Genomic DNA, 114,484 nt, shown 5'->3' on the forward strand with positions numbered 1-114,484 from the left:
CTCGGGGTACACGGCGGGGCGGATGCGCTCGTCGAGGACGCGCTTGAGACGGGCCTCGACCAGACGGCGGTCGTCATGCATGCGGAGTGCTCCGTAGGTCGTACATCAGCGGGTGGTTTTCAGAGTGAGGCGGTCGGGGCAGGCGAGGGTGCCCGACCGCGGGGTGGAGAGCACGTGCTCGGCCGTGACGACCTCGGTGATGCCGCGGGCGCGCAGATGGTGCGCGTCGTCGGCGTGGGCGTCGAGCACGGTGGTGGGTCGGGCGCCATCGGCGGTCAGCCGGAAGAAGGCCTCGTACACGTACCCGCCGGGGGCGAGCGCGGTACGCAGTGTGGGATCGGCGGGCACCGTCAGGGCGGTGGTGCGCGGTGCGGGCCGCCGCACATCGCTTCGGGTGGCGGCGGCGAGCACCTCGGCCGTGTCCTTGGGGCGCCGGTCGTTGGTGAGCAGCCCCAGGGAGTATTCGAGTGCGGGGAAGTCGGCGAGGTCGCGGGACACGTCGTGGGAGCACCACCAGGTGATGCCCCACAGGTCGGGGCAGTCCAGTGCGTGGGCGATGGTGGCCTCGGCGAAGGCGGCGGCGTGCTCGGCCGGGATCAGTGGCGCGGGCGCGCCGACCTCCTGCAACCAGACCGGGCGGCGCGGCTCCTCGGCCCATGCCTTGCTCAGTTCGACGAGGTAGGCCGCGTGGTGCTCGGTCGGCACGGAGGTGCGGCCGTAGCGCTGGGCGGTGCCGTTGAACACCCAGGAGTGCACGGCGGTGACCGCTCCCCGCCGGGCGGCTTGCGCCGGGGTGAAGGGTTGGTCGGGCTGGTACCAGGTGGCGTCGTACTCGGCGTGCAGGTGCAGCCGGCCCGGCGCGCCCTCCTCGCAGGCGGCGAGCATGCGCTCCAGCCAGGCGTCGACCTGCTCCGGCGTGGCCCGATCGGGGTCGGGGTGCGGGCCGGCGGAGAACTGGTTGACCTCGTTGCCCAGAGTCATGCCGATGAAGTTGGGCCGGTCGGCGAGGGCGGCGGCCAGGGTGCGCAGGTAGGCGGCCTGGCCGTCGAGGACGTCCGGGTCGGTGAAGAGGTTGCGCCGGTGCCAGGTCCGGGTCCAGGCGGGCAGGAAGTCGAAGCTCGACAGATGGCCCTGGAGGCCGTCCACGTTGACGTCCAGACCGCGTTCGGCCGCCGCGTCGGCGAGCGCGACGAGCTGCTCGACGGCGCGCGGGCGGATCAGGGCGCGGTTGGGCTGGAAGTAGGGCCACAGCGGGAAGACGCGGACGTGGTCCAGGCCGAGCGCGGCGATGGAGTCCAGGTCGGCTCGGACGGAGTCGAGGTCGAAGTCGAGCCAGTGGTGGAACCACCCTTCGCTGGGGGTGTAGTTGACGCCGAAGCGCACGGCAGGGGGCATGCGGTTGTCCTTGAACTGGGGGGTGGCGTGGCGCGGTGGAGCGGGGTTCGCCTCAGCCCTTGACGGCGCCCTCGCCGACCCCGCGGAAGAAGTACCGCTGGAGACAGGCGAACAGGGCGATGAGGGGCGCGACGGCGATGATCGTGCCCGCGGCGACGAGGCGCTGGTCGTTGGCGAAGGTGCCGTGCAGGTAGTTGAGGCCGATGGTGAGGGTGAACTTGGAAGGGTCGTTGAGCACGATGAGCGGCCACAGGAAGTCGTCCCAGGCGCCCATGAAGGCGAAGATGGCGACAACCGCGAGGGTGCCCCGCACCGACGGCAGCGCGATGTACCAGAAGCGCTGCCAGACGTTGGCGCCGTCGACGTAGGCGGCCTCCTCGACCTCATGGGGCAGGTTGAGGAAGGCGTTGCGCATCAGCAGCACATTCAGCGAGCTGACGCAGCTGGGCAGGATGACACCGATGAGGGTGTTGTTCAGGCCCAGCTCCCGCATGGTCGTGAACTGGGCGATGATGATGCTCTCCACGGGTACGAGCATCGCCAGCACGAACACCAGGGTGAGCGCGCGCCGGCCCGCGAAGCGCAGCCGGGCCATGGCGTAGCCGCCCAGGGCCGAGCCGACGCAGTTGGTGACCACGCTGGCGACGGCGACCTTCAGCGAGTTCAGGACGTAGTCCCAGACGGGGATGGTGTCGGCGACCCGCGCGTAGTTGTGCAGCGTGGGGTGTTCGGGCAGGAACGACGGCGTGGAGCTGTAGATGTCCTCCGTCGGTCCCTTCAGCGACGTCGACAGCTGCCACAGGAACGGTCCGATGGTCAGGGCCAGTACGCCGAGCAGCAGCACATAGCGCACGATCAGCTCCCACGCCCGGACCGGCCGCCCGTCGCGGCCGGTGCGCCGGGACGGGCGGCCCCTCACGGGCGTCGGCCGCTCGGTGCCGTGCTCGGGACGAGTCTTCTCCGTCACGCTCATGACTCGTCCTTCCGGTCGGCGCGCAGGACCAGCAGCATCAGGACCACGGTGATCACGAAGACCACCAGTGAGATGGCGGAGGCGTAGCCGACCCGGCCGCTGAGGCCGGTGCCGGTGCGCTCGACCAGCATGATCAGGGTGGTGTCCTCGCCGGCCGGGCCGCCGTCGGGCCCGGCCATCAGGTAGACCTCGGAGAACACCTTGAACGCGGCGACCGAGGCCAGAGCCGCGACCAGGACCATGGTGGAGCGCAGGGCGGGCACGGTGACGGTGAGGAACCGGCGCACCGGGCCCGCGCCGTCGACGGCGGCGGCCTCGTGCAGCTCGCGCGGCACGTTGGCCAGCGCCGCCAGATAGATGATCATGTAGTAGCCGAGGCCCTTCCACACGGTGACCGTCATGGCGCTGATCAGCAGCAGCCACTGGTCGCTGAGGAAACCGACCGGACCGGCGCCGAGCTTGCCCAGCAGTGAGTTGACCAGGCCCCGTTCGTCCAGCAGCCACACCCAGATCAGGCCCACCACGACGATCGAGGCGACGACCGGCGTGTAGAAGGCGGACCGGAAGAAGGCGATGCCCGGGATGTTCTTCTCCACCAGCAGCGCGAGCAGCAGCGGCAGCACGACGAGCGCGGGGACGACCCCGACGACGTACAGCGCACTGTTGCGCAGGGCGATCCAGAACATGTCGTCGTGGAGCAGCTCGCGGAAGTTCGCGAGACCCACGAAGTGGCCCGGGAGCAGCGTGCGGCGGTCGGTGAAGGAGTTCACCACCGTCGAGACGAACGGCCACAGGATGAACGCGGCGATCACGGCCAGTCCGGGTGCGGCGAACAGCCAGGGGCTGGTGGGCAGTTGACGCCGTACCCGGGAACCGGACGGAACAGTGGAACGGGCCATGGCGAATCAGCCCTGCTGGAGCAGCTGGTCGCAGGCCTTGACAGCGTTGTCAAGAGCTTCCTTGGGGCTCTCCTTGCCCTGGAGCGCCTTGGCGACCTCGTTGCGCAGCGCGGTCTTCATCTGGTCGCTGAAGAGCACCGGCGTGTAATTGACCGCCGTCTGCAGCGACTTGGCGGCGGCCACCCGGACCCGGGTCTCGTCGGTGCCGTCCTCCTCGGTGAAGTACGGGTCGTCCAGCGAGCCCTTGGTGCTGGGGAAGATGGCGACCTGCTTCGCGAACGCCATCTGGTTCTTGGCGTCGGTGACGAAGTGGGCGAAGGCGACCGCGGCCGGCTTCTGCTTGGACTGTGCGTTCACCATGATGTTCTGCACGTACATGTTGACGTGGCCGGTGCTGGTGATCTGGTCCGTGATGCCGATGTTCTTGTACAGGCTCGGCGCCTGGGTCTTGAAGTTCTTCAGGTCCAGCGCGCTGCCGGGGTTCATGGCCACGGCGCCGGTGAGGAACTTCTGGCCGGAGGACTCCGGGGTGGCGGTGAGGGCCTGCGGGTCGAGGGCCTTAGCGTCGTACAACTCCTTGTATGTGCTGAGGAGTTCGATGCCCTTCGCGTCGTTGAAGGCGAAGGCGGTGCCCTGCTTGTTCATCAGCTGGACGCCGTAGCGGCCGAAGTCCTCGATGGTGGGCACGTTGGCGAGGGTGGCGACCTTACCGTCGGTCCTCTTGGCTATCTCCAAGCCGTCCTTGAACAGTTCGGCGTACGTCTTCGGCGGCTGGTCCGGGTTGAGGCCGGCCTCCTTGAACAGGGCCTTGTTGTAGAACAGCGGCCCGGTGTTGAGGTACCAGGGGAAGGCGTAGGTGCCGCTCAGGCCGGGCATCTGGCTGCTGGCCCAGGCGCCGGGCAGGTATTCGGCCTGGTACTTGGCCGCCGCCTTGTCCTTGTCCAGGTCCAGGGCGAGGCCGGCCTTGGCGAGCGGGGCGGCCAGGTCGGGGGAGACGTTGACGACGTCGGGGAGCGTGCCGCCGGCCGCCTGTGCGCTGAGCTTGTCCGCGTAGCCCTCGGCGGGCTGGTCAACCCACTTCACGTGGGTGCCGGGGTACTGCTTCTCGAAGTCGGAGATCACGCCCTCGAAGTACGACTTGAAGTTGGCCCTCAGGTTCCAGGTCTGGAAGGTGATGTCGCCCTGGACCTTGCCGGAGGCGTTGCCCGACGAACTGTCGTCACCGGAACCACAGGCACTCAGGGGGAGCAGCACCGCGGCGGTGGCAGCGGTGGCGAGGATTCTGCGGGAGATGCGCACGGCGGAAGACTCCTTTACACGGCGGGTCACGGCGACGATGCCGGCCACGGGTACAGGGGCAGACCTTGCATCCTTCTCCGGGAAAAAGTCAATGGATTCAGATGGGAAGGCCACCAGAAGGCAGTGAACATGCAGGTCAGATAAGTGTTACGAAAGCATCGCAGCTGATCGCTAATGCGCTTTAGCAGCCTGCTACTCAAGCGTATTAGTGTGTTAGGGTCTTGGTACGTGTCGACAGCTGTCGCGAAATGGGGGAAGCGGTGACAGGCAAGCGTTCGCCCGCACGCCGGCCCACGATGAAGGACATCGCCCAGCGCGCCGGGGTGTCCGAGAGTGCGGTCTCCTTCGCGCTCAACGACCGCCCGGGCGTCTCGGAGGTCACCCGCGCACGAGTGCGCCGGGTGGCCGAGCAACTCGGCTGGCGGCCCAGCACCGCGGCACGCCAGCTCTCCGGCGAGGGCGCCGCCACGGTCGGCTTCGTCGTGGCCCGGCCCGCGCACACCCTCGGGATCGACTCCTTCTTCCTCCAGCTCGTCTCCGGCATCCAGGAGGTGCTGGCCGAACGGCACCTGGGGCTGTTGTTCCAGGTGGTGGACGACATCGAGGACGAGTGCGCCGTCTACCGCCGGTGGTGGGCCGAGCACCGGGTCGACGGGGTTCTCATGGTCGACCCGCGCACCGACGACCCCCGGCCCGGCCTCCTCGACGAACTCGGCCTGCCCGCCGTGGTGATCGGCGGCGCTCCGGAGGCCTCTCATGCCGCGCTGTCGACGGTGTGGGCGGACGACGTCGCCGCGATGCGGGTGGTCGTGGACGAGCTGTACGCACTCGGCCACCGCCGGATCCTGCACATCGCGGGCCTGCCCGCGCTCGCCCACACCCAGCGCCGGTTGGACAGCCTGCGGGCCGAGGCCGAGCGGCGGGGGCTGCGCGAGGCCCGCTCGGTGACCACCGATTACTCCGACGCGCAGGGTGCGGCCGTCACCCGCGAGGTGCTTCGCGGCCCGGCCGCCCCGACCGCGCTGATCTACGACAACGACGTGATGGCGGTGGCCGGTATCGCCGCGGCGGCCGAGCTGGGCTTCGCGGTGCCGGCGGACATCTCGGTGGTCGCCTGGGAGGACTCGGCCCTGTGCCGCATGGTCAAGCCGTGGCTGTCCGCGCTCTCCCGCGACAGCGTGGCCTTCGGCCGCACTGCGGCGCAGGAACTCCTCGCCCTGCTGGACGGCGCGCCCGCCCGGACGGTGGGCGTGCCGCTGCCGCGGCTCATCGTCCGGGAGTCGACAGGCGTAGTGCCACCGGGATACAGGCACGCACATGAGGTCACCTCGTGATGGGGGAGCATCCAGTGCCCGAACCACGTCGATTCAGTACGGGGCCGATCCTGACGCCCGGGATCACATACGACATCGCTTGGATGAGTGATTGATGTCATCTTCCTGAGCCATACCGTGGGCCGATGGTTACAGCAGAGCACTTGATCGACGTCCACGCCCACTTCGTCACCCCGCGCTATGTGGAGCGGGCTCGGGCGGCCGGCTTTCTGCAACCCGACGGCATGCGCGGTTACCCCGAGTGGTCCCCGGCGCAGCACCTGGAGCTCATGGACGCCACTGGCATCCGCACCAGCGTGCTGTCCGTCTCCTCCCCGGGCACCCATTTCGGCGACGACGGCGCCGCCCGCGCCCTGACGCGGGAGGTCAACGAGTTCGCGGCCGACGTGGTGCGCGACCACCCCGGACGCTTCGGGCACTTCGCATCCGTACCGCTGCCCGACGTGGACGGTGCCCTCACCGAAGCCGCGTACGCCCTGGACGTCCTCGGCGCCCACGGGCTCGCCCTGGAGACCAACGCGGCCGGAGCGTACCTGGGCGACGCGCGCTTTGAACCGCTCTGGCAGGAGCTCGACCGCCGGGGTGCCGTCGTGTTCGTCCACCCCACCTCGCCGCCCTGCCACGAGAAGGTGGCGCTGGGCCGCCCCCGGCCAATGCTGGAGTTCCTCTTCGACTCCACGCGCGCCGCCTCCGACCTCGTCCTCTCCGGCGTCCTGCAACGACGCCCGCGCATCCAGTGGGTGTTCACCCACGGGGGCGGCACGCTGCCGCTGCTCGCCGACCGCATGGAGCTGTTCCGCACGGTGTTCGGTATCGGCGCGGCCGACGGCCCCACGGTGCAGGATCAACTGCGTACCTTCTGGTTCGACATGGCCGGAAGCCCCTTCCCGCACCAGATCCCGGCCCTGACCCGGAGCTTCGGTTACGACCGCCTGCTCTACGGCAGCGACTACTGCTGGACCCCGGCCGCCGGCACCCTCGCCCAGGTCGCCTCCGTCGACGCCGCACCGCAGCCGGAAGCCGGCACCTGGCGCGCGCTGACTACCCGAAACGCGGCCCGGCTGCTGCCGTGGACGGCGCAGGGATAGCAGGCCACAGCGCGGAGGCGGGAGGCTGTGAAGAGTCGCCCGGGTGAGGTTTACATGTGTTTGGCAGAGTGACTTAGTGCAGTGACTCCTCATATGAAGAGACTGAGAGTCGGGTATCTGCCATGGCGGGGCATGTGAGCCTTAGCAGTGGAGCACCAGGTGAATGAACGGCCCTGCACCGAGGACACGTCAGCGGCTCTCGACGACTCGGTGCTCGGTGTCTTCGAGGGACAGGACGATCACCTCGCGGAGGTCCTGCGGGCCCGTCCCGACGACGAGGACGACTGGACCGCGCTGCGCCGTGCCTTCGACCCGGTGATCCGCCCGCGCTGCTTCAGGAGCGCGGGCGGATACTGACGCTGCATCGCCTGGTGTGCCGCACTCCGGCGCTGCGTGTCGGCGCACCGAGAGGCAGCAGAGCTGTTCCCCCTGGTCGGGGCCCTCGCCGAGCGCGGCGGAGGTGCCCCGCCCTCCCGGCCGGCCGCGACCATTCTGGTGTCGGCGGCTTTGAGCTGCTTCAACGCCGCGGTCAACCAGTGGGGCGCCAGCGACGGCCGGCAGCAGCTTGTGGGCCTGGTCGACGAGGCGTTCCTGGTCGTCACGGCGGCCTGACGGGCGTGCGGCGGATTGCAGCGAGGTGACAGGCCCTGTGCACATCACTGTCTGTCGCCCCCTTGGGCGAGGGGGTAAGTCATATGACTGATTCCCAGGTCGGTGCGCCCCGGCAGGCTGAGAAGCAGGACAGCGACCGCCCCTGTCCGGAACCGGAACGACGTCCAGCATCGCCCTGCTCCCCAGGTCTGTGCGCGACAGCCCGGAGGGAGACGATGAGCCAGGTGCTTCGGCCTCAGCCCTCCCCATACCGCCCGCGCCGCCTACGCCACGAAGTCGCGGGCCATTTCGATCATCGCGCGGGCCGCGGCCCCGGGCGTGCGGTCGCTCGGCGAGGCGAGCGACAAGGGCCAGTCGAGGTCGGCGTCGCTCACCGTAAGCGTGGCCACGCCCTTGGCGCGGGCCAGGACGAACCGGGGCAGCAGCGCCAGGCCCAGGCCGTTGCGGACGAAGTCCACGCCGGTCGCGATGTCGGTGATCTCGATGGACACCCGGCGTGCCACCGAGGCGGCGGCGAAGGCCCGGTCGGCCACGGCTCGGTTGCCGTATCCCACCGGGGAGTCCACGAAGTCGAGGCCGGCCAGCTCGGTGATCGACACGGTGGCACGGTCGGCCAGCGGATGATCGACCGGTACGACGAGATCGAGCACCGACGTGGACAGCCGGGTCAGGGTGATGCCCGCCGGACGGGGGCCGGCCAGCGACACGAAGGCGAGGTCGAGACGCCGCTCCCGCACGGCGTCCACCAGGCCTTGCGAGCCGGTGGGCGCGGCGCTGGTCTGCAGCACCACACCCGGGTACTGCCGGTGGAACCCGCCGAGCAGCGCCGGGAGATCGAGCAGGCGCACCGAGGTCAGTGTGCCCAGGCGCAGGGTACCTCGCAGCCCGCCCCGGACCTCGGCGACGGCGTCGGCGGCGTCCCGCGCGGCGTCGAGCGTGTCGCGGGCCCGGGGCAGCAGCGCGGCCCCGGCGTCGGTGAGGAGCACCCGCTTGGAGTTGCGGTCGAGGAGCGGGCCGCCCAGTTCCCGCTCCAGGCTCTTGATCGTGGCCGAGACCGCGGACTGGACGATGTGCAGCCGGGCCGCGGCGCGGGTGAAGTTCGCTTCCTCGGCCACGGCGACGAAGCATTCGAGCTGGCGCAGTTCCATGCCTCGAGTATCTCCCCAATCATCTCCGAAAGAGATGGTGACTGTCAGGTACTTTCGTTGGACGTGATGGCTGACGCGAGCGAACCTGTCAAGTGTTCAATCAATTGCCGCGTCAGGAACGGACGGCCCGCCATGGCCCGCTCAACCGCCACACCCCAGCAGCCCACCACTGCCTCGCGTGCCGACGGCGCCAGGCTGCGCCCCAGCGCCCTGCGGCACGGCATCGGCTTCTCGCTCATCGCCTTCGCCTTCCTCACCGCGATGGCGTTCTCCACCGTCCCCACGCCGCTGTACCCGCTGTACATGGCAAGGGACGGGTTCTCCACCTTCACCGTCACGATCGTCTTCGCCGTCTACGCGGTCGGCGTGATGATCAGCCTCGTGCTGGCCGGGCACGTCTCCGACTGGGTCGGCCGCAAGAAGATCCTCCTCCCCGCGATCGGCCTGGAACTGCTCGCCGCTCTGCTCTTCCTCACCAGCACCTCGCTGCCGGTGCTGCTCCTCGCCAGGCTCATCACCGGCCTCGGGGTCGGCATGGTCACCGCCACCGCCACCGCGCACCTGCACGAACTGCACACCGCGCACCGCCCCGGCGCCTCCACCCAGCGCTTCGAGCTGGTGTCGACCGTGGCCAACATCGGCGGCCTCGGCGTCGGACCGCTCGTCGCCGGCTTCCTCGCCCAGTGGGGCAGCTCGCCGCTGCGCACTCCCTATCTCGTCTTCGCCGCGCTGCTACTCGCGAGCCTCGTCGCGATCGCCTTCACCCCGGAGACGGTCGAGGAACAGTTCGTCAGGCCCGCCTACCGCCCCCAGCAGATCAAGGCCGACCACGGTGACCGTGCCGGATACCTCGCCGCCGCGGCCGCCGGCTTCGCCTCCCTGGCAGTCTTCGGTCTCTTCACCTCCGTGGCTCCAGGCTTCGTCGCCGGCGCCCTGCACCACCCCTCCCGGGCCCTCGCCGGACTGATCGTCTTCGCCGTCTTCGGTGCCGCCGCCGCAGCACAGAGCCTGACCGCGCGGCTGTCCACAGCCGGCAAGCGCCGGCTCGGCCTCATCGCCCAGGCGGCCGGCGTTCTCACCCTCGTCATCGGCATGCACACCGCCGACCTGGCCGTCTTCCTCACCGGCGGGATCGTCGCCGGTATCGGCGCGGGCGCACTGTTCAAGGCCGCCGTCGGCACCGTCGCCGCACTGGCCGTTCCGGACAAGCGCAGTGAGGCCCTTGCCGGACTGTTCCTGATCTCCTACCTCGGCCTGACCCTGCCTGCCGTAGGCATCGGCGTCGCCACCTTGTCGCTGTCCGCCGTCACCGTCATGACCTGGTTCGCCGGGCTGCTGCTCATCCTGCTCGCGGGCGTCGAGGTCCTGGCCCTACGCCGCTCCTGAGCCCCATCCGACCGCACGCCCTCGCCACGCGCCCCGAAAGGACCTCACCGTGAACCCGATCAGCTTCGGCGTCTTCCTCAGCCCCCACCGGGACAACGGCCTGGTCATCGACAACGCCTTGGCCGCTGAGAGCAACGGGTTCGACTTCGCCGCGATCCAGGACCACCCCTACGTCCCGGACCACCTCGACCCCTACGTCCTCATCAGTCACTTGGCGGCCCGGACCGGCACCCTGCGCTTCCTCACCGACGTCGCCAACCTGCCGCTGCGCCCGGCCCCCCTGCTCGCCAAGACCGCTGCCAGCCTCGACCTGCTCTCCGACGGCCGCTTCGATCTCGGGGTCGGCGGCGGCCGGGCCTGGCCGCAGATCGCCGGCCTGGGCGGACCTGCCTGGAGCCCCGCGGAGACAGTCAACGCCGTCGACGAGGCGATCACTGTGCTGCGCGCGATGTGGGATCCGCACCGCACGGTCACCTTCCGGGGCAAGACCTACCCCCTGGAAGGAGTGGCCGCCGGCCCCGTGCCTGCCCATGCCATCCGGATCTGGCTCGGCGCGTCCGGCCCCCGGATGCTGAAACTGCTGGGCAGCCGCGCGGACGGCTGGATCGCCCCGCTCGCCACTCTGTTCGAGACCAAACCGGCCGCCCAGGACGCCATCGACGCCGCCGCCCGTGCCGCCGGCCGCAACCCCAGGGACGTCCGCCGGGTGATCCAGCTGGTCGGTTCCGTCACCGACGCCACGGCCCCGGTCGACCTCCCGCTGTCCGGACCGAACGGCCGGCCCCTGCACGCCAACGCCGACCAATGGGCCCGTATCGTCGCCCACTTCGTCACCGACCTGCGGTTCGACACCGTCAACCTGGTGCCCGACGCGGAGACGCCCGAGCAGATCAGCCGCTTCGGCACCGATGTCATCCCAGCCGCGCGGCAGCTAGTGGCCGACCACCGCCGTGCCGCCTGAGCCGCCCGCACCCCCAGGAGCCCCGCCATGGACATCGGCCTCGACGCTCTCCCAGAGGCCCTCGCCGGCCTCGCCGTGCGCCCCGGCGACCCCGACTACCAGTGGGTCCGCTCCAGCCGCATGCGCGGCGGACGGCCGGCGCTCGTGCTGCGCGTGCGCAACGCCCACGAGGTCGCCGAGGCCGTCGTCTTCGCCGGAGCCCGGCCGGTGCCGTTGTCCGTCCGCAGTGGCGGACACGGGTTCAGCGGCCGGTCGACGAACCACGGCGGCATCGTCATCGATCTGTCTGCGATGAACCGCATCGAGGTCCTCGACGAGGGCTCCCGGCTGGTGCGCATCGAGCCCGGTGCTCGCTGGGGGGAGGTCGCCGCCGCCCTGCACCCCCATGGTTGGGCACTCACCTCTGGCGACCACAGCGCCGTCGGCGTCGGCGGCCTGGCCACGGCCGGCGGCATCGGCCTGTTGGGGCGGGAACAGGGGCTGACCATCGACAGGATGCGGGCCGCCGAGATCGTCCTCGCCGACGGACGGCAGCTGCGGGTCAGCGCGCACGAGAACGCGGACCTGTTCTGGGCCGTGCGCGGCGCGGGGTTCGCCTTCGGCGTCGTCACCGCCTTCGAGTTCGCGGCGGAGCCCGTCGGGCTGCTCGGCCACGCGCACCTGATCCAGGACGCCATCGACACCGCCGCCTTCCTCCGGGCCTGGGCCGAGGCGGCGCGGTCCGCGCCCCGCGACACCACGGCCTTCCTCACCGTCGGACGCCCGCATGACGGCCGGGTGATCGCCCAGAGCACGATCCTGGTGGACTGCGAGGACACCGACCTCATCCGCGCCCGCATACGGCCCTTCCTCGCCGCGGGGCCGCCACTGGTCCAGCACGTGGGGCTGGCCGACTACTCCGACGTCGTGCCGGAACCCGAAGGCCTCTGCACCGCCGAGGGTGAGCCGGTCAGTCGCAGCGGCCTGCTCGACCGTCTCGGCCCGGCCGCGGCGCGGGCCGCCGCTGATCTGATCACCGGCGGCGAGAGCCACTTCTTCCAGCTGCGCGCCATGGGCGGCGCCATCGCCGACGTCGACTCGGCCGCCACCGCCTTCGCCCACCGCTCGGCCGCCTTCCAAGTTGTCGCCATGGGCATCGATCCGGCCCGCCTGGATCGGAGCTGGGAGCCGCTGCGCGCGCACCTGTCAGGCCTGTACGTGAGCTTCGAGACCGACATTCGTCCCGAGCGGCTCACGGAGGCGTTCCCACCGGACACACTGGCCCGCTTGGTCGAGCTCAAGAAGACGTACGACCCCCACAACGTCTTCCACGACAACCTCGACCTCACCCGGGCTCCGGCCGGCCGCCGGTCTGAACCGCGGCCGCGGCCGGAGCTTCGGTGAGCGGGACCGGTCCCGCAGCCGCCCGCACGGGCCGGTCGGGTGCAGCCGGATGAGCCGCACCCGCCGGGGCGCGGCATGGGGACTGCCCCATATCGCTGCTGGTGCTGGCTCGATGTCGTGCCGCGGAGCGGACTGAGAGCCTGTCAGCTGAGCCGTCTCACTCCGGACCCGCGGTCCGGGTCCGCCGCCGTCGAGAGGTGTCCGCGATGAGTGCCTCCGCCCGCCGCCCCCGTGCGGTCCCCCTCTCCCAGGTGTGGTGCGAGTTCTGCCTCACCACCGTCCTGCTCCTCGCGGTGGTCACCCTCGTCCGCTGGCTGCGCGCCCCGGCCTCACCGCTGTACATCGGTGATCTGCGTATCGCCCTGGCGGTGGCCGGGCCGGCGGCGGGCATGCTGGTCGTCGCTCTGATCCTGTCCCCCTGGGGGCGCCGCAGCGGGGGCCACATGAACCCCGCGGTGACCGTGGCGGTGTGGCTGATGGACGTCTTCCCTGGTGTCAGCGTGCTCCCTTACGTCGTTGCGCAGCTGGCCGGATCCGTGCTCGGCGCCTTCCTCGGACGGATCGTGTGGGGCCCCGTCGTGTCCGGCCCAGCGGTGGACTATGCGGCGCTGCAGCCGGCCCCCGGCTGGTCACCGCCCGCGGTGTTCCTCGCCGAGACCGGTTGCATCCTCGTCCTGACCCTGGCTGTCGGCTTCCTGCTGGCCTACCCGGCCTTCGGCCGCCTGCTGCCGCAGACGGTCGGCGCGTGCATCGCGCTGACGGTCGTCGTGTTCGGCCCGCTCAGCGGAGGCTCGGCCAACCCCGCCCGCCAATTCGGCCCCGCCGTGCTCGCCGGGCAGACCACGGACCTGGCCATCTACATGCTCGCCCCGGTCCTGGGCGCGGTCCTCGGCGCATCGGTGCACCATCTGCTCTACCGCCGTTTCCAGCTACGCGAGCCGCTCACCTACAAGCTCGCCGGCGCTGGGCCGTCCGGTACGGTCGCGCGCTGACGGGCTGTTAGGGCGTACCGCTCTGGTATGCCTATATGACACGTAAATAGATATAAGGCGGATGTTCACCTTGCTGCTCAGAAACCCCTCGGGCAGACTTCAGCCGTGACAGAGCCCGGCGCACGGCCCGCGACTTTGGTGGGGCGCCTTGCGGAAACGGAATTCCTGCGGCGCTTCTTGGACCAGGCCAGGGTGAACGGCGGCGCGTTGGTCCTGTCCGGCGAGGCGGGTGTCGGCAAGACCGAGCTGCTGGAGGCGACCGCCGAGGCGGCCCGCATGTCAGGGACGACCGTGCTGCGCGTGACCGGCACCGAGTTCGAGGCAGACGTCAGTCACGCCGCGCTGCACCAGGCCCTCCTTCCTCTGTCCGGAGACTTCTCCGTACTCGGCGACGAACAGGCCACGGCGCTGCGGGTCGCCCTTGGCTTCGAGGTCGGCCCCGTGCCGGACCGGTTCCTGCTGTCCAGCGCTGTCACCATGCTGCTGCGCAGGACGGCGGCGGACACGCCCCTGCTCCTGGTCATCGACGACGTGCCCTGGCTGGATCGGGCCAGCGCGGCGGTGCTCGGGTTCGCCGCCCGCCGGCTCGTCGGCAGCAGGGCTGGGCTCCTGGCCGCGCTCCGGACCGGTTCCGCGGGCTACTTCGACATCTCCGGTCTCCCGGAGCTGACGGTGCCGCCCCTGGACGATGAGGCCGCCGCTCACCTGCTGGTCGAACGTTTCCCAGGTCTGGACGCGCAGACCCGGGCCCGCGTGCTGGCCACCGCCCAAGGAAACCCGCTCGCCCTGCTCGAACTGCCCCCGGCGCTGGAGGAAGCACGGCGCGGACCGGCCCGGTCCCTGCCACCGGTGCTGCCGCTCGGCCAGCGCCTCCAGCGGCTCTTCGCCGCCCGAGTGGTGGAGCTCCCCGCGCCGACGAGGCGCCTGCTGCTGACCGCGGCCCTGGAGAGCAGCGGTGAGCTGAGCGTCCTGCAGGCCGCGGCCGACGGCGCCTACCTGCTGGACGATCTCGGGCCCGCCGAGCGCGACCAGCTCGTACGGATCACCACCAACCGGCACCAGGTCGCGTTCCGGCATCCGCTGATCCGGTCCGCGGTGGTCGCCGAGTCGACGTCCGCCGACCGCCGACGGGTGCACCGGGCCTTGGCCTCGGCACTCATGGACGACACCGAGCGTCGGGCCTGGCACCTGGGCGAGGCCGCCGTGGAACCGGACGAGGAGGTGGCGGCGCTGCTCGAAGCCGCCGCGCACCGGGTACTGGCCCGCGGCGACTACCAGGCGGTGGTCACGCTGCTGTGCCGGGCCGCCGACCTCAGCCCCTCGGCCGACGGGCGGGCCCGTCGGCTGGCCGAGGCCGCCTATGTCGGTGCGGAGGGCATGGCGGAGACGAAGGGCGCCGCCGAACTGCTGGACGGGGTACGGCAGGCGGGCCGCCAGGTCCATGTCTCGCTGAACTACGTCTCGGCCGCCACCCTGCTGCTGCTCGACACCGACGGACACATCGACACCGCCCACCAGCTGCTGGTCGGGGCGATCGAGGCGCACCCGAACCCCGCGGACGCGCACGACGCGTCCCTGGTCAACGCGCTGTGGACGCTCGCACTGGTCTGCTTCGTGAGCGGACGGGCCGAGCTGTGGTCGGCGTTCCGCGCCGCGCTGGCCCGGCTCGCGCCTGAGCCGCCCGCCGTGCTCTCCCTGGTTACCGGCATGTTCGGCGATCCCGTCCGGGACGCACCGGCCCTGTTGCCGCGGCTGGACGCCGCACTGGCCACAGTGCACAGCGCGAACGACCCGGCCACCGTGCAGAATTTGGCGGCGGCTGCCTGGTACGTGGACCGTCTCGCCGACGTGCGCGAGCCGTTGTGGCGGCTGATCCGCGCCGGGCGGGCGGGCGGTCCCGGCCGCAGGCGGCTGGTCGCCCTCATGGACGTCTGTGTCGACGACTTCCACCGCGGCGAGTGGGCGGAGGCCGCGGAGTTGGCCGCCGAGGGCCTCGGCCTCTGCGAGGAGCCGGGAGCCAGGTTCTTCGCCTGGTACTTCCGCTATCACCAGGCTCTCCTCGCGGCCGTTCAGGGCAGGTCCGAGACCAGCCGGGCGCTGGCCGAGCAGATGACCGGCTGGGCCGGTTCCCGGGGCGTCGGTACGGCCGTGACCTACGCCCGGCACGCCCTGGTCCTGGCCGCCCTGGGCGAGGGCGACTTCGAAGCCGCGTACCATCACGCCACGGCCATCAGCCCGGCCGGGACCCTGGCCGCGTACGTCCCGCACAGCCTCTGGGTCGCGCTGGACCTCGTCGAGGCAGCCGTGCGCACCGGCCGTAGCGCCGAGGCGGAGGAACACGTACGGGTACTGCGCGAGACGGGCATCGCGGACCTCTCCCCCCGGCTGGCGATCCTGGAAGCGGGCTGCACAGCCGTCGTCGCGCCAGACGACGCGGCGCCCAAACTGTTCGAGCAGGCGCTGAGCCTGCCCATGGCCGACGCATGGCCGTTCGACACCGCCCGCATCCGGCTGCTGCACGGAGAGCGGCTGCGCCGCTCGCGGGCGGCGACCGAGGCCCGCACCCAGCTGCGGGCGGCCCTCACCGCCTTCGAGAAGCTGGGCGCCACCCCGTGGGCGGCCCGTGCCGAGCGGGAGCTGAGAGCCGCGGGACAGGCCACCCGCAGCGCCGGGCACGGCGACGCGGTGACGGCGCTGACCCCGCAGGAACTGGAGATCGCTCGCCTGGCGGCCTCGGGCATGACGAACAAGGAGATCGCCGAGCGGCTGTACGTCTCGCCACGCACGGTGAGCAGCCACCTCTACCAGATCTTCCCGAAGCTGGGCATCACCAAGCGGGCGGCGCTGCGCGACGCCATCGGCACCGATGAGCGCCGCCCCGGGGACTCGTAGACCGACCGAAGACGCCGTTCACCAGGCTCCGTTCACCGCGGCGAGGCGGTCACCATGTTCGGGAGCTGTGTCCCAGTCCGGCACCATATGTCTCTCCCCGGCGAAGTGGCACGCCGAGTCATGGGCGGCCGGACCCGGGAAGAAGCGGAACTCGCTGGGGATCGCGAGTGCCGTTCATCGGCTTCCGGCACGAGAGCAAGGCGGGCCGGGCGGCGGCAGCGGCGGGTTTCCTCACCGACCGGCCCGGCGTCTGCCTGACCGTGTCCGTGCCAGGGTTCCCGAACGGGCTGGTCGCCCTGGCGGAGGCGACGACCGACTGTTTCCCGGTGGTGCAGATCTCCGGCTCCGGCGAGCGGCACATCGTCGGCCTCAAACAGGGCGACTACGAGGACCTGGACCAACTGGCCGCCGCCAAGCCGTTCATGAAGGCCGATTACCGGGTGGTCCGCGCCGAGGGCATCGGCCAGGGCGTGGCCTCGCCGGGCTACAGCGAGCAGGAGATCGCCGCGATGCACGAGAAGAGGGTCGTCGTCTCACACGACTGACGTGACTGACGCACCGCCGTCTTCCAGGCGTGCGCGCCGCGCGAAGCTCGTTGGCGGACGCAGCTCACCGCCGGCCGGGTCCCGGCGGCAGTCGCCGGGCCCGGCAGACCTCGCCCCGCAGAGCGGCCAGCCAGCGGTTCACGGTGCGATCCGCGCCCACCGGGTCGGACTCCCGGTACGAGATCGCCGCGGCACCCCGGGCCGCCAGCCCCAGGTGCACACGGGTTCCGTCGGGCAGTACGGTCAGCAGCCACTCCTGGTAGACGTCGAGGTCGACGCCGTGTTCGAACCAGATCAGACACCTGCCGGGACGGCACGCGACGACCTGGGCCCGCACCGGGACCCGGTCCAGCCGGAAGGCCAGCTCGCTCTCCGTGCGCAGCGCCGCTGCGGACGGGACGATGCCGACGTCCCGGGTGGTGAAGTCCCGTGCCCACGCGCAGATCTCCGTCAGGCACACGAACACGGCAGCGGGTGAGGCGGGGATTCTGACCTCTCCGTAGGCACAGAGATCCGAAAGGTCCGGAGAGAAGCCGAAGGGCCAGTGCAGCTCACCGGGGCCGTCCGCCTCGCCCGCGTCGCGCACTGCGAACACAGCGGTCCTCTCGTCGAGGTGGGGATCACCTGTCCAAGCCTTCCGGTGCCAGGACGCGGCAGCATCAGTCATTCGACGGGAAACGTCGCAGCTGGCAGGAGTCGTCGCCGTCGTGGACATCACATGCTGACCATCTGTGACATCACATGTTTGAGGGTGATGTCAGGCAGGACCGGAGAAAAGATGGTAGTGGGACACGGTCTCAAAGCCGAAGCGCCGGTACAGCGGCTCGCCCATGGCGCTGGCGCCGAGCGCAGCCAGTCGCATGCCCCGCTCCTGCCCGGCCCGCAGCGCGGCCTGGGTCAGGGCTCCGCCGATGCCACGCCGGCGGTGGCTCGCGGCGACATGGACGATGAAGAGGCCGGCCACTTGGTGCGCCATGATGACCACGGTTGTACCGACCACCTGGCCGTCCACGACGGCGGCCAGTCGCACGATGTCGGCGTTGTCCGGGCGGCTCTCCTCGGCCTCGACCACCTGTGCCTCCAGGTCGGGCGACACACCCATCGAGGCGCTGTAGGTGCGCACCAGTTCCGTCAGCCGAGCTCCGTGGCCGATCTCCTCGACCTTCACTTCCGGGGACGGCTCCTCGCCGGAGTCCACCCGGTCGAGCGAGCGCGTCATCAGCGGTACCGGACCGAGCGGTACGGCCCCCAGCCCCGTCAGGGCCTCGGCGGTGCCGGCGGGGCTGTCTGGCCCGACCCACCACCACCAGGGCACACCTGCGAGCCGTTCCCGCGCGGTCGCCATGGCTTCCTCGGCCCCGTCCAGCGACCGCAGCCGGACCACGCCGTTGAACTGAGGCTGGGCCAAACCGCTCCGGAAGACCTCCACGTCTCCCTCGGTCCGGTCCTGAAGGCCCCATCCCACCAAGTACTGACGGAAGTTGGCGGTCACCCGGGTCAATGAGGCCGCCACGGCCGAGGTGGATTCCATACCCGTTGCCTCCGTGAGGTGTGGACGTCCAGCACCCGGGACGGAAGGCAGGGCGGTGACCCATGTCCGCGAGGGGTGCGACGACGTCGAGGAGAAGGGGTCGCCGGACCACTCGCCACAGTGCTGAGGGGACGGCGACCACGGGCCGTCCCTGGCCCGCCAGGACGGAGCGAGGGCGGCATTGCGAAGAGTATCCTACCTTGTGACGATTAGTCGCATCGCGTGAGCGGCTCCGGAGGCGGGCGGAGCGGTGCTGCGGCGCATCCGGCTCAGGCGACCTGGGCGGAGGCCTGCTCGAGCAGGTGCCGCGCGAACTCGCCGACCCGGACGGGATCGCGCTGGAGCGCCCGAACGCTCAGGAAGTCGACGAGGGCGAAGAAAGCCGCCATTGTCAGGACGACGGCGCTCGGTGTATCGGCGCACAGCGCCGGCAGCAGCGGGTGGCGAGCGGCGAACTCCTGGACCGGGGTGGGCTGTTGCCCGTCGCCCGCGATGGCCGCCCATTGGCTGAGTTGAGGCGGCCGTCGGGGGTCGTTCATGGGGCGACGCAGGACGCGAGGAGACTCGTATGCGGACACTGACTGTCATGACGGCGTGACGTTCTGCCTCCACGTGCGCTTCCGCCTCGGAGTCAGCGTGCGGCGTACTCGTCCAGGGCGGTGCGCAGCGAGGTCAGGCCGGGCGGTGGTTCGCTCGCCGCTGTCTCCGGATCCGGCCCGGCGCCAGGGTCGACCCGGGCAGCCAGCTGCCGCAGAGCGCGCGCCGCGCCGGCGGCGTCCGGCCGCAGGGCTTCGGGACGGTCCAGGACCTGCCCGGCCAGATCGAGCGTCGATGCGGCGACTTCGTCGAGTGCGGACGCCGCGGTCCGCACCGCGCGGCGCTCTCCCGCCGTGCGCTCACTGACCAGTTGCAGCCTGTTGCGGGCCTGCAGCAGGGCCACCCGGTGGCGCGGTTCGCCAGGCGCCTGAAGGAGGTCGGCAGACGCGGTCAACACGTCCGCCACGGCCTGCCGCCGGTGCCGAACGGCCCAGCCACGGCTGACCAGTTGTCCGGCGACGGCCGCGGCGACGCAGCCCAGCACCGTCTCCAGCAGGCGGTCCGCTGTGATGGTGAGCACCGCGGACATGCCGGTCGCGGAAGTCACCAGGAGGACCGACAGGGGAGTGACGAAGACCATGGCGACGGCGTAGTTGCGGGCCACGACGAGCTCGATGACGAAGGTCAGCGCGGCGAGCAGCACGGCGGTCGTGACGCCCCGGGGGTGGGTCGCAGCCAGCGCTCCGGCCAGCAGACAGCCCACGGCGGTCCCCGTGCCGCGCAGCACGGCGCGGGTGTTGGCGCTGGCCGCGTGACTGCCGCGGGCCAGGACGGCAGCGGCAGCGGCCATGGCCCAGTAGGGGCGCCCCACCTGGCACAGCAGGGAGGCGACGCCGGCGACGCCGACGGCGGCTCCGGTGCGTATCGCCATCCACGGGAAGGGCGAGCGAGGGAAGGCCGCCAGGACGAGGCGCAGCCGCAGCACCGGCCCGCCGGCGTCCGCGTGTTCCGGCGGGCTGCCCGGGGCGCCGAACCGGGCGGCGGCCCAGCTCAGCACCGCGGCCAGGGCGCCCACGACGGCCACTCCCAGGGCCCGTTGCGCGGTGTGCCCGGGCGGCAGCCCGCTGCCGACGGAGCAGACGAGTACGGGCATGACGATGCCCGGCGGCCGGGCCGGCACGGCGGCGAACAGCGCGGCGACCACCGCCGCCCACAGCGCGGTACCGGCCACGGCGAGCAGCGCGTGTCCGGCCAGGGCGCTGCCCAGCGCCATCCCGACGGCGAGGACGAGGCCCACGCCCGCGACCGCGGCGGCCTCCTGCCGGGAGGTGCCCCGGCCGCCGTACAGCGCGGCGAGCGCCCCCGTGGAGGCGAGCAGGCCGAGAACCGGCTGGTCCACGGCCTGTCCCACCAGGATCGGGACCGCTGTGCAGAGGGCGGCGACGGTGGCGCTGCGGCGGCGCGAGGGCATGGGATGCACAACGAGGAGCTCCCGCACCGCGGGCGGGATCGGCAACCGGTGGCGGCTGCGGGGAGTGGATGAGCCCGTCATGGCGTCCTTACGGGGGGTGGGGCCGGCGGGCGGACGAAGGATGGCCCGGCCCTGCTTCGTCCGCCCGGCGGGCGGGATCAGATCGGGTAGCTGCTGTGGCGGTCGGCGAGGGTGATCCAGCGGGTCTCGGTGAAGAACTCGGCGCCCCAGTCGCTGCCGAAGTGGCCGAAGCCGCTGTCCTTCACACCGCCGACCGGGGCCTGCGGCTCGTCCGCGACGGAGTGGTCGTTGATGTGCACGTTGCCGTGGCGCAGCCGCCGTGCGACCGCCAGGCCCCGGCCGGCGTTCTCGGTGTACACCGCGCTCGACAGGCCGTACTCGGTGTCGTTGGCGAGCGCGACGGCGTCGTCCTCGCTGTCGACGCGGAAGATCGTCGCGACGGGTCCGAAGACCTCCTCGGAGTAGATCCGCATGTCCGGGGTGACGTCGGTGAGGACGGTGGCCGGGTAGAAGGTGCCGTCGGCGGGGCCGCCTCCGTGCAGGACCGTGGCGCCCTTGGCGACGGCGTCGGCGACCAGAGCGGCGACGCGTTCGGCGGCACGGGCGTTGATCATCGGTCCCACGAGCGTGTGCTCGCCCTCGGGGGTGCCCTGCCCGACCTGCCGCACCTTGGCGAGGAAGGCCTCGGTGAAGGCGTCCGCGATGCCGTTCTGCACGATGACGCGGTCGACGGACAGACAGATCTGCCCGGCGTTCATGAACTTGGCGACGGCGATCCCGGACGCCGCGTAGCCGGGGTCGGCGTCGTCGAGGACGACGATGGGGTTCTTCCCGCCCAGTTCCAGGATGACGGGCTTGAGGTGTTCCCCGGCCAGCCGCCCGACGATGCGGCCCACCGGCGTCGACCCGGTGAAGTTGACCCGGCGCACACGCGGATCAGCGATGAGCGCCTCGACGACGGCGGGGGCGTCGGCCCGGTCGTTGGTAAGCACGTTGACGACTCCGGCGGGCACGCCCGCGTCCGCGAGGACGTCGGCGAGGAAGTAGCCGGAGGTGACGGGGGCGTCCTCGCTGGGCCGGATGACCACGGGGTTGCCGGTGGCCAGGGCGACCGCGATGGCGCGGGTGCACAGGATCAGCGGGCCGTTCCACGGCACGAACGCGGCGACCACACCGGCGGGTTCACGGACGGCCAGGGACCATTCGCCCGGCATGTCGCTGGCGAGCAGCGAGCCGACGGGACGCGTGGCCATGCTCGCGGCCTGCCGGATGAGGTCCGCGGACATACGGATGTTGAACGCAGCCCAGGTACGGGTGCCGCCGGTCTCCCGGATCATGATCTCGGTGAACTCGCCGGTACGCTCCTCCATCAGGTCGGCCGCCTTCTCCAGCAGCGACCGGCGGGTGGAGGGAGCGGTGGCGGCCCATCCGGCGAAGGCCGCGTGCGCGGCGTCCACGACCCGGGTGACGTCTTCGGCTCCGGCCGCCGGAACCGTCAGGTAGACCTCGCCCGTCACCGGGTTGAGGTCATCGGTGGTCCGGCCGGACAGGGCCGGCACCTCCCTGCCTCCGATGAGGAGGCCGCGTGAGGACGTCTCGGTGCTCAGGACAGTCATGAGGTGACTCCTTGGGGGAAACAACCGGATGCAGATCTCGAGTCTGACGATCCGCCGTGTGCCGGGGCTGTAGCGCCGTCCCTGCGGTCCCCGTGGGGTTTCTCCGCCCCCCTCCCTGAAGACAACCCCACACCTCATGACGGCATACATGAGAATCCGAGCCTCGGCGTTGGCCGATGACATCACGTCATATGTGAGTGCCGGAGTGAGACATGACAGTCGTGCGACATAGTGTTGCTGGCACGACATCTCTGAAGGGACATCTGTGAGCAGCATCGTGGTGATCGGCGGAACATCCGGACTGGGCAAGGAGGTCGCGCGGTTTTACGCCGCTCGCGGTGACGAGGTGGTTCTCACCGGGCGGGACGCCGAGCGGGCCGCAGCCGTCGCCGGGGAGGTCGGTGCCGCACGCGGACTGGCCCTGGACCTGTCCCGCCCGACGGAGATCAAGGCCGCGTTGGCCGACGTGTCCGCGGTGGACGGTCTGGTGCTGGTCGGGGTCGCCCGCGACCGCAACAGTGTCGCTGCCTACGACATCGAGGGGGCGCTGTACGCGCTGACCATGAAGCTCGTCGGTTACACGGCCACCGTGCACGCCCTGCAGGACCGGATGCACGACGACAGCGCGGTGGTCGTCTTCGGCGGACAGGCCAAGGAACGCCCGTATGAGGGTGCGCTGAGCGTGGCAACGATGAACGCGGGCGTCACCGGGATGATCCGCGCCCTGGCCACCGAGCTGGCCCCGGTCCGCTTCAACGCTCTGCATCCCGGTGTCGTCGGGGACAGCCCCTACTGGTCGGACAAGCCTCTGGAAGCCGTCGTCGACCGGACCCCGACCGGGCGGACGCCCACCATGGCCGACGTCGTCGACGCGGTCGACTTCCTGCTGCGCAACCGCTCCGTCAATGGTGTCGACCTGGCCGTCGACAGCGGGTGGGTGCTGCGGTGAACCGCGCTCACAGCCCGCACAGCGTCTCCGCGAGCATGCGCGGCATCGACAGGAAGGGACTGTGGCCCGACAGCAGGGTCGCGACGGCGGTCCTGTTCTCGGGGAAGGCCCGGTCCGCTTCGGCGATGAAGAGGTCTTGAAGGGCGGGCGGGTTGCTCCTGTCCTGCGTGCAGCGGACGTAGGTGCGCGGGACGGAGCCCCAGCCCCCGGCCGTCAGACGTGTGGTCTGGGCGGCCAGACCGATGGGCCCGTCGCAGCACAGCAGGGCGATGGCGGCGTCCGCGGCCTCGGTGGAGACGTCACCGTAGAACGCCTCCCGCAGGGTCTGCCGGGCGGGCGAGTCTCCGGCTCGGGTGTCGATGCGCAGCGCTCCGATCAGGGAGGGGTCCGCGACGACGAGTTTGCCGACGAGGGAGTCCGCGGCTTCCGGGCACTCCAGGTAGGCCAGCGGAGCGACGCCCGAGGCCGGCATGTACCCGCTGACGTACACCACCCGCTCGACGAGGCCGGGATGCTGCTCGGCCACGCGGGTGATGACCGGGCCGCCCATGCTGTGCGCAACCAGGGTCACCGGGGTGCCACGGCCGACCCGGCGAACCTCGCGGGCCAACGCGTCGGCGGCCGTTGCCACATTGACATGCGCGAGCGGGGAGAACTCGGTGGCGAAGGCCTTGGGGTCGAACGGGTTGTGCAGCAGCGCCGTGGGCCGGCGTGCGCGCAGTCCGTGACCGGGCAGGTCGACGGCGACGGCCGGTCTGCCGAGGACCGCGAGTTCCAGGACGACCTCGCTCCAGCACCAGGCGCCGTGAAACGCGCCGTGCACCAGCACCAAGGGTTCGCGGGACATGACGATCACCTCCGGGTACGACGGTCGCCGCCGCGGGGCCGGCCGCCGCAGGCCATGACCCCGGCCGCCTCCCCTCCTGACCCGGCGACCCTTTCAGTCCGGGGCGCCGAGCGGCATACGTCATGTGACGGTTCCGCCGTCCCAGGGGTGAGGGGACGGCGGAACCGGTGTGTGCGGGTCTACTGGAAGTCGCAGCCGGGGTTGGGCGCGTCCTCCGACAGCGGGGCACCGTGCGGCAGGACGTAGAGCACGTCCAGCACGACCGGCACATCGCCGAGGTTGCGGCCGATGTGGACGTGGTCGGCGCCCGCGGGCTCCTGGATGGTGCTGTGGGGCCGATAGACACCGTCCGACTTGCAGGTGGAGTCGAAGTGGCTGAGCGTGCCCTTCTCGACGAAGCCGAAGAGAGTGCCGTCGTGGTAGTGCCAGCCCGTGCCCTGCCCCGCCGGGATGGTGATCCGACGCAGGATGTAGTCCGTGCCGCCGATCGTGGTCTTGGAGATGATGGTTCCGGTCACGCCCGGTCCCGCCGGGGTGGCGGAGGCCGGCACGGCGGTGGCACCGAGTGAGAGCCCGAGAACCGCTGCAGCGGTGAGTCCGGTACGAACTATGTTTTTGGTCATGAGTCAACTTTCGACAGTAACTGTGAGTGGCTCGACAGTGATGTTAGTCCAGTAGTGAGTCACTGATGTGTCGGCATGAGTCACCCTCCTGTGCGGGAGCGCGCAGGCCGGGACCGCTACCGGGCTCGGCCGAGGGTGCCGGCGAGTTCCTTCAGCATGCGCTCGGCCGCTCCCACGGTGATCGTGAGGTGCCCCTCGCCCTGTTCCAGGTGGGCCACGGCGCCCGGCACATGTGCGGCGAGCCACTGCCCGTGACCGAAGGGCACCATCACATCCTCGCCGCCGTGCCACACGAAGGCGGGCACGGCGACGTCCTCGAGGGAGAAACCCCAGGGCCTGACGAGCGCGAGGTCGTCGTCGAGCCAGCCGTCCACGCCGTTGCGCAGGCCCTCGTTGAAGCCCGCCGAGACGTCCTCGGCGAACTCGGATGTCAGCATGTCCCGGTCGACCGGCGCCAGGACGGTACCCAGGGCGGCGCGCAGGCCAGCCGCATCCGCGTCACGCAGACTGCCGATCCGCTGCTCCATGTAGGCGCGCAGCGGCCCCTCGCCCCGCACGGCCACGCCGAAGCCCTCCACGTTGGACTCGCCCATGCCCGCCATGAAGTCGAGGCCGGGTACGCCATGGGGCGCGAGGCTGGCGATCGCCAGCACGCCGGCCACCCGCCCGGGCAGCAGGGCCGCGGTGGCCAACGCGTGCGGCCCGCCCCCGGACCACCCGGCCACCACGCACCGCTCGGCGCCGAGGCGGTCGAGTACATCCGCGACGTCCGCCGCGACCGAGGCGATGTCACGTCCGGGCCGGCGGGTGGAACCACCGTACCCGGCACGGGAGAAGGACACATGGCGCAGGCCCTGGGCATGGGCGGCGCGCTCGATGGCGCGGACTGGCGGCACGGCGCTGGGAGTGCCGTGGTGGAAGACCAGCGGAACGCCGTCGTCCGGACCGGAGACGAGCACGTCCAGTTCGCGACCGTCCCGCGTTGATATCGTTGTCATGCAAAAACCCCAGGTGTGAAGCGAAAACAGGAACCGACCGGAGTGACCGGTAGGGCAGGGCCCTCTCACGGGGTGAAGAGCGTCCACTCCTCCGCGACGTGGAAGCCCATCGTCCGGTAGAGGGGCACGCCCAGGACGCTGGCGTGCAGGAAAGCTGTGCGCTTACCCACCTCGTACCCGTCCCGGAGCACGGCCGCCGTCGCCGCCGTGCCGTATCCGTGCCGTCGATGCTGCGGCGGCACCGCGATGTTGAACACGCCCACGTGGCTGTCCACGAACACACCGAAGGACGTCGCCACCACGACGCCGTCCTCCTCGGCGACATAGGCCCGCATCGTGGGATGGTCCATCACGGCCGGAGCGGCGAAGACGGCGAAAGCCTCCTCGGGACCCTCGTAACCCGCGGCCAGTGCCGCCCGGTACACGTTCCCCTCCGCACCCGTGATCCTGCGGACCTTCACCTGGCCGGCCCCCGGCTCCGTCAGCTCGCGCTCGTCGAGCTCCTTGAGCATGAAGGGCAGGTGCGAGCGCTCCGTGAGCCCGTGGCCGGCCGCGGTGGCCGCGATCCGGTCGTCCACCTGTGTGCCGCGCAACTGCAGGCTCCAGGGCACGGATGCCGGCCGCTCGGCGGCGGCAAGGGCCGCGATCTCCTCCGGATCAGCGAGACGCACGGTGCTGATGACACCGTTCAGAAGTGGTGTCGGCGCGCCGGTGACGAGCGCGGAAGTGCCGTGCGGACCCGTGCGGCAGTGACCGCCCGGCTGAGTGAGGGCGAACAGGCCAACAGCCTTCATCCAGGCCCGCGCCGCGGTGTCCACCGCACTCAGGTCAGCGTCAGTATCAGTCATGCGAGAAGCATAGTGACTCACTATTTAACCTGCTTGCCAGTGGGGTGGTGAGTACCAGCCATGGCTCGCCTGACCCATGGATGTCAGCGTGCCTCGAACATTAGTGATGTCCGACCTAAGATGGTGACCAACCATGGATGATTGACGATCCCTTACGTGTTTCGTATTTTGCCCTCTATATGCGATCACATTACTCGACTGAGTTCTTTCGATCCTCACCGGCGCTAGGCAGGCCATGACGGTACGACGGCGGTACGCGGATGGGCGACTGGGGCTGACCAGCCTGACGATCGCCGTCGGCGGTCTGCTCGCCCTGCTCATCGGTGTCGCGTTCGCGGTCCTGCTGTGGGCGATCTCCGATGCCAACAGCTCCACATCAGCCAGACGCGCCTCCCGGACCGCGCTCGTCGAAGTCGGCGTCATGGAACAGCTGGTCCTGGACATCGAGACGGGGCAGCGCGGCTTTGTGATCACCCGGCGCGAGGAGTTCCTCCAGCCTTGGCAGCAGGCCCGCGAGGAGTTCCCAGCCAAGTCGGGGGACTTCACCCAATCCACCACGTCCCCCGCCCAGCACCGCGCCGCCGAGCAGATCACGCAGGACGTCCGGTCCCTGCTCGACGACTACTCGATTCCGCTGGTGGAATCGGTCCGGCGGGGCGATCCGGCGGCGTTCAGCCTGGCGGCTACCGCCGAGGGCAAGCGGCGCGTCGACGCCCTGCGGACCCAGTTCGACCGGTACATGGCCAACGAGCGTGACCAGCTGGACGCGCGGGAGGCGGCCGCGGGCGCCAACACGCATCGCGCGGTCCTGGCCGCCGGAGTGGGGCTGGCCGCGTCCATGCTGCTGGTGGCCGGCTTCACGGTGTTGCAGCACCGGGCCGTCGTCCGCCCGGTCCGCGGCGTGGCGGAGGCGGCCCAGCGGCTCGCCGGGGGTGACCTCTCGGTACGGATCTCGCCCAGCAAGGTGGCCGAGACGGGCGCTCTGGGCACGTCCTTCAACACCATGGCCGCCTCCTTGCAGGACAGCCGCAGACGCGTCATGGAGAGTGTCCAGGCGGTGCACCGGCGTACGGCCCGTGACCTGCACGACGGGGCACAGCAGCGGCTCGTCAGCCTGATGATCGGGCTCCGGCTCGCCCGAGAGATGATCCCCGACACGGAGAGGATCACGAACGAGCTGCTGGACCAGTCGATCGACAACGCGCAGCAGGCGATCGCCGAGCTGAGGTCACTCGCCTCGGGAATCTATCCTCTGGTGCTGACGGTGAAGGGCCTGGTGCCGGCGGTGCAGGACCTGGCGTCCCGGTGCCCGGTCCCCGTCGTCGTCGAGAGCCGGATCGGCCGGCGGATGCCCGCGGCCGTGGAGGCGAACGCGTACTTCGTGGTCGCCGAGGCCGTGACCAACGCGGTCAAGCACGCCCAGGCTTCCCGGATCGACGTCCTGCTGGAGCTGACGGACGTCCTGCGGATACGCGTCGTGGACGACGGCATCGGCGGCGTCGAGGAGGCCAGGGCCGGCACCGGTCTGACCGGCCTCGCGGACCGAGTGTCCGCGTTCGACGGCACGCTGGTCATCGGCTCCCCGCCCGGCGGCGGCACCTCCGTCCAGGCGCGGATCCCCATCCCGCCGGACATGCCCGACACCGAGGGCGACGACCACTGACCCCGGCGGGCGTTCGGGCGGCAGGGTGTGCCGCCGTCCCGAGGACCGTCCGGTCGGCTCCGGTTCGCCGAAACTGCAGGTCGTGAGGTCGTGCGCTATGCGAAGGAGCTTCTGCTGCCCCACGACAGAACCTGCTCCAGGAACGCCGAGCACTGTGACGATCGCCGCACACCAGGGTGAATCGGGATCGATTCGGCCACCGCCGCACACGCCCTCTACCCCGAGGGCGGGCACCTGCCCTGCATGAGCTTCGAGCAGGCTCTGGACGTCGTGACGCTCGGCACCGCCGACGTCGCCGTGATCCCGGTGGACAACTCCACGGCCGGACGGGACGCGGACCTGCACCATCTGCTGCCCGAGTCGGGACTGCCCATCGCCGCGAGTACTTCCTCGCCATCCGCTTCGACTTGATGGCCGTACCCGGCACGATGCTGGACCAGGTGGAGTGCGTACGCAGCCATGTGCACGCCCTGGGAAGGTGCCGCACCGACGACGAGCGCGTGGCCCTCGCCCTGCACGAGATGCGCTTCTTCTCCACCGGGGTCCGCATCCTGGGCATCTACCCGCACGCCCGCACCGAGCTGTGGGCCGACCGCGACGCCGAGCAGTTGACCACCTGGCTGCGGACGCACCCCGGTGTCGAGGTGGTGTGCGGGGACGGCTCGCTGGTCTACCGCCAGGGCATCACCGACGGCGCCCCCGACGCGGTGCAGGTCAGCAACTGCTTCCACCTGTGGCAGGGGTTGTCGAAGCGGATCGCGGATATCGCCTCCATCCACTGCGGCTGCCTGCACGCCTCGATACCTCCACCCGAACCGGCGCCGGTGCCAACGACCGCGCCGGGGCCATCTCACCAGGCCGACACCCCAGCCCGTCGCCGCGCAAAGAGGCTGTTCGAGGCGGTGCACGCGGTGACCGACACCGGTTGCACGCTCAGCGCGCAGTCCGCGAGTTGGGCCCGAACCGGCGCACTGTGGCCAAGTGCGCCCGGGTCGCTACCTGGCAGGATTGCGTAAGGTGCACCCGGCCCCGCCGAACCACCAGCCTCGATCCATACCTCGACTACCTTCGGCAACGGTGGGAGGAAGGCGAGCACACCGCGACCATGCTGCACCAGGAGATCGCCGCCAAGGGCTACGGCGGACACCTGTCCCGGCGTTGCTCAGGGGGCCGAGGACCGGCAGCCACCGCCGGAGTGCTGCTTGCGGCAAACGCCTCGCTGTCCGTGACTAGCGGGCACCGACGTCCGGAGGCGATCCCCTCGTCGTCCCCCTTCTGAAGAATCCTCCCTTCTCGCCTATAAAAGTAGTTATGCCCTTTTCGACTCCATCGTGAAATCTGCGGATCCAAGTCCCTTCACGTGTTCATGCGATGTGGGTTCCGTGCAGGGCTGTGAGGCTGAACCACGTAACCGGCTGACACCAACCCCGAAAGGCGTGATCTTGATGACCTTCGTGACAGTGGGCCAGGAGAACAGCAGCACCATCGACCTCTACTACGAGGACCACGGCACCGGACAGCCGGTCGTCCTCATCCACGGCTACCCCCTCAACGGGCACTCGTGGGAGAAGCAGGAGCGCGTTCTGCTGGAGGCCGGCTACCGGGTCATCACCTACGACCGTCGCGGCTTCGGCCAGTCGAGCCAGCCCACCATCGGCTACGACTACGACACCTTCGCCGCCGACCTGAAGGCCCTGCTGGACCACCTCGACCTAGAGGACGTGATCCTGGTCGGCTTCTCCATGGGCACCGGCGAGGTCACCCGCTACCTCGGCCGCTACGGCTCGGCACGGGTCAGCAAAGCGGCGCTGCTCGGCGCGATCCCGCCCTTTCTGCTGAAGACCGACGACAACCCCGAGGGCGTGGACGCCTCCGTCTTCGAGGGCATCAAGGAGGCCGTGCTCAAGGACCGCCCGGCCTACTTCAAGGACTTCCTCGACAACTTCTACAACGTCGACACCTACGCCGGCACCCGGATCAGCGACCAGGCCTGGCAGAACAGCTTCAACGTTGCAGTCGCCGCCTCCGCGTATGCGGCCCACGCGTGCGTCGACACCTGGCTGACCGACTTCCGCGACGACCTGCCGAAGATCGACGTGCCCACCCTGCTGGTGCACGGCAACGCGGACCGGATCCTGCCCTACGAGGCGACCGCCAAGCGGCTGCCCGGCCTGATCAAGGACCTGACGTTCGTCACCGTCGAGGGCGGCCCGCACAACATCGCCTGGACCCACCCCGAGGAAGTCAACCAGGCGCTGCTGGACTTCCTCGCCAAGTGACCCTGCGCGGTTGGTGATCGTGCGGGAGGCGGCGCCGGATGCCAGTTCGGCCGGGCATCCGGCGCCCACCCGTCGTCGGGAAACGGAGAAGACGATGCCGGACGCGGCGCACGCCGGCGCCCCGCTGCCCTGGCCCGCGCGGGGCAGGACAGTGCGGTGGCTGCTGGTCCTGACGGCGGGCGGGACCAACGCCTTCGGCTTCCTCGCCCTGAACGGCGTCTTCACCAGCGTCGTCACCGCCAATTCGGCGCTGCTGGGACTCCACCTGGGCAGCGCCCACCTCGCCGCGGCCCGGGCAGTCGCCGTAGCCCTGCTCGGCTACGTCGTAGGGGCGTCGGCCGGCAGCCTGGTCTCGGCCGGCCGCGGCCGGATCCCGTCGGGAGGGATCCGGGCCGGGCTGCTGCTGGAATCGGCCCTGCTGTGGCTGGTCGCGGCCGGCTGGCTGTGGCGGCACGGCGCCCCGACGCACGGGGGACACGCCCTGCTGCTGTTCCTGACGGCCGCCGCGATGGGCTGCCAGAACGCCAGCGTCCGGGTCACCGCGGGCGGCGATGTCACCACGGCCTACCTGACCGGCCTGCTCACTTCCGCCATCGTCGGATGGACCACTGCCGGACGCCTCCGGGCACGTGACATGGCCACGGTGCTGCTGCTGATCGCCGGTGCGGCCGCCGGGGGAGTGCTGCACCGCTGGCTGAGCTGGAGCACCCCGCTCCTGCCGGCTCTGCTCGTCACCGCCGCCCTCGCCGTCACCTGGGTGCCCTCACACTCCCTGACCCCGCTGTCGTCGAACACCTGACAACGCCCCCGCCCTCCCGCAGGAGAACGAGATGACCGCACCCGACGCGCACCACACCGCGTCCCCCGAGGACCGCGGCGTCGGCCGCTCCGCCACCGGCGGCGACGGCCCCGCCGACGACAGGAGACCCGCGCACCGGGCCTACCACCACCCGGCGGCCGGCTGGGGAGCAGCGAAGAGCGTGTCCCGGGTGCTCATCCGTGAACGCGCGCTGGTGGACGGCCCCCGGGCCATCTTCCGGATGAACCACGAGAACGGCGGCTTCGACTGCCCCGGATGCGCCTGGCCCGACGACACCAAGGGTCTGAAGCTGGACATCTGCGAGAACGGCATCAAACACGTCACCTGGGAGATGACCGGCAAACGCGTGGGGGCCGACTTCTTCGCCCAGCACACCGTGGCCGAACTGGAGACGTGGTCCGACTTCGCCCTGGAGGACCAAGGACGGCTGACCCGTCCCATGGTGTACGAGCCCGCCACCGATCGGTACGTCCCGATCGGCTGGCAGGACGCTTTCGACCTCGTCGGCCGCGAACTGCGCGCACTCGACAGCCCCGACGAGGCGGCCTTCTACACCTCCGGACGCCTCAGCAACGAAGCGACCTTCCTCTACCAGCTGATGGCCCGCGAGTTCGGCACCAACAACCTGCCCGACTGCTCCAACATGTGCCACGAGGCCTCCGGCAGGGCCCTGACGGCGGCCCTCGGCACCGGCAAGGGCACCGCCGACCTCAAGGACTGGGAGACCGCCGACGCCCTGTTCGTGATGGGCGTCAACGCCGCCTCCAACGCGCCGCGCATGCTCACCGCGCTCGCCGAGGCCTACCGGCGCGGCGCCCAGATCGTGCACGTCAATCCGCTGGTCGAGGCCGCAGCGACCAGCACCATCGTGCCGCACGAGCTCACCGACATGGCCCGCTTCAAGGCGACCCGGACCAGCACCCTCAACCTCCAGGTGCGCCCCGGCGGCGACATGGCCCTGATGCGCGGCATGGCGAAGGCGATCCTGGAGGAGAGCCGCACCGACCCCAAGGCCCTGGACCGGGAGTTCATCGACCGGCACACCCACGGGTTCGAGGAGTACCGGGCCCTGTGCGAGGCCACCTCCTGGGAAGAGCTGGAGGAACACTCCGGACTGTCGCGCGCCGACATCCTCAAGGCGGCCGGCGTCTACTCCCGTTCCGACCGCACCCTGATCAGCTGGTGCCTCGGCATCACCCAGCACGAGCACGGCGTGGACACCGTCCGCGAGATCGTCAACGTCCTGCTGCTGCGCGGCAACCTTGGCCGCGAGGGCGCCGGACCGTCCCCGGTGCGCGGCCACAGCAACGTCCAGGGCAACCGCACCTGCGGCATCGACCACCGGCCCAAGGAGCAGTTCCTCGACCGGCTCGCGGACGTGTGCCGCATCGATCCGCCGCGTGAGCACGGCATGGACACCGTCGACATCATCAAGGCCATGAACGAGGGCCGGGTGAAGGTGTTCGTCGGCATGGGCGGCAATTTCGTCCTGGCCGCCCCGGACACCGAATACACCGCCCAGGGGCTGCGGCGCTGCGCGCTCACCGTCCATGTCAGCACCAAGCTCAACCGCAGCCACCTCGTGCACGGCGAGAAGGCCCTGATCCTGCCCTGCCTGGGCCGCACCGAGAAGGACCACCAGCGGCACGGACCGCAGTCCGTCTCGGTCGAGGACTCCATGAGCATGGTGCACCTGTCGTCCGGCATGAAGAAGCCCGCCTCCCCGCACCTGCTGTCGGAGCCCGCCGTCATCGCGGGCATCGCCCGGGCCACCCTGCCCGACAGCGCCACCCCCTGGGAGTCCTACATCGAGGACTACGACCGCATCCGCGACACCATGTCCCAAGTCCTCGACGGATTCGAGGACTTCAACCGGCGGGTACGGCTGCCCCTCGGCTTCCGGATCAAGCAGCCCGCCCGTGAACTGGTCTTCCTCACGCCCTCCGGCCGCGCGGAGTTCTCCTCCGCCGCGCTGCCCGAGGCGCCGCCCCGCGACGACGTACTGATCCTGCAGACCATGCGCAGCCACGACCAGTGGAACACCACCATCTACTCGGACAACGACCGCTACCGCGGCATCAGCGACCTGCGCACCCTGATCCTGATGAACGGCGACGACATGCGCGCCCGCGGCATCGCCCCGGACAGCCTCGTCGACATCACCGCCACCGCCCGCGACGGCAGCGTGCGGCGGCTGACGCGCTATCAGGCCATCGCGTACGACATGCCCCGGGGCTCGGCCGCCGGATACATGCCGGAGATGAACGTCCTGGTCGCGGCGAGCGACTACAGCACCCAGAGCAACCAGCCCTTGATGAAGAACATCAAGGTGCGTGTCACCCCGCACGCAGAGGACCCGTCATGACCGAAGAATCCACCGGGCGACCGGGCTCACCAGCCGCTGCCGGGGCGGAACCGCAGGAGGTGCTGTCGCCGCTCACCAGCGCTGCCGTCTTCCTCGTGGTCACTGTCGACCAGGGGGGCGAGGCCACCATCCGCGACCTGCTGTCCGACGTCGCCGGACTGACCCGGTCGGTGGGCTTCCGGGCCCAGCCCGAGGGCAGGCTCAGCTGCGTCGCCGCCATCGGCTCCGACGCCTGGGGCCGGCTGTTCACCGGTCCGCGACCGGCCGGGCTGCACCCCTTCCGGGAACTCGCCGGAACGGTCCACCGCGCCCCGGCGACCCCCGGCGACCTGCTCTTCCACATCAGGGCGGCCCGGCAGGACCTGTGCTTCGCGCTGGCCGCGGAGATCATGGCCCGGCTGCGCGGCTCGGTCACCGTGCGGGACGAGGTGCACGGCTTCAAGTACTTCGACGAGCGCGACCTCCTCGGTTTCGTCGACGGCACGGAGAACCCCACCGGCGCGGCCGCCCGGGCCGCGGTCCTGGTCGCCGACGAGGACCCGGACTTCACCGGCGGCAGCTATGTCATCGTGCAGAAGTACCTGCACGACATGACGGCGTGGGAGGCCCTGTCCGTCGAGGAGCAGGAGCGGGTGATCGGACGGCGCAAACTCTCGGACATCGAACTGGCTGACGACGTCAAACCCGCCGACTCACATGTCGCGCTGACCACGGTCACCGACCCCGACGGCACCGAGCGCCAGATCCTGCGCGACAACATGCCCTTCGGCGCCGTCGGACGCGCCGAGTTCGGCACGTACTTCATCGGCTACGCCCGCACACCCGACGTGACGGAGACGATGCTGGAGCGGATGTTCCTGGGCACCGAGTCGGCCGCCCACGACCGGATCCTGGGCTTCTCCACCGCGGTGACGGGCTGTCTGTTCTTCGCGCCCACCGCGGACTTCCTGGAGGACCTCCCCGAGGCGCCCCGGACCCCCGGCATCGGGGCGGATGTGCCCCGCGCGGTCGTCCCGCCGTCCGAAACCCCTTCTCGACCCGCCGATACGTCCCTGGGAATCGGCAGCTTGAAACGGAGCCCCCTCGATGAACAACCTGCACCGTGAACTGGCGCCGCTCTCCGACGCAGCCTGGGCCGACCTCGAGGAGGAGGCCCGCCGCACCTTTCGCCGGCATGTGGCGGGCCGCCGGATCGTCGACGTCCCCGAACCGGGCGGCCTGGACCTGGCGGGTGTGGGCACCGGGCACCTGGAGGAGGTGACGGCCCCGGCGGACGGCGTCCAGGCCCGCAGGCGCCGCTTCCAGCCGCTGGTGGAGCTGCGGGTCCCCTTCACGGTCGACCGCGGCCAGGTGGACGCCGTCGCCCGCGGCGCCAAGGACGCCGACTGGCAACCGGTGAAGGACGCCGCGCGGCAGCTCGCCTTCGCGGAGGACCGCGCGGTCTTCGAAGGGTATGCGGCGGGCGGCATCAGCGGACTGCGCTCGGACGCCTCCCACGAGCCCCTCGCGCTCCCCGCCGACGTGCGCGCCTACCCCGACGCCGTCAGTCAGGCGGTGACGGCGTTGCGGCTGGCCGGCGTGGACGGCCCCTACACCCTGGCGCTCAGCGCGGACGCCTACACGGCGGTCAGCGAGACCTCCGACCACGGCTATCCCGTCCTGCGGCACCTCGCCGCACTCCTGGACGGCGACATCGTCTGGGCACCGGCCATCGACGGAGCCGTCCTTCTCTCCACCCGCGGCGGCGACTTCGAACTCCGACTGGGCCAGGACGTCTCGATCGGCTACCTCGCCCATGACGCGACGACCATCACTCTGTACTTCGAGGAGACCTTCACCTTCTTCGTCCACACCAGCGAGGCGGTGGTCCCCCTGACCCCGACGGGATCCTCCACCCCTTGACCCCCGATGGCCGTCGCGGCAACACCAAATCCCGCCGCGGCGGCCGTCGCCCCGGTCCTGCCGTGTCCTCGCAGCGGACGTGTCGTCGTCAGGGACGGTGCCGACGGAGGCGTAGGCGAAACCCTCGCCTGCGCGTGGCACCCGGGTCCGGGACCGGGTGGTGAAAGGTGGGGAGCCTGCCGCAGGTCAGCGCGAACCGCGGGAGCGAAAGCCCGAGTCCGGTGCGCAGGGCCTGCAGCACCCGCAGTTCGCGCTTCGGCTGCCGGTCGATGACTGCCGCCGTCTCGGCGGCCTCGCCGATCGACGCCTGAGCCGTGCGGGTCCGGTACCTGGCCGCACGGCTCTCTCGGGGTGCCGCTCACACGGCCGATGGTACGTACGGGAACGACGGCGAGGGCTTGGACGTGACCGCCTCCTTACCGAGGCCGAGCATCACCGGCGTGTTGGCGGCGGGGCCGCGCCACGACCGACCTGGCGTAGGCCTCCGGGTCCTCGGCCGTGCCGTAAGCCCGCACCACCCCGGCGATCGAGGCGGTCAGCGCCTTGCCGTGCAGCAGCGCGACGTCCTCGCTCGGAACGTTCTTGTTGAGACGGTCGCCCAGATCCTTGTCAAACTGGGTGAACAGCGGGTGGATCATCGGCAGGCCAGCACGGTTGATCGGGCGCCAGCCGCCGGCGTCCGTGGCCAGGAACGCTGGCGGCCCACACGTCGATCCTGCGGTCCTCGCCCGCGACCGGCAGCAACTCCTCGTCCGACACCCTCAGGACGATCGAATGGACGCTGTGCCCCGCGAAAGGTTGGTCGCCTCCACCGGGTCCCACGCGGACAGGTCGACCTTGGCGCCATCCTGGAACGCATGGCCCGCGGCGTGCAGGACATCCGGCTCACCGGCCTTGCCGACCCAGGCCCGGCTGCTTCCGGTTCCAGCGTCTCTGCGGTGCGGCCCTCGCCGATCACCGTCCCTTCTGCCACGTCGTCACGTGCTCCGGTCCGGCCAGCCGACGTACGACATAGGACTGGACGCCGTTCGCATCGGCCTCGCCGAAGGTGAACCGATAGTGATGTCCTTCACCGCGTCCTCATTGGAGTCGATCTTGAACTCGTACTTGCTCTCCGAGTGCAGACCGCGCGGGACATCCTCGCTGGCGAGGGAGTGGCTGTGATCCGTCACGAGGACCGTGCCTCGCTCACCGCGGAAGACGTATAGGGCGGTGGTGTCCAGGCGAGGGTCCTGGCGAGCGATGGGAGTCAAGGTGGTAGGACATGATGCTCTTGCTTTCGTTCCTGAGCCGAATTGCCGCGGCGCCACGAGTCGAGCTGGCGTCCCGGGGCGCGAGAGCCGCCCGGTTCGCGCTCGTACTGCTGCGTTGAGGTTCTCAGTCTGCTGAAACGATGGGAGACGGTCTGTCGAGATGTCACCAAGGTTGCTTGAGCCCCCGGCGCTGTGCCCCGTGGGGTTAACCCCACGGGGCACAGCGCCCCGCGTTGCCCTGCCGTATCTAGGAAGCACGCTTCACAGCCGCGCGTGCACGTACTTTCGCAGCTGGTACGACGGCGCCGCAGACGCAGTCAATTGACGTATGGGAAGGCCGTGGCCCGGCGGCCATGATGAGGAGGCGTGCCGGATGTGCCGAGCACTGTCGGCCTGCCCCTCGGAGGTACCAGATGAAGAAGTGCCACCTCGCCCTCACCATCACGCAATGGGTCGCCCACCGGCTGACCATGCCGATGGCCTGTGAATTCATCTTCAGCGCCAAAGACCCCTATGCCGTCGGTCTCATTTTTGACGCGGAAGGCGAGGGGCCCGTGCGCTGGGTCTTCTCGCGCGAATTGTTGGCCGAGGGACTGACCGGTATGACGGGCGACGGTGATGTGGTGCTGTGGCCGGAGTATGCCGCGGGCGGCCAGGCGAGCCTCTGGATCGAGGTGGGCTCCATCCACACGGCGCTCTTCGAGATCCCCGCGAAACCCGTCGCGCAGTGGCTTGCCACCACGTATGCCATGGTTCCCCGAGGGCAGGAGATGGCGGATGCGGAGTGGGACGAACTGACTCAGCTCATCACTTAGGGACAGCGGGCATACCCGTGCATGTCGGCCGAGGTGAGTTCGAGAGCTGTGAGTAGGGTCAGGTGGTGACTCCACGCAGCGCCAGGTACGAACACACGGCGTAGTATCTGCTACAGCGTCTGAGTCACGCCCCCTCAGTTACCGCTGCCGCACGTAGCCACGTACCTAACACCCGAGAGCCGAGCCAAGGAGGTCAAAGGTATGCCTGATGCCAAGACCACTACCGAGCTGGTGTCGCACTACAGCTCCCAACTGTCCAAAGATCTCGAACGCAATATCCAGGAGCAGGATCAAATCCGCGGCGAGATCGAAGAGCTGCAGAACCGACTGATGGCTTTGGAGCACGAACAAACCGTCCTTGCCACGATGCAGCAGGCTCTGGAGAGCGGTATCCCGCTGCAACAGGGATCTTCCTCGGCCTCCGCGGCACAGGCGGGTAGTGGGGCGCGGCGCAGGCAGCAGCACAGGCCCACTTTGGTGGCGTTGATCCGTGGCTATCTGGCCGATCGGGCAGAGCCGTGTTCGGCCGCCGAGGTCGTCGCCGCCCTGAGCGAGGCGCACCCGGACCGGGTCATCAAGACGACCGTCGTCCGTACCACTCTGGAGGGCCTCGTCGCCCGCGGCAGCGCACAACGGCTCAAGCAGGGGCACTCCGTGTTCTACGCAAGCTTGGAGACCGACGACGGTGCGGCGGATGACGACCAAGAGGAGAGCGCCGACTGAGCGCTTCCGGCCCGCCGGAGGCGGGAGGTCTGTCAGCTCGGCTCAGGCGGAAGACCGAGGGGGCGGGAGACGGAGAGCTGCCTTGTCTCCCGCAACCCGTCGGTCGGCAACCCCTTGAGCCCTTTCGGCCTATGCATAGACGCCCCCACACGACAGTGCCAACCCAAGTGGAACCTGCGGCTCGCTCCGGGATGATCCGCAGCTCCCCTCACACCGCTGAGCCTAGGTGCCGGCGGCGCACTTGTGGAGGGGTGTGTCAGGTACACCCAAGAGGCGCCGAATGCGGGATCAGCTCAGCTCCGCTGCTCGGGTGCTATCCCAGACGGTGACCCAGGAGGCCGGTCGTCCCTGACTCGACCGCCATACTGACCAGCCCCGCTTGGTCATGGACCCGTACCTCGTCGCCGTGGTAGCCGATCACGCTCACCTCATCGAGGAGTTTCTGCATCTGCACCACCACGGCGAGGTCGAACTGCTGTGGCCCAAACTGCTGGAGGGGGCAGGGGACCGGCTTGGGGAAGTGGTCGAACTCCTGGGGCGCCAGCACGTGGAGATAGCCGTTCTGCTGGAGGAATCAGCCCAGCGACTGGCGGTCTGGAGGGGATGTCCCACCCAGGAGACCGGCGATCAGCTCGCCGACACCCTCGAACACCTGGGCACCGCACTGACCGTGCATCTCGGCATCGAAGAGAAGGATGTTCTGCCGATCGTCCCCGAATACGTGACGGCGGGGGAGTGGCGCGAACTGGGCGGCCACGCGATCAACGAGCTGCCCAAGGACAGGATCCCGATCGTCTTCGGCATGGGCATGCTCGCCTCCCTTTCCGACGCCGAGACGGTCAAGCTCATGCTGTCACCGCGCCATTGATCCCCCGGCTGCTCATGCCCGTCCTTGGCCGAAAGGGCCTGTGTCCGGCACCCCCGTAAGGTCTACGGACCGGCCACCTGATTCGACCGCAACCGCACTAACGCTTCGAACGGCGTGCCGCTCGAACGGCCCGCGCCGTACGTGCGGCGTCGCCCGGACTCGTATCGCTTACATGTGTGATGTCACCTTGCGGCTCGTGACGGCAACATCAAGTGTCAGCCGGGGCCGACGGCGGCGAGGACCGCCGATGACAACGCCGTCGGCGCTGGCGGTCAGGCGCGCCACCTGTGTGGCCGACAGGATCGGTTATTTGTCCAGAAACGCAAGGAGTCAGTTGATGAGCACCGAGATCCCGAATACTGTGCTGGTGACGGGTGCGGGTACGGGGATGGGGGCTCTCGCCTCTATTTCGTTGGCCGAGGCGGGGCACCGCGTTTTCGCTTCGATGCGTGATCTGCAGGGCCGTAATGCGGAGAAGGCCCAGCATTTGCTGGACAGGGCCAAGGGGGCCGACGGTGAGCTGTCGGTTGTGGAACTGGATGTGTTGTCCGAGGATTCGGCGGTCGCCGCTGTCGAAGAGGTCGTCGGCCGGGCCGGTGGTCTGGATGTCGTCGTGCACAACGCCGCTCACCTCCTGGTCGGCGTCACCGAGGCCTTCAGCCCCGAGGAGGTCATCCGTGCCTTCGATGTCAACGCGGTGGGCGCTTTGCGTGTCAACCGCGCAGTTTTGCCGGTGATGCGCAGCCAGGAGTCAGGCCTGCTGCTGTGGGTCGGTTCGGGCACCACCCGCGCCATCCCGCCGTTCCTCGCTCCCTACACAGCGGCCAAGGCCGCCTTCGACGCCTTCGCCGACTCCACTGCCTGGGAGGTGGCCGCCTATGGCATCGAGACCACCGTCCTGATGCCCGGCGTCTTCACCCACGGCACCGCGCACTTCGCGAACGCCGCCTTCCCCGCCGACACCGAGCGCACCGCCGCCTACGACAAGATCGCCCCGTTCCTTGCCACCATGGGCGAGGACACCGAACGCCTCATGGTCGACGGAGTCAGCGCCGACCCGCAGATCGTCGCCGACGAGATCGTCCGCATCGTCGGCCTGCCGGCCGGGCAGCGCCCCCGCCGCGCCGTCGCCGACGGCTCCGACTACGGCGCCGAGATCGTCAACGGTGCCGCGGAGGAGCTGCGCCTGCGCCTGGCCCGGCGCATGGGCGTCACCGCCCTGCTCGGCCGGCTGTGACCGCGGCCGCCCCCGCACCCCGCAAGCTGCCCGCCCCTTCCCCGCACCACCCCGCACACGCACCGCAGAGGAGCACTGCCATGTCCGTCAGCCGCCGCAAACTGGGTAGTTCCGGCCCCGAGGTGTCCACCATCGGACTGGGCGCCATGGGAATGTCCGACCTGTACGGTCCCGCCGACGACGCCGAGAGCATCGCCACCCTGCACGCTGCGATCGACGCCGGCCTCGACCTCATCGACACCGGCGACTTCTACGGCTCCGGCGCCAACGAGATGCTCATCGCCCGCGCCCTGCGCGAACGCCGCCGCGAGGACGTGGTCCTGAGCGTCAAGTTCGGCTCGCGCCGCACCCCCGACGGCGCTTTCCAGCCGGTGCCCTACGACGTCTCCCCGGAAGCTGTGAAGGACCGGCTTGCCTACTCACTGCGCCGCCTGGGCACCGACCACATCGACATCTACCGGCCCGCACGCCTCAACCCGCACGTCCCGGTGGAGGAGACCGTCGGCGCGCTGGAGGAGATGCGGCAGGCCGGCTACATCCGCCACATCGGACTGTCCGAACTCGGCGCCGACACCATCCGGCGGGCCGCCGCGGTGGCCCCGATCAGCGACCTGCAGATCGAGTACTCGCTGCTCTCCCGCGGCCCGGAGAAGGCGATCATCCCCGTCCTGCGTGAGCTGGGCATCGGCCTGACGGCGTACGGGGTCCTCTCCCGCGGACTGCTCAGCGGTCACTGGTCGCCCGCCCGCGAACTGGGCGGCAGCGACTTCCGCGCCCACTCACCGCGCTTCCAGGGGGAGAACCTCCAGGCCAACCTGCGCCTGGTCGAGGCGCTCGGCCGCGTCGCGCAGCGGCTGGGCGCGACCACCAGCCAGGTGGCCATCGCCTGGGTGGCCGCCCAGGGCCAGGACATCGTCCCCCTGGTCGGCGCCCGCCGCCGCGAGCGCCTGACAGAGTCCCTGGGCGCCGACGACCTCCGGCTCGACGAGAAGACCCTGGCCGAGATCGAGGCGGCCGTCCCCGCCGGAGCCGCGGCCGGCGAACGCTACGCCGCCCCGATGATGGCCACCCTCGACAGCGAACGCTGACGGCTCACCCACGCGCCACGGTGTCGCCTCCCCTCGCGACGCCATGCCACCGGCTCCCGGCGAGATCGGCCGCCGGGAGCCAAGCCGCCCGCCCGCGATGCGTCATGCGACAGGACCTGATCGCAGCGGCAGCGGGCAAGGTGATGGGGGAGGCGCAGGCGCACCTTCTGCGCGGGTATCCCTGAGCTCGTGCGGTTAGGGCGTGAAGTGCGTCCAGCGTTCGACTGTTCGGAATCCCAACGACTGGTACACCCGCAGTCCGGACTGCGAGGGGTGCGGAGGACCGTCTTCGTTCCGTCGGTCGCCGTCCGCGCCAGAGCCAGCGAGGTCAGCGCCGTGCCGCCGGTGGGCGGGGTGGGTCGACACGTTGCAGTCGTCGGCGAAGGGGCCTGGCCGAAGGACCAGCGCCGTCCCCACGGCGACGCCGCCCACCCGAGTCAGGTAGCCGACGGCCTGGGGGAGGTCCAGCCCGGCGGGCAGCGGGACGGCCGTGCCTGCCGCCGACTCGCGCACCATGAACGCGTGAGACGACCTGGTGCCCCGTCCCAGTTCCTCGGCGAGCGCGACGACTTCGGCATCCGGTTCGGCCCGGACCTGGATGCTCCACGGCACGTCGAACTCCGACGCGGCGCGGCGAGCGGCCCGGGCGGCATCCACGTCCGTGGAGACATCGGCCACCCCTTTGACACCGGCGATCGGGGCCCCGACGGCGAACAGGGCCGCGGACGGCCCCACCGCCTCGTGACGGCCGCCCGGCACATGTGCGGCAACGAGGGTCATGACGTCGAGCTATGCCCGGGCCGCCGACACGCTCACATCTACGGGATACATGGCGGCACCCCCCGAACCGCAGATGCGGCAGTCACCCTGTCTCCCTCATGTCGCGGCCGCTAGGGGCGAGTATCTGGTCCATACCTGCGCACACTCGACTGTCTCGGTCACCCTGTGACTTCGGAGGCGCGGAGCAGCCGGCCCAGCGCGGCGCGCGAGGCGACCCCGAGCCGCGGAAAGATCCGGTGCAGATGACCGCTGACCGTGCGGTGCGAGAGATACAGCCGCTCACCGATCTCCCGGTTCGTCAGCCCCTCCGCCACCATGAGTGCGATCTGCAGCTCCTGCGGATTGAGTAACTCCCGTACGTTCGGGGTATGTTCTGCGCTTGCCTCGCCCGAGGCGCGCAGTTCACCGCGGGCCCGGTCGGCGAGGCTGCGAGCGCCGAGCGCGTCGAAGGCGTCCCGGGCCGCCCGGAGCGGAGTGCGCGCTTGTGCGTCGCGGCGCCGACGGCGCAACCACTCCCCGTGGGCGAGTTGGGTACGGGCCCTGGCGAACGGCAGACGGGTCAGGTCCGCGGCCAGCGCGTCCGCGAAGAGAGGCTCGGCGTCCGCGTCGTCGGCCAGGACGGCCCGCGCGAACCGCACTCCGATGTGCAGCGCCCTCGACGGTGTCACGGCGGCGTCTCGCGCCATCCGGTCCATGACTGAGAGGGCCTCGTCGCCGCGGTGGGCGAGCAGCGCGGCATCGGCCAGGTCGATCAGCCAGTATGGGGACAGCACGGGATGGAAGGCAGCGGACGCCGGGCCGTGCAGCCGCAGCAGGTGCCCGAGGGCCGCTGCGGTGTCGTGCCGGGCCGCGGCAAGGTGTGCGAGCGCCGCGGTGGCCGCGGCCAGCGCGGGGCGGGCGCCCAGCGCGGCGGCGAGGTCGGCGGTTTCCTCGGCCCGCGCCTGTGCCTCCGCGGCCGAGCCGCCGACAGCGGCAGCCGTTGCTTCCTCCTCCGGTTCGCCGATCGCGGTCCGTGTCCTCTCGGCCCGTCCGCCGAGAGCGGCTGCGAGCGCCTGTGCCGCGCGGGCCGAGGCGTACAGCAGGGGCTGTCCTGTCTCCTGGGAAAGCCGGACGGCCTCCGCTGCGGTCATGGCCGCGGTGGGCAGGTCACATCGCAGGGCGGCGCTCATGGCCTGGAGGGTGAGCGCCCTGGCCAGCGGCCCGGGGTTGCCCTTCAGGCGCAGCGTGGGCACCGCGGTCGCCGAGAAGCTGGCGGCCAGTTCGGGGGCACCGCTCATCAGGGCCGCCGAGGCCAGCAGCAGATCGCAGTCCCTGTCGCCGCCCGGATGGTCGGCCCAGTGCCGCAGCCTGTCGGCGACCAGGGCGCCATGGTTGACCGGCGAGGTCGCGGCGAGCACCGCGAGGAGTCGCGGTTCGTGTACGCCGGACAGCGCCGTGCAGAGCGCTGCGATGCGCTGACCGGCGTCCGGTGAGCCTTCGATCCAGAAGACACGTACCGCTGCCGAGGACAGCACCCGCAGAGCGAGGTCGTTCTCACCGGCGTCCGCCATCCGGCGTGCGAGGGCGACCAGCGCGGCGGCGTCGTCATCCCCGGACGCCCCGGCGGGGACCGTCCCCGCCCCTGCCTGGGGGTGGGGGAGACGGGCGCCCGCCGGGTTAGATGATCGGCTCTTTGGTTCGCGCGGGAATCCGGTCGCCGGTTCGGGCCCGGCGGAGTACGGCCAAGTGCTGTGCAGGCCGCGGCGCAGGATGGCGCGCTGTGCCTCGCGGGCCAGCCTGTCCAGCGCGCGCGGGTTGCCTTCGGCCTCGGTGAGGACATGTTCGCGCAGTCCGGACGGCAGACCCGGGGCTCGCAGGTCCACCAGGCGCGTGGCGTCCGGGCCGTCGAGCCGGTCCAGGGTGAGGACGGGCAGACCGAGGGCTTCCCCCCGGTGCCGGCTGCTCTCGGCCATCGCGCCGAGCAGCACCACGGGTTCGGAGGCGAGACGCCTGGCCACGAACCCCAGTGCGGTGAAGCCGGCGTGGTCCAGTCGGTCCAGGTCGTCCACGACCATCACCAGCGGACGTCGCGCGGCCGCCTCCGCCAGCAGGTTCAGCGCCGCGAGCGCCAGGGGGAACGGATCGAGACCGGCGGCTTCGGAGGGGTCCGCGGCGCGGGCGAGGAGCGTCTGCTGCGCCGGGGGCAGCCGGTGCCTGAACGTGCGTACGGGCCGCAACAGCTGGTGCAGCCACGCATAGGCGGTGCCGTCGTCGTCGCCCGGGACGGCCAGCACGCGGACCTCGGTGTCGAGCAGGCCACAGAGGTGTTCCAGCAGGGCGCTCTTGCCGGTCCCGGGCGTGCCGCTCACCACCAGCGCACCGCCCCGGCCGGCGCGGAGCCGGTCGAGAAGCGCGGTGGCGTCAGCGACCTGCCGGTCGCGGCCGACGAGCTCCGGCGCGGCCTTCCGGCCGCCGCCGGTGCCCGAGGGCGCGCGTCGTACGGGCTGGCGGGCGGCTGTGCCGTGGCCGGAACCACGCAGGAGATCGGAGCCGTTGCCGGACATGGGGCCACGCTAGGGCGGCACCGCCGACGGCGGCATGCGTCATGTGACGACGTACGTGACGTACCCGGCCGCTCTCACCCGCGGCCGGAGTGCGGGAAGAACGAGGCCAGTCCGGACCGGGAGGTGATCCCGAGCTTGGGGAAGACGCGGTGCAGATGGGTGCTGACCGTGCGGTGCGAGAGATAGAGCCGCTGTCCGATCTCACGGTTGGTCAGGCCCTCGGCCGCCATCTGCGCGATCTGCAGCTCCTGCGGAGTGAGCCGGTCGCGGGCGTCCGGTGCGCGGCAGCTGCTGTGTTCGCCGGAGGCCAGAAGTTCCTGCCGGGCACGGTCGCTCCATGGCACGGTGCCCAGCGTGTCGAAGGCTTCGCGGGCGGCTCGCAGTTCGGTGCGGCAGTCGGTCACCCGCCGCTGGCGGCGCAGCCATTGGCCGTACGCCAGCTGCACCCGGGCCCGGTCGAACGCGCTGCCCTCGCCGGCGTCCAGGGCCTGCCGGAAGAGCGGTTCGGCGTCCTCGTCGGCGGCGAGCACCGCCCGCGCGTAACGCAGCCCGGTGTGCAGCGCGGGCGAAGGGGTGAGGGTGCCCGCCTGCTCCAGGTCCTCCACCACCGGACGGATCAGCCCGGTGTCCCCGCAGTGCACGGCGGCGTCGGCGAGTTCGATGAGGGCATAGCAGCGCAGCGCCGGCTGGTGGGCGGGGTCCGCGGGGTCGTGCATCCGGAGCAGATGGGCGCAGGCCTCGTCGAAGCGGCCCAGGACCGTCGCGGCCAGCCCGCGGGCGAGCTGGGCGGTGGCGAGGACCGGTCGGGCACCGACGGGCAGTCCGATGCGTTCCGCCTCGGCAGCCAGTTCCAGGGCGGTCTCGGCGTGGCCCCGCAGGGCCGCGGTGCGGGCCTCGGTGGCGACGTTGAGGCCGTGCAGGAAGGTCTGCCCGGTCTCGTGGGCGAGTCGGCTGGCCTCCTGTGCCACCGGGATGGTGGCGCCCAGGTCGGCCAGGTGCGCCCCGCTCCAGGCCTGGGCGCCCAGGGCCCGGGCGAGCAGTCCGAGGCGGCCCTGGGTGCGCAGGCCCGGCACCGACAACTGCGACAACTCCCGGGCCAGTTCCAGGTCGCCGGCCAGAACGGCCGCGCTGCCGACCAGCCGGTCGGCCTGGGCGTCGCCGGCGGTGCGGCGGGCCGCGGTGCGCAGATGGGCGTGCACCCGCCGCCCGGTGAGGACGGGTTGGGCGTAGGCGAGGATCGCTAGGATGCGCGGGTCGTCGTCCGGGAAGGGCAGCGCGTCGGCGAGGGCGACGATGTCTGCCCTGGCCCGGGCGTCGGGGTCCGACCAGAAGCAGCGCAGGGCGGAGCTCCACAGGATGCGGACCGCCGGTTCCGGGTCGCCCTGGCCGTGTACCGAACGGGCCAGCCGGGTCAGGGCGGCGGTGCCTTCGGAGGCGTCGCGCATGCCGTCCTCCAGCCCGCCCCTGATCCACTGGAGCCGGGCGCGCTGTTGCGGGCTCGCCGCGTCGGGTGCGGCGGCTTCCAGCAGCCGGGCGACGAGATGACGGTGGCCGGCGTCGACGGCCTGGTCGGCGGCCTTGAGCAGGCGCTCCACCCGGAGCGCGGGATCGGTGCTCAGCCGGGCGGACTGCTCCAGGGTCAGCACCGAGTCGGCGGCGCCGCCGCGCCGGTGGGCGCGGTCCGCGGCCGTTTCGAGGCGGGCGGCGAGCTGCTCGTCGGGACGGTCGGCGGCGGCCGCCGCGTGCCAGGCCTGGCGGTCGGAGTCGGTGGGCAGGCAGCGGGCCAGGGCGGCATGGGTGGCTCTGCGCAGTTCGGCGGAGGCGCTCTGGCGGATCGCGGAGCGCATCAACGGGTGCCGGAAGCGCACGCTGTCGTCGGTCACCTCCATCAGCCCGGCGGCCGTCGCCGGCGCCAGGTCCGCGGCGACGGCCGGAGGTTGGCGGTTGAGGGAGGCGGCCCGCAGGATCTCGGGCAGCGAGCCGCCGTCGTCGCAGGCCGCTGTGAGCAGGATGTGCCGGGTGACCTCGGGCAGGGTGCTCAGGCGTGCGGTGAAGGCGTTTTGGAGCCGGCGGGACATCGGAGTGTCTGTGGCGGTGGGCGACGGCGGCGTCGACAGGTCCGTGCCGTCCACAGGCAGTTCCGTCAGGGCGAGCGGGTTGCCGGCGGCCTCTCGCAGCAGTCGGCGCTTGGCTCCCTGTTCCATCTCGGGTGCGCGGGCGTCCAGCAGTTGGGCCGAGGCGGTGTCCGAGAGCGGGCCGACGGCGAGGGAGGGCAGGCTTGCTGTGGTCAGGTGCGAGGGCGGATAGCCGTCCCGCATGGCTGCGAGGAGCAGAACAGGCTCGGAGTCCAGGCGGCGGGAGAGAAAGGCGAGGATCTCCGAACTGGCGCCGTCCAGCCAGTGCACGTCGTCGGCGACCAGCACCACAGGGGAGTCGGCCGCGGCCCGCGTCAGCAGGTCGAGGACGGCGAGGCCGACCAGGAACAGATCAGGCACGGGCGTGTCCGTCAGCCCCAGGGCGGCCTGTAGCGCATCGCGCTGTTCCTCGGGCAGTTCGGTGACCAGGGCGCGCAGCGGGAAGACGAGTTGGTGCAGTCCGGCGAAGGGAATCAGCGTCTCGGACTCCACGCCGAGGGTGCGCAGAACCCGGGCGCCGGCCTCCTGCGCGCACCGCGCGGCGTCCTCCAGCAACGCCGTCTTGCCGATTCCTGGTTCACCATGGACAAGGACGGCCCCGCCCCGCCGCGACAGCTCCTCGACCCGGGCCCGCAGCCGAACGGTCTCCGCCTGTCGGCCGTACAGGGAACCGGGTGACCAGAGCGATGAACCGGGTGACGGCAACCACGAACCGGACGACGACCGCATCGATCGCACCTCCTCCGGACGACGGGTGACGGACGAACTCCGCACGGTGAGGAGGATGACCAAGCTCTGCGCGCCGCAAGGGCGCAATTCACGGCGACACTAACACGGCCCCGACCGGCTTCCCCCGGAGTGTGGGGTCCAGCGGAGGAGGTTTCCCGGTGTGGCTGCCGCAGAGCCTGGTGGCCGTTTGTGCGAGACAGTGTGCGTGTACAACATGTCTCTAGTTACTGAGAGCACCTGAGTCACCCACTGATTCACGTGCGATGAGCTCGGCCACATGCCGGGTGTCGGGAGGGCCTCATGTCCGTTCACCGTATCGGTCTTGTCGTGCATCAGGGCCGGGAGGAGGCCCAGGCGGCGGCGCGTGTGGTGCGAGAGTGGAGCGCGTCGCACGGCATCCGCTGCACGGACATCGACGTATGGGGTGCGCAGCACGGACGCCGGCACGGACAGGAGGAGGCGGAGGCGGCCGGCAATCCGGACCTGGTGGTCACCCTCGGTGGGGACGGCACCTTTCTGCGCGGCGCCCGCATCGCGGTGAAGAGCGGCGCCAGCGTCCTCGGTGTCGACCTCGGCAAGGTCGGCTTCCTGACCGAGGTCTCCGTCTCGCAGATGTCGGCTGCCCTGGACGCCGTCCACCAGGGCGATGCGGCCGTCGAAGAGCGTATGACCCTGACGATGCGGGCCTCCCGACCTCTGGAGATGCCGAGCGAGCTGGAGGTCCTGATGCGCTACGGGCACGGCCCGGCGCTGCCGGCGCCGCACGTGCGTCCGGAGAGCACCGAGGGGCAGGGCTGGGGCGTCCGGCTGGACGTCAACGCACTCAACGACATCGTCCTGGAGAAGCTCGCCCGGGACCACCAGGTGAGCGCCGATGTGTACCTCGCCGGGCGGCTGCTGGCCGCCTACTCGGCCGACGCCCTGGCCGTGGCCACCCCCACCGGCTCCACCGCCTACAGCTTCGCCGCGGGCGGCCCTGTGCTCTCTCCGCACATGGACGCCGTCGTCTTCACCCCGATCGCCGCCCACATGACGTTCGACCGCAGCATCGTCGCCGCTCCCGACGAACCGGTCGCCCTGCGGGTGCTGCCTCATTCCGGGCGTGCGGTGGTCAGCGTCGACGGTCAGCTGCGCGGAGTCCTCGACCCCGGCGACTGGATCGGCGTCTTCCGGGCGCCGGAGCGGGTCCGTCTCATTCGGCTGCACCCCACCGACTTCTACGGGCGGCTGCGGGACCGGTTCCGCCTCACCGACGCGCCCGCCACCGCCCTGGACGGGCCGGGCTCAGCGCTCTTCCGGCCCGACAGCCCGGTTCCGCCGGACCTCGTGGGCCTGCGGCTGCCGCCGCCCGCGGCGGCCCGCTGAGCGCGTCGGTACCGGCCCCGCTCAGCTGATCCGCAGGCTCGCGATCAGTCCGTCGCGCAGTTCGAAGACCATGGGGCCGGTGCCGTTGTAGCCGTTGCCGGAGACCTTCAAGGTCAGCCGGTAGGTGCCGTCCTGCGGGCCCGGCGCGGCAGAGACCAGGTCGAAGTGGGCCTGAACGCCGATGTTGTCGCTCCGGTTCCACTGGGCCACCCCGGAGCGCCCGTGGAACTCATGGCCCCAGTCGTTGAGATGGGCGTCCGGGCTGAAGGCCGCCACGAACGCCTCGGAGTCGCCCGCGTTGGTGGCATCTATGAAGATGCGGAGAGCCTCGGGCAGCTGCTGGATGTCGGTCATGTAGTCAGTCCTCGCTTGGCAGAAGGGAATCGTTGAGTCATGTGTCGCGCCACTGCAATTCACACGAAACAGTATGTGAGGGTGAGTCGCGATGTGATGACAGCAGGTGTTCAATGTATGTGCTGACCAGGCTTCCTGCAGCAGGTGCCGGCATCCGTTCGGCGCAGCGTGAGGGACGGGCGCGGGATCGCCGTGCCTTGCCGGGGCGAGAGGCCAAGATCGATGCGAGGCGTCCGGCGGCGTTCTCGCCCGTCATCGGCAAGATGCACCGCTCCCAAGCGGGTTTCAAGGTGGTGCTGTCCACGCGCACGCCCCGGGTCAGCGGGCGGTGAACTTCCTCGCCGCCGGCGGCGACATGACCCTGACGGTCAAGTCCCGTACGGCGAGCGACGGCTCCTTCAGGGCCAAGGCCGACGCCGTCGTCCACCGCGTGCTCACGGCCATTTTCGGCGCCAGCCTGCTGCGCTGCGGCTGACCCCACGAGCGGCCGACGGTGGCTCGAGGGCGCCCTCGTCCGACGCGCACCGGCATTTCAGGATGTCGGCCAGTTTGGCGAGGGCGAGCGCGGCCGCCGCATTAGCCGCCGATGCCGTACCGCCCAGCGGCGATTGACCAGACAGCCTGCCGCGACCGTGGGGAGACAGTCCAGAACGGTTTCCAGGAGACGGTCCGCGGTGATCGTCACCACGGCCGTCGCTCCGGTCGCCGACGTGGCCAGCAGAACCGACAACGGCGTCACGAAGATCATCGCGACGGCGTCGTTGCGTACGACGACGAGCTCAATGACGTAGGTGAGCCCACCGAGCAGCACGGCAACGGCGGCAGGCAGCCGGGCGACCGTCAGCAGATGCTGAAAGCCCGCGCCGACCACAGACCAACCGGCCAGCAGGCCCACGACGGCGTCACCCCCAAGCCCTCGAGACGCAGCCTCCCGTCTGCCGGGTCGGCCCAGGTCGAAGCCGGTCCGGACTCTTCCTGGTCGATGATGCGGCAGAGGGGTGCTGATCGGCTCGCCGTCCGGGCATTGCGCCCCGAACAGCGCGGCTGCGGCCACCGCCTGTTGGCGAAGTCCGCTGCGGTGTCATTATTGAAGGGGCCGGTGTCCCAGGTGCCTATGCTGATCGGCTCGTGTGGGTGGGCCGGGATCAGCGCATCAGCCACCGATATGCGGGCACACGTGTGACTCATCGTCAGATCGAATGCGCCCTGCCCGCCCGCCCTGTTTTTCTTTGCGGCACACCGACTCGTGAGGGCAGCCCATGGTCGTATTGCCTGCCGGGCCCGGCAGGGGGGCCGTATCAGAGCACAGGTCGTTGCGCATCGGGCCACCGTGCGGTGCATGCGGCTTCCGACCCTGGTGCGGGTGTGGCCATCCCACACGCCGAAGGATGCCCTCCGCCGTCGCCGTATGACGCGGTTGGGGTCAGTCGTCGCCGAGGTCGGCGAGATGCAGCTGGCCGCGCGAAGTGATGCCCAGCTTCGGGAAGATGCGGCGCAGGTGCTGGCCGACCGTACGATGGGAGATGAAGAGCTGGGCCCCGATCTCACGGTTCGTCATGCCGGTCGCGGCCATCTTCGCGATCTGCAGTTCCTGCGGCGTGAGTCGGTCGAGGGCGTCGGGTGCCGGCCCGTCCACGGTCTCGCCGGCGGCACGCAGCTCCGCACGCGCCGCCTGGCCGAATGCCGCGATGCCGAGGGCTTCGAAGCTCTCCAGGGCACTGCGCAGGGGGCGGCGGGCCTCGGCGACCCGGCGTCGGCGTCGTAGCCACCGACCATGGGCCAGCAGCAACCGTGCCCGGTGGAACGGCCAACTCGACAGCAGCCGGGACTCCAGTGCTTGCTGGAAGAGGGCCTCCGCCTGGTCGTCGGAGGCGACCAGGGGGCGGGCGTAGGTGGCCATGGCGGTCAGATACGGTGCGTTCGTCCGCTCAGCCAGGGCGTCCAGCCGAGCGAGGTGCCGTGCGGCCTCGTCGTCGCGGCCGAGGTGCGCTGCGGCCTCGATCAGGTCGGCCATTCCCATGTAGCCCACGAACGGGTGGTAGGTGACATCGGACGGGTCCAGTACACGTGACAGCTGCTCGAAGGCTTCGTGATGCTGGTTGTTGACGATCGCGTGCCGTGCCCGGGCGATCTGTGCAAATCCGAGAATGGACTGGGCTCCCACCGACAGCAGTTCGGCTTCCGTCGCCTGAATGAGGCTGCTCGCCTTGTCGGGTTCGCCTCGCTCGCTCTCGAGTGCGGCCAGCGCCAGATCGGCGACATAGGCCCAGCGGGTCCGGCCGGTGTCGCGGGAGAGCCTGCGTGCCTCGTCGGCCGCCGACCGTGCCAACCGGTGCTTGCCCAGCGGGATGGCCGCCCAGGCCTGGGAGGCGAGCGCCTCGCCCAGCAGGCCGATGCGACCCTGACGGCGCAGGCCGTCAACGGCCGCGCACAGGTACGGCCAGGACAGGTCGTATGCCCACACCGCAGTCAGTGAGGCGCCCAGAGCATGCTGCTCGACGGGATCGCTCACCGCATCGGCCGGCAGCCGGGTCGTCTCGGCGATGACCCAAGCGGCTTCCTCCACCGGGTCCGCGCAAGCGGCGACGGACAGGACCATGGGGTCGTTGTCGCTGCGCTGCAGGCGTCGCGCGGTCTTGACGACCATGGCGCGCGTTTCCGCGGACGGATTGCCGTACCAGCAGCCGATGGAGAGCGGCCACAGGGCGCGCAGGGCGAGGGCGGCGCCGTCCTTCTCCGCGTCGGCGAGCTGGTCGGCGACGTCGGCGAAGACCCGTACGCGTTCCGGGGTGAACCAGCTCTCCTCGTTGAGGGCCTCGGCCCACAGGGTGAGGCGGAGCCGTTCGACGGTCTCCAGTCGGGCGGACTGCGCCTCGGCCAGTTGCCGGCGGGCGAGATCGGCGTTGCCGAGATCGAAGTTGATCTCGGCGGACCGTAGCAGCAGGCGCCCTCGGTGGGTGTCCGCACTGCTGAGCAACGCGGCCTGGCGCAGCGCCTCGGCCGCCGCGCCCGGTGCGCCGCGCAGCAGGGCCTTGGCGGCGGCGGCTTCCAGATCGAGGGCAACGCTGTCGTCGGGGCCGGAGGCTGCCGCCGCGCGGTGCCAGGCCCGGCGTTCCTGGTGTGCGGACAGGGTCGCAGCCAGCGCTGCGTGCGCGGCCAGACGCCGTTTCGGGGTGGCGGCGTGGTAGACGGCGGAACGGATCAGGGGATGCCGGAAGCGGATCTCATGTCCGCTGAGCTCGACCAGCCCGGCGGTGACGGCGGGTTCGAGGGAATCGACCGCGATGTCCTGGCCTTCCAGGAGCGTCGAGGCCCGGAGGATTTCCGCGAGATCCCCCTGGTCGTCGGCCGCGGCGATCAGCAGCAGGGCCCGGGTGCGTCCGGGCAGCGTGGCGGCCCGGACGAGAAAGGATCGCTCCAGGCGACGGGTGGTCGGCAGCCAGGGCAGGACCGTTTGCGGGACCTCCCCGTCGTCCAGTGTCGTGGGCAGTTCGACGAGGGCCAGGGGGTTGCCCGCCGCTTCGGTCAGGAGGCGCTGACGAACCAGGGGGGAGAGGCCGGGTGCGTGGGTTGTGAGCAGTTTCGTCGCCGCGTCCTCATCGAGGGCGGGCAGTGCCAGTTCGGGGAGGCCTGCGTTCTGGAAGACGGTGTCGTGGCCATCGCGCACGGCCAGCAACATGACGGCCCGCTCCGCCTCCAGTCGGCGCGCAAGGAACGCCAGGACTTCGCTGCTCGGTCCGTCGATCCACTGAGCGTCGTCGATCAGGAGGACGACGGGGGATTCCTCGGCGAAACCGCTGATCAGTTCCAGTGACGCGAGCCCGACCGAGAACATCTCCGGTGAGGGGCTGTGCGCCATGCCGAACGCGGCGTACAGCGCCTCCCGCTGACGACCGGTAAGAAGTCCGACGTGATCGGGGAACACGGGGTTGAGCAGCTGATGCAGTCCAGCGAAGGGAACGGAGGCCTCGGACTGGACGCCGAGCGCGGACAGCACCCGACAACCCTGGGCGACGGCGGTGTCTCGGACGGCCTGAAGCAGGGCTGTCTTGCCGATGCCCGCCTCTCCCCGCACCAGCAGTGCACCACCTGTCCCGGCGATGCCGCGCTGGACCAGGTCGGACAGCTGGTTCAGCTCGCTGCTGCGCCCGTAGAGCATGTCCCCTCGTGATTCCTGTGTTCCGGCCGTCTGAGCTCCACCGAGAACCCGACGACAGTGGCCCAGTTATGGGGCGGCAATGGGCAGATATCTGACCGTAGTAAGTGAAGAAAAGTTAGCACATTTCGATGGCAACGGCTGGTTGTCAGCGGTGTGGAGCAGGTCAGGCTTGAGGGTGCCTGTGTGCGGCGGAATCGTTGTTTCTGCTGGAGGGCATGGTCGATGTCTCGACCGCGCTGATCGTGCTGGTCGCGCCGTGGAGGCAGCGTGGAGACACAGCTCATCGAGCGGGGCGGTGCCTTCGGGTGATCTCGCGAAGAAGCGCGGCCATCAGAGGGCGGAATGAGAGTGCACAGGCGTTTTGTCATTACCTGAATGTGTGGCGGTGCGGCATCCCGGCCGGTCGGCGGCCATGGGCATATTGGGCTGGTCGCCGTGAGCGAGCGCAAGCCCTACAAGACCGACGTGAGGGACGAGCAGTGGGCGCTGGTCGAGCCGGTGATCACCGCGTGGAAGGCCGCGCATCCCTCGGTCAGCGGCCATCAGCGGCCATCAGGGCCGGTACACGATGCGGGAGATCGTCAACGCACTGCTCCACCATGGCCGGACCGGTTGCCAGTGGGAGCTGCTCCCGCACGACTTTCCGCCGCCCGGCCCGGTGACGTACTACTTCTCCACCTGGCGTGACGACGGCATCGATCAGACCATTCACAACCTGCTGCGCTGGCAGGTGCGGGAAATGGCGCGTCGGAAGGCGGACCCGAGCCTGGTGGTGCTCGATACCCAGAGGGTGCACGCGGTGGCCGGAGCGCCCGCTGAGTCGACGGGGCGCGATGCGGCAAAAAGGGCACCGGACCGCATGCGCGGCCTGGCCGCTGACGTTCTGGGGCTGGTGATCGCGGCAGTCGTGGCGGCCACGTCGGCGCACGAGAACGCCGTCGGTATCGCGCTGCTGGACAACGTCGCCGCCGATACTGGCATCGTGCAGAAGGCCTTGGTCGGCCAGGGCTTCAAGAACGCCGTCGTCGCGCACGGGGAGAAGGTGGGCATCGAGGTGGAGGTCGTGGAGGGCAATCCCGCGCAGACCGGGTTCGTTCCTCAAGCCAAGCGGTGGGTGGTGGAACGCACGTATGGGATCTTGATGCTGCACCGCAGGCTGGTGCGCGACTACGAGCATCTGCCCCGCAGTTCGCAGTCGCGGGTGTACTGGGCGATGACCGCGGTGATACTGCGTCGGCTGACCGCGCCGAAGGTGCCCGCCTGGCGCACCGCATGACCGGCGGGGAGCTGACCCTCGGCGCGGTGCTGGCACGGCTGGAGGAGCGGGAACGCGAGATCACCGCGCAGGCCGAGACGACGCGGGAACAGATCACGCAGCTGACCACACAGCTCGACGAACTCGGCCGGGCGGCCGAAGAAATCCGGATCACCAGCAAGACACTGTTGGCGCTGCCCGACCCGCAACCGCCCGCGCCGCTGGCACCGAAACTGCCGGACCATCCGGCCTACCGGCAGATCATGGCGGTGTTCACCGCCGCCGACCATCCGCTGCGTGCACGGCAGGTGTGCGAGGCGATGGACGTGGGGGTCGCGCCCAACAACATCAACAACGTCCGCCTCAAGCTCAAGCGGCTGGCCGGCCGCGGGATCCTGGCCGAGACCGAGCCAGGCTTGTTCACCCAGCCTCGGCCGTAGTCGACTGATGTCGCCACGACCTGCCCGCTTGTCCCCACGAAACGAAGAATCGGGAATCAGCTCTCATGCTGCCCTCTGAATAGTTTCGGGGACTGGAAACGGAGCGTCAGCCACCGCGCCCGTCCTCGAACCTACTCAGTACACCTGCGAGTAGCAGTGGCCGTTGAACTGGCCGTTGCTATCGAATCCCGGCAGGGTGACGCCGTGGAGGGTATTCGGGCCCCACACGCCGTCGACGGTGACGGAAGGACTGGCGAGCCGCTGTGCGTACTCCAGCCCCTCCTTCGTGTTCGCACCGAAGGCACTGTCGACGGTGAGACCACGGGCATAGCAGTTGTTAAGGATCCGCTGCAGCGCCTTGACGTGGTCGCCGTTAGCCCCTTTTTGCCATGTTGCAGCGGGAGTAGCGGTGGGTCGTGCTGCCCGTCTTGGAGACGTAGGCGGGGATCCGCGTGTAGAAGGAGCCCATGTTGTTGTCGGACGTCATGGTCCCGTTGCAGTTGTTGACGACCAGCGCCCCGGCCTCCTGCGCGCCGGCCGTCGGGACTGAGGCCCCCGGGCCGGCCACCGTGAGGACGGCTGCCGCCAGCGCCGCGGACTTGCGCTTCATGTGTGTTCCGTTCTAGGGAGTAGTGGCGTTCGACGTGCCAATCGTCGCCCTGCGCTGAAAGGCACGGCTGTCGGCTTGAGGGGCAGATAGAAGGTACGGGGCCCAGGTCGCGTTCCGCGGAGCGGCGCCGGTCCGCGTCGGGCGGGTTGCGCTCAGGCGGGCCGGGTGGGGGCCTGTAGTTCGATCTTGTATCCGCCCTGTGGGGTGGGTTCGGCGGTGAGGGTGCCGCCCAGTAGTTCGGCGCGTTCTCTCAGGCCGATCAGGCCGTGCCGGGCGCTGGGCAGGGCGACGGACGGGCGGGTGGGGGCGGTGTTGGTGACGGTGACGCCGAAGTGCTGCGCGTCGTGCCACAGGCGTACCTCGGCGCGGGCGCCGGGGGCGTGCTTGCGTACGTTCGTGAGGGCTTCTTGGACCGTGCGGTAGACGGTGCGTTGGGCGGTTGTGCTGATGCCGGGCGGGAGCTCCCCGGTCAGGGCGGTCTCGATGCCGCTGTTGGCGATCAGCTGCTGGAGGTCGGCGAGCGTGGGCTGGGGGGTGAGTTCGGTGTCCTTGCCGCCTGAGGCGCGCAGCAGGGTGACCATGTGGCGGAGTTCGTCGAGGGTGTTCACGCTCAGGGTGCGGATGGTGCGGGCGGCGTCGCGGGCGTCGGGGTCCTTCGCGGCGACCTGCAGGGCCCCGGCCTGTACGGCGATGAGGCTGACCTGGTGGGAGACGACGTCGTGCATCTCGCGGGCCAGTTGGGCGCGTTCGCGGGCGAGGACGGTCTGGGCGTACAGGGCGCGTTCGTGTTCGCGGGCCACTTCCACCTCGACGAGCTGGCGGGCCACGTCGTGTCTGGCCTGTCCGAGCTGGCCGAACAGGATCGGGGCGAAGGCTGTGGCCAGCGTGTAGACGAACTGGATGAGCGTCCAGGCGCGCTCGCCGGGAAACGTGTCTCCGGAAAACGTGTCGGACAGGGGCCAGGCGAGGGTTGCCGCCGCCGCGTTCAGCAGGGCGCAGCCGGCCAGCAGCGGGCGGTTGCGGGTGCGCGTGGCCAGTGTGTACAGCGCGGCGATCGGCGCGACCGCCACGTCCATGAACAGGGTCATGGGCAGGGTCAGCAGGAAGGCGGCCAAGGGAAAGCGCCTGCGCAGGAACAGTCCGGCGCAGCCCAGGGCGGCGCAGGCCCATATAAAGGGTGTCGCCTCGCCGTAGAGATTGATCCAGGCGTCGAGCGCGGCGAGCACGACGAGGCCGGTGTCGACGGCCCAGGGCGGCACTCGCCGCCACCGTGCCTGAGCCGTGCTCATCATCTGGCGCCCCTTGCCGCGTCGGTGCCGTCGTCGCTGAGCAGTCCGGCCCGCTCCGCGAGGAGCGCCGCCTGGACGCGGCTGGAGACCCTCAGCTTGGTCAGGATCGAGCTGACGTGGTCCTTGACGGTGCCCGCGCTCAGATGGATGCGGGTGCCGATGTCGGCGTTGGAGAGTCCTTCCGCGATCAGGACGAGGACGTCACGTTCGCGGTCGGTGAGCAGGTTCACGCGCGCCACGTCCTCCGCGACCTCGGGCGCGTCCGTCCCAGGATGGCCGCGCAGCAGAGCCCGCGAGGCTTTCGGGGACATCACCACACCGCCCGCGGCCAGGGTGCGTACGAGCTGGGCGAGCTGTTCGGGCTCGGTGTCCTTGAGCAGGAAGCCCGCGGCTCCCGAGCGCAGCGCGGTCAGGATGTACTCGTCGGTGTCGAACGTGGTCAGCATGGCCACCGTCGGCGGCTCGGGCAGCGTCTGGATCTCCCTCAGGACGGTCAGGCCGTCCACGTCCGGCATGCGGATGTCGAGGAGCACGACGTCCGGACGCTCGCGCCGGATGGCGTCGGTGGCCCGCGCTCCTTCCGCGGTCGCCACGACCTGGATGTCTTCGGAGGCGTTCAGGATCAGCTCGAACCCGGACCGCACCAGCGCCTCGTCGTCCACCACCACTACCCGGATCACCGGCGTTCCGCCTCGCACTCGTCTGCTCTGTCCAGATTCTCGGCGACCAATACGGTGATCGCTCGCTGTCGACAGTACGTCCAGCCAGGTGCGCGACGGTGCGGCCGCTGTGGACACCCGCCACCCGGCAGGCCGGTTCCAGCCGGTCGGGGGGAGCGCTCCGGCCCGTCGGCGGCCGGGTGGACGAGGTCCGGCGGATGGTGTCGGCGGTTCTCGTCCGGTGGGATCGGCCCGTGGGCCCGACCGGGTCTGCCGGCCGCAGTCGATGTCCGAACCGTTCGAGGATCACCCAGCCATGCCCGAGTCGTACCTTCGTCAGCCTGTCCGGGCGCTGCGCCGCTGTGCGGCGCAGCCCCATGTGCTGTTCGGGGGCGTGTACGGGGCGGTACTGGCCAGCTCCATGGTGGCCGCCCTGACGGAGCAGGGTGAGACGGCGCCCGCCGACCGGTTCAGCAGCGCCCAGTGGCTCCTGATCACGGCCGCCGCCTCGGCCTTGGCGCACGGTTACGCACACCTGATCGCGCTGCGCGGCGACCGGACCCATCACGGTGTGCGCGCCACGGTGCGGCTGCTGCTGTCCGAGTGGCCGTTGGTGGTGGCGACGGTGCCGACACTGGTCCTGCTGCTCGGCGCGGCCTGGGGGTGGTGGCCCTCGGCGGGCATCGAGTACGTGGCCTTCGCCGTGAACGTGGTGCTGCTGTTCGCCTGGGGCCTGCTCGCGGCCCGCGCTGCCGGTCGCACGTGGGGCTCCGCCTTGATGATCGGCACCGTTGACGCGTTGCTCGGGCTGACGGTCGTGGTGGCCAACGCCGTCATCAAATAGGGCGGTTGGCCGTCCGGGCCCACCGGCCGACCGTGGGCAGCGCTGTTCCGCCGGTCGGCGGGGCGGTACCGGCCGGTCGGCGGGGGTGTTACCGAAGCCTGCCGGATGGGCCGCCCCCCGAGCTCCGCGCGAGATTTGCCGTATGACACAGACACAGCCGCCACAGGAGACGACGGCTCCGCAGGAGAACTCGCCTCCGCCGCCCCGAACCTCTCCCGAGTCCGCCGCGTCGGCCTCGCCCGGTCCCTCGATGGGACGCCTCGTCGGGGTGGACCTGGCCCGCGCACTGGCGGTGTTCGGCATGTACGTCGTGCACATCGGCCCCCCGCTGTCCGCGACGAGCGGCGTCGCCAGCTGGATCCGGTACATATCGGACGGTCACTCGTCGGTCCTGTTCGCCACCCTCGCCGGGTTCTCCCTGATGCTGCTCGCCGGCCGCAAGGAGCCGAAGACCGGGCTGGCCGGCCGGCAGGCGAAGGCCCGTATCGCGATCCGCGCCGTGATCCTGCTGGCGCTGGGCACTGTGATGGCGATGGAGTACGGGGGAGTGATCATCCTCGGCTTCTACGGGGTCTACTTCCTGCTCGCCCTGCCCCTGGTCCGCCTGCGCGCCAGGACCCTCGCGATCATCGCGGCTGCGTTCGCCATCGTCACACCACAGTTGGCGTACGTCCTGACCTCGCTGCTGAACGAGTCGGTCCAGCAGAGCATCAACGCCTACGACCCGCTCCGCCACCTCAGCGAGGTAGGCGTGCTCGACCTGCTGCTCACCGGCTTCTACCCGGCGCTCACCTGGATGTCGTTCGTGATCGCGGGCATGGCGCTGGGCCGCCTCGACCTGTCCTCCGGCACTGTCCCAAAGCGCCTGGCCGCCTTCGGTGCCGCCCTCACGACGGCCGCGTACGGCCTGTCCCTGCTGCTGGCCGGCCCCGGCGCGTTGCGGAGCCTCGCGGAAGGCGGGTCGTCGTCCGGCGGCTCCGGGTCGGCGTCCTTCGGCAGCATGCCGTCGACCGGCGGCTCCGGGTCGATGCCGCTCGACGGCGGGTCGTTCCCCCAGATGCCGGCGTCGTCGCTCCTGGCGGCCGGGCCGCACAGCGGCACCACGTTCGACATCATCGGCAGCCTGGGAGTCGCGATCCTCGTGATCGTGGGCGCGACCGTGCTGATGGACCGCCTGCCGCGACTGCGCCGCCTGGCCAAACCGGTCATCGCCGTGGGCACCATGTCCCTGACCGCCTACGTCGGCCACTTCGTCGCACAGTCCGTGTTCTCCACGCCTGCCGGGACCGGCACCCAGCAGTCATGGGTTCCGCTGATCATGTACGTCCTCGGGGCGATCGTGTTCGCCACGATCTGGTCCCGCTTCTTCCGCCGCGGCCCCCTGGAGTACCTCCTCAACACCGCAACCAAGCCCGCCAAGTACATCCGGTGAGATCCGGCCGGGGTGGGACGCCTGTACGTTCCACCCCGGCCGGACGGCCTGCCCAGCCCGCAAGGGGATCGCCCTTGCGGGCTTCGGCCGTGGTCCCGGCCGACCGCTGTCCGCTCCGCCTGTCGCCGACCGGCCGTCCATGAGCGAGGTCCGGGCGACTGCGGGACATGCGTGGACATGACGCCCGGCGCGGCCCGGGGCAACGGCTGGTGCGCGTCGGGAGACGGTGGCCGCCGGTGCGGCTGAGACCACGACGGCCACCCAGGCAGGTGTGGAGACTCGCGGCGTCGCACCGGGCAACGCCGGGGAAACCCATCCGGTCGTGGACACCGCTCTCCTCGACCGCGTCCACGACGACGCCCCGGACAGCCGCGACATCGATGTGGTCCAACTCGTCCGAGAGCTCCAAGTTCAAAAGACACCCGTCATGGGGCGCGATGTGATGGCCGAGCGGCCGCTGCCCGAGCAGGGGAAGATCCTCCCGCAGCTGCTCTTGGTCCAGCACTCGCCGCACGCGGACTCGTCACGCATGCAGGCCGCCCTCCTGCATGCGCAGGAGGGCGGCTAGTAGGAGGTCCTCGGCGTCGCAGGCCCGCCTCACCCGCCGGGGCGTCCCGCCGAGGTCAGCAGCTGCGTCGCCGCGAGCCGCGCGTACAACTCGTCCTCGGCCACCAGCTCCTCGTGGGTGCCGACCGCCCGGACCGTGCCCGCGTCCATGACGACGATGCGGTCGGCGTCCGTGACCGTCGACAGGCGGTGGGCCACCACCAGCACGGTGGTCTCGCGTGCGGCCTCGGCGATGACGCCCCGCAGTGCCAGCTCGTTGACGGCGTCGAGCTGCGAGGTCGCCTCGTCCAGGAGCAGCAGCCGGGGCCTGCGCAGCAGCGCGCGGGCGATCGCGACGCGCTGACGCTCGCCGCCGGACAGTTTCGTGCCGCGGTGCCCGACCGGGGTGTCCAGGCCGTGCGGGAGACGCTCGACGAGGGCGTCGAGCCTGGTCCGGGCCAGGACCTCGCGTATTTCGTCGTCGCTCGCGCCGGGCGCGGCGAAGACCAGGTTCTCCCGCAGCGTGCCGGCCAGCACCGGCGCGTCCTGCTCGACGTACCCGATGACGGACCGCAGCTCGGACAGCGGCCACTTGGTCACGTCCTTGCCGTCGACCAGGACACGGCCGCCGGTCGCTTCGTAGAACCGCTCGACGAGCGCGAAGACCGTCGACTTGCCCGCGCCCGAGGGGCCGACGAACGCCGTCATCCCGCCGCCCGGAACCTCGAAGTCCACCCGCTGGTGGATGTCCGGCAACCCGGGCCCGTAGCGGAAGGACACCTCCTCGAAGCGAACCGACGCCGGACGTGGCTGCACCGTCTTCGTCGCCGCGGGCCGCGCCGACCGGTGCCGGTCCTGCTGCTCCGTCGCCAGGCCGTCCACCTGCGTGATCCGGGCGATCGCGGCCGCGCCCTCCTGGTAGTGGGACGCCGCCTCGACCAGCTTGTACACCGGCTCCATCAGGAAGAAGAGGTACAGCAGGAACGCGATGAGCGTGGACACGGGCATGTCCCCCGACGCCACCCGCGCCCCGCCGACGGCGAGTACCGCGAGGAACGCCAGCTCGACGGCGAGGTTGTCCGCCGAACCCAGCACGGCCTCCCACTTCGCGCTGCGCACGCCGTGGCGCCACGCCCTGCGTGCCGCCGCCTCGACGCGAGCGGTCTCCCGTCCCTCGGCGCCGGACGCCTTCACCGTACGGAACGCGCCGAAGACCCGCTCCAGGCCCGTGGACATCTCCCCGACAGCCGCCTGCGCACGCTCGGCCGCCTGCCCGATCTTCGGCAGCACCAGCGCGGCAGCCACACCGACGACCGCGACCACGCCGAGCGTGACGGCGAGCAGGACGGCATCGAGGAACGCCATCACCACGATCGCCGCGGCCAGCGTCACCGCTCCCGTCGCCGCGGAGACCACCGCCTGGGTGCTGACCGCCCGCAGCAGCGTGGTGTCGGAGGTCACCCGGGACATCAGATCGCCCGGCTGCATCCGTTCCGCCTCCGCGAGGCGCAGTCGCAGCAACCGTCCGATGAGGCTGCGGCGGGCGGCGAGCACCACCGACTCCGCCGTCCGTTCCAGCACATAGGCGCCGAACGCCTCGGCCACCATGCTCAGCAGGACCAGGACGGTCATGGCCAGCAGGATGGTGCCGATCGTGCCACCGGACGAGAGCCGGTCGACCAGCGTCTTCGTGGCCAGCGGCTGCAGCAGCCCGCCGGCGGCCCCTACCAGCGCCAACAGCAGACCGAGCGCGACGGCCCACCGGTGCGGACGGACGTACCCGTACAGCGCCTTGAGCGTCTCGCGGGCGCGCAGGGACTCGGCACCCGTCGCCTCTGGGGCGGATGCGGTGTTCACAGGATTCCTTTCCTACGTGGTCGGCCGCGCACCGCGTCGACGGTGCCACAGCCCTCGTGGCGAGCGTGTGCGCAACGGCATCACGGAGATCAGGGCGTACGCCGGCCAGACGCCTGCCCCGGGAGATTTGGGATCGCCGGCTCAGTGGACCAGGGAGGCCACCCGCGTGGCGAAGACGTGCACCCCTGCCTCGTAGAACTCAGGACGGACGACGAACAGGACACCGGCGCCCGCCGCCAGCGTCAGGCCGAGAAGTTCCAGCAACCCGCCTCTGCGAGGGGTGACGTGAGGGCCTGGCACGTCGATGTCGGCCGACGCCCCGACGGTGGTCTCCGGCTCCTTGTCACGAACGTGCTGTGTCATGCCTCCAGGCTGGACGCCCGGCCGTGCTGCGCACATCCGGCGACTGTCGGGTCCGCCCCCGCCGAGTGGCTGGAGAAGACCGGCCTGGGGTAGTACGACCCATCAACCCTGCACGGCGGCGACCGGTGAGTCCGGCTCATCGGTCCCCGGGGAGCCAGGGCGGCTGGCAGCCGGCGGGGGCGGCCCGGTCAGGAACCGGGCGATGACCACCGAAGCGCCGCCGTGGAGCAGCACACTGCCGAGCACCGTCAGGGTCATGGCGTACAGAGCGGTGTCGGCGTACCGCCCGTCCGGCAGAGCGTTGAACGCGAGCAGGCCGAACACGATGGAGGGGGTGCCGCGTGGTCCGAGCGCGCCGACCATGAGCCGTTCTCGCCAGGTGAACGTCGAGCCGAGGAAGGCGAGCATGATCGGCAGGGCGCGCACGGCAGCTCGGTGGCGTCGACGAACAGCAGGACGGCCAGGATGACCTCGGCCACATGCTGAGCGACCCCGGAGTTCAGGGTGACGGCGATATGGCTGTGGGTGAACACCCCCCGTGACCACGCCCGCGAGCACCAGCATCAGAGGAGCCCGCACATGCCGTCGCTCCAGCCGGCCGGCGACCAGCGACCACCCGGCCACCACCGCGGTGATCACAATCAGAACAAAGATCATTTGAATCCGCTTCAGAAATCGGACCGATGCCGAGGAGTTGGGCGACCTCGGCGACCTTTCTTCCGGACGCAACGAGATCGAGCACCTTGCGGCGGAACTCGGGCGGATAGCTGCGGGGCATCACGGCCTCCGAAGGCTGCTGGATCGTCAACTGTCCAGCAACCCGACTCCATCAGAACCTGGGCATACCACTTGTCTGTGGCTCCTGGCCAGGGGGCGCTGTCGTTCATGGCTCAGCGGGTATCGACCAGGACCGGCCGGATCAGCTTGACGGGTTCGTTCTCCAGCTCCTCCCGGAATCCGTCAGTGCCACCGATGACGTACGGCCCCATGAGCCGCGTGTAGGCAGCGCTGGCCAGGTGCCACCGGCCGCCGACCAGCGCCAGGCGGTAGTACGGATCCTGGGGGTCGACATCGACGAGGGATGGATCGACGCCGCACAAGACGTCCACGTCGAATCGTTCTGCGATGTGCTCCGCGAGGCGCAGATCAGGGTATGGCCCGAGGTCACACTCGTACACATGCACCACAAGACCGAGTGGCCATGCCGGATCATCGGTGGGCTCCAGACTTGCCCATAGGCTTCCTGTGTTGTCCGGAACATCGGCTCCGGGGGGTTGTACCACCAACTGCAGGCCAGGCGGGATCAATTCCATGAATATGGCAGTCACTTCGGCAACGGTGAACGCCCGTGACACGGTAATGCTGAACATGATCGTCATCCAATCATGCCTGATGGGGCACCAGGGCGTGCATCGAAAGTGGATCAGTAGGGTGGGGTCGTGATGGGTATCGCGCCGTTGTTGGGGAGGTCGCCATGTTGTTCGGGTCGCGGACCGGATTCGGTTTGGAGTTCCACGTCGAACAGGACCCGTCTCTGCTGTGCGTTGATATCTTCGTCGGCGGGCTCCATGTGAACGCAAGGGACAACGCTTTTTATCCGCCGTTGCTGGTTAAGAAGTTCAAGGACGAGATCGGTCGCTTCCACGTACCGACTGCGCCGCCGGAGGGGTTCACCTCGCCGTCGGAGTCCTTTCGCATCGCCGAGAGCTGGATGTACGACGATGTCGGTACCGGGACTTCACTTGGGACTGAGGAGGCACTCGCGCGGTGTGAATTCCTGGAGTGGGGAGAGTGCACCGACGAGGTGACGGCTATCGCGTTCCCCGAGGGGGACCGGGTGCATCTTGCCTGTCGGGTACGAGAGGGAGGCGGTCCCGCCTGGGGCACCGAGCCGACGGTGGTGTCGGTGAACCGGACGGTGCTCGTCGAGACGCTGGAGCGTGGCCTCGTCATCGCCGAACGCGAGTGGTCTGCCCGGCTCGCCGCCGGCCGCGAGGCGCGCACTGACACATGCGTCGGCAGGGACGTACCTAGCGTGCGTTCTTCGTAGATGTGCATCGAATGGGTGGTCAGTCACTTGTAAATGGACGCTACCAATGGCTGTGACAACCCGCAGTGAGAGACCCTCAGGCGTGATAAGTGAACCCGCCTAGGTAGTGCAGAGCGGTGCCGTGCGGGTTGGTGACCACGTTGGGAGCGACGACGCAGATCGCGGCGTCAGCCAGTTCGGTCGACTCCACTTGTGGCAGCCACTGGTCGGCGTACGACGCCCCTCGAAGGAGTATCTCGGGGACAACCGGCGTGAGGTGACCGTCGTCCTGGGCATGGATGGCTTCGACGCACATCGGTTCGAGCTCGACGATTCCGGTGACTCCCATAAAGACGGATGGTTGTGCGTCCCCGTTCTCCGACCACCCCGCATCGACGTAGTTCCGGATGTCTTCGAACGAGGAGAACCGGCGGCGCGACAGGAAAACATGCGCCACGTTGGCTTCAGTCACCCGACGATTGTCGCCCAACACTGAAACCGCCCGCGACCGCCACGAGACACCGTTCTCACATCGGACTCCCATCAACGGGTCACTGTGCTCACTTCTGATACGCGCCCTACGGGCGCGAGTCAAACACACTGCGGACCTCAGTACCGCCGACCTTTGTGGACTACCGTCAGCGCTGTCCTCAACGATCCGGCGGCGAGCAGCCTGGAAGACCGGGAGGCGATCTTGCCGGGCCTCCTTGGCGCCACCTCCGACGGCGCGACCGGCGCGGCGGGCCGGGGGCCTCACCTGGGAAGCTTGGCGGTGCATTCGGGGTGGGCGGCGCCGACGCCGGCTCCTTCGCGCGGTCCGCGAGCACGTCGACACGCGCGCCCATGGCGGCGTCGATGGTGATCGTGGCGCAACAATGGCCCCGGCGCAGGGCGAATTCGTCGATGCCCAGCACGCGCGGGACTGCCGCCGCTGGCACGGAACGTGCATCAGGCACTTCAGGGCGGTTGCAGATCACCACTGGCCTCGACACGATCGACCCGTTCTGCGGCCAGCTGCGGTAGCAGGACATCCAGCCGTATCGCACACACAGAGCCCTTTTCATCCTCAGCCTGAGCTGGGTCAGGTTCATGGCAAGAGCTAAAGGAAAAGCTCATTCGGAGGCTGCGGATTGCCAGCGTGTGACGTCCACTCGGGCGTCGCGTGTGAGGGGGTGGTCCTCCCCGTAGACGGACGCCAGGATGTCGGCTATCTCAAGGTTGAGGGCGAAGGCCAACGCCCGGTTGCCAAGGCGTCCTTCTTGGTGGGCGATAATCTGGCGGGCCCAGAGCACGCCGTCGTGGTCCGGGCTCAGAATGTCCGCCACCTGGTCGACGATTGCCTGGGCGATGGACTTGGCCTGCTGGTGGTCTCCTCCGCCGTCCAAGCGGCCGCCGACCCACCAGACGAGGTTGCAAAAAAGGGCGAAAAAGGAATCATTTGTCAGATTTCCCTCGTCGAACGCCCTGCTGGCCAAGTCCTGAAGCCAGCGCGTGACCGCTGTGTCGAACTGCGGGTCTGCGTCTTCCTGAACTGCTGAGGAGATATTGAGTAGATAGTCGCGCACGCCGTGGTCGGGGAGCGCCTCCTCGGTCAGTTGCTGCCAGATGGCGACCGCAGCGCGGATCTCCCCCATCCGGCACCCCCGCCGCAGGAGACCACGCACAACGGCCGCCGCAGCCACAAGGCTGGCCCACCTTCCGGCCCTGCTGCGGCCAGCGGCCGGAACCTACGGCGGACGCCGCCGGCTACGCCGCTTCCTGGAAGCCGTCAAGTACCCCAATCTCACCGCCTTCGCCCGCGCCGAAAGGCTTGCCCCGTCCACGGTCACGCAGCAGATCAGCCGACTGGAACGAGACCTCGACGGGCGGCTTCTGGACCGCGGCGGGCACGGACACGCCATGCGTCTGACCGCCCTCGGCAAGAAGGTCGTGGCCGCCGCACAGCCGTACGCCGACCAGTTGGGCGACCTTCACGGTCCGCGGCACAGGCCCAGGGCCGCGTGACCCATGACGTACGCATCTCGGATCTCCCCGTTTGAACGGGTCAGGTCGCGGTCGGCTCGGGCGGGCGCACCGCGCGTCGCGGCCGCCGGTTGACGGCTCTTCAAGGGTGTGCGGGCGGCGGGGAGTGCGCAATCGCCCTGAATGGAGCCAAATGGCGCCGTCCTAGCCACAGTACGGCGTTCTGGGTGTCTCAGCCGTCATACCCTCCCGTGGGGCGGGTGGCTGCTCCGTTGAGTCCAGGCTCGATCGGCAGCCGGGCGACGCGCCACTCCAGGATGCCGTCGGTCAGCCGCAGCGCGCGGTGGCCGCGCGCGGTCAGCAGGCGCACCGCGTCGTGGGCCAGGACGCAGTTGGCGCTGCGGCCGTAGGCGACGACCTCCGCGTCGTCGGGCAACTCATCCAGGCGGCATGCCAGTTCGTCCAGCGGCACGGAGCAGGCCCCGGGGATGTGGCCGGCGGTGTACTCCTGTGTGGGGCGTACGTCGATCACACGGACGTTTGTACTGGTCATCCGGTCGAGCAGCTGCCGGCGGGTGAGCGGAACGGTGTCCGTGGGGCCCAGGTAGGCGGCTCGGGCGTGCTCGGCGTCCGCGAGGTGCGCGCGTGCTACCTGTTGCAGCAGCCCGAACAGGGTGGCGATGTCGTCGCCCGCGAGTCCGTAGTGGATGCGTGCGCCCTCGCGCCGGGTGGTGACGACGCCGGCCTGTTTGAGGATCTGCAGGTGGGCGGAGACGCTGGTGAGGCGGATGTCGGCCGCGTGGGCGAGGGCCTCGACGCTGCGCTCGCCCTGGGCGAGCAGTTCCAGCAGTTCCAGGCGCTTGCCGTTCGACAGGGCCTTGCCCACGTGGGCGAAGGCGTCGTAGAGGGCTTCTCGTTCGGCTGGGCCCGTCATGGCCTTCCTTCAAGGGGCGCCTCCGAGACCGCCTTGGTGATCGCACCGGCCGCGCGGTCCAGGTCGGTGGCGGTGGACCAGCGGCCGAGGCTGAGGCGGAACGCGCCCAGTGCGCGGGGTGCGCTGATGCCCATGGCGAGCAGGACGTCGGAGGGGCGGTGGCTGCCTGAGTGGCAGGCGGAGGCGGTGGAGGCCGCGAGGTCGGTGGCCGCCGCCAGGGCCTCTGCGGCGATCACGCCGTCCACGCTGATGTTCAGGGTGTTGGGCAGCCGGTGGTCGGGGTGTCCGTTGAGCGTGATGCGGCCGGGGAGGGCCTGGCTCAACTGGTCGTGGAGAGTGTCGCGCAGCGCGGCCAGGCGCGGGGGCTCCCTCGGCAGCAGTTCGGCAGCCTTGACGGCCGCCGCGCCCAGGCCGACGAGTGCGGGGACGTTCTCGGTGCCGGCACGCTGGCGCCGTTCCTGTCCGCCGCCGCAGACGACCGGCTCGAAGTGGAACCGCTCCGGCATGTAGAGCGCGGCCACGCCCTTGGGGGCGTAGAACTTGTGGCCGGTCACGGTGAGCAGATCCACGCCCAGGGCCCGGACGTCGACGGGGATCTTGCCGATCGTCTGCGAGGCGTCGGTGTGGAACAGAGCGCCTGCCTCGTGGGCGATGGCGGCGAGTTCGGCGATCGGCTGGAGGGTGCCGGTCTCGCCGTTGGCGTGGTGGACGGAGACCAGAGCGGTGCGGTCGGTGACGGCCGCGCGGAGGGCTTCGGGGTCGACCAGGCCGTGCTCGTCCACGGGCAGGTAGGTGACCCAGATGCCGTGCAGCCGCTTGAGCGCCTCGCAGGTCTCCAGGACCGAGGGGTGCTCGGTGATCTGGGTGACCAGGTGGTCGCGGCCCTCGCGCAGCGCGGGCAGCAGGGCGCCGCGCAGCGCGAGGGTGTTCGCCTCGGAACCGCTGCCGGCGAAGACGATCTCCTCGGGCACCGCTCCGATCAAGTGGGCGACCTGGGCGCGGGCGCCCGCCACGCCGGCCGCGGCGGGGCGCCCGTAGGCGTGGCCGCTGGAGGGGTTGCCGAAGTGGGTCGTCAGGTAGGGCAGCATCGCCTCCAGCACGTCGGGGTCGACGGGGGTGGTGGCGTTGTAGTCGAGATAGGCGGGCCCGCCCCGCAGGTGCTCGACGATGGACATGTGGCGGCTCCGGTGTGGTGGGTGCCGGTCAGGCGGTCTTGGCGAGGTGCTCCTTGACTTGAAGGACGCCGGGATTGGTCATGGCGGTGCCGTCCGTGAAAACGACCGTGGGGACGACCTGGTTGCCGTTGTTGACCTTCTCGACGAGCGCGGCAGCCTCCGGATCCTGCTCGATGTTGATCTCGGTGTAGGGGATGTTCTCCCGGTCGAGCTGTTTTTTCAGGCGGTCGCAGTAGCCGCACCAGGTGGTGGAGTAGACGGTGACCATGATGTTCTCCTTCGCGGGGAGGGTGAGGAGGTCGGCCGGCCAGTCGGCTGCTTCCTGCAGCACGCGCCGGACCAGGTGGGCGATGGTGGTGTACGGGGCCCACTCGGCGCTGCCTTCGAGCTGCTTGAGGTAGCTGTCGGCCCAGGGCCAGATGTGGACGTGCAGCAGTTGGTGCGCGGCGCGCCACGCCTGCTCGGTGGTCAGGTCGCTGTCGGCGGTTCCGACGGCGACGCTGTAGAGGTGGGCCAGCAACGCGAGTTCGACCGCGAGGTGGTCGTCGTCGAGCACCGCGTCCTGCGGGCGGAGCACCGGCCGGAGCTGGTGGTGCTCCATGAAGGCGTCGATGTCGCGGGCGGAGCGTCCGCCGAGTTTGACCTCGCCCTGGTGGGCGGAGGCGTAGGGCGGGCAGATGGGCTGCGGGCCGATGAACAGGCGGCAGAACTCGGCGGCGAGTTCTTCCAGCGCCTCGCCCTCCGGCCGTTCGGCGAGTCCGGGGTCGGCGAGCGGCCGGTGGTCGTCGCGGGTGTGGGCGTCCGCGTTGAGCATCTGCCGGTACAGCAGCAGGTCGATCTCACTGCTGAGCAGGCGCACGGCGAGCCGCAGCAGGCCGGTGTACGCCTTGACGTGCTCGGCGGCAACAGGGAGCGGGTTCACGGGCCTCACACCTTCCGGATCTGCACGACGGTGTCGTGGTACGCCTGGCCGCCCGCGACGGGGTCGGGGTAGATGGGCAGCAGGTCGTTCTGGGGGACGCTGATCGCACCCTGCCACCACAGGCGGTCCAGATCGGCGTCCGTGATCTTCCCGTAGCCGGGATTGTGGGCGGTGTCGGTGCCGTTGGTGGCGTACGCGCCGCCGACGCTGCGGCCGGCGTTGTGGGCGATGGCCAGCACCATGGGGTGGACGCCCTCGGTCAGGCGGACCCGGGTGCGCAGGGTGCCGAGCTGGGAGCCATCGCCGCCGGGTACCGCCTTGTCGTCGGGGCGGAAGCTGGTGACCTCGATCCAGTCGCCGTCGCCGATGCCGAGCTTGGTGGCGGTGGCACGGTTGAGGAGTGCGGGGTTGGTGTGGGAGATCTCCTGGAGCCACTTCGACTGCATGGTGCGGTGCGCGTTGTGCACGTTGATCTTGTAGCTGGTCATGATCAGGTGGTCGTCGGGGAAGTCCCGCTGATGGCTGGGTATCGGCTCGTACACCGGCAGCGGTTCGACGTCCTTGCCGACGTTCTTGCCCTTGCCGACGACGAAGGCGCTGTGGATCTCGACCTTGCGGGACGGGGTGAGGAAGCCGCGCCGCGCGATGCCAGCGATGCGGATGCCGATCGCGACGGGCTCGCCGGTCTTCTCGTCGGTGCCCTTGTAGAGGATCCCGGACTTGGGGTCCTCGCGGGAGCCGTCGAGTTCGTCGGGTGTGAGCCGGGTGAGGTGGGGCTCGTAGAGGGGCTTCTTGGCCGGGTCGATCCAGATGCCGTTGGCCTTCATGTGGGCGAAGCCGCCGGGGAGAGGCTTGAAGTACTCCTCCAGGTATTCCTCAGTGGTCCTCCAGGGGAAGTAGGTCTCCATGCCGCCGCCGATCCGGCGGGCGAGTTCGGGGAAGATCTCGCGGATGTCCTTGGACTCGCCCCGGGGCGGCACGACGGGCTGGCGCAGCCCCACGTAGTCGATCAGCCCCTGCGGCGGGCGCGAGTCGATGTCCCACCGTTCCAGGTAGGTGGCCCAGGGCAGGATGATGTCGGCCAGGTGGGCGGTCTCGGAGTACATCACGTCGATGCACACGTGGAAGGGGATCAGGTCCTCGTCCTTGAGGACGCCGCGCACCAGCTGGGCCTCGGGCCAGGACCAGGCGGTGTCGGCGTTGTAGGTCATCAGCGCCGAGATCTTCTGCCGGCCTTCCTTGATCCACAGGTAGATGATCTCGGCGACCTTCATCTTCTTGTCCGGGAAGGCGTTAGCCAGCGGCCAGTTCTTGGCCTCGGCGATGATGCTCTTGGCCGTCGGCTTCTCCGGTACCGGCTCGGGCTCGGGCAGGAGGTCCTTGTCCCAGGCGGACTGGGGGTGCCAGCACCAGCCGCCCGTCTTGCCCATGTTGCCGACCAGGGCGTTGAGCATGGTGATGGCCCGGTCGTTGTAGTAGCCGTTGCGGTGGCCCTGTGAGCCGCGGTTGCAGATGGTGGTGCACTTGGGGGCCGCGGCGGCGAACTCGCGGGCGATGCGGATGATGTCCTCGGCGGGCACGCCGCTCTCCCGCTCGGCCCATTCGGGTGTGTACTGCGCGACGTGCTCGGCGATCTTCTCGGCGGGATAGTTCGACCAGGTGTCGAGCCACTTCTTGTCCCATAGCTCTTCGCGGCAGATCACGTTCGCCATGGCCAGGGCGATCAGGCCGTCGGTGCCGGGCTTGACGCAGAACCACTCGTCGGAGAGGGCCGCGGTGTTGGACAGGCGGGTCTCGAAGGTGACGAGTTTGGCGCCCTTTTGGCGGGCGCGCATCATGCGGGTGGCGACGGGGATGTGGCCCTGGTGGGCTTCGGCCCAGTTGCAGCCGAAGTTCAGCACGTACTGGGTGTTCTCGTAGTCGCCCAGGTCCCAGTCGGACTCACCGATGGTGGTGAGGATGGCGGCACGGCGGTTCAGCGAGCACAGCGCCCGGTGGTTGAACTGCGAGGGCGTGCCATAGGCGTTGAGGAACCGGGAGATGATGTCGGTGGAGCGGTTGCGGCCCTGCTGGAAGGCGAACTCCCCGGGCGTGCCCCGCTCACGGATCTCCTTCAGGCGGCCCGCCATCTCCTCGTACGCCGTCTCCCAGCTGATGCGCTTCCACCGCCCGGAGCCGCGCTCGCCCACCCGCTTGAGCGGATACAGCAGGCGGAACGGGTCGTAGAGCACCGAGGGGCCGGCGACCCCCTTGCCGCACACCGCGCCCTGGCCGTTGGGGTCCTCGGGGTTGCCGGTGATCTTCAGCAGCCGGTTGTCGGCGACGTGGCCGATGATGCCGCACGCGGTGGTGCACATCTGGCACATCGACGGGATCGCCTTGGCCTGGGTGCTGCCCTTGGGCACCGGCGCCGTGGGCGTGCGGTCGCGGACGATCTCGATCGTGCCGAGCCCGGCGAGGGCCGCGCCGGCGGCGGCGCCGATCCTCAAAAGGTCCCGGCGGCCCAGCTCCCATGCCTCGGGCACGGCCGGGGCGGGCTTGGGTATTTCCTCGTCTGGTGCCCTGGTATTGGTGGTCATGCGTGAATTCCCCCGGGTGTCAGGCGGTGAAGATGAGGTAGCGGACGATGGCGGTGCCGGCGAGCACCGTGCCGGCTGCGGACAGGCGGGCCCAGCGCCGACTCGCTCCGAGGGCCAGGAGGAGGGCTGGCGCCACCAGGCCGACGCCGACCCCGACGACGTAGAAGAGGGGTGCCCACTCGCCGGTCAGTACCGCGTCGAGCGCCTGCTTGGCGGGCCCGTTGGGTACCGACACGGCCGTGAAGGCCAGGGTGGCGGCGTATGTCATCAGCAGCACCAGCGTGACCTGGCGGTGCGCCACCACGTGGCGTCCCGGCGCCTCCTTGTCGCCGAGTTGCACGAACTGGACGGCGGCGAGGCCCATCAGCAGCGAGGTGACCAGGTAGATGAGGGCGGAGCCGCTGGTGGAGGCGAGCGGGGAGACCCAGGTGCGGGCGAGGACGGCGACCGGGTAGACGGCCAGGGCGACGCTGGAGACGCCCAGCAGCCACACCACGGTGCTATCCAGGTACTTGGCGGTGCCGCGGGCCGGGAGCGGGGCCGCGGCGTCCTTCGACGCTGTGCGCCTGCGCCACAGCAGGTACAGCGCAACCGCGAGAAGGAAGCTCTTGACGGCGATGATTTTCGCGCCGAGGGAGATGGGCGAGTCCCAGTTGCCGAACCGGGTGAGCATCAGGAAGAACCGCTCGGGCCGTCCGAGGTCGATGGTCAGCAGCAGTCCCGCGCCACTCAGCAGGGCCAGGCAGAGCCAGGTGGCGCGCCAGTCCAGGGCCAGGGAGGCGGTGGGGAAGCGGCTGCGGTGCCACCAGGTGGCCAGGGTGAGGCCGCTGGGGATGCCGATCAGGGTGAAGTAGGCGGTCAGCAGGGCGCCCCAGGGGGCGGCGTGCGGTATCGGCGCGACCTGGGCGAGGGTCGTGAGCATTGAATCACTGCCCCTTCAGGTCGGTGCTCTTGTCGACCTGGACGCCGTTGACCGCGATGAGCGAGAGTGCCCGCTTGGGGTCGATGTAGAAGACCTTGGGGCTGGTGCTCGCCTCCGGTTTCCACACGCCGGTGTCGTTCTCGCGGAGCTTCGTGGCGATGGTGCTGTCGGGGTCGTCGAGGTCGCCGAAGATGCGGCAGCCGGTGGGGCACGCTTCCACGCAGGCGGGCTGGCCGCCTTGGGAGGTGCGGTGCTCGCAGAAGGTGCACTTGCTCGCGGTCTGGGTCTGCGGGTCCTCGTAGATCGCGTCGTAGGGGCAGGCGGCCATGCAGAACCGGTTGAGGTTGCAGTCGCCCTCCTCGATGACGACCTCGCCGTTGGGAAGGCGGGTGATGGCGTCGGTGGGGCAGGCGTTCAGACAGGGTGCGTCCTCGCACTGGTTGCACAGGACGGGGATGAAGTGGCGGGTGGCTGTGGGGTATTCGCCGTCCTCGACGTACTTGACCGTGTCGCGGAAGACCCCGAGCGGCACGTCGAACTCGTTCTTGCAGGCCACCGAGCAGGCGTGGCATCCGATGCAGGTGTTGAGGTCGATCAGCATTCCGAAGCGGGGCACGATGCTCCTCACGAGGGGCGTACTGCGCACGGTCACGTCAAGGGGCGTGGGTGGTGCGGGAGTTGCCGCCCGCACCACCCGGGAGCTGCTTTTGGTGCGGTCGGTTCAGTGCCGGAAGGTGAAGGCGGGCAGTGCCTTGTCCAGCCAGCGCGGCATCCACCAGTTGGTCTTGCCGAAGAGGGCGAGCGACGCCGGCACGATCAGCATGCGCACGATCGTCGCGTCGAGGATCACCGCGATGGCCAGGGTGATGCCGAGTTCGGTGGGCGGGATCGGGCCGGTGACGCCGAAGGCGACGAACACGATGACCATGATGACAGCGGCGTTGGTGATGGGCCGTCCGGTGGCCGCGATGCCGTCGCGGACGGCGGTGCGGGTGTCGCCGGTCAGCTCGTACTTCTCGCGGATCGAGGCGAGCAGGAACAGCTGGTAGTCCATCGACAGCCCGAAGAGGATCGCGAAGAAGAACACCGGCGCCCAGGCGTTGATGAAGCCCTGGGAGTCGATGCCGATCAGCGAGGCGCCCACCCCGTGCTGGAAGATGATCGACGCGATGCCGAACGCCGCGCCGACGGTGAGCAGGTTCATCACCACGCTCACCAGCGCGATGACCACACTGCGGAAGACGATCAGCATCATCAGCAGCGACATCAGCAGCACCAGCGCGATGATGCCGGGCGCGGAGGCGGCGAGCGCCTCGGTCATGTCGTGGTTCTGGGCGGCGGGGCCGCCCACCAGGGCCTGCGGGGCGTCCTTGTCGAGGTCGTCGCGCAGGTCGGCGACGAGGTCGGAGGTGCGGTCGTCGTCGATGGCCGTGGTCGGCGTGATCCGCACGACGGTACGGCCCGAGTCTGCTGCCTCGGCTGCGACTTGGGCGTCCTTGACGCCCTTGTGGTTCTTGGCGGTGGTCACGACCTGCTCGGCGTCTGCTTGCGGGGTGGTGACGTAGGTGGCGGCGCCCGCGCCGGGCCCGAAGGCGTCGGTGAGGGTCTCGTAGCCGTCGCGGCTGGAGTATCCGGCGTCCACCACGCGCGCCCCCGGCATGCCCAGATCGACGCCGACGACCGGGGCGGTGAGCCCGCCGAGCAGCAGCAGACCGGCGATCAGTCCGACCGTGGGACGGCGCACGACGCCGTCGGACCAGCGGGACCAGCGGGCCTCGCTGCGGCCGGTGCCCTTCGCGCGGCCGCGCAGCACCCGCTCGCCGAGGGCGGCCAGGACCGCGGGCAGCAGGGTCAGGGCGGCGGCCACGACTACGACGACGGCGAGGATCATGCCGAGCGCCATGGAGCGGAAGACCATTACCGGCAGCAGGAACAGCGCACCGAGCGCCATGGCCAGGGCCAGGCCGGACAGGACGATCGCCTTGCCGGAGGTCGCCAGCGTCGTCGCGAGCGCGCTCTCGGCGTCGTGGCCCTTGGCGCGCTCGGCGCGGTATCGGGTGACGATGAACAGGCTGTAGTCGATGCCGAGCGCCATCCCGATCATCATCGAGAAGTTCATCGACCACACCGACAGTGGGGTGGCCATGGTGAGCAGGTGCAGCGCGCCGTAGGCGCCCGCGATGCCGACCATCGCCAGCATCATCGGCATCCCGGCGGCGACGATGCTGCCGAACACCACCACCAGCAGCACCATCATGGGCAGGCCGGAGAGCAGTTCGGCCTTGAGCATGGCCTTTTCGTTGGATTCGTTGAAGTCCGCCCACACCGGCCACTCGCCGGTCACGTCCGCGCTCGCGCCGTCGGGCAGCTTCGCCTCGTCGACGGCGTCGCTCACCTTCCCGGCGGCCTCGGGCAGTTCGGCCTCGTCGCCCGCCTGAAGGTGGACGGGGACCAGCGCCGTCCGGCCGTCCTCGCTGACCAGGCCCGCCTGCGGCGGCTGCTCGCGCGGGTCCGTGACCTCCTTGACCGACGCCGAACCGTCCACTTGCCCGATCACGGCGGCGACCGCGGCATCCCGCTCACCCTGGCTGGGCACGTGGACGACGACGATGGCGGCTTCGGCACCCAGCGCGGCGAAGTCTCGGCGCAGCTCGGCGCGGACCTTCTCGCTCTCCGAGCCCTGGGCGTTCCAGCCGGAACCGGACAGGGCGCCGTTCAGGGTGACGGCGAGCGGAGCGGCAGCCAGGACGATCACCAGCCAGGCCAGCATCACCAGCCTGCGGCGGCCCACCAGGACGGCGGCGGTGCGATCGGCCAGCGTGCGCCGCCGTTCCGGCGGATCTTGCGTGCGTACGGGGTCGGACGTGCCGACAGACATGAGGAAGACCTCCGATGGGCGGTGATGTGTCCCGCAGCCGGGCGGGACAGCCCCCGGACGGACGGTGCTTGCACGCGGCCGAGGTACGGCCAGAGGGGACGGAACGGTCCGGGGTGCGGTGGGGGTGTAGGTGGTGCCCGGCCGTCCTGGGCAGGGCGGCCGGGAGTGCTGTCACTGGGGCAGGGGCTGAGTCACCCGTCGTGTGTGGAGGTGCTCCACTCGGCCAGCCACTGCTGCTCCTCGCTCTCCTTGGCGCGGTGCAGGTCCTCGGACGGCTCCGACAGTTCGATCTTGGGGCCGTCGGGGTGATAGAAGTTGCCCGCGCCCTTGGCGGCCAGGTGCCCGCCGATCTCCAGGTAGCAGTGCCCCTCGCCGCTGAAGTGGGGCTCGGGCGCCTGGTCGTAGCCCAGGTGGCGGGCCACGCCGGCGGCGACCGCCTCGGCCTGGCCCTTGGCGAAGACCGCGGCCTTGGGCAGCGGCTTGCCGTTGGCCAGGGTGATCGAGGCGACGTCCCCGAGTGCCCAGACGCCCTCCACCATCGTGGCCAGAGTGTTGGCGTCGACCGGGACGAAGCCTGTCGGCGACAGTTCGGCCGCCTTGACCGGGGCCGGCGCCTGGTGCGGCGGGATGAAGACCAGCAGGTCGAAGGAGACCCGCTCGCCGCCTTCGAAGACCACTTCCCGGGCCTCGGCGTCCACCCCCTCGACCTGGCGGCCCGGGTGGAAGCCGATCTTCTGGGACTCCAGCATCTGCACCACTCCCTGCCCCACGACGGGGCCCGCGACCGGCATCGGCTGCGGTTCGGGGGTGTAGACGTCGACCGACACGTTGTCGCGCACGCCGGTCTCGGTCAGCAGGTCGGAGGCGAGCATCGCGCCCTCGTACGGCGCCGCCGGGCACTTGAAGGGGATACGGGAGACGAGGAAGACGACCTTCCCGGACGCCACCGCCTTCAGCTTGGCGTGCGCGTCGACGGCGGCCTCGGGCGTGTAGTAGTGCGCCGCGACCCCGGCCGCCAGCGCCTCCTCCAGGCCCGGCACCGCGCCGGTGTTCAGCTCGGCGCCCAGAGCCAGCACGAGCGCGTCGTAGGCGAACTCCCCCTGGGAGGTGCGGACCTGACGCGCACCGAGGTCGAGCTGCTCGACGTCGGCCAGGACATGCTCGGCGCGGCCGAGCGCGTCCTTGGTCGGCACGAGCTGCACCTGGTCCAGGGTGCGCCAGCCGCGCAGCAGCCACAGCAGGGACAGCCCCTGCACCTGGGACTCGCTGCGGTCGATCAGGGTGATCTTGTCGTCGGGGGATACGTGCTTCTGCAGCTCCCGCACCGTGCTCAGGCCGCCGAAGCCGGCGCCCAGCACGAGGATGTTGCGTCGCATGGTGGGGTGCTCCTGCCTCAGACGTTGATGACCTTGTCGGCCCACTCGGTCCAGTCGGTCAGTTCCTTCATCGAGGAGCGGTGGGCGCCCTTGGTGAGGTTGTCGTCGCTCATGCCCCGGGCGTCCATGCAGGTGCCGCAGCAGCCGATCTCCCCGCCCTGGCGGGCGAAGTTCGTCGCCATCTTCCCGGCGTTGTAGTAGCCGTCCGGCGTCTTCTGGCCCTCCACCACGGAGACCACCGAGTCGCCGAACAGGAAGATCTTCACCTCGGTGTCCTCGCGGCGGGCCACCTCGGTCGCCCAGCGCAGCCCGTTGTAGACGCGCTCGGTGCCGTACGGCGGGTCGTGCAGCACGAAGAGGAACTTCGTCGTCATTTCATTTTCTCCTGTTCTAGAGAACTCTTGAAGAGTAGAGAAGCCGGGATGGCCTGTCCAGGCGGCGGAGCGAAGATTTCCGGTACCGGCCGGTGCTAGCGGGTGGCGGCGCCCATGCTGCGGCGCAGGAAGCGGGAGACCTGGTCGACGGCGAGTACGAGCAGGAACAGGGCGATCATCAGGGTCGCGAGCTCCTGGTAGCGGAACAGGCGCATGGAGATGCCGAGGGCCTGGCCGATGCCGCCGGCGCCGACGAAGCCGATGATGGCGGAGCTGCGGATGTTGCACTCCCACTGGTAGAGCACCAGGGAGGCGATGTTGTTGCGGGCCTGCGGGACGATCGACAGCATGCCGGTGGTGAGTTTTGACGCCCCGGTCATGCGCATGGCCTCGACCGGTGCGGGGTCGACGGCCTCCAGCTGCTCGGAGACGAGCTTGGCGAGCAGTCCGGCGGCGTGCAGGGAGATCGCGTACACGCCGGCCGCCGGGCCGAGCCCGACCACCGCCACGAACACCAGCGCCCAAAGCAGTTCGGGCACCGACCGGAAGATGGTGGCGATCAGCCGGGCGCCGGCGGCCAGCCAGCGCGGTGCGCCGACGTTGCCCGCCATCAGTACGGCGAGGACCAGGCCCCCCGCGGTGCCGAAGAACAGGGCGGCGATGGAGATCTGCAGCGTTTCCAGGACCGCCTTGCCGACGGACTGAAGCAGCTCCTGGTCGAGCTCGGGCGGGAAGAGTCCGGAGGCGATCTCCCGTGCGCCGTCCCAGCCGGCGATGATGTTGGCGATGCTGACGCCGGTGCCGTTCAGCGACCAGACCACCGCGGCCAGCGCGATCACCAGGACGATCCACGTGGTCCTGGACCGCTTGGGGCCGCTCATCTGCACGGCCGTGTCCGGCGGCCGCTTGTCCCCGCCGTTGCCCTGCACGGGGATCTTCGGGCCGCAGTTGCCGCCCGGAGTGGTGGCGGTGGGGGTCTGGGGGTTGGAGCTGGTGTCGGTGCTCATGCGGACACCGCCGTTCCCTGGTAGATCTCCTCGGCGTCGCGCTCGGTGAGTTCGCCGCCGTCGTAGCAGACGCGTCCGTCGCGCAGGGCGACGATGCGCGGGAACTGCCGGGCGATGCTCAGGTCGTGGGTGGAGACGACCACGGTGACGCCGTCGGCTTCTCGCAGGGTGTCGACGGCTGCCTGTGAGGTGACCGGGTCGAGGCCGGAGGTGGGCTCGTCCGCCAGCAGCAGCTGCGGCTCGGGCAGTACGGCGCGGACCAGGGCGACCCGCTGGCGCTGGCCGCCGGACAGGTGCTCCACCCGGGACCGCAGAAAGGGGCGGATGCCCTGGGTGTCCGCGAGGGCGTGCACCCGGCCCTCGTAGCGGGTGGGGATGCTGCCGCGCAGCACGGCGGCCCATTCCCGCATGCCCCAGGAGGGGGCGGTGCCGAGCAGGGCGTTGGTCTGGGCGCGCAGGCCCAGGACTAAGTCGTTGCCCTGGCGGACCACCCCGGTCTTGCGGCGGACGGCACGCAGCTCGGACGGTACGGCGGGATTGAGCCCGCCCACGCGGAGCATGCCGGTCTGCGGGTGTACGGCACCGAGGATGCAGCGCAGCAGGGTGGTCTTGCCCGAGCCGGACGGGCCGAGCAGGACGACGTGCTCGCCCTGGTCGATGGTCAGTGAGATGTCGTCGAGTGCGGGCACGTCGCGGTCGGCGAACGACGCGGACACACCCTTCAGTTCGATGTGCATGGCGTGAATCCCCCAGTGGTGTGGGAAGAGTTCAGGCGCGGCGGGGTGTGCCCGTCACTGCCCGGAGGTGAGCAGTCCGAGCTGTTCGGCCTGCTTCTTCAGCGGCGCGTACTCCGCCTCGGTGACCTGCTGGTATCCGGTGGTCTGCATCAGATCGAGCAGCTCCCGGTCCTTCATCGACTTGAACGCCCCGGTGATCGACGCCGCCGCCTTGTCCCCGAGTTCGGCGCGCATCACCCACGGGTAGCCCATGACCTTCTTCGATTCCAGGACCTTCAGCTCGCCCTCGGGGACGGCGCCGTCGCGCTCCAGCCGGTGCAGGATGCGCACCTCCAGGCCGCCGGCGTCGGCGGACCCGTTGGCCACGGCCTGGGCGGTGGCGTCGTGACCGCCGGTGAAGGACACCTTCGACAGCGGCGGGCACTGGTCGATCGACTTGGGTGAACAGGTGGCCCCCGCCTCGTTCAGCATGATCCTGGGGTACAGGCTGCCGGAGGTGGAGCTGACGTCGCCGAAGGCGAACTTGCCCTTCGCGTCCAGGACGTCCTTGACGCTCTTGTACGGGGAGTCGCTGCGCACGACGATGCCGGACAGGTACTCCTTGGTGCCGGTCTCCTTGTCGGTCTCGGTGACCAGCGGTGTCACGTCGACCTGCTCCTCGGCCTGCGCGTAGGTCAGGCCGCCCACGTAGGCGACGTCGACTTTCTTGGCCGCGAGCGCGGCCACGACGCCCGCGTAGTCGGTGGCGACGAACAGTTCGACGTCCGCGTCCAGTTCCTTGGCCAGGTAGTCGCGGAGCGGTTCGTACTTGGCTCCCTGCGTGTCCGGTGCCACGTTGGGGATGATCCCCACCCGCAGTTTCTCCGGGACACCCTTGCTGTTGATGTTGCTCTGCGCGTCCGCGCTGCCGCAGGCGGTGGCCGCCATGGCGACGCAGGCGAGAGCCAGGACCAGTCGGTTCTTCTTCACGTACGCCCCTACAGTTCACGAGCATGACAAGTGCACGTCAAATCGCGGGGTCGCGTCGGCGACCTCGTGGTGACGCGTGGACTGCGGCCGGGGTTGGGAGTGTGGGCGCGTCGAAGGACGCGCCGGGGCGGTGCGCCCGGCCATGAGAAAGGTGACGCTGTCATCCGGTACCGCGGTTGCCGCGGCCGGTCGGCTAGGTGCTGACAGTGCTCACAGGAAGTCCCCCCTGACGCCATTCCGGCATTCCGTCTTCGAGCACCATCGCCCGAAGTCCCCGTTGTCTGAGAATCTGTGCCGCCTTCGGAGCGAAGACGCAGTGCGGTCCACGACAGTACGCGACGATGTCGATGTCCGACGGCAGATCGGACAGGTGCTCGGTGAGCTCGTCGAACGGCACGGACCTGGCGCCCGGGATGTGCCCGGCGGCGTACTCCTCGGCTGGCCGTACATCGATGATGAAGACATCGCCGCTCAACGAGCGGGCGACCAGCTCTTGCTTGGTGACCCGTTCCAGGGTCTCCTCGCCGTGCAGGTACTCCTTGATGAGCTGTCCCACCTCGGCCAGACGCGCGTCCGCCAGGGACCACAGCTCGCGCACGAAGCCGGCCACCCGCTCATCGGCGAGCGAGTAGATGACCTTCGTGCCGTCCTTGCGCGTTTCCACCATGCGGGCATGGCGCAGCACCTGCAGATGGCTGGAGGTGTTGCCCACCGTCATGTTCGTGACGGTGGCCAGCGACTCCACGGACCGCGGTCCCTGCCCCAGAATGTCGAGCAGTTCGATCCGCTTGGGATTGCTGGTGGCCTTGCCGATGCGAGCGAGCTGGCCGAACAGGCCCTCCCGCACCTCCCGCTCCGACATGGCACCTCCGGTCGCTGTTTGGTTTTCAAAAGATATCTAGAGTATGAGCTCACAAGCAAGGACTTTCGGCCAGCCCGTGTGGCGTGATCATCGCATTTGCCGTCCGCGCCCCTGTGAACTGGACGTATGCGGCTGAGGGCAGGGCGAAGTCTCAGTCCTGCGGGTGCCAGGGGCGTGCGGGATCGGTGGGCTGGGCGGCTTCTTCGAGCCGGAGGGTATAGACGGGAACCCCGTCGGCACGCTGATGCTCCTCAAGCTCGCCGAGGAAAGTGTGGCCCGTCATGTGGCACCAGGCGTCCAGGTCGAGCGAGGCCGCCGGATCGTCCGTGACCACGTGAAAGACGGTGCCGGGCAGTGCGTCGGCCATCTGCTGACGCAACTTGAGGAGCACCTGCACGCAGCGCAGCCCCGCCCCCTCCACCGTCCGGACCCCGCTCACACCTTGCCCCTCATCCTCTACAGATCCTTTGAACTCTGGCGCTCTGATCCCGGTGGTGCCGGTGGACCCTGCGCGGCGGGGCGGCCCGGGCGCGATCCGGCTCCAGGGGACATGGGCCGCGGTACTCGCCCCCGCCTAGGCTATTCCATAGATTTGCGGAGGAGTTCATGGCGAAGAACACCGCGACCAGCCCGGGGCACAGCTGTATGCCTGCCGCAGCGGCGCCCGTTCTCCTTCGCCGGTTGACCGCCAGCGGTCTCGGCCCCGCTCGTGTCCGGCGGGCGGGGCGGCTGTCGCTGGTCTCTGGAGTACGACCGACCGACATCGAGACGGCGGCAGACGCACCACTCGGGGGTGGCTGCCGCGCGGTAAGGGGCGGCGCACCCGCCCGTTGAGGACCGAAGAACCAGGAGAGGCATGACCGACACCACCGCGCAGTCCCTGTCCACCCGCAGCGTGCACGCCGGCGAACACCGTGACCCTCAAGGGGCCATCCACACCCCGCTGTACACGCACTCCACCTTCGCGTTTGAGTCCACCGCCGACCTCCTCGACGTCGTCGAGGGCCGCACGCCGGGCAACCTCTACACCCGCTACGGCCTCAACCCCACCATCCGCTCCGTGGAGGCCAAGCTCGCCGACCTCGAAGGGGGTGAGCAGGCTCTCGCCTTCTCCTCCGGCATGGCCGCCGAGGCCGCCACCTTCCTCGCCCACACCCGCACCGGCGAGCACATCGTGTGCCTCGGCGACGTCTACGGCGGCACCTTCGAACTCCTCGGTGCCAACCTGCCTCAGCTCGGCATCACCACCACCTTCCTGCGCGGCGACGAAGTCGAACGGCTGCCCGAGGTGCTCACCGACCGCACCCGGATCGTGTTCTTCGAAACCCCCTCCAACCCCACCCTGGAGGTCTTCGACATCTGGGCGATCGCCGAACAGGCGCGTACGGTTGGGGCGTTGACGGTGGTGGACAACACCTTCGCCACCCCCGTCAACCAGAACCCCCTCAGCCACGGGGCGGACCTGGTCGTCCACTCCGCGACGAAATACCTCGGCGGGCACTCCGACCTGACCGCCGGCGCGCTGATCGGCCCGGGTGAGCTGCTGGCCCCGGTGGGGATGTGGCGCAAGAACCTCGGCCAGACGATCGCCCCCGAGACCGCGTCGCTGCTGGCCCGCTCCATCCGCAGCCTGCCGGTCCGGGTGCGGGCCCAGAACGAGGCCGCCGCGGCCGTCGCCGCGTTCCTGGCCGCCCACCCCCGCGTGCTGCGGGTCAACTACCCCGGACTGGCCACCGGAGAGCAGAAGCGGATCGTGGACGCGCAGATGCGCGCGGGCGGCGGGATGCTCAGCGCCGTCCTGGACGCGACCGCGGACCAGACCGCCGCGGTCGTCGACCGGCTGCGGCTGTTCGCCATCGCGCCCAGCCTCGGCGGCGTGGAGAGCCTGGTCACCCAGCCCATCACCACCACCCACCACGGCGTCGACCCCGGCGAGCGCGCCAGGCGCGGCATCGCGGACGGCATGATCCGCCTGTCCGTCGGCCTGGAGGACGCCGACGACCTCATCCAGGACCTCGCCCACGCCCTCGACACCCCATAACCGACCCGCCGCCGGCTCAGGCCCGAACCCCCGCACCGCCACCCCCCCGGCGACAGAGCCCCTTGTGACCCGCACCGCCAAAGGGTCAGCGGGGCAGGGTCTGGGTGACGCGCCACAGACGACGTGGCAGATCGCCCTCCTCGAAGGCGTGGACCTCGTCGAGGTTCCAGCCGTCGGCGAGGGCGTCGACCAGGTCGCGGTCGAAGAAGTGCACGGCGAAGCCGCCGTGTTCGTAGATGTCGTCGCCGTGGCCGGTGCCCTGACCGAAGTGGGCGTCGCCGGTGTGGCGCACGGTGTAGACGAAGGTGCCGCCGGGCCGCAGGACGCGGCGGATCTCGCCCACCAGGGCATGGATCTCCTTGGTGGACAGGGCCATGCACAGCAGCATGTGCGCGAAGACCGCGTCCACGCAGGCGTCCGGCAGGGGCAGCGGCTCGCGCACGTCGTGCAGGGCGGTGGTGACACGGTCGTCGACGCCGTGGGCCTCGGCGGTGCCGCGCAGCTGCTCCAGGCCGACGGCGCTGAAGTCGGCGGCCCGGACGCTGAAGCCCTCGCGGGCCAAGTACACCGCGTCCCGGCCGTGACCGGCCCCCAGCTCCAACACGTCCTGCGCGCCGACCGTACAGAACACGCCGGCCGCGTGGACGGCCGCAGCCGAGGGCTGCTCGCCGTACATGCCCGGGTGGGCGGTATAGGTGTGCTGCCAGTGGCGCCGCTGCGCGTTTGCCAGTTCCTGCTCCTCGTCGGCCACGTCTGTTCGCTCCCTTGCATGTTCCGGCCGGTCCGGCCGCGACAGCCCAGCCTAGATCGGCCGCCAAGGCGGCGATCCCGCGGACCGGCGGGCCCGGGACTCGGGGGCGCTACAGCCCACCAGCCGTGTCACCACGACCGCACGCCGGTCCGAGGGATCGCCCTGCACTGCCGCCGACCTGGCCGGAGTCTCACTCGCCGGCTGCGTCCCTTAAAGACCGAGTCCTCCGCAGATCGTGTTGCTTCACAGCCGAGCTGCGGCTTCAGCCTGTGCCGCATTCGTGCAGCTCATTGTGTCGATTTCCCCGATGTCGGCACGTGACGAAGCGCACGCTCCAGCGAACGGTCCGGTGCCCTCGGTCAGGACAACAAACTCGATCCAGCCGCCTACTGCGGCTTTGAGCTTCGAGACGCTGTTCCCCGCATATGGAAGGAGACAGGGGTCCGCGTCTGGGGGAAGAGGAAGCGGTCGAGGTGTTCGATGGCGAATCCTGCCCGTGTGATGGCCTGTTGAGTGTCGCGGCCGGGTGTGACAGCCGCCGTCGAGGACCGGCCATACGGTGGCGTCCAGCAGACGCTGGACCCGGACGAGGCCGGGCGTATCGGCACGGACGTGTTCCAGGAAACGCAGTTGTCCACCTGGCCTGAGTACGCGGAGGGCTTCGCCGAGGGCCACGTCGGGATCGGGGACCGTGCACAGCACGAACGCGAACACCGCGGCGTCGAAGCTCTCGCCGGGCACGGCAAGCTCCTCGGCGCTGCCGGCGACCACCTCGATCGAGACGGGCGCCTGGCGCGCGGTGGCTTCCGCGAGGCGCCGCAGGCGTGGTTCGGGCTCGACGGCCAGTACGCGGGTGACGGTGGGCGGGTAGTGGAGGAAGTTCGCACCGTCCCCGGCACCGATCACGACCACCTCGCCGGTGAGTCCGGCGAGGAGGGTGCGGCGGTGTTCGGCCATCCCCGCTTGTTCCATGGCCTTGCTCATGCGGGGATACAGCCGGGAGAAGACAGGGCGGCTCATCTTGATCACCAGACCACGGGGAGTTCAACGAGGCCGCCCGTCAGTACGTCACCACGCACCGCCAGTTCCTCGACCGGTACGGCGAGCCGCATCGCCGGGAGGCCCCGGACCAGCTGCGCGAGGGCGACCTGCAGCTCGATGCGGGCCAGAGGCGCGCCGATGCAGTAGCGCGCGCCGTGTCCGAAGGTGAGATGGGAGGCGGCTCGGCGGGTGGCGTCGAAGCGGTCGGGGTCGGGGAAGACAGCGGGGTCGTGGTTGGCGGCGCCGTTGTCCAGCATCACGAGATCCCCAGCTCGGATGGTGACACCGCAGATGTCGAAGTCGCCGCGGGCGTAGCGGGGTATGCCCCCGCCGCCTTTGCCCGGGGCTCGCAGGATTTCCTCGACAGCATCCGGAATCCGGTCGGGAGATTCCGCCAGGGCCTGCCACTGGTCCGGATTCGAGAGCAGCAGCAATGCCCCGAGGCCGATCTGGACGACGGTGGTCTCGTGGCCGGCGAACAGCAGGGCCATCGCCAGCATGGCGACCTCGTCGTCGCCGACGCCGTCGGTCGCGCAGAGTCGTGAGATCACGTCGTCGGCGGGCTCGCGGCGCTTGCGGGCAACCAATTCCTTTCCGTACGTGAACAGTTCACCCAGACCCTGCTCCGAGCGGGGCCGGTCGAGTACGTCGGCGGCGGCCTGTGTCCAGGTGCGGAACCGAGCTCGGTCGTCGTACGGGACACCGAGCAGTTCACAGATGACGAGGATCGGCAGCGGGAGCGCGAGAGCGGCGTTGAGATCGGCCGGCTGATCCTGGCGCGCGAGTTCGTCGAGAAGTTCCGCGGTCAGGGCCACCACGCGAGGACGGAAGGCACGCATGAGCCCGGGTGTGAAGTGGGGTTGGAGCAACGAACGCATGCGAACGTGGTCGGCCTTCTCGGTCGCGTAGTTGCCCAGCGGCCCACCGAAGAGGGCCGACTCGTTGGAGCGGGCGGCGGCGCTCGGGCAGGGGTGGGAGCGGCCGAGCCGGGGGTCGTCGAGCAGTCGGCGCACCTCGTGGTATCCGGTGACGAGCCAGGCGTCGTCGCCGACGCGCGTGCGGATCTTGTGGACGGCTCCCTGCGTCTGCAGCTCGCGCAGCAGCGGCGGGACCTGAAGGGGACCGGTCTGTTCGAAGGGCAGCTGGGCGGTCACGGCAGCTCCTGATACGCAAATTTGTATACTCAGACTTAAACGAACATACTTGTATACTCGCACGTAAACAAGAGGAGGTTTTGGGTGGCAGAGCGAACGGGCTCCGGTGGTGTTGAGCCGGTGAAGCGGATGCGGCGGGCCGAGCGACGCGAGCAGATCCTCGATGCCGCCACTCGGGCGTTCGCACGCGCCGGCTTCGTCGGCACGGGTCTTGATGACGTCGCCGCCGAGGCGGGCATCACCCGGGTGATGCTCTACCGGCACTTCGAGTCCAAGGCCGACATGTACCGAGCGGTCCTGGATCGAGCCTGCGTCCGTCTGGCGGAAAACGTGGGCAGCGACAACTTCGACGAGAACTCGGTTCCCGCCCTGGTCCGTGCTGCGGCGGCCGACCCCGACGCCTTCCGGCTGCTGTTCCATCAGGCCGCCCGGGAGCCAGAATTCCGCGACCTCATCGACAGCCTCACCGCAGCTTCGAGCGAAGTCGCTCAGCGCAACCTCGCCGCGCTCCTGCCCGCCGGACCCTGGCTCGACTGGGCGGCGCGCGTGATTCCCGTCTTCACCATCGAGGCCGTCATCGGCTGGCTGGACGCCGGACAGCCGGACCCAGATGCCGCAGCGGACCGGATCAGCGACGCCATCCACGGCGTCATCGAGGCCGCACGCCCGGCCGACAACTGAACCTTGCTTCCCAAAGCCGCAGCCGCATGACTGCCCGGTTGACGTCACCCGGCGCGCGTCGGCCAGTTCCCAGACCTGGAGTCGTTCTTGGCAACCTGGAGGCGGATAGCGGAACTGAACCCTCCGAGGAGTCCGGGGACAGCGCAAAAGGGCCAAGATCGCGAGACAGAAGTTCCGTGTCCCTCGAATGAGACGGCCAGGAAAGCCCAGGTCGTCACGGCGGAACAAGACATTCCAATTGCGGACCTACGGCGGCTGTAGGTTCGCGTTTCCGATGTCCCTATCTCATTGACAGTGGCCTTTGTCCGGCCCAAGGGACAGTGCGGTGAGACGAACTGAGCGGAGGCGTAGGCGTTTCCCTGCGTTCGCCGCTGTAGAGACGACCGCGCAGCGAAGGCTGCTCGGTGAGTCACGGCTGTTCGTGGGACAGGCGCGCCCCTGATCTCAGGCCAACAGGCCAGGGGCGGGTGGCACGGCCTCCCAGCGCTCCGCCGGCAATCCGTCCGGTTCCCACCCGTACCGTTCGAGCTTCTCCGCATCTGCAGCTCGGCCCGTCCCGCGCAGCACTTGAACCATCATGGGGAGCGCTACCCGGTTCCCGGTCACCGCACAGGTCGGCAGCCAGGCCAGGACCTCTTCGGTTCGGCCGGCTTCAGTCAAGAGGCGGACCGCGTCCGCCACTGCATGTGTGTCGCCGACCTCAGCGCGTGCCTGGACACAAAGGATGGCTTCGTTCGCTCGCCCCGTGTCCTCCAGTAGCTTCGTAGCGAGGCGGGCTATTCTCGTCCGACTGAACTCGCCAAGGAACTTCCACCAGCGGACGGCTTCTTCACCACGGCCTGCCATCCACAGGGCCGTAGAGACATAGAGAATATCCAGTTCAGAGTCACCGGTATCGAAGCGTGCACCGTTATACCCCGAGCGCCTAAGGCATTCCTCCGCCTCGTCGGCGCCTGCCGCAAGTTCGGTTACCTGAATGATGCAATTGATGTCTTCGGACCATATGTATGCATTAATGCGCCTAATGATTGATTCGTGCAGATCGACGTCTTGTGGCTGCCGAGGTTGCGGCCTCTCAGCGCTATTCGCTGCAGACGATGATTCCCCTCTTGTTTCGATGCCATCGGCTCCCGTGGCGGATCCGGTAGAATCGAACTCGGCGGAGCGTGAAGACCATTCTATACGGAGCTGCAAGCTGTCGAGCATGACATCCAGACGGTTGTCGGCCACGCAGGTTCGATGGGTATGCAACCAGCTGATGGCCGCTTCGGCGCAGCCCGCCTCCGCCAGGATTCCGGACGCCTCCTGGGCACTGCCCTCAACGTCGTCGATCTCGTGGCGGCTGCCACCTTCGTAGTGCAACCACCAGGACATGGCGTCACCTACCCGACCCATCTTCGCGAGCAACGCGAGTGCCCTCATATGGGGACGTTCATAGTAATTGCCGGGCCAGTGCTGCTCAGAGCAGTGCTGCCACCACGCAAGCGCCTCCTCGAGCCGCCCCTTCTTTTCCAGTAAGTTTCCCGCCTTTTCGCCGGCGACGCTACTTTCCGTCGAGTTGGCGCATTTCTTCCACCAGTCGATGGCCTCGTCGGTCCGGTTCGTTTCCTCCAGCATCCAGGCTATGTAGGAGGAACTATGAACGCTGCCCATGTCGAACGCGCACCGATACCATTCGATCGCTTCGTCGATGCGGCCTGCGTCTCGCAACAGCCTGGCTTCTTCTTCGAACATCCCATGGATAATGCCAACCTCTCCGATTTCCATCAAATAGGCACTGCTCTCAATCGCGCGCGTATAAAGACATGTGGCGATCCTCAGAAGGCCACGGTCGCGGGCTTCCCTGGCAAGAAAGAAGAAGCGGGCGGCAGGCTTGGGATGACTACTGATCAGTCTGATCAGTGCATCCCACAGGGCCGCGGGAACGCGAACACCACGGCGGGCCTTGCCCGCATACTGTTCAAGATGGTCCGCCAGGTCGTACGAAGGCTGCTCCAGAGCGGGAGCGCCGCGACGGGAGCGGACGAGCGTCAGGGGTCCTGGGACCCCACGTACGCGGCGCAGCGCGTAGCGCAGCGCTTTTTCGGCCCAGTCGTCGGGCAGCTGATTCCACTGCCTGTCGGTCAAGTACCCCTGGGCTGCCGCCGTCAGCAAGGTGTGCGGCAGGTCAATGCCGCTGAGTAGACGGCGGGCGTCCATCGCCGCCTCGATGAGCGCCCTGGCGCCCGGATCGGCACTCCGGTAGCGGTCCATCAGAGCCGGAGCGCCAGCCAGGAACTGGATGACCTGCCTGTCCTCTGCATCGCGCGCCGCCTGGGCCAACCGTGGGTCGGTTCGGGTCAGTTCCTGCAGCCTGACCATCTCCTCATCGGAGAAGGCAGGGGGTACGTGCGTAGACACAGCGATGTCAGTGAGGAGGGTACGGCTTTCCCGATATGGGTCTGCCCCAACGCCCTCGGGCTCGGTGGTGAGGACGGACCACGATTCCGTCCAGAGCGTGGCTAGCACAAGCACGGGCCCTCGGCGGGTTTCGGCCAGTAGCTCGTGCAGCTGACCGGCGATCGTCTCCCCCGACACGCTTGGCCCCCCGATCACCGGCTCGGCAAAAAAGTAGCGTTCTGCCTGGTTGAGCCAGACCACGGTGCGCGGTTCGACTTCGGGAAGTCCAGACGCGGCGGCCACTACTGGAGTGGGGACGATCGGATGCCAGACCCCCCACTCCGCGGGCAGTCCTTGGACTGCCTCCCACAAAGCTCGTGTCTTACCAGTCGAGGAGTCCCCGATCAGAACCACCATCGAGCTGGTCCCCGCCCGGGCGCCCTCGATTGCTCGTCCCAGCAGCCGGTCGTGGGGCCGCCGGACGTAATGTGGAAGCGGCGGCAGATCGCGCTCTTCCGGAACCTCCAGCGTCCGGTGGACTTCCAGCATGAACGGGTCAAGATCACTGACCGGACGAGTATGAACACGGACGCCTCTACCGGACGCCCCTTCCCTCTGCGTGGCCACGGCGGGGTCCCCCTTTCCGCATCCCTGGCGCCAGTGTGCCAGTTGGTTGACGCCGAGGAGACCGACTCCCTGTCGAGTTCGCTGACCCCTTCGGCCCCTGCCCCAGTCGGCACTCGCAGGACACACTGGGGCAGGAATCGGCCCGCTCCAGGACGAGGTGGACGATCACCGTGAACGAACTAATGACCGCGGTGCTGGCTGTCGTCTCGGCGTTGGGCGGCAGCGCAATCACCGGATATTTCACCGTCCGCGGCGCCCAGCGCCAGGCCGACGCCGCCTGGGCCTCAGCTCAGCGGCTGGCCGACGCCCAACTGGAGGTGGCACGCGAGACGTTGGGCGACCAGGTCGCCGCAGCACGGCGCCACGTCCGCCGCAGCGCCTACGTCGCCTTCCTTGGCAGAGTCGACCAGGCGCGCCAGGCAACCGTCGCCTGGTCGGAGGCTCCTGCCTCGACCGCCCTGAGCCAGGCCCGCGACAGGGCCCTGAGTGCAGTCGACGAGCCGTTGAACGTTGTTCGCCTCGAAGGCCCTATCGATGTCGCATCGGCCGCGGAAACGGTGACCGCTGCACTGGCCACCGCCCCACACCACTTCCCGCAGGCCCACGCCGAATTCCTTGTGCTGGCCCAGGCCGCCCTGCGCTCCTGAGGGCCATGGCCCACCACACTCACCGCCGCCGAGGGCACTTGCGCTCGTTGAGGTCCCCTGGTAGCGAGGCCATGCCATCATCCGCGAAGATCTGGCCGAGATTCCGCTCAGCCGTAGGAGGCCAAGATCGTGAGACACGATGCAGTGGCCCGGAGATGAGACATAGCGAGAACCGGCAGGTCACCACAACGGAGCGGGACATTCGGAATGCGGTCCTACAGCCCAGCTGGCAGCCGGTTTCGGCATCGGCATTGCCACGGTCTACCGGTACGTGGCTGAGGCGGTGGAGATCCTGGCCGCCCTCCCACCGGACCTCACCGCCGCGCCATCCGAGCAGCGTCACGCAAAGCGTTCGTGATCCTCGACGGCACGCTCCTGCCGATCGACCGGATCGCCGCAGACCGGCCGTACTACTCCGGAAAGCATCGAAAGCACGGAATGAACGTCCAGGTCATCGCGGATCCATTCGGGCGTCTGCTGTGGGCCTCGCCTGCATTGCCCGGCGGGGTCCACGACATCCGCGCCGTGCGCACCCACGGCATCATCGACGCCCTGGCCAACGCCGACATCCGCTGCTGGGCCGACAAGGGCTACCAAGGCGCTGGCGGAACCGTGCGGGTTCCGTACCGAGGCCGCACGGAGAAGCTGTCCATAGGTTAGCGAGCGGTCAACGTCTCCCACGCCAAAATCCGCGCGCTCGGCGAGCAGGCCATAGCAACCCTGAAGACCTGGCGCCTCCTGCGCAAACTGCGTTGCGGCACGACCCGCATCTCCGCCTTCGTCCAGGCAGTCACCACTCTTCACCTCAGCGCCTCAAACTGAGGTTGGAAACAGCTCACAGTCAGGATGACCCAGCCAACCAGCCGACGCCACAAGCCAGTTGACCCCATCAACGACTACGAAAATCTTGGAAGACCCGCAGATCGTACAGACCTTCGCAGTTCCCTAGCGGTGCCGTGGAGGAGCTCGTTGATCAGTTGTTCTGTCTCGGTTTCCAGTGAGCAGTCCAGTGTGTGGTTGACCTGTTGGATCCGGGTGATGGCGGTGTGCAGGCCGGAGCGGTTTCCGGCGGCGTGTTCGATGCGCATCCAGTCGCGGTAGAGGAGTTCGGCGGTGTTGTCGGCTTCGAGGCCGGTCGTGATGGCTTGTCGGGCGGCGCTGAGGTCGTGGTGCGGGCCGGGCGAGGTGCGATGGGTGGCCACGGTGTGGGCGACGTCGATGATCCTTGTGATCATTTCCTGCTGGAGGGGCCCTGCCCAGGGCATCGGCCTCGAGCCGAACGGCCGTCCCCGCACCAGCGCCAGGGCGCTCTCCAGATCCGGGAGACCAGTCGGCCCTTGCGGTAGCGCATGCTCGACGAACTGGAGGAAGCGGGTCCAGTCGCAGCGCACGGCGGGGGAGAGGTGGTAGGGGTCGTCGCCGGTACGACGGCGCGGGACGTAGGCGTTGCCGGCGGGGTCGTTGCCCAGGGCACTGCGCAGGCCGCGTAGCCGGGCGTTGAGGGTGCTCGCGCTCCACGGGTTGACGGGGTCCATGTCGGAGCACAGTGTGTCGGCGGAGCGGCCTGGCCGGAAGTACAGCAGTGCGGCCAGCTGCCCGATGCGGGGACCGTGCCCGGAGGCGGCGACGCCGTCCACCTCGACCGGGCCCAGGACGCGGATTTCCGGCGCGTGCAGGTCATGCGCCGCGGGCGCCTCTGCCGCAGGTGCCTCGCCGCTGCTGTCGTCAAAGTGCTCGTGGCCGTCGCCCGTCACCGGCTTGTCACCGACGGGAGGCCTCGCTGCCGCCGGAGGAGGTGCCGTAGCGGCGGGTCCTGGCTGGTGGCCATGGTCTGGAGCTGATGCGGCGGGGAGCAGACGGAGCCCGGACGGATCGGTGCTGGCGGCGACCAGTGCCGCAAAGGCTTGACCGGTGGCGCCGGAGTCCGGCGCGGTCTGCGGCACCGGGATGTCGTCCGGGCCGGGTGCGGGCGCGCTGGCCTCATCCGCAGCGGGCTGTTGGGGCCGCACCGGCCCAGGCATCGGATCGGGTTCGTCCGGGACGTCCTGCCAGGGTCCTTCGGCTGGGTGGGCGGGCTGCCCGGAGACCGCGAGGGCGGTGGTGATTTGCAGGTAGGCGGCGTGTTCCAGGCGTTGCATGGTGATGTCGGTGCCGGCGTGGTCAAGGTGTTGCGGGGTGCTGAGCGAGGCGTTGAGGATCTCCGCGCCGGGGAAGTGCGCGGCGGCCGAAGACGCAGGGGCGATCAGGGTGACGGGGACCGTGCCCGCTTTGTCGATGACCTCGGCGAACTGCCAGGCGGTGTCCGCGTCCAGCACCGACGCGCACAGCAGCAGATAGGGCGGCTGCCGGGTGTCGGGTATCTGGTGGGCTTCCAGGAGCCGTTCGCTCAGATCCCGCAGCGCGTGCGCGGGCTGGCGCATGTGGGCGATCCGCGTGGTGGGCAGCAGGTGCGGCAGATCTTCTCCGAACCCGATGGTGACAACCTCGACGTCACTGGCCCATGGGCTCATCCCGATCTCCAGGGCGAGCGAGGTGCACACCTCTGTGATGTGGACCGCGCTGCCGTCCAGCAGCAGCGCGGGCATCGCCGCGAGGTTGAGCAGCAGCAGCTCGCCCGCGTCGGTGCTGCCGATGGTGACCAGCCCCGGATACGGAGCCGGCACCTCGCGGGCGGCCTCCTCGTCCAGGAGGACGGCGCCGTCGGGCAAGGTCCACCAGCCGGCTGTTCCGGCGGTGAACGGGGCCAGGGGTTCCAAGGTGAGGTCTTCGGGCAGCACTTCGAGGGCACGGGCGCCGATCCGCGCGGCCCGCAACGCCGGCAGCCCGGCTCCGTCGTCGTACACCTGGCGGGCCAGGGTCCGCAGGGCGAGGTCCAGGCGGACGGCTCCGCCTGGCTCGGCGGCTGTCGCCAACTGTGCCTCCGCGGTGGACGTTTCCGGTCCGATGGCGATCTTCTCGCCGGGTGTGCGGCGACGGCGCTGCAGTGTTCTGCGCAGGGCGAGCGCCCCGGTGACGGCGGCCGCCAGCAGTGCTCCGGCACCCAGCACGACGCGCAGGTTCAGCGTGCCGTCCGTCGGGGCCGACTCCGGCGCCGCCGGGGAGGAGGTATTCGGGGCGGATGCCTCGGGTGAGGGAGTGGCTGTGGCAGGGGCACCGGTGTTGTTCGGTGGGGGATTGGCGGAGTCGGTCTCGGGTGGGGCACCCTGCTGCTCTTGTTCGTGCCCTGGCTGCGGAGTGGGGCGGCTGGACGGCGTGGGGGAGGCAGAGGGATCCGGTGCCGGGGTGGTGGATGAGCTCGGGGGCTGCGCCTCCTCCTTCTCCTTCTCGTTGCCGGGCTGGTGGTTGTCGGGAGTGGGGGCGGCCGGGGGAGCGGGTTGTTGGGTTTTCTGTTCGTCCTCGCCGTTGTGGCCGCTGGCCGGCGGTGCGTCCGAGTTGGTGGGGGAGCCGGGCACGATGACGTGCTGGCCCGGGTAGATGGTGTCCGGATCGGTGATGGGCGGTAGCCCGGCCGGCTGTGGCCGGTCCTTGCTGGCTGCGTAGATCTCCGGCCACCGGTTGCCGTCGCCGAGCTCCTCTGCGGCGATCTTGGAGAGGTAGTCGCCCTGCTCCACGACGTGCTGGTGGGTGCTCGCTTCGGCCGCAGGCGCATGGTCGAACTGTGTGCGGGCGCCTTCCGCTGAGGCGTTGCCGGCGGGCATGGTCAGCTGCCAGCCGGGCTGCAGGAAGGCGTTGGAGCGGAAGATGTGGCCGTCGGTCATGGTGCGGCCCTCGTTGAGGGCGGCGATCTGACGCCACTGTTCGCCGTCGCCCAGTTCCCGCTCGGCGATGCTCCACAGGCTCTCCGCCGGCCGTGTTTCGCGCACGGTGTAGGTCGGGGCTGGAGTGTTGGCGGCAGCCGCGGACGCTGTCTCGGTCGTGGTGGCGTTCATAGCGGGTGCCTGGGCAGGTACACGGGCCGCGGTCGCGGACGGTGCGGCCGCTGCGTCGGAGGCCAGGGCCGAACTGGTGGGCAGCAGCACCAGGACGCTGCCGATCAGCAGGGCCGCGGCCCGCTGGGAGCTGCTCATCCCGCGCGGTGCGTGCCAGGTCCGGCCGCGCAGTTGCGCGATCAGTTCACGTGCGGTGCAGTACGCGAACTGCGTCCACCCCATCCAGCCCACTGCGACGAGTAGCAGCAGGAAGGCCGAGCCGGTGTCCTGCTGGTCGAGCAGGTGCGCGAGGTCGTCGTGGCCGGACTCCCACAGCACGGGGGTGACCCAGGCCAGCAGCAGCGGCAGCCCCACGATGGCGCCGGCCAGGACGAGCAGGCTCAGTACGGCCGTGGTCAACCGCGTGAACGTGCGCCTGGACTTGGTGGCGGGGGAGGAGGGGGTGCGCATCAGGTTCCTTCGGGGGCGTTGACGCCGTACAGGAGGGTGGCCTTGCCGTGGCCGGTCACTGCGAGCGAGCCGATCCCGGCGACCGAGAGGAACTTGGTGTCGTAGGCGTCGGTGACCGTGACGGTGAGCGTGGTGCCGTCGCCGGACACGCTGACGGTGCCGGTGGCGCCGACGGAGCCGAGGTAGGCGCGGGCGGCGGCTGCCGCGTCCTGCGGGCCCACGACGATGGCCTCGCCTGTGATCGCCTGCGCGGGATCGATCGCCTGCCCGCCTGCGCGGGCCGCCTCGCCGGCGATGAAGTCCGCACGTTCGACCGCGCGCATCCGGCTGCCGCCGTCGACGGCGAGGCCGATGATGCCGAGCAGTGCGACGACGCAGACCGCGACGAACACGGTGACACCGCCCCGGTCGTCGAATCCGGCCTGCAAGCCACGCCGTTGGAAGATCATCAGTCCTCCCGCTGCCGGTACTGGTCCACCACCGACGTGGCGGTCGAGGTGAGCGTGCGAGTCCCCGGCATGGGCAGCAGCAGGTCCGACAGCGAGACCGTGCAGGTCACAGTCACCGTGACGGTTCCCACCTGGCCGACCGGAACCGCCAGCCCTCCGGCATTGACGGCGACGCTCGTGGAGGCGCACGTGATGCCCTGGTCGGTGAGGGTTTCGGTGGCGGCGGCGTGCGCGGCGTCCTGGGCGGCGGCGACGGTGCGGTGGATGGACGCCTCCCGAGCGGCGTCCTCGGCCGCAGCGTCGATCTTCGAACCGGACGTGACGAGCCGGCCGCCCGCGATCGCCAGACACAAGAACATGATCAGCAGCGGGACGACGAGGGCGGCCTCGATGGCCACGCTCCCCTCATCCCGCAAAGCCGCGGGCCGTGCCCGACCAGCCGTGCAACGCACCGTGTTCACCCCCCTGGAACCGTCCACCGCTCCACCGCACCGGATGCCGACTGGCTGACCCGCAGACCGCCGACCCCGGGGATCATCGACTGAGCGGTGCCCGAGACCTCGATCCGTACCCGCTCGCCGGTGCTGCCGGCGGCGGACACCGCGTAGCCGAGCAGGCTGTCGCCCGCCGCCCGGCCCAGGACCTCCTGCGCCTTGGCAGTGCCGTCGGCGGGGGAGGCCTGGTAGGCGCGCGCTGCGCTGAGGCCTTCCCGGGCGGCGGTCAGCGCGATGGAGCGGGCGTAGTACCACATGGAGGCCTGGATGACGGCGATCGTGGCCAGCAGGACGAACGGGTAGACGATCGCCATCTGGAGAGAGGCATCCCCGCGGTCATCGCGCCATCGTCGCCCGTGCCACCAGGCGTGGAGCCGGTCGCCGCGGGGCATCAGATGCCGTTGAGGTTGGTGTTGTACTTGGCGATCACGATCGCGATGGTCCCGGCGATGAGCAGGGCGCCGGTGACGGCGGCCACCCAGATGATCACGGTGGTGATGCTGATGTCGCCCCGGTCCGGCCGCCGCTGCAACTCGGCCAGGCCCTGCTCCAGACGCTCCGTCAGCGACCGGACGGCAACGTAGGTACGGGCTGCAAGGTGCTTCATCGGGGATGCTCCTCCAAGCAAGTCGATTGCGTCGGATCAGATGTCAGAGGTCAGACCGTGAGCATGCGGATCACTGCGGGGAACGCCATCAGCAGCATGACCAGCACGGCGAGAAGAGCACCGGGGGCGGTCATCTTCTCGCTGGCGGCGTTCGCCTCGGCGGCCTGCGCGGTGAGCAGTTCGGTGTTCAACGCGGCGGTGCGGGCCCGCAGGGCCTTGTAGACGGCGGCGCCGTCGGTGGCCGAGCCGCGCATGATGTCGGCGACATCACCAAGGCCCGGCAGGTCGTAGGTGTCGGCGAGTTCAGACAGTGCCTGGTACGGCGGGACCTTCTCGAGTCGAGCGCGGCGCAGTGCGCCCTGCAGATAGACGAAGGGCCAGCCGTGGCCGACCGCGGCCGCCTTCTCCAGGGCCTCGGTGGGGCCGGCGTCCGCGGCCCGCTTCAAGGCGACCAGGTCGAGGTAGGCGGACAGGGCGTGCGCGAACTCCTCCCGCGCTCGCCTGGCCTGGTCGCGGACGGCAAGGTCGGGGGTGATGAACAGCAGCCCGGCGATGAGGAGTCCGAAGGCTGCCGGGACGTAGAACGGCAGCGAGACGCCCGCGATGATCCACGGAATCGTCACCAGCACCGGGCACAGCAGCCCCATCCCGGCGAGCGCTGTCTTCTTCAGCATGAATGTGCCCGGCCCCTGCCCGAGCAGGGCGAGGTTCTTGGCCGGCACCCGCACGCCGGGCAGCCGCTCCAGGCGTACCAGCAGCCAGCGGCCCCACACCTCGTCCCGGTCGAGCTCCGCCTCCGGCATGCTCAACGTGCCGGGCGCGCTGCGCGCCAGGGCGGCCGCCAACGCGGGCTGCGGCCGCAGCAGTTCCCGCACAAACAGCGCCATGCCACCGCCGATGAGGCCGCCGGTGACGACGACGGGCAAGAGGTTCACGACCGGGCTCCTTCCGGCGCACGCCCGGCCGCGGCCGACTCGGTGCTCGAGGCGGGCAGGCGGACGGTGCTGCGTGCATCAGCGATCAGGAAGCGGGGGGTGCGGCGGAAGGTGCCCAGTTGCCGCATCATCGCCAGCACGCCGACGAACCCCGCAGTCAGGAAGCCGAGCACCAGCTGACCGAGGAGTGTTGAGTAGGGCCTGGTGTAGGACGGCACGAAGAACCCGGCGACGATCACCCCCAGGGTGATGAAGGTCATCCACCGCACCGTGGTGCGCGGCTTGGCCCGGTCCGCCTCGATCGAGCGCTTGCGTCCGACTTCCTCGCGGACCGTGCCCGCCAGATCCTCCAATGCCTGGGCCAAGCCCGGACCGCGGTCGTTGACCGACAACAGCAGCGCCGCGGTCACCTTGTCCGCGGTGACGTCGTCGAGTTCGCCGGCGAAGGCGCGCAGCGCGTCCTCGGGCCGCCAGCCGCGGCGCAGCCGCTCGGACAGGCTTGCGATCTGCGGCGCGAGGGCATCCGGTGCCCCCTTCCGGCTGCTGATCATCGCCTGCTCCAGGCCCATGCCCAGCCGGAGCAGGCCGGCCAGCCGCTGGGTCCACTCGCTCAGGGCCTCCAGCTGGCCGATGCGTTCCTGCGCGATCTGCGACGGCGTGATCAGCCACGGCACGCCCACCACGGCCGCGCCCAGCAGCACGCCGGCCACGAAGTTCTCGGAGACCAGCCACACGCCGCCGAACACCACCAGTGCGCAGGCAGTCAGGGTGCGCCGGCGCAGCCGTACCTCCTCGGCCCTGTTCTGGCCCGAGCGCAGCGCCTGCCAGCGCCGGCGCAGGGGCGCCCGGCGCGGCGTGGTGGTGCCGACCAGACCGGCGATGACGCCGATCAGCCCGCCGACCAGGGCCATCCCGCACAGCAGGGCAAGCAACAAGGTCACCGGCCGGCCCCCACCTTCAGCGGCAGCGGCGCCTGCCAGGCCCCGTAGGGGTGCTGCAGCAGGCTCGAGTCGAAGCCGACCCGGCGCAGGTCATCGACGCATTCCGGGTCCATCCGCGGCACCGCCCGCAGTTCACCGAACTCCGCGCCGGGGGAGAAGACTTCGTTCATGGCCGGACGGCCGGACTCGCCGATCCCGGTCAGCTCCAGGACGTGGGAGACGTAGCGGTGCCGGCGGCCGCCGATCCGGGTCTCGTCGGTCATGTCGACGAACACGATGAAGTCCAGCCCGTTCGCGGTCTGCCGGTAGGCGAGCTGCTCGGACAGGTTGCCCTGCGCCAGCGCATACAGTTCGGCGATTCGGTCGACGATGACGTCGGGGCGCCGCGCGTGGATCGTGCACAGGTTGCCGCCCGCCCCATTGGTCAGCGCCTGCATCATCGCGACGATCTCGGGGCCGCGGACCTCGCCGACCACGATCCGCTCCAGCGACATCCGCAGCGCGGGGTGCATCAGATCCAGCAGCGTGACCTCGCCGGCGCCGCGGCCGGTGGCGTCCTTCTCGCCATTGGACTCCCGACCGACCAGGGAGACGACCTGGCGGTGGTAGCCGTTGTCGTGGGCGAACAGCTCGTCCTCGGTCTGGATGGTGGCAAACCGGCACTGCGGGTCGAACTCGCGGAGCATCGCCCGCAGCAGGGTCGTCTTCCCGGCCTTCTGCTTCCCCGCGATCATGATGTTCTTCTCGGCGCGGACACAGGCGCCGAGGAACTCGCGCAGGATCACATCGATGGTGCCCAGGCGGACCAGCTCGTCCAGGTCGGCGTGCGAGACCCGGTGACGGCGGATGACCGCATAGGTCGTCGGCCCCAGCCCGGTGATGGCCTGCAGCCGGGAGCCGTCCTGCAGGGACAGCGCCAGGGTGGGGTTCGCGGTGGAGATGGTGCGCTCGCTGTGCCCGGACTCCCGAGCCAACTCCCGCAGCAGCTCCAGCAGTTCCTCTTCGGAATCCGCGATGGCACCGACCCTGCGGCGCTCGCCATCGCCGTAGTCCAGCCACACCTCATGCGGGCCCTGGATGATGATGTCCTCGACCCGCTCGTCATCCAGATACGGCTGCAGGCGTCCGGCCCGGTACAGCAGGTCGTAGACGGCGCGCCGCAGCGCGTCGTCCTCCTCCGCCGTGGTACTCACCCCGCGCTCGACACCCTGGGCATCCGCCCACAGCGCCACGGCCTCATTGATCCAGTTCAGGCACTGCTGTTCCTCGGTGGCCCGATCCACATCCGGGCTCTTCTTGAGCAACTCCTCGCGCTGGCGCGCGACCTGCCCAGCGACGTGCCGGGCCACCCGGTAATCGACCATCACCTGCGGGACGCCAGCGCCGAGATGACCCGCGCTCGCCGCCGACCCGACAGGGGCGCCTTCGGCCTGGCGCGGCCACCCCGCAGCGTGGCGCGGATCCGGCGTCACCACGGGATTGTTGTGCAGCGGCCTACCGCGCATGCGGCACCTCCCCGCCCGCACCCGGGGCGAGGCGAGCCCGCTGCACGGCTGCGCGCTGCACCAGCAAGGCGGCGCCGGTACGGGCCGCCTTCATCAGTGCCGACTTGGCGAACCGGCGCGGCTGCTCGGCCCCGTCAGAGAGCACCTTCGCGTCCTGCGGCACATACGGCAGGGTCGTCACCACCGGGGCCTGCAGCACCCGCTGCACCTCCCCGGCCGGATAGGGGCCGTCGTCGATGACGATCAGGCCGACGCCGCCGACGCGCTCCTCCAGCGCGCTCACCCGCGCCTGAGCCGCCTGGAGGCAGCGCAGCGTGTTCCGCACCACCACCAGCGTGGTGTCGGCCTGCTCGGCCAGCACCCCCGAGGGCCCGAACGCCCCACTGCGCCCGAGGTCGACCAGCACATCGTGCCCGTGCTCGGCGTCGATCCCACGGAACATCACCGCCAGCGCCTTCCACACCGGCCCCAGACTCGCCGCCTGCGCCGGATCGGTGATGCCGGGCAGCAGCATCCGGTTACGAGGCGACTCCTTGGCGCCGTCTTCACTGCTCAAGTCGATCAACTGCCGCCAGAACGCTTCCCCGAACTCGCCCTTGCGGGCGGCCACCGAGAGGTTCCGCAGCCCGTAGCGGTCGCCGAGCGTGCCCTGCAGCAGGCCATGCAGCACCGCGCCGCCGTCCGGGTCGCACTCGGCCAGGATCATCTTCCGGCCCGGCTCCAGAGGCCAGTTCAGCAGCAGGGCCAGCGCACTGGTGGTCACCCCCGGCGCGCCGCTGCAGCCGGCCAGTGCGATCACACTCATCAGCTGCCGTCCGGAGCGTCGAGCACCAAACGCAGGGTGCCGGCCGCCACCCACGCCGCGACGGTCGGGCCATCCGCGGCGGCAGTGGCCACGTCTACCACCACGACTCCGGTCCCGGGCGCCGCCTGGGAAGCCTTCACCACCCGGCCCGCGATCGACTTCGATGCCGCATCGCTCTCCGAGTCCGAGGCCGTTGTTCCCTGGACCGGGACACGGACCAGCTGGACCTTCTGGCCCGGCACCAGCGCGGTGGCCGGGACCTGCTCCGGCTTCAACCCGATCGGGACCAACTGCTCCCCGGCCTTGACCAGAGAATCCTTCGTCACCTGCGCCGGGGACAACAGCGAGCCGGGCTTGAGCTCGACCGCAGCCCGCTTGCCCACCACCGAGTCCAGATCCTCGGCCTCGACCGCCCTCACGGCCGGATCTAATGCGACGGAAGCCCTGCCCAGATCCTGCTCGGTGAGCACCTGACCGACCTGCACGTCACGGACCACGGTCACCACATCGGTGCGGTGCGCGACCTGTAACAGCAGGACCGCAACCCCCGTGCCACCGGCGGCGATCAGCGCGAGCGACAAGGCGATCATGCCTGGGCGGCGCCTGCGCGCCGACACTCGCGGCGGCGTCACCGGGCCGGCGACCTGAGCATGCGGGGGACCCCCGGGCACGGGCGCGGGGCGTTCTCGTGTTGTGCTCAACGCTTCATCCTTCCGATGGGCTGCCTCATCTGACGACCTGGACTTCGCCGACGGCCGCCTCCACATTCGTCTGCCGGATCTCGATGAGCTGGCCGGCTTGTCCGCCGCCCTGCCAGTTGATCGTCCATGTCGAGGTCGCCGTCACCGGAAACTTGGCGCTCTGGGCACCGGCCGAAGTCTCGGAATACACGTGTCCACAGGTCGGGCTCTGGGCCATTCCCTTAGACGACGTATAGGGAGTGCCCGGTCCGTTACACGTCACGGAAGTGCCGTCACCCATCGACCACACGACTTTTGACACCTTCGCGGTAGCGGTGACGGTGATCCCGCCCGCCGAGGCCGACGCGGTGTTCGGACCGTACGTCGTGGCGCTCTGGTTGACCCACATCCACATCGGGACACCCACGGTGTACTTTCCGGTAGGGCGAGGGCTTGCGATGTCCGGACCGAGCAGAGTCATGGAGTCCACCGCGCGCTGGGCGAGCACTTGCGGGTCGACCTGCGGCGCGGGCGGCTGTCCTTCCGGCACGACGACAAAACCGTCAAGATCCGGCCGTTGCTCACCGGCCGTTTCGTCCCAGCATGAATAGAAGTACATGTCATATTTCGCGGGATCTTTGCCTTCCCACGCCGGGTGTTCGGCCGGCGGTTTCGGCTCGATCTTGGTGTACCCGCACTTAAGGTCGCTGTCGTTGCTGCCGCCTGATGAGCCGCCAGCTTGCCCGTCACTTCCCCCGGATTCGTCACCGACGCCGACGCCGACACAGAACTTGATGACCTGGCACTGGCCGGCATCGACGGGATCGTCGCCCGCGTGCGCAAAGCCAGCCGAAGTCAGGACGAGGACGCCGGTGAGCGAAGCAATGCGTCGGGCTAGCACGCTTGCTCTTGTGCGGTTAACTTCGTGACCATCCACTTCGTCCCCCACTTTTCAAGCGTTGCGGTGCTGACGTATTTGGTGAGCCGCGTCGTGGGCAGAGGGACCTTTGTCTTCGAGGCCTTGTCGATCAGAATCCAGTTCGTCGTGTCGACGCAGTCCGCGACCGTGGCCGTGGGGATCTTGGCATCGGTCACCTTGACGACCTTCGGATCGATCGCGGGCCTTCCGGTGGTCACCTGCCCGGCCTTTCGCATAGCCGACAGATCGTTCTCGATGTCAGCCAGGGCTTTGAAGGTGGTGTTCTTCTTGAGGTCGGTGCCCGAGGAAGAGGCCTTGCTGTAGGCCGCGGTCTGCGCATCCCACGAGCTGGTGTACGCCGCGATGACGGCGGTGTCCTCGGCGCTGACGGTGGAACTGGGGGATGGCGAGACAGTCGTCGGGGTGGAACTGGGGTTGGACGACGAGTCCGAGTCGCCGTTGCTGCATCCGACCACCAGGAAGGTGCCCGTGACGAGAAGCGCGGTTGCGTACGTGCGGGCGCGAACACTGGGGCGTCCGGCCTTGTGCTGAATTGCTCGTGTCACGTTGTCTCCCCGTGGGACGCGTACGACACGACCGCTGCCACTGCCCGCCGCTCAACGGCGGTTCGGGTGCACGGCCGCTTCCAGCTGCGGAAATGCTTTTGCGTGACCGCAAGATTACGCATATGCCAGTCAACTTCCCAGTGTGATAGTCGAGTTCACTCGTACAACTAAGGACGTACCCGGTCACATACGGGACCGGAAGTCGATTTGTGGTTGTGTGTCTTCGCTCGTTCCGGCCGCACACGATCCGCAAGCGCTGCCGGCTGGAGAGCCCGATCGACCCGCCAGGGGCGTGGCGCCGTTCCCACCCGTGATCAGGTCGGTGACATCGGCCGGGTCCGAGCCGAGATCGAGGACCTTGGGCGGAGCGAGCGTGGCGCCTGTGCGGAGAGCGAGGCCGGAACCGGCCGTCCCGGGGCTGACCGATGCGAGTCCGGCAGGCCTCGGCGTGCCGCCCGTGGAACTCAAGCCCCCGGGCTGGGGGATGGCGATGGTCGCGCTCAGAGCGACCGCGGCGGCTGTCCCTGCAAGGGGCAGGCTGGTGAGGCGGGATCGGATCGATCGCATGGAGCGTTTCACCTCACCCAGAGATCGTGATGGTCGTGGTGTCGAACAGGGGGAGTTGGAAGCCGACCGTGGTCGTGGTCGGCGGTGGCGCGGGGAACTGCATGAAGATGCGTGCGCTCTCTCCGGCCTGGAGTGTGGACAGGCCGGTTGTGGTGAGCGGGCGGCCGTCGGTGTCGCGCAGGACGTAGTAGCGCTTGCGGGCTGGGAAGTCGACGAGTGTCGCTCCGGCCAGAGACGGGCCGGTCCTCAGGATGTCCGGTTCGCTGCCGCGCAGCGCGGCCGGGACGGCTGTTATGTCGGGACCGGTGTTCGTCAGCTTGCCGCGGACTGTGAGGTAGCCGGCCGTCCCATCCCGCTCGGCCGCCGTGATCGTCAGGATCAGGTTGTCGCGGCCGGACAGCTCTGCCTGCGGCAGCGCCTGCTGCCCCTGCTGGCTGTGCGGTACGGCATTGCTTCCTCCCGAGGCGGCCGCCAGGGAACGGTCCTGTTGCTGGCTGCTGCCGGAGTCCGAACAACTCGTCAGTCCCAGCGCCAGCGCTGCTCCGATGGCCGCGGTGGCCAGGAACCTGCTGTGCTCTGTCGTGCGGCATCTCCTCATCGGGCTGCGCCCCTTCCGGCGGCATGGATGATCGGCAGGCGCTTGCGCGATCGGACGCGAGGCCTGGCACCTGGTCACCGTGCCGGCCCGCATTGCGGCCACACGGTGATCACGTCGCCGTCCAGGGACACGTACCGACCAGGAAAGCGGCGGCGAACCACGGCAAGGTCTTCCAGGTCGAAGTCGCCGGCCCCCTGGACCACGCAGGCGCTCCCGATCTGCGCAACGGTCCGGGTCAGGGTCGGCCACTCGATCGCTTCATAGGGTTCGTTGTTGCGAATTGGATCCGTTGCGTGCGTCATCAGGATCTCCCAAGTCCGGTTGCACATAAGGCGTCAGCTGTCCCTCGCCTCTCTGTGCGGCAGTAAACATAGTGTTCGCGTGCGCAAACTTCAAGGGGTTTTCGGAGTAGTTGCACGGCTGCGACATTTGCTGCCGCCTGCCCGGGTGTCACAGCTCCGTCCATGACTGCCGCGCGCCCCCGGCGAGGGGCACCCACACGTCGGCCGTGGGCCCGTGCTCTTCGAGGTCCTCCAGGACGGCGGCGCCGAGGGGAACGTCACGGCCCAGGGCCGTCACCAGCGGGTGTTGGGTGACCATGGCCTGCAGGTCACTGATCCGGTTGGCCAGGACGTACCGGGAAGTGCCGGTCAGTACGACCAGCACGCGCGGGAACACCGGATACCAGCGCAGCCACACGGCGCCCATACCAGCCGGTGTTCGGGGGCGCTGGCGGCCGGCGAACTGCGGCTCGTACGACCACAGCCGCGCGTATTCGATCAGCTTGGCCGCGAGTCGCTCGCTGCTCATGGTGGACCGGTCCACTTCGACGAACGCCCGCAGCTTGGTCCGTTGTCCACCGCGGATGAGGGTGTAGTGCATGACCGCGTCCGCGATGACTCTTTCGCCGTCGCTGAGAGGGTGAGAGACCTCTGGTGTCCAGTCGAGGTGAGCGTGTTCGTCGCCGCGGCGACGGGCGTCGGCGACGAACGCCAGGTGGGTGCGGACCACGGTCAGCGTGTGCGGGGTCTTCAAGGACGCCGCGGTCGCCGAGGTGATCGGATACGGGGGCCGGCCGCGCAGTGCGGGAAAGTCTCTGGTGAGGCGGGCGCCTTCGCCGGTGAGGTACCAGGCGCGCGTGCGATTCGATGCCGGCAGCACGGTGAAGTCGACCAGCCCTTGCCGGCGCAGCCTGTTCAGCGGGGTGGCGACGGTCTGCCGTACGGTGTCCGGCCGCAGGAGGGTGTGAAGCTGCTGGCTCGTGGCCATCCGGTGCAGGGCGAGCGCGGCCAGCAGTTGATGCGGTAGCGGTTCGACGGGACTGGGGTGCCAGCCCGGTGCGGACTGGGTAACGCTGACGGCGGTCACTGGTATCCCTCTGTGTGGTTGGCCTGGCGCGCGTGTGCCGTGGCGGCCGGGGCGCGCTGGGCGAGGAACGCGGCGACACGGTCCTGCTGGGCGGCAGCCGTGGCGGTGAGCTGGTCGAGCGGTGCCGCGCCCGCGGTGTTACGGGCGGCGCGCTCCAGCGCGGGGACCTGACGGGGACGGGCGTATTCGTCGAACACCTCGTCCAGGTGCGGGCCGGTGATCCGGACCGGGCCGATACGGCGGCCGCCGACGGTGAAGGAGATGTAGTGCTCGAATCGGTCGAGCACGGCCACCTCGTCAGCGCTGGGCTTGTCTCCCCACTCCGCGGTGATCGGGGTGATGGAGGTTTTCGAGCCCGCTGTGGAGGCGAGCGTGGACGCGTTCTGCGTCAGCGACATCCGCACCGGGGCCGGCAGACGGCCCAGCAGCTGGGTCATCCCGTGCACGGTGACCTGGTACTTGCGGAAGTCCTCGAACATGGACGCGATGGTCTCCGGCGCGGCCCCGGTCAAGGTGATCAGTTCGTCGAAGTACAGCCGGAACGGCCGCCGTTGGCTGTGCGGTGTGTCCCGGCGCGAGCGCACGGCCCGTAGCAGGTCCCGGGCGATGAGCGCGGTCAGCAGCCGGTCGGTGGGCCCGTTCCCGGCCGGGCACACCCACACGATGAGCCCGTTGTCCATGGCGGCCCGGCTGTTGTAGACGCCGACCGGCTGGCCGAGAAAGGCACGGGTGACCGGGTTGGCGGCCAGCCGGGCCAGCGGGTTGAGGACGACGGCGAACGCATCCGGCGGGAACGTCGGGAAGACCGTCCTCCACCACGCTTGCGTGTCCTCGTCCAGCCGGTCCGCCACGGCGGCCAGCGCCGCGCTGCGGAAGACCGGGTCGGCGAGCAGGGCCCGCACGTGGAAGATCGTGCTCTGGTCCTGGCGGCGGCCGGCCTGGCAGGCGGCCTGGTTGACGGTCACCAGCACCGCCAGCGCTGACGTGAGGATGGTCAGCGCGCGGGGAGCGGCGGCGTCGTCCCACCCGAGGACCGTGGAGAAGGCGTCGGTGACCGCCTCGACGACCTCGTGCGGGGCCTGCCCGTGGTGCATGGCGATCGGATTCCACGAGCTCAACATCGGGCAACGCCCTGCCGCATTGAGGTCGATCAGCGCGATCCGCTGCATCAGATGGTCGTGGGCCAGGAACGTCGCGGCCCGGGGCCAGGAGTCACGGTGCGGGTCGACGAACATCAACCCGCCGCCGGCATGGGCCCACCCGATCGCCTGCGCCAAGGCGCGCTCGGTCTTGCCGCCACCGGCCTTGCCCACCCCGCACTCGAACAGCGTCTCGTGTGTGTAAGTGGCGACCAGCCGCCTGCGCCCGTCGGGCCCGCGATGGATGCCCTGCAACAGCAGGTCAGGATGTTCGAACTCGAAGGACGGGAGGTCACCGGCGAGCAGCGGCAGCCGGCAGTGCACGGTCGGCGGCTTCAGCAGCCCGGTCAGTTCCTCCAGCCGCACCCAGTTCGCCAGCGGCGGCTGGCACTGGCCCAGCTGCCAGCGGCGCTCGAAGCTGCGTCGTGTCGGCCAGTGATCGGCACCGAACCGCCACGGTCCCAGCCGCCAGCCGCGCATCGCCCACCGGGAGCGGCCGCCGAACACATCGAAGGCGGCCTGGAGCTGGGCGAGCCGGGCCTGGGCGCGGCCTTCGACGTTGGAGGCGCACATCACGAGCAGCTGCACGCGCACGAGGTGGTCGTCGTCGGCCAGCTTGCCGAGGGCCTCGTCCGGGTCCACCCGGCGCGGCACCGCAGGCATCACCAGCCGCCGCCCGGCCGGGCTGTCCTTGCCGGTGATGAGCGCCCGCACATTCCAGGCCAGTGAGTCCTCCATCCCGGTGGCGTCCTGGCGGATCCAGCGGGAGGCGCGCTGGGTCTCCCGCCGCTCCCGGCGCCGCGCGGCGCTCATGAGCTGAAGCCGGCGCGTGCGCAGGGCCCACTTGGGCGCACGCTGGATGTCGAGCCGTATCTCGGCAAGGTCGCCGAGCTTGGCGCGCAGATCGGACACGGCGTCGACCAGGGGCTGCAGCGGGTCGGGCTCCAGCGGTACCTCCCGCAGGGGTGCGACGAGCTTGCCCCGCAGGATGAACTCCGCGCGCACCACGTGCTTGCGCGGCGCGTCCACGATCGGACGGGCCTTGTCGACGGTGACATTCGGCCCGAACGGAGAGATGGACAGCAGCCGTTCAGCGCCCGCCGGGCCTTCGACGCGGTAGCGCAGCGGGCTGGAGCCGTCCGCCCGTAGCCGGATCTGCACGGTCTTCGCCCGCCGCGGCGCCCACCACGGCATGGACGTGGAGGCCCGCGCCAGCTGCACGCCGCGGCGGAAGATTTCCTCCAGGCCCGGGTCGAAGTGCCGGGCAGGGGTGAGTTCCAGGGCCATCCGCTCGGCGCACGCCCGCTGTGCGAGCCGGCGCACCACCATCTCGCCCGCGCACCAGGACACGGCGACGGCCAGGGCGAGCAGGTACCAGTGGCTATAGAGCCAGCCGGTCGTCTCGACGAGCCCGGTGACCAGGCCGATCACCGATTTGGCGGCCTGCCCGGAGGCCTGGTCCGTCACAGGCGCGGCAGCGGAGTCCACCTCGGACCTCCCTTCGTGAGGGTGCGGGTGAAGGGCAGATCGGCGATGCGGCCGTCGGTGTAGGTGCCGCCCCGGTCGGTGCCCGCCCACACGAGGTGCACCACCGCCGCATCCGGGCCCGCTTCGCGGCGGGCGATCGCGGCCTGGATACGGAAGCCACCGGTCGCGAATGCCGGGGCCACCACCTGCCCGTGGGGAAAGACGTCGGGCCAGTTCCTGCGGCTGACCCCGGTGGCGTCGGCCCGCAGCAGGGCACGACCTGCAGCGAGCAACTCCCGTTCGTCGGCGGCGAGTAGGTCCGCGGGCCAGGCTGCTTCCAGGGAGTGCTGGATGGCTCCGTCACCGGCCGTGCCCTCGCCGTGCGGCGGCAGAGCAGAGGAAACGGTCGACGATGGCAAGGGGGCATGCGACGCGGTGGGTGTCGCCGCGCCGGTCGGCGGGCGAACCGAAGATACGACGGCCGGGGATGACGAACTGCTGGCCATGGGAGAGGGCGCTGATGAGGCCGGTCCCGACGGCAGTGGGCGGTGCGGCACGGTCAACAGGGCGATTCCGGCGACGGCAAGGACGAGGGTGCTCAGCATCAGCAGGCGCGGCGAGCGCGGGAGGGTGGTCACAGCAGCCGGGCTCCCCCTGCGTAGCCGGACATGGCCTCGACCGTGTCCTGCCGGATGACGGTGCCGGGGCGGGCGGCGTTGATCATCTGTCCGCTGCCCAGGTAGATCCCGACGTGGTAGATCGTGGAATCGCGGCCGGGGGCGTACGCGAAGAAGACCAGGTCACCCGGCTTGAGAGCACCAGTGCCCAGGCTGGCGGGGATGCGCCGGCCAACTCCGGCCTGTGCGGCTGCGGTGCGGGGCAACTGGATGCCTGCCTGGGCGTACGCGTAGGTCGTCAGCCCCGAGCAGTCGAACCCGTTGATGCCCGCGCCGCTCTTGCCGCTGGGTGAGCAGCAGATCCCGTACGACGGGCCGTTGGCGTTGCCGCCGCCCCACGAGTACGGCGCGCCCCGCTGGGCGAGTGCCGCCTCGATGACGGTGCGGACCTTCCCCGAGACGCTGTCCAGGCCAGGGTTCTTGCCGGCCGCCGTGTATTGGCCGATCCACCCGAGCACGTTCGCCACGTACGCGGGGGAGTGGTTGTACTGATAGATCGCCGCCTTGAGTTGGGCGCGCTTGGTCAGGTCGCGGCCGTTCCCGCACAGGTAGATCGCGGCACCGAGCGCGGCATCGTCGGCGTTGTGGGGATCGGCGACCTGGTCGCCGTTCCCATCCTCACCCACGCCTTCCCAGGTGGAGGGCAGGAACTGGAACGGGCCGACGGCCCGTTCGCCCTGCGCGGTGCCGTCCCATCGGCCGCCGTCGGAGTCGGGGACGGCCGTGGTGTTGCCGCCGGCCCCGGAACCGTCGAGGAGGACGCCGTAGATGCGCGGGCGGATATCTCCGTTGTCGGCAATGCCCCGGCCGACGGCGTGGTTGGACTCCACCTTGGCGATCCCGGCCAGGATGGGCCAGCGCATGCCCTGGCACTTCGGCACATGGCGGCCGGCCTGCTGTACGGCCTTCTTGTACGCGGTCAGCATCCGGGCCGGGATGTCTGCGGCACTGCCGCCCCCGGCGATCCCGCCGTCGTCCTGCACACCCGACTGCAGCCCCACGTACGCGCTGATCGCGTTGCCGACAGGTGCAGCACAGCACACGGCCGCGAACATCAGCAGCGCCACCACGCACCCCCACCGCCGAAAGCGCCCACCGGGCCACTTCACTCGTCCTCACCGCCTTCGTCACGCCGCCGGGCCCGCTCCTGGCGCAGCCGTTCGGCATCCGGGGCAGTGCGCCGCAGCAGTTCCTGCATCCGCTCGCGGGCCTCGTCGCGGGCGCGGCTGCTGGCTGTGGCGTCCCCGGGACGTGCGGGCCCGCCGAGCCGGCTGCCGGAGCTCGCCCGCGGTGCGGGGCCGCTGTCACGCGGGTGTGCAGCCGGGGGCTGCCCCGGTGCCGGGTCGGTCGGCCGGGCAGACGCGGGCGCTGCGCGGCCTGCGGGGCGGCTGGTGGGCACAGGGCGCGGGGACGGTGCGCCTGGTGCGCTGGGAGTGGGCAGGCGGCGGCCGGGTAACGCCGTGGTCCCGCTGCCGGCGTCGGTGCGCCCGCGCCGCACGCCGGACTCGTCCCGCATGGTTGTCCAGGCTCCGCGGTCCTCGCGGACGGTGTTGCCCCACACCCGCGCCTGCTGACGGGCGTCCTGGGAGTAGCGCGACCCTGCTGAGCGCGCCCGGTCGACGGTGACGGGCAGCCCGACCGTGGCCCCGTACGCGGCCCGGCCGCCCCGGTTCAGGATGCGGTAACCGCGGTAGCGGACCAGCCGGTTGTGCGCCCGCGTGGACAACAGCGTGCGGTCGGAGTTCTGGTCGTGCAGCACCTGCCCGGTACGGCGGTCGACGATCTGCCCGTCTTCGTTGCGGTACCGGTCCGGCGGCCCGCCGGGCCGCCGCGGTCCCCCGCCATCGGGTCCCCCGCCGCCCCCACCGGACGGTTCGCCCGCGTGCGGATCACCGTCGGCGGTGGGCTTGCGCCACTTGGCCAACTTCTCCGTATCCGGGCGGCGTCCGATCAGCAGCCAGTGCCCGCCCTTGGCCCCGAGCCGGGCGCCGGTCAGGCCGAGCCGCGCACCCAGCCCGCCTACGGCTGCCGCCGCGGTGACCGGGGCCAGCCCCCGCCCGGCCTCGGCGGTCGCGTCGGCGAGAACGCGGCCGGTGTCGACCGGCATGCCCGCTCCGTCGGCCAGCGAGGTCAGCGCGCCCATCAGGCGCTGCCGGGTGCCGAGCAGCCCGAACCGGCCCCCGCCGCCGGTGACGGCGCGCAGCCCGCCGCCGTAACCGCCGAGCGCTGCGGGGGAGTTCATGGCGAGGGCGGCGCCGAGCTCGGAGGTGTCGCCGGGCATGTGGGTGCCGCCGACCTTGGCGTAGCGCATCCGCATCGCCATCCGCCGGCCGAAGGAGGTGATCCCGGTCAGCATCCGGCGGTGCCCGGCCGCGCCGGCGACGGCCAGCACGTCGATGAGCAGGATCCGTTCGACCATCAGATCGGGGCCGTTGGTGATGGTGGCGTCCACGGCGATCCCGAAGAACGGAATGTAGGCGCAGATGCCGACCATGGCGAGGATCGCGATGCCCCAGATCGACAGCCACTTCCACACCGACTGCCGGGCGGGGCCGGGCAGCATGCCGGCGATGAGCGTCATGGTGCCGGCGGCTGCGGCGGCCGCGCCGATGCCTTGCGTGCCCAGCAGGACGATGGCGCTGGAGAGCAGCATGCCGCAGATGAAGAACGCGGCGACCAGCAGGAGGAAGGCGCCGCCGACCCGCCACCAGGTGGGCTTGGCCGCGTACTCGGAGCACGCTGTGCCGACCGGGCCGGCCTTCTTCATGTCCTCGAGGAAGGCCGCGAATCCGCGGTCCTCTTGTGTGATCTGTGGGTTGGGGGTGGTGAGGACGTCGGGTCCGAGCTCCGTGAGGGGGTCGATGGCCAGATCGTCCTTGTCGCGGCGTTCGCAGTACGCCTTGGCGGGACCTTTGATGAGGCTGCAGGGGTCTTTGTCGTCCTCATCATCTGCGTCGTCGGTTGTGGCCTGGTAGCCGCCGATGACCCACTTCAGGTGGATGCCGTAGGCCTTGCGGTCGGATTCCTTGGAGGGGTCGAGGATGCGGCCGTACTGCAGCAGCATGTACGGCTTGACGATCAGCGCGTTGGTGATGGAGTCCTGCAGGGGGCGGGCCACGTCCGTGGACGCCACCGGTTTTTGGGCCTCCAGCTCCAGGCACTTCAGCTCCTGTCGGCCCGCGAGGCCGTCGCAGGGGCCCAACTCGGCCAGCTTGCCGCCCCAGTCGTAGGAGTTGACGCTCTCCTCGGCGACCGCGGCAGCGACCTGCTGGGCCTGGCCGAGCGGGCCGTCCTGGGCGAGCAGGTAGTCGGGGCGGACGAATGCGGACGCGGCGAACGCCGCGATCGTCAGGGTCAGGAAGATCTCGCCCAGACCGCGCCCGACCCGCCCCCGCACGATCATGAATCCGGCGAACACGAACGCCCAGGCCAGCAGGAGACCTTTCAGCCCGAGCGTGTCGACGATGATCGCGTTGTAGGAGTCGGCGACCTTCTGTGCCGGCTTGATGAGGATCTTCAGCAGCGGGAACCGGAAAGCCAGCTCGATCGCCCACCCCGCCAGACCGACCAGCAGCCGGATCACAGTGAACAAGCCGGACAGGGCGAAGGAGAGGGACTGCGTTTTGAAGCTGAGGATCGGGCCGCCTTCGGCGTTGAGTTCGTAGCCGTTGATCGGCACGCCCTCGCTCGAGGTGATGTTCAGCGGTGACAGGAGGTCTCCGGTGTTGCTGGTGCTGCTCGCCGCGTACACGACCTGGCTGTTGACCATGACGAACACGCCGGCCAGGAGCGTCACGAAGCCGGCCGAGCGGAGCGTGCCGCGGTCTGGGCGCACCTCAGGCCCGCTCTCGGGCCGTGGTGCTGCGGCGCCGCCAGATCACCAGGGCCGTCAGGCCGGCCCCGGCCGGCAGCAGTCGCCACGCCGCACCGGCCAGGTCCCGCTCGGCCGAAGCGGGCGCAGACCTTGAAGCGGAGGTGCTGGCACCACGCGCGCAGTACTCCTTGGCCGGACCCGCGATCAGGACGCACGGATCGTGGCGCGGCGAGGCGGACGAAGCGGTGTCCGCGGCGAACGCGGCGCCGGTGCGCGGCCACCACGACTCCGGCAGGCTCGCCCCCACCACCAGGGTGATGACGGCGGCCGCGGCGGCGATCACCGTCAGCATGCTCACCGCGGCCGCCAGACGCCGGGGGCGGGCGGGCGCAAAGGACGAAGGTGAAGTGGTGGTCATCAGCTGAGTTCCTTCGGGCGGGCACCGGCCGCGTCACCGGAGTTCGGCCCGGCCGCGGCATGCGGGGCCGGGCTGGGCCGGCGTCCCGGGGTGGTGGTGATGGAGGTGGCGATGCGCGCGATGCGGGGGATGACGACCTTGATCCGGCCGGTGTTCTGGCGGGGCCCGGTCAGCAGGAACTCGCCCTCGCGGCCCTTCTGGCCGACGGGGGACAATCCGGTGGTGACCAGCCGCAGCAGCTCCGGGTCTTCCGCGTCGAGGCCGATGAATTCCAGCCCTCGGCGGGCGCGTTCGCGATCCGCGGTGCGGGCGAGAGCGCGGTAGGCCATCAGGCCGCGGTCGGGGCCGAGTTCAGCGGCGTCGTGCGAGCCCGCGAGGAGGCCGGCGCCGTGCTTGCGGCCGTCGTGGAGGATCTCGTGGACCAGGGCTGTGCCCTCCGCGGAAGAGGTGAGCCAGTACAGCTCGTCCAAGACCACGGCAGTGAACCGGTCGGGATCCTCGAACGCGGTCTGCCGGGCGATGGCCGCGATCAGGTAGAGGACCGCCCGGCCGATCAGCGCTTCCAGGGGCTGCTGGTGCAGCACTTCCGGGTTGGCGAAGGCGGCCTTCGGGGGCAGCTTCAGCCCGGCCGTAGTGATGACGATCATGTCGTGGGCGCTGGAGGCGTCCAGCCGCACCGGCGGCAGCGCCGCATCGAACACCATCGCCGCCAGCGGGTTGGTGGCGACCACGCGGATGAGGCCGGCCAGGGTGGCAGCCGCGTCCTGCCGCTTGCCCGCCTCACCAGCGGCCATCTCCTCCAAGACCCCCAACACCCGGTGCATGGAGGGGGCGTTGCTCGCCGCGGCCCGTTCGACGGCGTGGTGCAGGACTTCGCCGGATGTGCTCATCGGCCCGATACCCAGCTGCAGGGTGAGGTAGGACAGGGCGTAGTGGCGGCCCTCGGGGCCGGGGAACATCCGCAGGGGGTCGATGGACACCTCGGCCGTGGCCGCGTCGAGGATCTGCACGCGGCCCTTTGCCGCGGTCCGCGCGAAGGTCGCCCACTCGCGGACGGGGGTGCGGTCGATACAGACCGCGCAGCCGCCGCGCGCCCACACCGCCTCCGCGATCAGTTTTTGCAGGACGCTTTTGCCGGCCCCGAGGTCGCCGACGATGCCCATGGAGGCGGAGGCGTCCTGCTTCGGCGCATCCGCCACGTTGATCATGACGGGGCGGGTGGTGCCGCAGTCCAGGTCGATCCCGAGGAACATCCCGTTCGGATCACCGACTTGGCAGGCGGTGAAGGCCCCGGACAGTGCCCAGTCCTCGCTGACCTGGTGCTGGGTGAACTCCCGCACCACACCGGGCCGGACCGTGCCCGGCAGGCCGAGGGTGAACAGGGCCTG

General features: G+C 70.1%; 107 protein-coding genes and 3 pseudogenes (1 of these 110 cut by a window edge). 38 read left to right on the top strand and 72 right to left on the bottom strand.

Annotated features, from left to right (window positions below; all coding sequences use genetic code 11):
• Positions 1-105: 105 nt before the first annotated feature.
• The 4 genes from PH203_RS42950 to PH203_RS42965 are packed head-to-tail and all read right to left on the bottom strand — an operon-like array spanning position 106 to position 4,566.
• On the bottom strand, positions 106-1,395 hold the full coding sequence (locus PH203_RS42950; protein WP_289927590.1) for a glycosyl hydrolase: 1,290 nt from the start codon (positions 1,393-1,395) through the stop codon (positions 106-108).
• A 52-nt stretch (positions 1,396-1,447) separates the two neighbouring features.
• Complete coding sequence (locus tag PH203_RS42955) at positions 1,448-2,368, bottom strand: carbohydrate ABC transporter permease (RefSeq protein ID WP_289927592.1); 921 nt, start codon at positions 2,366-2,368, stop codon at positions 1,448-1,450.
• Positions 2,365-3,267 carry a sugar ABC transporter permease gene (locus PH203_RS42960; RefSeq protein WP_289927593.1) on the bottom strand — a complete coding sequence of 301 codons (903 nt, stop codon included), beginning with the start codon at positions 3,265-3,267 and terminating at the stop codon, positions 2,365-2,367. Before PH203_RS42960 ends, PH203_RS42955 begins: the two co-directional genes overlap by 4 nt.
• Positions 3,268-3,273: 6 nt before the next feature.
• A complete protein-coding gene (locus PH203_RS42965) occupies positions 3,274-4,566 on the bottom strand; it encodes a sugar ABC transporter substrate-binding protein (RefSeq protein ID WP_289927595.1) in 1,293 nt (430 codons plus the stop codon).
• Between the two features lie 260 nt (positions 4,567-4,826).
• On the opposite strand from PH203_RS42965, the gene PH203_RS42970 reads away from it, so the two are divergent.
• From PH203_RS42970 to PH203_RS42985, 4 genes are all read left to right on the top strand, one after another.
• Complete coding sequence (locus tag PH203_RS42970; RefSeq protein ID WP_289927597.1) at positions 4,827-5,900, top strand: LacI family DNA-binding transcriptional regulator; 1,074 nt, start codon at positions 4,827-4,829, stop codon at positions 5,898-5,900.
• Between the two features lie 125 nt (positions 5,901-6,025).
• Complete coding sequence (locus PH203_RS42975) at positions 6,026-6,988, top strand: amidohydrolase family protein (RefSeq protein WP_289927598.1); 963 nt, start codon at positions 6,026-6,028, stop codon at positions 6,986-6,988.
• Between the two features lie 159 nt (positions 6,989-7,147).
• Positions 7,148-7,345: a hypothetical protein gene (locus PH203_RS42980; RefSeq protein ID WP_289927600.1), complete on the top strand. Its 198-nt coding sequence runs from the start codon at positions 7,148-7,150 to the stop codon at positions 7,343-7,345.
• A gap of 36 nt (positions 7,346-7,381) precedes the next feature.
• Positions 7,382-7,600 carry a hypothetical protein gene (locus PH203_RS42985; RefSeq protein WP_289927601.1) on the top strand — a complete coding sequence of 73 codons (219 nt, stop codon included), beginning with the start codon at positions 7,382-7,384 and terminating at the stop codon, positions 7,598-7,600.
• 263 nt (positions 7,601-7,863) lie between these two features.
• Here the strand turns inward: PH203_RS42985 and PH203_RS42990 are convergent, their stop codons facing one another.
• Positions 7,864-8,748, bottom strand: a complete 885-nt coding sequence (locus PH203_RS42990; protein ID WP_289927602.1) for a LysR family transcriptional regulator — start codon at positions 8,746-8,748, stop codon at positions 7,864-7,866.
• 132 nt (positions 8,749-8,880) lie between these two features.
• Between PH203_RS42990 and PH203_RS42995 the strand changes: the two genes are divergently transcribed.
• The 6 genes from PH203_RS42995 (at position 8,881) to PH203_RS43020 (ending at position 16,907) form a co-directional block, all read left to right on the top strand.
• Positions 8,881-10,134 carry an MFS transporter gene (locus PH203_RS42995; protein ID WP_289927603.1) on the top strand — a complete coding sequence of 418 codons (1,254 nt, stop codon included), beginning with the start codon at positions 8,881-8,883 and terminating at the stop codon, positions 10,132-10,134.
• Between the two features lie 49 nt (positions 10,135-10,183).
• A complete protein-coding gene (locus tag PH203_RS43000) occupies positions 10,184-11,095 on the top strand; it encodes an LLM class flavin-dependent oxidoreductase (RefSeq protein WP_289927605.1) in 912 nt (303 codons plus the stop codon).
• Between the two features lie 27 nt (positions 11,096-11,122).
• Positions 11,123-12,478 (top strand): FAD-binding oxidoreductase, encoded by a 1,356-nt coding sequence (locus PH203_RS43005; protein WP_289927606.1) that lies wholly within the window; start codon positions 11,123-11,125, stop codon positions 12,476-12,478.
• 206 nt (positions 12,479-12,684) lie between these two features.
• Positions 12,685-13,470, top strand: coding sequence for an aquaporin (locus tag PH203_RS43010; protein WP_289927607.1), 786 nt, complete (start codon positions 12,685-12,687; stop codon positions 13,468-13,470).
• Positions 13,471-13,575: 105 nt separating this feature from the next.
• Positions 13,576-16,362 carry a LuxR family transcriptional regulator gene (locus PH203_RS43015; RefSeq protein ID WP_289927608.1) on the top strand — a complete coding sequence of 929 codons (2,787 nt, stop codon included), beginning with the start codon at positions 13,576-13,578 and terminating at the stop codon, positions 16,360-16,362.
• A 176-nt stretch (positions 16,363-16,538) separates the two neighbouring features.
• Positions 16,539-16,907, top strand: coding sequence for a thiamine pyrophosphate-binding protein (locus PH203_RS43020; protein WP_289927769.1), 369 nt, complete (start codon positions 16,539-16,541; stop codon positions 16,905-16,907).
• A 64-nt stretch (positions 16,908-16,971) separates the two neighbouring features.
• Here the strand turns inward: PH203_RS43020 and PH203_RS43025 are convergent, their stop codons facing one another.
• From PH203_RS43025 to PH203_RS43045, 5 genes are all read right to left on the bottom strand, one after another.
• Entirely contained in the window at positions 16,972-17,502 is a 531-nt protein-coding gene (locus PH203_RS43025) for a hypothetical protein (protein WP_289927609.1), read from the bottom strand.
• Positions 17,503-17,664: 162 nt separating this feature from the next.
• Positions 17,665-18,438, bottom strand: coding sequence for a GNAT family N-acetyltransferase (locus PH203_RS43030; RefSeq protein ID WP_289927610.1), 774 nt, complete (start codon positions 18,436-18,438; stop codon positions 17,665-17,667).
• 269 nt (positions 18,439-18,707) lie between these two features.
• Complete coding sequence (locus tag PH203_RS43035) at positions 18,708-18,977, bottom strand: hypothetical protein (protein ID WP_289927611.1); 270 nt, start codon at positions 18,975-18,977, stop codon at positions 18,708-18,710.
• A 92-nt stretch (positions 18,978-19,069) separates the two neighbouring features.
• Positions 19,070-20,527 (bottom strand): FUSC family protein, encoded by a 1,458-nt coding sequence (locus PH203_RS43040; RefSeq protein WP_289927612.1) that lies wholly within the window; start codon positions 20,525-20,527, stop codon positions 19,070-19,072.
• 77 nt (positions 20,528-20,604) lie between these two features.
• Positions 20,605-22,083, bottom strand: coding sequence for an aldehyde dehydrogenase family protein (locus PH203_RS43045; RefSeq protein ID WP_289927613.1), 1,479 nt, complete (start codon positions 22,081-22,083; stop codon positions 20,605-20,607).
• Positions 22,084-22,348: 265 nt separating this feature from the next.
• Between PH203_RS43045 and PH203_RS43050 the strand changes: the two genes are divergently transcribed.
• Positions 22,349-23,032, top strand: coding sequence for an SDR family oxidoreductase (locus tag PH203_RS43050; protein WP_289927614.1), 684 nt, complete (start codon positions 22,349-22,351; stop codon positions 23,030-23,032).
• Positions 23,033-23,039: 7 nt separating this feature from the next.
• On the opposite strand, the gene PH203_RS43055 is transcribed toward PH203_RS43050, so the two are convergent.
• The 4 genes from PH203_RS43055 to PH203_RS43070 all read right to left on the bottom strand — a co-directional run bounded on the left by PH203_RS43055 (position 23,040) and on the right by PH203_RS43070 (position 26,348).
• Complete coding sequence (locus tag PH203_RS43055) at positions 23,040-23,879, bottom strand: alpha/beta fold hydrolase (protein ID WP_289927615.1); 840 nt, start codon at positions 23,877-23,879, stop codon at positions 23,040-23,042.
• A 179-nt stretch (positions 23,880-24,058) separates the two neighbouring features.
• Positions 24,059-24,502, bottom strand: a complete 444-nt coding sequence (locus tag PH203_RS43060; RefSeq protein WP_289927616.1) for a cupin domain-containing protein — start codon at positions 24,500-24,502, stop codon at positions 24,059-24,061.
• Positions 24,503-24,618: 116 nt separating this feature from the next.
• Positions 24,619-25,500: an alpha/beta hydrolase gene (locus tag PH203_RS43065; protein ID WP_289927617.1), complete on the bottom strand. Its 882-nt coding sequence runs from the start codon at positions 25,498-25,500 to the stop codon at positions 24,619-24,621.
• 65 nt (positions 25,501-25,565) lie between these two features.
• Positions 25,566-26,348, bottom strand: a complete 783-nt coding sequence (locus PH203_RS43070) for a GNAT family N-acetyltransferase (RefSeq protein WP_289927618.1) — start codon at positions 26,346-26,348, stop codon at positions 25,566-25,568.
• 235 nt (positions 26,349-26,583) lie between these two features.
• On the opposite strand from PH203_RS43070, the gene PH203_RS43075 reads away from it, so the two are divergent.
• From PH203_RS43075 to PH203_RS43110, 8 genes are all read left to right on the top strand, one after another.
• Positions 26,584-28,011: a CHASE3 domain-containing protein gene (locus PH203_RS43075; protein ID WP_289927619.1), complete on the top strand. Its 1,428-nt coding sequence runs from the start codon at positions 26,584-26,586 to the stop codon at positions 28,009-28,011.
• A 243-nt stretch (positions 28,012-28,254) separates the two neighbouring features.
• Positions 28,255-28,422, top strand: coding sequence for a hypothetical protein (locus PH203_RS43080; protein ID WP_289927620.1), 168 nt, complete (start codon positions 28,255-28,257; stop codon positions 28,420-28,422).
• Positions 28,422-29,027 (top strand): hypothetical protein, encoded by a 606-nt coding sequence (locus PH203_RS43085; protein WP_289927621.1) that lies wholly within the window; start codon positions 28,422-28,424, stop codon positions 29,025-29,027. Before PH203_RS43080 ends, PH203_RS43085 begins: the two co-directional genes overlap by 1 nt.
• A 429-nt stretch (positions 29,028-29,456) precedes the next feature.
• Positions 29,457-30,290: an alpha/beta hydrolase gene (locus PH203_RS43090; RefSeq protein ID WP_289927622.1), complete on the top strand. Its 834-nt coding sequence runs from the start codon at positions 29,457-29,459 to the stop codon at positions 30,288-30,290.
• A 94-nt stretch (positions 30,291-30,384) separates the two neighbouring features.
• Complete coding sequence (locus PH203_RS43095; protein ID WP_289927624.1) at positions 30,385-31,089, top strand: YoaK family protein; 705 nt, start codon at positions 30,385-30,387, stop codon at positions 31,087-31,089.
• Between the two features lie 31 nt (positions 31,090-31,120).
• Positions 31,121-33,475: an FdhF/YdeP family oxidoreductase gene (locus PH203_RS43100; RefSeq protein ID WP_289927625.1), complete on the top strand. Its 2,355-nt coding sequence runs from the start codon at positions 31,121-31,123 to the stop codon at positions 33,473-33,475.
• On the top strand, positions 33,472-34,581 hold the full coding sequence (locus tag PH203_RS43105; RefSeq protein ID WP_289927627.1) for a Dyp-type peroxidase: 1,110 nt from the start codon (positions 33,472-33,474) through the stop codon (positions 34,579-34,581). The genes PH203_RS43100 and PH203_RS43105 overlap by 4 nt, the downstream gene beginning before the upstream one ends.
• Entirely contained in the window at positions 34,562-35,377 is an 816-nt protein-coding gene (locus PH203_RS43110; protein ID WP_289927628.1) for a family 1 encapsulin nanocompartment shell protein, read from the top strand. Before PH203_RS43105 ends, PH203_RS43110 begins: the two co-directional genes overlap by 20 nt.
• 416 nt (positions 35,378-35,793) lie before the next feature.
• On the opposite strand, the gene PH203_RS43115 is transcribed toward PH203_RS43110, so the two are convergent.
• A complete protein-coding gene (locus tag PH203_RS43115; RefSeq protein WP_289927629.1) occupies positions 35,794-36,015 on the bottom strand; it encodes a hypothetical protein in 222 nt (73 codons plus the stop codon).
• 339 nt (positions 36,016-36,354) lie between these two features.
• The gene (locus tag PH203_RS43120; protein ID WP_289927630.1) at positions 36,355-36,630 is read right to left on the bottom strand and encodes a hypothetical protein; all 276 of its coding nucleotides are present in this window, start codon (positions 36,628-36,630) and stop codon (positions 36,355-36,357) included.
• A gap of 413 nt (positions 36,631-37,043) precedes the next feature.
• Here PH203_RS43120 and PH203_RS43125 point away from each other — a divergent pair, with 413 nt between their 5' ends.
• The 5 genes from PH203_RS43125 to PH203_RS43145 all read left to right on the top strand — a co-directional run bounded on the left by PH203_RS43125 (position 37,044) and on the right by PH203_RS43145 (position 41,361).
• Positions 37,044-37,445 carry an SsgA family sporulation/cell division regulator gene (locus PH203_RS43125; protein ID WP_289927632.1) on the top strand — a complete coding sequence of 134 codons (402 nt, stop codon included), beginning with the start codon at positions 37,044-37,046 and terminating at the stop codon, positions 37,443-37,445.
• 201 nt (positions 37,446-37,646) lie between these two features.
• The gene (locus PH203_RS43130) at positions 37,647-38,168 is read left to right on the top strand and encodes a hypothetical protein (RefSeq protein WP_289927633.1); all 522 of its coding nucleotides are present in this window, start codon (positions 37,647-37,649) and stop codon (positions 38,166-38,168) included.
• A gap of 385 nt (positions 38,169-38,553) precedes the next feature.
• Positions 38,554-39,036, top strand: coding sequence for a hemerythrin domain-containing protein (locus PH203_RS43135; RefSeq protein WP_289927635.1), 483 nt, complete (start codon positions 38,554-38,556; stop codon positions 39,034-39,036).
• A gap of 337 nt (positions 39,037-39,373) precedes the next feature.
• Positions 39,374-40,273: an SDR family NAD(P)-dependent oxidoreductase gene (locus tag PH203_RS43140; RefSeq protein WP_289927637.1), complete on the top strand. Its 900-nt coding sequence runs from the start codon at positions 39,374-39,376 to the stop codon at positions 40,271-40,273.
• An 80-nt stretch (positions 40,274-40,353) separates the two neighbouring features.
• On the top strand, positions 40,354-41,361 hold the full coding sequence (locus PH203_RS43145) for an aldo/keto reductase (RefSeq protein ID WP_289927639.1): 1,008 nt from the start codon (positions 40,354-40,356) through the stop codon (positions 41,359-41,361).
• Positions 41,362-41,556: 195 nt separating this feature from the next.
• On the opposite strand, the gene PH203_RS43150 is transcribed toward PH203_RS43145, so the two are convergent.
• The 3 genes from PH203_RS43150 to PH203_RS43160 all read right to left on the bottom strand — a co-directional run bounded on the left by PH203_RS43150 (position 41,557) and on the right by PH203_RS43160 (position 47,548).
• Entirely contained in the window at positions 41,557-42,141 is a 585-nt protein-coding gene (locus PH203_RS43150) for a hypothetical protein (RefSeq protein WP_289927642.1), read from the bottom strand.
• A gap of 158 nt (positions 42,142-42,299) precedes the next feature.
• Entirely contained in the window at positions 42,300-44,684 is a 2,385-nt protein-coding gene (locus PH203_RS43155; protein ID WP_289927644.1) for a LuxR family transcriptional regulator, read from the bottom strand.
• Between the two features lie 74 nt (positions 44,685-44,758).
• A complete protein-coding gene (locus tag PH203_RS43160; protein ID WP_289927645.1) occupies positions 44,759-47,548 on the bottom strand; it encodes a LuxR family transcriptional regulator in 2,790 nt (929 codons plus the stop codon).
• Positions 47,549-47,848: 300 nt separating this feature from the next.
• Between PH203_RS43160 and PH203_RS43165 the strand changes: the two genes are divergently transcribed.
• Positions 47,849-48,913 (top strand): NAD(+)/NADH kinase, encoded by a 1,065-nt coding sequence (locus PH203_RS43165; protein ID WP_289927648.1) that lies wholly within the window; start codon positions 47,849-47,851, stop codon positions 48,911-48,913.
• 21 nt (positions 48,914-48,934) lie between these two features.
• Here the strand turns inward: PH203_RS43165 and PH203_RS43170 are convergent, their stop codons facing one another.
• Positions 48,935-49,267, bottom strand: a complete 333-nt coding sequence (locus PH203_RS43170; protein ID WP_289927649.1) for a nuclear transport factor 2 family protein — start codon at positions 49,265-49,267, stop codon at positions 48,935-48,937.
• Between the two features lie 113 nt (positions 49,268-49,380).
• Between PH203_RS43170 and PH203_RS43175 the strand changes: the two genes are divergently transcribed.
• Positions 49,381-49,599, top strand: coding sequence for a hypothetical protein (locus PH203_RS43175; protein WP_289927650.1), 219 nt, complete (start codon positions 49,381-49,383; stop codon positions 49,597-49,599).
• Entirely contained in the window at positions 49,596-49,742 is a 147-nt protein-coding gene (locus PH203_RS43180) for a hypothetical protein (protein WP_289927651.1), read from the top strand. Before PH203_RS43175 ends, PH203_RS43180 begins: the two co-directional genes overlap by 4 nt.
• Before the next feature lie 57 nt (positions 49,743-49,799).
• Here PH203_RS43180 and PH203_RS43185 read toward each other — a convergent pair whose 3' ends face one another.
• Together PH203_RS43185 and PH203_RS43190 are read right to left on the bottom strand one after the other, a co-directional pair.
• Positions 49,800-50,162, bottom strand: coding sequence for a hypothetical protein (locus tag PH203_RS43185; protein ID WP_289927652.1), 363 nt, complete (start codon positions 50,160-50,162; stop codon positions 49,800-49,802).
• A 528-nt stretch (positions 50,163-50,690) separates the two neighbouring features.
• Entirely contained in the window at positions 50,691-53,426 is a 2,736-nt protein-coding gene (locus tag PH203_RS43190) for a helix-turn-helix transcriptional regulator (RefSeq protein ID WP_289927653.1), read from the bottom strand.
• A gap of 568 nt (positions 53,427-53,994) precedes the next feature.
• On the opposite strand from PH203_RS43190, the gene PH203_RS43195 reads away from it, so the two are divergent.
• Together PH203_RS43195 and PH203_RS43200 are read left to right on the top strand one after the other, a co-directional pair.
• The gene (locus PH203_RS43195; RefSeq protein ID WP_289927654.1) at positions 53,995-54,702 is read left to right on the top strand and encodes a transposase; all 708 of its coding nucleotides are present in this window, start codon (positions 53,995-53,997) and stop codon (positions 54,700-54,702) included.
• Complete coding sequence (locus PH203_RS43200; RefSeq protein ID WP_289927655.1) at positions 54,699-55,121, top strand: hypothetical protein; 423 nt, start codon at positions 54,699-54,701, stop codon at positions 55,119-55,121. The genes PH203_RS43195 and PH203_RS43200 overlap by 4 nt, the downstream gene beginning before the upstream one ends.
• 135 nt (positions 55,122-55,256) lie before the next feature.
• Here PH203_RS43200 and PH203_RS49860 read toward each other — a convergent pair.
• From PH203_RS49860 to PH203_RS43215, 4 genes and pseudogenes are all read right to left on the bottom strand, one after another.
• A pseudogene (locus PH203_RS49860) lies at positions 55,257-55,484 on the bottom strand (peptidoglycan-binding domain-containing protein); the annotation flags it as partial.
• Between the two features lie 10 nt (positions 55,485-55,494).
• Positions 55,495-55,731 (bottom strand): hypothetical protein, encoded by a 237-nt coding sequence (locus tag PH203_RS43205; protein ID WP_289927657.1) that lies wholly within the window; start codon positions 55,729-55,731, stop codon positions 55,495-55,497.
• A 152-nt stretch (positions 55,732-55,883) separates the two neighbouring features.
• The gene (locus tag PH203_RS43210; protein WP_289927770.1) at positions 55,884-57,020 is read right to left on the bottom strand and encodes a histidine kinase; all 1,137 of its coding nucleotides are present in this window, start codon (positions 57,018-57,020) and stop codon (positions 55,884-55,886) included.
• Positions 57,020-57,688 carry a response regulator transcription factor gene (locus tag PH203_RS43215; RefSeq protein ID WP_289927771.1) on the bottom strand — a complete coding sequence of 223 codons (669 nt, stop codon included), beginning with the start codon at positions 57,686-57,688 and terminating at the stop codon, positions 57,020-57,022. Before PH203_RS43215 ends, PH203_RS43210 begins: the two co-directional genes overlap by 1 nt.
• 307 nt (positions 57,689-57,995) lie before the next feature.
• Between PH203_RS43215 and PH203_RS43220 the strand changes: the two genes are divergently transcribed.
• The 3 genes from PH203_RS43220 to PH203_RS43230 all read left to right on the top strand — a co-directional run bounded on the left by PH203_RS43220 (position 57,996) and on the right by PH203_RS43230 (position 60,523).
• Entirely contained in the window at positions 57,996-58,523 is a 528-nt protein-coding gene (locus tag PH203_RS43220; RefSeq protein ID WP_289927658.1) for a hypothetical protein, read from the top strand.
• Between the two features lie 142 nt (positions 58,524-58,665).
• Positions 58,666-59,955 (top strand): DUF418 domain-containing protein, encoded by a 1,290-nt coding sequence (locus tag PH203_RS43225; RefSeq protein ID WP_289927661.1) that lies wholly within the window; start codon positions 58,666-58,668, stop codon positions 59,953-59,955.
• 271 nt (positions 59,956-60,226) lie between these two features.
• Positions 60,227-60,523 carry a hypothetical protein gene (locus PH203_RS43230; protein WP_289927663.1) on the top strand — a complete coding sequence of 99 codons (297 nt, stop codon included), beginning with the start codon at positions 60,227-60,229 and terminating at the stop codon, positions 60,521-60,523.
• 29 nt (positions 60,524-60,552) lie between these two features.
• Here PH203_RS43230 and PH203_RS43235 read toward each other — a convergent pair whose 3' ends face one another.
• The 4 genes from PH203_RS43235 to PH203_RS43250 all read right to left on the bottom strand — a co-directional run bounded on the left by PH203_RS43235 (position 60,553) and on the right by PH203_RS43250 (position 64,100).
• Positions 60,553-62,358 (bottom strand): ABC transporter ATP-binding protein, encoded by a 1,806-nt coding sequence (locus PH203_RS43235; protein WP_289927665.1) that lies wholly within the window; start codon positions 62,356-62,358, stop codon positions 60,553-60,555.
• Positions 62,359-62,499: 141 nt separating this feature from the next.
• On the bottom strand, positions 62,500-62,721 hold the full coding sequence (locus PH203_RS43240; protein WP_289927668.1) for a hypothetical protein: 222 nt from the start codon (positions 62,719-62,721) through the stop codon (positions 62,500-62,502).
• A 102-nt stretch (positions 62,722-62,823) separates the two neighbouring features.
• Positions 62,824-63,147: a hypothetical protein gene (locus tag PH203_RS43245; protein ID WP_289927671.1), complete on the bottom strand. Its 324-nt coding sequence runs from the start codon at positions 63,145-63,147 to the stop codon at positions 62,824-62,826.
• A gap of 464 nt (positions 63,148-63,611) precedes the next feature.
• A complete protein-coding gene (locus PH203_RS43250) occupies positions 63,612-64,100 on the bottom strand; it encodes a hypothetical protein (protein WP_289927674.1) in 489 nt (162 codons plus the stop codon).
• A 95-nt stretch (positions 64,101-64,195) separates the two neighbouring features.
• Between PH203_RS43250 and PH203_RS43255 the strand changes: the two genes are divergently transcribed.
• A complete protein-coding gene (locus PH203_RS43255; RefSeq protein ID WP_289927678.1) occupies positions 64,196-64,771 on the top strand; it encodes a hypothetical protein in 576 nt (191 codons plus the stop codon).
• Between the two features lie 76 nt (positions 64,772-64,847).
• Here PH203_RS43255 and PH203_RS43260 read toward each other — a convergent pair whose 3' ends face one another.
• Positions 64,848-65,222 carry a hypothetical protein gene (locus tag PH203_RS43260; protein WP_289927680.1) on the bottom strand — a complete coding sequence of 125 codons (375 nt, stop codon included), beginning with the start codon at positions 65,220-65,222 and terminating at the stop codon, positions 64,848-64,850.
• Between the two features lie 640 nt (positions 65,223-65,862).
• A complete protein-coding gene (locus tag PH203_RS43265; RefSeq protein ID WP_289927687.1) occupies positions 65,863-66,384 on the bottom strand; it encodes a hypothetical protein in 522 nt (173 codons plus the stop codon).
• Between PH203_RS43265 and PH203_RS43270 the strand changes: the two genes are divergently transcribed.
• On the top strand, positions 66,356-66,754 hold the full coding sequence (locus PH203_RS43270) for a LysR family transcriptional regulator (RefSeq protein ID WP_289927690.1): 399 nt from the start codon (positions 66,356-66,358) through the stop codon (positions 66,752-66,754). The genes PH203_RS43265 and PH203_RS43270 overlap by 29 nt on opposite strands.
• 190 nt (positions 66,755-66,944) lie before the next feature.
• Here the strand turns inward: PH203_RS43270 and PH203_RS43275 are convergent, their stop codons facing one another.
• From PH203_RS43275 to PH203_RS43345, 15 genes and pseudogenes are all read right to left on the bottom strand, one after another.
• Entirely contained in the window at positions 66,945-67,646 is a 702-nt protein-coding gene (locus PH203_RS43275; RefSeq protein WP_289927692.1) for a metalloregulator ArsR/SmtB family transcription factor, read from the bottom strand.
• The gene (locus PH203_RS43280; RefSeq protein ID WP_289927694.1) at positions 67,643-68,821 is read right to left on the bottom strand and encodes a cysteine desulfurase family protein; all 1,179 of its coding nucleotides are present in this window, start codon (positions 68,819-68,821) and stop codon (positions 67,643-67,645) included. Before PH203_RS43280 ends, PH203_RS43275 begins: the two co-directional genes overlap by 4 nt.
• Before the next feature lie 28 nt (positions 68,822-68,849).
• Complete coding sequence (locus PH203_RS43285) at positions 68,850-69,089, bottom strand: mycoredoxin (protein WP_289927772.1); 240 nt, start codon at positions 69,087-69,089, stop codon at positions 68,850-68,852.
• A gap of 147 nt (positions 69,090-69,236) precedes the next feature.
• Positions 69,237-69,635: pseudogene (locus tag PH203_RS43290) on the bottom strand (molecular chaperone TorD family protein); the annotation flags it as partial.
• Between the two features lie 113 nt (positions 69,636-69,748).
• Positions 69,749-72,322 (bottom strand): molybdopterin-dependent oxidoreductase, encoded by a 2,574-nt coding sequence (locus PH203_RS43295; protein WP_289927695.1) that lies wholly within the window; start codon positions 72,320-72,322, stop codon positions 69,749-69,751.
• A 19-nt stretch (positions 72,323-72,341) separates the two neighbouring features.
• Positions 72,342-73,244, bottom strand: a complete 903-nt coding sequence (locus PH203_RS43300; protein WP_289927696.1) for a hypothetical protein — start codon at positions 73,242-73,244, stop codon at positions 72,342-72,344.
• Between the two features lie 4 nt (positions 73,245-73,248).
• Positions 73,249-73,860 (bottom strand): 4Fe-4S dicluster domain-containing protein, encoded by a 612-nt coding sequence (locus PH203_RS43305; protein ID WP_289927698.1) that lies wholly within the window; start codon positions 73,858-73,860, stop codon positions 73,249-73,251.
• A gap of 105 nt (positions 73,861-73,965) precedes the next feature.
• Positions 73,966-76,122: an MMPL family transporter gene (locus PH203_RS43310; RefSeq protein WP_289927699.1), complete on the bottom strand. Its 2,157-nt coding sequence runs from the start codon at positions 76,120-76,122 to the stop codon at positions 73,966-73,968.
• A 191-nt stretch (positions 76,123-76,313) separates the two neighbouring features.
• Entirely contained in the window at positions 76,314-77,498 is a 1,185-nt protein-coding gene (locus PH203_RS43315) for an FAD/NAD(P)-binding oxidoreductase (protein WP_289927703.1), read from the bottom strand.
• Between the two features lie 17 nt (positions 77,499-77,515).
• On the bottom strand, positions 77,516-77,872 hold the full coding sequence (locus PH203_RS43320) for a DsrE family protein (protein WP_289927708.1): 357 nt from the start codon (positions 77,870-77,872) through the stop codon (positions 77,516-77,518).
• Between the two features lie 95 nt (positions 77,873-77,967).
• Positions 77,968-78,879, bottom strand: coding sequence for a phosphonate ABC transporter, permease protein PhnE (gene phnE, locus PH203_RS43325; protein WP_289927712.1), 912 nt, complete (start codon positions 78,877-78,879; stop codon positions 77,968-77,970).
• Positions 78,876-79,616 carry an ATP-binding cassette domain-containing protein gene (locus tag PH203_RS43330; protein WP_289927715.1) on the bottom strand — a complete coding sequence of 247 codons (741 nt, stop codon included), beginning with the start codon at positions 79,614-79,616 and terminating at the stop codon, positions 78,876-78,878. Before PH203_RS43330 ends, phnE begins: the two co-directional genes overlap by 4 nt.
• 54 nt (positions 79,617-79,670) lie before the next feature.
• On the bottom strand, positions 79,671-80,585 hold the full coding sequence (gene phnD / locus PH203_RS43335) for a phosphate/phosphite/phosphonate ABC transporter substrate-binding protein (protein ID WP_289927716.1): 915 nt from the start codon (positions 80,583-80,585) through the stop codon (positions 79,671-79,673).
• 193 nt (positions 80,586-80,778) lie between these two features.
• On the bottom strand, positions 80,779-81,447 hold the full coding sequence (locus PH203_RS43340) for a metalloregulator ArsR/SmtB family transcription factor (RefSeq protein ID WP_289927717.1): 669 nt from the start codon (positions 81,445-81,447) through the stop codon (positions 80,779-80,781).
• A 151-nt stretch (positions 81,448-81,598) separates the two neighbouring features.
• Positions 81,599-81,886, bottom strand: a complete 288-nt coding sequence (locus PH203_RS43345; RefSeq protein ID WP_289927718.1) for a sulfurtransferase TusA family protein — start codon at positions 81,884-81,886, stop codon at positions 81,599-81,601.
• Between the two features lie 417 nt (positions 81,887-82,303).
• On the opposite strand from PH203_RS43345, the gene PH203_RS43350 reads away from it, so the two are divergent.
• Positions 82,304-83,488, top strand: a complete 1,185-nt coding sequence (locus tag PH203_RS43350) for a PLP-dependent aspartate aminotransferase family protein (RefSeq protein WP_289927720.1) — start codon at positions 82,304-82,306, stop codon at positions 83,486-83,488.
• An 85-nt stretch (positions 83,489-83,573) separates the two neighbouring features.
• Here PH203_RS43350 and PH203_RS43355 read toward each other — a convergent pair whose 3' ends face one another.
• From PH203_RS43355 to PH203_RS43365, 3 genes are all read right to left on the bottom strand, one after another.
• Positions 83,574-84,239: a class I SAM-dependent methyltransferase gene (locus tag PH203_RS43355; RefSeq protein ID WP_289927721.1), complete on the bottom strand. Its 666-nt coding sequence runs from the start codon at positions 84,237-84,239 to the stop codon at positions 83,574-83,576.
• 243 nt (positions 84,240-84,482) lie between these two features.
• Positions 84,483-85,259, bottom strand: a complete 777-nt coding sequence (locus PH203_RS43360) for a class I SAM-dependent methyltransferase (RefSeq protein WP_289927773.1) — start codon at positions 85,257-85,259, stop codon at positions 84,483-84,485.
• Positions 85,260-85,264: 5 nt separating this feature from the next.
• Entirely contained in the window at positions 85,265-86,434 is a 1,170-nt protein-coding gene (locus PH203_RS43365) for a cytochrome P450 (protein WP_289927723.1), read from the bottom strand.
• Between the two features lie 84 nt (positions 86,435-86,518).
• On the opposite strand from PH203_RS43365, the gene PH203_RS43370 reads away from it, so the two are divergent.
• Complete coding sequence (locus PH203_RS43370; protein WP_289927724.1) at positions 86,519-87,115, top strand: TetR/AcrR family transcriptional regulator; 597 nt, start codon at positions 86,519-86,521, stop codon at positions 87,113-87,115.
• A gap of 444 nt (positions 87,116-87,559) precedes the next feature.
• On the opposite strand, the gene PH203_RS43375 is transcribed toward PH203_RS43370, so the two are convergent.
• Positions 87,560-90,043 (bottom strand): tetratricopeptide repeat protein, encoded by a 2,484-nt coding sequence (locus PH203_RS43375; protein ID WP_289927725.1) that lies wholly within the window; start codon positions 90,041-90,043, stop codon positions 87,560-87,562.
• Between the two features lie 248 nt (positions 90,044-90,291).
• Here PH203_RS43375 and PH203_RS43380 point away from each other — a divergent pair, with 248 nt between their 5' ends.
• On the top strand, positions 90,292-90,768 hold the full coding sequence (locus PH203_RS43380; protein WP_289927727.1) for a hypothetical protein: 477 nt from the start codon (positions 90,292-90,294) through the stop codon (positions 90,766-90,768).
• A 208-nt stretch (positions 90,769-90,976) separates the two neighbouring features.
• Positions 90,977-91,590, top strand: a pseudogene (locus PH203_RS43385) (transposase family protein); the annotation flags it as partial.
• 74 nt (positions 91,591-91,664) lie between these two features.
• Here PH203_RS43385 and PH203_RS43390 read toward each other — a convergent pair.
• The 21 genes from PH203_RS43390 to PH203_RS43490 all read right to left on the bottom strand — a co-directional run.
• Positions 91,665-95,147, bottom strand: a complete 3,483-nt coding sequence (locus tag PH203_RS43390; protein WP_289927728.1) for a LysM peptidoglycan-binding domain-containing protein — start codon at positions 95,145-95,147, stop codon at positions 91,665-91,667.
• Positions 95,147-95,596, bottom strand: a complete 450-nt coding sequence (locus PH203_RS43395) for a pilus assembly protein TadG-related protein (protein WP_289927730.1) — start codon at positions 95,594-95,596, stop codon at positions 95,147-95,149. The genes PH203_RS43390 and PH203_RS43395 overlap by 1 nt, the downstream gene beginning before the upstream one ends.
• Positions 95,596-95,994 (bottom strand): TadE/TadG family type IV pilus assembly protein, encoded by a 399-nt coding sequence (locus tag PH203_RS43400; RefSeq protein WP_289927732.1) that lies wholly within the window; start codon positions 95,992-95,994, stop codon positions 95,596-95,598. Before PH203_RS43400 ends, PH203_RS43395 begins: the two co-directional genes overlap by 1 nt.
• A gap of 59 nt (positions 95,995-96,053) precedes the next feature.
• Positions 96,054-96,482 carry a pilus assembly protein gene (locus tag PH203_RS43405; protein ID WP_289927733.1) on the bottom strand — a complete coding sequence of 143 codons (429 nt, stop codon included), beginning with the start codon at positions 96,480-96,482 and terminating at the stop codon, positions 96,054-96,056.
• Positions 96,482-96,697 (bottom strand): hypothetical protein, encoded by a 216-nt coding sequence (locus tag PH203_RS43410; protein WP_289927734.1) that lies wholly within the window; start codon positions 96,695-96,697, stop codon positions 96,482-96,484. The genes PH203_RS43405 and PH203_RS43410 overlap by 1 nt, the downstream gene beginning before the upstream one ends.
• A 50-nt stretch (positions 96,698-96,747) precedes the next feature.
• Entirely contained in the window at positions 96,748-97,632 is an 885-nt protein-coding gene (locus PH203_RS43415; protein WP_289927735.1) for a type II secretion system F family protein, read from the bottom strand.
• Positions 97,629-98,573 carry a type II secretion system F family protein gene (locus tag PH203_RS43420; protein ID WP_289927736.1) on the bottom strand — a complete coding sequence of 315 codons (945 nt, stop codon included), beginning with the start codon at positions 98,571-98,573 and terminating at the stop codon, positions 97,629-97,631. The genes PH203_RS43415 and PH203_RS43420 overlap by 4 nt, the downstream gene beginning before the upstream one ends.
• A complete protein-coding gene (locus PH203_RS43425) occupies positions 98,570-100,078 on the bottom strand; it encodes a CpaF/VirB11 family protein (RefSeq protein ID WP_289927738.1) in 1,509 nt (502 codons plus the stop codon). The genes PH203_RS43420 and PH203_RS43425 overlap by 4 nt, the downstream gene beginning before the upstream one ends.
• Positions 100,068-100,883, bottom strand: coding sequence for a hypothetical protein (locus PH203_RS43430; RefSeq protein WP_289927739.1), 816 nt, complete (start codon positions 100,881-100,883; stop codon positions 100,068-100,070). The genes PH203_RS43425 and PH203_RS43430 overlap by 11 nt, the downstream gene beginning before the upstream one ends.
• Positions 100,883-101,473 carry an SAF domain-containing protein gene (locus tag PH203_RS43435; RefSeq protein ID WP_289927742.1) on the bottom strand — a complete coding sequence of 197 codons (591 nt, stop codon included), beginning with the start codon at positions 101,471-101,473 and terminating at the stop codon, positions 100,883-100,885. The genes PH203_RS43430 and PH203_RS43435 overlap by 1 nt, the downstream gene beginning before the upstream one ends.
• A gap of 136 nt (positions 101,474-101,609) precedes the next feature.
• Positions 101,610-102,512 (bottom strand): ATP/GTP-binding protein, encoded by a 903-nt coding sequence (locus PH203_RS43440; protein WP_289927743.1) that lies wholly within the window; start codon positions 102,510-102,512, stop codon positions 101,610-101,612.
• Positions 102,458-103,048 (bottom strand): hypothetical protein, encoded by a 591-nt coding sequence (locus PH203_RS43445; protein ID WP_289927748.1) that lies wholly within the window; start codon positions 103,046-103,048, stop codon positions 102,458-102,460. The genes PH203_RS43440 and PH203_RS43445 overlap by 55 nt, the downstream gene beginning before the upstream one ends.
• A gap of 580 nt (positions 103,049-103,628) precedes the next feature.
• Positions 103,629-104,213 (bottom strand): hypothetical protein, encoded by a 585-nt coding sequence (locus PH203_RS43450; RefSeq protein ID WP_289927750.1) that lies wholly within the window; start codon positions 104,211-104,213, stop codon positions 103,629-103,631.
• Positions 104,214-104,287: 74 nt separating this feature from the next.
• Positions 104,288-104,515, bottom strand: a complete 228-nt coding sequence (locus PH203_RS43455) for a hypothetical protein (protein ID WP_289927752.1) — start codon at positions 104,513-104,515, stop codon at positions 104,288-104,290.
• Positions 104,516-104,663: 148 nt separating this feature from the next.
• A complete protein-coding gene (locus tag PH203_RS43460; RefSeq protein ID WP_289927774.1) occupies positions 104,664-105,587 on the bottom strand; it encodes a replication-relaxation family protein in 924 nt (307 codons plus the stop codon).
• On the bottom strand, positions 105,578-108,208 hold the full coding sequence (locus PH203_RS43465; RefSeq protein WP_289927753.1) for an ATP/GTP-binding protein: 2,631 nt from the start codon (positions 108,206-108,208) through the stop codon (positions 105,578-105,580). The genes PH203_RS43460 and PH203_RS43465 overlap by 10 nt, the downstream gene beginning before the upstream one ends.
• Positions 108,184-108,606: a hypothetical protein gene (locus PH203_RS43470; RefSeq protein ID WP_289927754.1), complete on the bottom strand. Its 423-nt coding sequence runs from the start codon at positions 108,604-108,606 to the stop codon at positions 108,184-108,186. Before PH203_RS43470 ends, PH203_RS43465 begins: the two co-directional genes overlap by 25 nt.
• A gap of 215 nt (positions 108,607-108,821) precedes the next feature.
• Positions 108,822-109,934 carry a bifunctional lytic transglycosylase/C40 family peptidase gene (locus tag PH203_RS43475; RefSeq protein ID WP_289927755.1) on the bottom strand — a complete coding sequence of 371 codons (1,113 nt, stop codon included), beginning with the start codon at positions 109,932-109,934 and terminating at the stop codon, positions 108,822-108,824.
• A gap of 35 nt (positions 109,935-109,969) precedes the next feature.
• Entirely contained in the window at positions 109,970-112,699 is a 2,730-nt protein-coding gene (locus PH203_RS43480; RefSeq protein WP_354671316.1) for a hypothetical protein, read from the bottom strand.
• A gap of 1 nt (position 112,700) precedes the next feature.
• Positions 112,701-113,096, bottom strand: a complete 396-nt coding sequence (locus PH203_RS43485; RefSeq protein ID WP_289927756.1) for a hypothetical protein — start codon at positions 113,094-113,096, stop codon at positions 112,701-112,703.
• Positions 113,096-114,484 carry the 3' portion of an ATP-binding protein gene (locus tag PH203_RS43490; RefSeq protein WP_289927758.1) on the bottom strand. The gene runs 1,299 nt beyond the window's last position, so 1,389 of the gene's 2,688 nt are visible here — the last part of the coding sequence; its start codon lies beyond the right edge, outside the window; the stop codon is at positions 113,096-113,098. The genes PH203_RS43485 and PH203_RS43490 overlap by 1 nt, the downstream gene beginning before the upstream one ends.

This window comes from Streptomyces sp. S.PB5 (genome assembly GCF_030403745.1).
Taxonomy (GTDB): Bacteria; Actinomycetota; Actinomycetes; order Streptomycetales; family Streptomycetaceae; genus Streptomyces.

Coding starts and splice junctions, on each gene's coding strand:
- PH203_RS42950 (WP_289927590.1), bottom strand. CDS start 1,395: ATGCCCCCTGCCGTGCGCTTCGGCGTCAACTACACCCCCAGCGAAGGG.
- PH203_RS42990 (WP_289927602.1), bottom strand. CDS start 8,748: ATGGAACTGCGCCAGCTCGAATGCTTCGTCGCCGTGGCCGAGGAAGCG.
- PH203_RS43155 (WP_289927644.1), bottom strand. CDS start 44,684: ATGTCCGGCAACGGCTCCGATCTCCTGCGTGGTTCCGGCCACGGCACA.
- PH203_RS43310 (WP_289927699.1), bottom strand. CDS start 76,122: ATGTCTGTCGGCACGTCCGACCCCGTACGCACGCAAGATCCGCCGGAA.
- PH203_RS43300 (WP_289927696.1), bottom strand. CDS start 73,244: ATGCTCACGACCCTCGCCCAGGTCGCGCCGATACCGCACGCCGCCCCC.
- PH203_RS43115 (WP_289927629.1), bottom strand. CDS start 36,015: ATGATCCACCCGCTGTTCACCCAGTTTGACAAGGATCTGGGCGACCGT.
- PH203_RS43085 (WP_289927621.1), top strand. CDS start 28,422: ATGGCCGTACCCGGCACGATGCTGGACCAGGTGGAGTGCGTACGCAGC.
- PH203_RS43270 (WP_289927690.1), top strand. CDS start 66,356: ATGGCGACCGCAGCGCGGATCTCCCCCATCCGGCACCCCCGCCGCAGG.
- PH203_RS43105 (WP_289927627.1), top strand. CDS start 33,472: ATGACCGAAGAATCCACCGGGCGACCGGGCTCACCAGCCGCTGCCGGG.
- PH203_RS43160 (WP_289927645.1), bottom strand. CDS start 47,548: ATGCGGTCGTCGTCCGGTTCGTGGTTGCCGTCACCCGGTTCATCGCTC.
- PH203_RS43350 (WP_289927720.1), top strand. CDS start 82,304: ATGACCGACACCACCGCGCAGTCCCTGTCCACCCGCAGCGTGCACGCC.
- PH203_RS43280 (WP_289927694.1), bottom strand. CDS start 68,821: ATGTCCATCGTCGAGCACCTGCGGGGCGGGCCCGCCTATCTCGACTAC.
- PH203_RS43170 (WP_289927649.1), bottom strand. CDS start 49,267: ATGACCGACATCCAGCAGCTGCCCGAGGCTCTCCGCATCTTCATAGAT.
- PH203_RS43435 (WP_289927742.1), bottom strand. CDS start 101,473: ATGATCGCCTTGTCGCTCGCGCTGATCGCCGCCGGTGGCACGGGGGTT.
- PH203_RS43095 (WP_289927624.1), top strand. CDS start 30,385: ATGCCGGACGCGGCGCACGCCGGCGCCCCGCTGCCCTGGCCCGCGCGG.
- PH203_RS43110 (WP_289927628.1), top strand. CDS start 34,562: ATGAACAACCTGCACCGTGAACTGGCGCCGCTCTCCGACGCAGCCTGG.
- PH203_RS43330 (WP_289927715.1), bottom strand. CDS start 79,616: ATGCACATCGAACTGAAGGGTGTGTCCGCGTCGTTCGCCGACCGCGAC.
- PH203_RS43090 (WP_289927622.1), top strand. CDS start 29,457: ATGACCTTCGTGACAGTGGGCCAGGAGAACAGCAGCACCATCGACCTC.
- PH203_RS43275 (WP_289927692.1), bottom strand. CDS start 67,646: ATGACGGGCCCAGCCGAACGAGAAGCCCTCTACGACGCCTTCGCCCAC.
- PH203_RS43075 (WP_289927619.1), top strand. CDS start 26,584: ATGACGGTACGACGGCGGTACGCGGATGGGCGACTGGGGCTGACCAGC.
- PH203_RS43190 (WP_289927653.1), bottom strand. CDS start 53,426: ATGCTCTACGGGCGCAGCAGCGAGCTGAACCAGCTGTCCGACCTGGTC.
- PH203_RS43205 (WP_289927657.1), bottom strand. CDS start 55,731: ATGAAGCGCAAGTCCGCGGCGCTGGCGGCAGCCGTCCTCACGGTGGCC.
- PH203_RS43135 (WP_289927635.1), top strand. CDS start 38,554: ATGGACCCGTACCTCGTCGCCGTGGTAGCCGATCACGCTCACCTCATC.
- PH203_RS43395 (WP_289927730.1), bottom strand. CDS start 95,596: ATGATCTTCCAACGGCGTGGCTTGCAGGCCGGATTCGACGACCGGGGC.
- PH203_RS43455 (WP_289927752.1), bottom strand. CDS start 104,515: ATGACGCACGCAACGGATCCAATTCGCAACAACGAACCCTATGAAGCG.
- PH203_RS42960 (WP_289927593.1), bottom strand. CDS start 3,267: ATGGCCCGTTCCACTGTTCCGTCCGGTTCCCGGGTACGGCGTCAACTG.
- PH203_RS43485 (WP_289927756.1), bottom strand. CDS start 113,096: ATGACCACCACTTCACCTTCGTCCTTTGCGCCCGCCCGCCCCCGGCGT.
- PH203_RS42955 (WP_289927592.1), bottom strand. CDS start 2,368: ATGAGCGTGACGGAGAAGACTCGTCCCGAGCACGGCACCGAGCGGCCG.
- PH203_RS43225 (WP_289927661.1), top strand. CDS start 58,666: ATGACACAGACACAGCCGCCACAGGAGACGACGGCTCCGCAGGAGAAC.
- PH203_RS43375 (WP_289927725.1), bottom strand. CDS start 90,043: ATGCTGGAAGTCCACCGGACGCTGGAGGTTCCGGAAGAGCGCGATCTG.
- PH203_RS43005 (WP_289927606.1), top strand. CDS start 11,123: ATGGACATCGGCCTCGACGCTCTCCCAGAGGCCCTCGCCGGCCTCGCC.
- PH203_RS42995 (WP_289927603.1), top strand. CDS start 8,881: ATGGCCCGCTCAACCGCCACACCCCAGCAGCCCACCACTGCCTCGCGT.
- PH203_RS43055 (WP_289927615.1), bottom strand. CDS start 23,879: ATGTCCCGCGAACCCTTGGTGCTGGTGCACGGCGCGTTTCACGGCGCC.
- PH203_RS43450 (WP_289927750.1), bottom strand. CDS start 104,213: ATGAGGAGATGCCGCACGACAGAGCACAGCAGGTTCCTGGCCACCGCG.
- PH203_RS43405 (WP_289927733.1), bottom strand. CDS start 96,482: ATGCCCCGCGGCGACCGGCTCCACGCCTGGTGGCACGGGCGACGATGG.
- PH203_RS43195 (WP_289927654.1), top strand. CDS start 53,995: ATGCGGGAGATCGTCAACGCACTGCTCCACCATGGCCGGACCGGTTGC.
- PH203_RS43210 (WP_289927770.1), bottom strand. CDS start 57,020: ATGAGCACGGCTCAGGCACGGTGGCGGCGAGTGCCGCCCTGGGCCGTC.
- PH203_RS43080 (WP_289927620.1), top strand. CDS start 28,255: ATGAGCTTCGAGCAGGCTCTGGACGTCGTGACGCTCGGCACCGCCGAC.
- PH203_RS43130 (WP_289927633.1), top strand. CDS start 37,647: ATGCCTGATGCCAAGACCACTACCGAGCTGGTGTCGCACTACAGCTCC.
- PH203_RS43240 (WP_289927668.1), bottom strand. CDS start 62,721: ATGACACAGCACGTTCGTGACAAGGAGCCGGAGACCACCGTCGGGGCG.
- PH203_RS43035 (WP_289927611.1), bottom strand. CDS start 18,977: ATGAACGACCCCCGACGGCCGCCTCAACTCAGCCAATGGGCGGCCATC.
- PH203_RS43250 (WP_289927674.1), bottom strand. CDS start 64,100: ATGACGATCATGTTCAGCATTACCGTGTCACGGGCGTTCACCGTTGCC.
- PH203_RS42975 (WP_289927598.1), top strand. CDS start 6,026: ATGGTTACAGCAGAGCACTTGATCGACGTCCACGCCCACTTCGTCACC.
- PH203_RS43165 (WP_289927648.1), top strand. CDS start 47,849: ATGTCCGTTCACCGTATCGGTCTTGTCGTGCATCAGGGCCGGGAGGAG.
- PH203_RS43255 (WP_289927678.1), top strand. CDS start 64,196: ATGTTGTTCGGGTCGCGGACCGGATTCGGTTTGGAGTTCCACGTCGAA.
- PH203_RS43030 (WP_289927610.1), bottom strand. CDS start 18,438: ATGGAATCCACCTCGGCCGTGGCGGCCTCATTGACCCGGGTGACCGCC.
- phnE (WP_289927712.1), bottom strand. CDS start 78,879: ATGAGCACCGACACCAGCTCCAACCCCCAGACCCCCACCGCCACCACT.
- PH203_RS43065 (WP_289927617.1), bottom strand. CDS start 25,500: ATGACAACGATATCAACGCGGGACGGTCGCGAACTGGACGTGCTCGTC.
- PH203_RS43200 (WP_289927655.1), top strand. CDS start 54,699: ATGACCGGCGGGGAGCTGACCCTCGGCGCGGTGCTGGCACGGCTGGAG.
- PH203_RS43430 (WP_289927739.1), bottom strand. CDS start 100,883: ATGAGTGTGATCGCACTGGCCGGCTGCAGCGGCGCGCCGGGGGTGACC.
- PH203_RS43150 (WP_289927642.1), bottom strand. CDS start 42,141: ATGACCCTCGTTGCCGCACATGTGCCGGGCGGCCGTCACGAGGCGGTG.
- PH203_RS43265 (WP_289927687.1), bottom strand. CDS start 66,384: ATGGGGGAGATCCGCGCTGCGGTCGCCATCTGGCAGCAACTGACCGAG.
- PH203_RS43100 (WP_289927625.1), top strand. CDS start 31,121: ATGACCGCACCCGACGCGCACCACACCGCGTCCCCCGAGGACCGCGGC.
- PH203_RS43285 (WP_289927772.1), bottom strand. CDS start 69,089: ATGGTCACCGTCTACTCCACCACCTGGTGCGGCTACTGCGACCGCCTG.
- PH203_RS43060 (WP_289927616.1), bottom strand. CDS start 24,502: ATGACCAAAAACATAGTTCGTACCGGACTCACCGCTGCAGCGGTTCTC.
- PH203_RS43140 (WP_289927637.1), top strand. CDS start 39,374: ATGAGCACCGAGATCCCGAATACTGTGCTGGTGACGGGTGCGGGTACG.
- PH203_RS43360 (WP_289927773.1), bottom strand. CDS start 85,259: ATGAGCCGCCCTGTCTTCTCCCGGCTGTATCCCCGCATGAGCAAGGCC.
- PH203_RS43010 (WP_289927607.1), top strand. CDS start 12,685: ATGAGTGCCTCCGCCCGCCGCCCCCGTGCGGTCCCCCTCTCCCAGGTG.
- PH203_RS43315 (WP_289927703.1), bottom strand. CDS start 77,498: ATGCGACGCAACATCCTCGTGCTGGGCGCCGGCTTCGGCGGCCTGAGC.
- PH203_RS43145 (WP_289927639.1), top strand. CDS start 40,354: ATGTCCGTCAGCCGCCGCAAACTGGGTAGTTCCGGCCCCGAGGTGTCC.
- PH203_RS43045 (WP_289927613.1), bottom strand. CDS start 22,083: ATGACTGTCCTGAGCACCGAGACGTCCTCACGCGGCCTCCTCATCGGA.
- PH203_RS43070 (WP_289927618.1), bottom strand. CDS start 26,348: ATGACTGATACTGACGCTGACCTGAGTGCGGTGGACACCGCGGCGCGG.
- PH203_RS43410 (WP_289927734.1), bottom strand. CDS start 96,697: ATGAAGCACCTTGCAGCCCGTACCTACGTTGCCGTCCGGTCGCTGACG.
- PH203_RS43220 (WP_289927658.1), top strand. CDS start 57,996: ATGCCCGAGTCGTACCTTCGTCAGCCTGTCCGGGCGCTGCGCCGCTGT.
- PH203_RS43040 (WP_289927612.1), bottom strand. CDS start 20,527: ATGACGGGCTCATCCACTCCCCGCAGCCGCCACCGGTTGCCGATCCCG.
- PH203_RS43390 (WP_289927728.1), bottom strand. CDS start 95,147: ATGCGCACCCCCTCCTCCCCCGCCACCAAGTCCAGGCGCACGTTCACG.
- PH203_RS43175 (WP_289927650.1), top strand. CDS start 49,381: ATGTATGTGCTGACCAGGCTTCCTGCAGCAGGTGCCGGCATCCGTTCG.
- PH203_RS43295 (WP_289927695.1), bottom strand. CDS start 72,322: ATGACCACCAATACCAGGGCACCAGACGAGGAAATACCCAAGCCCGCC.
- PH203_RS43320 (WP_289927708.1), bottom strand. CDS start 77,872: ATGACGACGAAGTTCCTCTTCGTGCTGCACGACCCGCCGTACGGCACC.
- PH203_RS43340 (WP_289927717.1), bottom strand. CDS start 81,447: ATGTCGGAGCGGGAGGTGCGGGAGGGCCTGTTCGGCCAGCTCGCTCGC.
- PH203_RS43125 (WP_289927632.1), top strand. CDS start 37,044: ATGAAGAAGTGCCACCTCGCCCTCACCATCACGCAATGGGTCGCCCAC.
- PH203_RS43425 (WP_289927738.1), bottom strand. CDS start 100,078: ATGCGCGGTAGGCCGCTGCACAACAATCCCGTGGTGACGCCGGATCCG.